The following is a 114,780-nucleotide window of genomic DNA, read 5'->3' as shown; positions in this document are numbered from 1 at the left end:
CACATGCGGGCCGACGGCGCGCCCTATGCGGACGAAGCCGCCAAGGCCCAGGAATATGCCCGCGGGCGCGAATTCACCCAGAACGAGATCGACGCGATCAACCTGGTGCCCGACCATCTGCGCGGCCTGGACCGGTTCGAGGCGCGCGCCAAGGTGGTCGAAGAAATCACCGCCGAAGGCCTGGCCGTGATGACCCGTGCGGATGATCCGCGCTTGGGATCGACCGCGCTGAAACACGATGCCGAAGGCGCCGACGCGCTGGTGCCGCTGGTCGAGAGCAAACCGATCATGCAGCCCTTCGGCGACCGCTCGAAGGTGGTGATCGAGCCGATGCTGACCGACCAGTGGTTCGTCGAAACCTCAAAGATCGTGGGCCCCGCGCTGGACGCGGTGCGCGACGGCACGGTCAAGATCATCCCGGAATCGGGCGAAAAGACCTATTACCACTGGCTCGAGAACATCGAACCCTGGTGCATCAGCCGCCAGCTGTGGTGGGGGCATCAGATTCCGGTCTGGTACGGGCTGGACCTGTCGGCCGAGGATTTCAAGGATGACGAAAACGACGGCGAGCTGGACCTGGTCGAACTGGGCCGGCTGCTGAACGAAGGCGGCATGCTGCACCGGGGCGCGGTCATGGAGTGCGCCGCCAGCTTCGAAGACGTCACCGGGAAATTCCTGGATGACAATGCCGACATTCCCAGCCCGCTCAGCCACGCCACGGTGATCGAGGTGGCCGACAAGCACGAGGCGATCCACCGGTTCGCCGAGAGCCTGGCGCAATACGCCATCGACCGCGATCCGACCAAGCTGGTTTATCCGGTCTGGCGCGATCCGGATGTGCTGGACACCTGGTTCTCGTCCGGCCTGTGGCCCATCGGCACGCTGGGCTGGCCCGAACAGACCGAGGAGTTGCAGCGCTACTTCCCCACCGATGTCCTGATCACCGGGTTCGACATCCTGTTCTTCTGGGTCGCCCGGATGATGATGATGCAGCTGGCCGTGGTGAACGAAATCCCGTTCCACACCGTCTATCTGCACCAGCTCGTCCGCGACGAGAAGGGCAAGAAGATGTCCAAGACCACCGGCAACGTCATCGACCCGCTGGAAATCGTGGACGAGTTCGGCGCAGACGCGCTGCGCTTTACCAACGCCTCGATGGCGGCCATCGGCGGCGTCCTGAAACTGTCGCGCGAGCGCATCACCGGCTATCGCAACTTTGGCACCAAGCTGTGGAACGCCGTCCGCTTTGCCGAGATGAACGAGGTCTTCTCCGACGCCGTCCCGCAACTGGACGTGGCCGACCTGCAGCCCAAGGCGGCCGTGAACCGCTGGATCATCGGCGAAACCGCCCGCGTGCGCGAAGAGGTCGACGCGGCGCTCGAGAGCTATCGCTTCAATGATGCGGCCAATGCGCTTTATGCCTTCGTCTGGGGCAAGGTCTGCGACTGGTACGTGGAACTGTCCAAACCGCTGCTGCAGGGCGACGATGCCGAGGCCCAGGCCGAGACCCGCGCCACCATGCGCTGGGTTCTGGACCAGTGCCTGATCCTGCTGCATCCGATCATGCCCTTCATCACCGAAGAGCTGTGGGGCCTGACCGGCACCCGTGCCAAGTTGCTGGTGCATGCCGACTGGCCCAGCTATGCCGCCGACGATCTGGTCGATGCCGACGCGGATCGCGAGATGAACTGGGTGATCTCGGTGATCGAGAACACCCGCTCGGCCCGCGCCCAGATGCGCGTTCCGGCGGGCCTGTACGTGCCGATGCTGGTGACCGAGATCGACGCCCACGGCCAGGCCGCCTGGGACCGGAACGAGGCGCTGATCAAGCGGCTGGCCCGGATCGACAGCCTGACCAAGGCCGACACGCTGCCCAAGGGCACGATCTCGATCGCGGCGCCCGGCGCGTCCTTTGGCCTGCCGCTGGCCGACATCATCGACATCGGCGCCGAGAAGGAACGGCTGGAAAAAGCCAAGGGCAAACTGGCCAAGGAACTGGGCGGTCTGCGCGGGCGCCTCAACAACCCCAAATTCGTGGCCTCGGCCCCGGAAGAGGTGGTGGAAGAGGCCAAGGCCAACCTGGCCGCCCGCGAAGAGGAAGAGGCCCGCATCAACGAGGCCCTGGCCCGACTGGCCGAGATCGCCTGATCCGTCAGCCCCTCGCACACGCTTGACGAAACCCCGCCGCGCACGCCCGGCGGGGTTTTTTGCACCCGACCCTGTTCACCGGGCCAAACGGTTGCTAGCAATCTCGGGACCAATCCACCGAGGCCCCCATGTCCAGACCTTTTCCGCCGATGCAGACCGTTTCAACCGGGCTGGTCGTGGCCGTTGTCGGCTTTTTCAGTTCGTTTCCGATTGTCCTGCAGGGGCTGGACGCCATGGGCGCCTCGGGGCCGCAGGCGGCATCGGGGCTGATGATGGCCGCGCTTGCCATGGGGCTGGCGGCGATCGTGCTCAGCCTGTGGTACCGCCAACCGATCAGCGTGGCCTGGTCCACGCCCGGTGCGGCGCTGCTGGCGGTTTCGGCCGCGCCGGCCGCGGGTTTCTCGGGTGCCATCGGCGCGTTCCTGTTTGCGGGTGCGCTGACCGTGCTGGCCGGAATGTGGCGCCCGCTGGGACGGTTGGCGGCGGCGATTCCCACCTCCTTGGCGCAGGCGATGCTGGGCGGAGTGCTGCTGCCGCTGTGCATCGTCCCGTTTCAGGCTGCGGTCGAGATCCCCTGGCAGGCCCTGCCGGTGATCCTGACCTGGTTCATCGCCGGACGTGTGCACAGACTTCTGGCGGTCCCCGCCGCCGTGCTGGCCGCCGCGCTGGTCGTCGTTCTGTTCTCTGACGGACCGTCTGTGCGCCCCGACCACCTGCTGGCCGCGCCGGTCTGGACCACGCCCACCTTTTCGGTGGCGTCGATGATCGGCATCGGGGTGCCGCTGTTCGTGGTCACGATGGCCACGCAGAACATTCCCGGCATCGCGGTCATGCGCAGCTTTGGCTATGCCCCGGTGGCAGGGCGGCTATTCTCGGCCGTGGGCGGGGCCAGCATCCTGTCGGCCCCCTTCGGCGCGCCGGCGACCTGCCTCGCGGCCATCACCGCCGCCATGTGCTCGAACGAGGACAGCCACCCCGACCGGGATCAGCGCTATTGGTCCGCGGTTATGGCCGGGGTTTTCTATTGCCTGTTCGGGGTATTCGCCGTGGCCATCACCGGGTTTGCCGCCCATGCCGATCCGATGCTGATGGGCACGTTGACCGGCGTGGCGCTGATCGGGGTCATGGCCAACGCCACCTTCGCCGCGCTCGAGGTTCCGGCCGAGCGCGAAGCCGCGATCCTGACCTTTGCCATCACCGCCTCGGGCATCACCGTGTTTGGCCTGGGCGCGGCGGTCTGGGGCCTGCTGGCGGGCGGCATCGCCTACGGGGTGACGACGCGCCTGCGGGGCTGAGTCCGATCTGGCCGCGGCCCGCGAGGGTTACTTGAACTCGGGCTTGCGGCCCTGCATCTGGGCCATCACCACTTCCATCTGGTCGGGTTTGCCGATCAGCTCGACCTGTTCGGCGGATTCGGCCAGCAGAACCTCGGCGCGCGACTTAGTTTCGGCCACCTCGATCAGGCGTTTCGCGGCGCGGATGGCCGAGGGGCTCTTGCCCGCAATATCCTCGGCCAGCGCGATGGCTTCGGTCAGCGGATCATCCGACAGGCTGGTGACCAACCCCCAGTCGGCGGCCTGAGCGGCACCGATGGGCCGCGCGGTATAGGTCAGCATGCGCAGCACGTCGGACCGTACCAGTTTCGGCAACAGGACCATGCCGCCCATGTCGGGGATGATGCCCCATTTCATCTCCATCACCGCCAGCTTGGCGTCGGGATGGGCGATCCGGATATCGGCGCCCAGCGCGATCTGCAGACCACCGCCATAGGCCACGCCCTGAATGGCGCAGATCACCGGCACCGGCACGCGGCGCCAGATCAGCGCCAGTTCCTGCATCTCGTTGGCGTCGTCATGGCTGCGGGTCATCAACCACTCGGTCGGGTCCTTGTGCGCCATGGCCGCAAAACTGGCCATGTCGAGCCCCGCGCAGAAGCTTTTGCCCTCGCCCGACAGCACCACGGCACGGGCGTCCGAGGCGGCGACCTCTTGCCCCGCTGCCAGGATCGCCTTGACCATCGCATCATCCAGCGCGTTCATCTTGTCGCCGCGGGTCAGGGTGACATGGGCGATGTGGTTCCTGTATTCGACTGATACGCGCGCCATCTGGGCCTCCGGGTTTGGTGTTCCGGGCAAACCATGCCCCGAAACCCGCAGCCGACGCCAGCCCGACGTGAGGGCAGATCGGTGCGGACGCCCCGGCCCCATGCAAGGCTTGCCCCGGCCATGCCCTTGGGATTATCTGCGCCCATGACCGGACCCAGATACACCCCGCTTGCCCAATCCCTGCCCGCAACCGTGCCCTTCGTCGGCCCCGAGACGCAGGAGCGCCAGCGCAGCGCCCCCTTCGTGGCCCGGCTGGGCGCGAACGAGAGCGTGTTCGGCCCCTCGCCCCGCGCGATCGAGGCGATGCGGCAGGCCGCTGACGGCATCTGGATGTATGGCGACCCAGAGAACCACGATCTGCGCCATGCGCTGGCCGATCATCACGGGATCAGCCCCGACAACATCGTGGTCGGCGAAGGCATCGACGGGCTGCTGGGCTATCTGGTGCGCCTGATGGTCGGTCCGGGCGATGCGGTCGTGACCTCGGACGGGGCCTATCCCACCTTCAACTACCACGTCGCGGGCTATGGCGGGACGATCCACAAGGTGCCTTATGCCAACGATCACGAGGACCCGGCCGCCCTGTTCGCCAAGGCAGCCGAGGTCGGCGCCAAGCTGGTCTATCTGGCCAACCCGGACAACCCGATGGGCAGTTGGCATCGCGGCACGGACATCGTCGCGGCGATGGACGCTCTGCCGGACGGCTGTCTGCTGGTTTTGGACGAGGCTTACGTGGAATGCGCGCCCGTCGGCACCGCCGCGCCGGTCGCGGCGGATGATCCGCGCGTGATCCGGATGCGCACCTTTTCCAAGGTCTACGGCATGGCCGGCGCACGGGTCGGCTATGCGATCGGAGCGCCCGGGTTGATCTCGGCCTTCAACAAGGTGCGCAACCATTTCGGCATGAACCGCATGGCGCAGGCCGGGGCGCTGGCCGCCCTGCACGATCAGGACTGGCTGACGCAGGTACAAGCACAGATCGCCTCGGCCTGCGACCGGATCGGCGCGATCGCGCGTGACAACGGGTTGGCCCCGCTGCCCTCGGCCACCAATTTCGTGGCGATCGACTGCGGGCGCGACGGAGCATTTGCCAAGGCGGTGCTGGATGCGCTGGTGGCGCAGGGGATCTTCGTGCGGATGCCATTTGCAGCCCCGCAGAACCGCTGCATCCGCGTCAGTTGCGGCACCGAAGCCGACCTGAACGCCTTTGCCGCCGCCCTGCCGCAGGCGCTGGCGGCCGCGCGCAGCGCCTAGCCCGCCAGAACCCCCGCCGCAGCCTCGAGCGCGCCGGACCCGCGTGGGATCTCCAACGCGGCCATGGCGGTTTCGATGCCGCCCAGCAGACCCATGACCATGTGCCCGTTCAGATGGCCCATGTGGCCCAGCCGGAAACATGACTCCTCGTCCGCCATGCCCAGCCCGATGCCAAGGGTCAAGCCCAGGTGCCGCTCGGTATAGCTGCGCAGGGGCGTGCCGCGACCCTCGGTCAAGCGCAGAGCGGTGACGGCATGGCTGCGATGCGTGCGATCGCCGACGTTCAGGTGCAGCGCCCCGGCCTCGGCCCACTTCTCGCAGGCGGCCCAGACGGCATGGGCCAGCTGCGCATGGCGGGCCCAGACCTGCTCAATCCCCTCGGCATGGATCAGATCAAGGGCGGCGCGCAGGCCGTACAGGTGGTGCGTCGGCGCGGTGCCGCCGAAATACTGATAGAACCAGTCGGGCTCTGATCGTGGCTGCCAGTCCCAATAGGCCGAAACCCGCGGCATCGCGGCCCGTTTGGCCTTGGCCCGGTCGTTGAAGAACACGAAGGACATGCCCGCAGGGGTCATCAGCCCCTTCTGGCAGGCGGTGACCATGACATCGACGCCCCAGTCATCCATCTCGAACCGGTCGCAGCCCAGAGAAGCGATGCAATCCGCCATCAGCAATGCCGGGTGGTTCAGATCGTCCAGCAACGCCCGCAGCGCCGGAATGTCGTTGCGGATCGAGCTGGACGTGTCCACATGCACCGCCAGAACCGCCTTGATCCGGTGGTCGGCATCAGCCCGCAGGGCCTGCGCGATCCGGTCCATATCCCACGGGTCGGAGGGGCCGAAATCGATCAACTCGACCTTGACGCCCAGACGCTCGGCCATTTCCGCCCAGCCATGGGTGAACCGCCCCGAAGCCGGAGCCAGTACGGTTTCCCCCGGCGCCAGAACGTTGGACAGCGCCGCCTCCCACGCGCCGTGGCCGTTGGCGATGTAGATCGCCACCTCGTGCCGGGTACGGGCCACGCGGCGCAGGTCGGCCGTCAGGTCGGGCATCATCTCGACCAGTTCACCGGCATAGATATTGGGCGACGGGCGGTGCATCGCCTGCAGCACCGCGTCCGGAATCACGGAAGGGCCCGGAATGGCCAGATAATTTCGCCCTTGGGCGAAGGAAATACTGTCTGTCATGTGGATCAACCTGCCTGCAATGGCGCCCACCCTAGCGCCCGGCCCGGCAAGGTCAATCCATCAGGGCGGCCGCCTCACGCGCAAGGGCTTCGATCCCCGCCCAGTCGCCCTGCGCCACCATCTGTTTCGGCGCGACCCAACTGCCGCCCGCGCAGATCACGTTGGGCAGGGACAGGTAGTCGCGGGCATTGGCGGGCGACACGCCGCCCGTCGGGCAGAAGGTGATCTGCGGCAGCGGCGCGCCGATCGCCTTGAGCGCAGGCGCCCCGCCCGAGGCTTCGGCCGGGAAGAACTTCAGCATGTCATAGCCCTGCTCGAGCAGGCGCATCGCCTCAGTCGCGGTGGCCGCGCCGGGCAGCAGCGGCAGGCCCTCGGCCTCGCAGGCGGCGATCAGGGCATCGGTGGCCCCGGGCGATACGCCGAACTGCGCGCCCGCCTCTTTTGCGGCGCGGACATCGTCGGGCGTGACCAGCGTGCCGGCCCCCACGACCCCGCCGGGCACCTGCACCATGGCGCGGATCGCGTCCAGCGCCGCGGGCGTGCGCAAGGTTACTTCGAGCGCAGGCAGGCCACCGGCCACCAGTGCCTCGGCCAGCGGGCGGGCATGGGTGGCGTCATCGACGACCAGAACCGGGACGATGGGCGCCAATGCGCAGATCTCGCGTGTGCGTTGAGTTTTTGCGGACATAGGCTCAGGCTCCGAAAATGCTGGCACCGGCATCGGCCGAGCCGACGGCGTTGCGGAACGTGGTAAACAGGTCGCGGCCGACCCCGTATTGATGCGCCGAAAGATCGGCGGTGGCGGCGGGGCGGTCCAGCACGCCGGGGGTCAGGATTTCAAGTTGACCCCGGACCGCGTCGACGCGCAGCAGGTCGCCATCGCGCAGCTTGGCGATCGGGCCGCCGTCCAGCGCCTCGGGGCAGACATGGATCGCCGCGGGCACTTTGCCCGAGGCCCCCGACATGCGGCCATCGGTCACCAACGCCACCTTCTGCCCGCGCCCCTGCAGGATCGACAGCAGCGGCGTCAGCGAGTGCAGTTCGGGCATGCCGTTGGCCTTGGGCCCCTGAAAACGGACCACGACGATGACATCGTCGGTGAACTCGCCCGCCTTGAACGCGGCCTTGACCTCGTCCTGGTCGTGGAAGACACGCACAGGGGCCTCGACCACTTGGTGTTCGGGCGCCACGGCCGAGACCTTCATTACTCCTGTACCCAGGTTGCCGCTCAGCCGCGACAGGCCTCCGGTGGGCTGGAACGGGTCACTGGCCGGGCGCAGGATCTTTTCGTTCAGGCTGTGGCCGGCGCCGTCCTCCCAGACCAGCGCGCCATCGATCAGCTTGGGCTCCTGCGTATAGTGGTGCAGCCCCTGCCCCGCCACGGTCAGCGTGTCGGGATGCAGCAGGCCTTCATCCAGCAACGTGCCGATGGTGTAGCCCAGTCCTCCCGCCGCATGGAAATGGTTCACGTCGGCCAGACCGTTGGGATAGACCCGCGCGACCAGGGGCACGACGCCCGAGATGTCCGAGAAATCCTGCCAGTCCAGCACGATGCCCCCGGCACGGGCCATGGCGATCAGGTGGATCAGCAGGTTGGTCGACCCGCCCGTGGCCATCAGCCCCACGATGCCGTTCACGAAGGCCCGTTCATCGAGGATCTGGCACACCGGCGTGTAGTTGTTGCCCAGCGCGCTGAGTGACAGGGCACGGCGGGCGCCTTCCTCGGTCAACGCATCGCGCAGCGGCGTGTTGGGGTTGACGAAGCTGGAGCCCGGCAGGTGCAGGCCCATGAACTCCATCAGCATCTGGTTGGTGTTGGCGGTGCCGTAAAAGGTGCAGGTGCCCGGCCCGTGATAGGCGGCCATCTCGGCGGCCATCAGTTCTTCGCGGGTGGCTTCGCCGGCGGCGAATTTCTGGCGCACCTTGGCCTTTTCGTCGTTGGGCAGGCCGCTGGTCATCGGGCCGGCGGGCAGGAACACCGCCGGAAGGTGGCCAAAGCTTTGCGCTGCGATCACCAGCCCCGGCACGATTTTGTCGCAGACCCCCAGGAACACCGCTGCGTCAAAGGTATTGTGGCTGAGCGCCACCGCCGCCGCCAGCGCGATCACGTCGCGCGAGAACAGCGACAGCTCCATCCCGGCCTCGCCTTGCGTGACCCCGTCGCACATGGCCGGAACCCCGCCCGCGACCTGCGCGGTGCCGCCTGCGGCACGGGCCGCGCGGCGGATCAGTTCGGGATAGCGCTCGAACGGCTGGTGTGCCGACAGCATGTCGTTATAGGCGGTGACGATGCCAAGATTGCCCACGCTGGTCGTGGCCATCGTCTGCTGATCGGCCCCCGCCCCGGCATAGGCATGGGCCTGGCCGCTGCACGACAGATGCGCGCGCGCCGGCCCTTCGGACCGGGCCTGCTCCATCCGCTGCAGATAGGTACGGCGGGGATCGGCGCTGCGCTCGATTATCCTTTGGGTGACATCGGTGATGACGTTGTGAACCATCTCAACCTCCGATCTGGCGCCAGCGGCGCCCGTCGCGATGCATCAGCATCAATGCGTCTTCCGGGCCGGAACTGCCCTGATCATAGCGCGAGGGGCGGTCGCCGCGCTCTTCCCAGCCCTTGATGATGGGATCGACCCAGGCCCAGGCGGCCTCGACCTCGTCGCCGCGCATGAACAGGGTCTGGTCGCCGCGGATCACGTCCATCACCAGCCGTTCATAGGCGTCCTGTGCACGCACATCGGCACCCAGCGCCTCGGCAAAGCTCATGTCCAGCGCCACGTCCGTCAGGCGGAAGCCGCCCGGGCCGGGATCCTTGATCGTGGTGCGCAGGGTGATGCCCTCGTCGGGCTGCAGGCGGATCACCAGAACGTTGCCGTGCAGCGGGCCGACATTGGGAAAGATCGTGTGCGGCGGGTCGCGGAAAAACACCGCGATTTCGGATTCGCGGGCGCGCAGACGCTTGCCCGTACGCAGATAGAACGGAACCCCCGACCAGCGCCAGTTGCCCACGCGCACCTTCAGCGCGATGTAGCTTTCGGTCAGGCTGTCGGGGTTGCCCACATGATCAACATAGCCGTCGCCGCCCTTGTCCGCCCGGTACTGGCCGCGGGCGATGTCGGTCGGGGCGACAGGTTCCAGTGCCTCGATCACCTTGACCTTTTCACTGCGCACCGCGTTGGGCGAAAAAGTCGAGGGCGGCTCCATCGCGGTCAGGCACAAAAGCTGCACCAGGTGGTTCTGCACCATGTCCCGCATCGCACCGGACTGGTCGTAATAGGCGCCGCGCCCTTCGACCCCGACGGTTTCGGCCACGGTGATCTGGACATGATCCACATGGGTCGCGTTCCACAGCGGTTCGAACAGCGAGTTGGCAAAGCGCAGCGCCATCAGGTTCTGCACCGTTTCCTTGCCCAGGTAATGGTCGATCCGATAGATCTGATGTTCTTCGAAACAGGCGCGCAGACCTTCGTTCAGCGCCTTGGCCGAGGCCAGATCATGGCCAAAGGGTTTCTCGACCACGATGCGGCTGTCGGGCGTGGCAAGCCCGTGATCATGCAGGCGCTGTGCGATGCCGGGAAACAGTTTCGGACCGACCGACAGATAAAAGGCGCGCACCACGTCAGCACGCAGCGATTTGGCCAGCTTGTCCCAGCCGTTTTCGCCCAGCGCATCGACCGATACGTATTCGACCCGGGCCAGAAACCGGTCCAGCACGTCCTTTTTGAACGACGGGGCGAATTCCTTCATCGACTTGCGCACCTGCGCACGGAACCCATCATCGTCCATATCCGACCGCGCGGTCCCGATGATGCGCGCATCTTCGGGCATCTGCCCCACTTCGAAGCGATGGTAAAGGCCCGGCAGGATTTTGCGCTGGGCCAGATCTCCGGTCGCGCCGAACAGGACCAGATCGAACGGATCTACTGGGATTACGCGTGAAACCATGGCTGGCTCCCTTCTTCGGACAATCCGGCGCGGTCTGCAGCCAGACATCCTGTTACCGCTAACATTCGTGGCTTGGATAGAAAGACCAAGCCCAAAAAGCAAGCCCGGATTTCGGAATCGGGCCTTTTTTCGCGGTCACCCGGGCGTCAGCCGTTGTCGCGCAGATACTCCATGATCGCCGGACGCACCGATTGTTCGCCCCGATGGCGAGCGTCGGCGATGATCTTGCGGACCTCCTGCAGGTTCGAACGCAACAGCAGGCTTTTGACCGGGCCGATCGAGGCCGGGCGCATCGACAGGGTGCGGATGCCCATCGCCGCCAGGCAGAGCGCCTCGATCGGGCGGCCGGCATCCTCGCCGCAGAAACTCAACGGCGTGTCGGAAATTCCGCACCGTTCGACGATGCGCTCGATCAGGCTGAGGAAGCTGACATTCAAGGTGTCATAGCGGCGACGCACCAGCTCGTTTTCACGGTCGGCTGCGAAGAAGAACTGCTTCAGGTCGTTGCCACCGATCGAGATGAAATCGACCTCGTCAAAAAACTTCTGCGGCGCGAAGGCCAGCGAAGGCGTTTCCAGCATCGCCCCGATTTCAAGCGTTTCGGGCAGAACATGGCCCAGACGCTTTTCGCGGTCGATGGTCTTGTTCACTTCCCACCGGGCCTCGCGGTATTCATCGGCCTGTGCCACGAATGGGAACATCACCGTCAACGGTCGCCCCTCGGCGGCGCGGATCAGCGCCTGCAACTGCATGCGCATGACCCCACGCTTGTCCAGACCCACGCGAATGGCACGCCAGCCCAGCGCCGGGTTGGGCTCGGCAACATGCTTCATGTAGGGCAGCACCTTGTCCGACCCGATATCCAGCGTTCGGAATACCACGCGCTTGCCATCGGCCGAATCCAGAACGCGTTTATACTGCGCCACCAGTTCCGACCGTTTGGGCATCTGGTTGCGGATCAGGAACTGCAATTCGGTGCGGAACAGGCCAACGCCCTCGGCTCCGGACGTCTTGAGCGACGGCAAGTCGGCCATCAGGCCAGCATTCATCACCAGATTGATCCGCTCGCCATCCTTGGTCACGGTCGGGGTTTCGCGGATCGAGGCATAGCGTTTCTGCGCCTCGGCCTGCATGGCCATCTTGTCGCGGAAGGCGCTGACGACGGTATCCTCGGGGCGCAGATGCACCACCCCTTCATCGCCATCGACCAGAATGTGGTCGCCGTTCAAAGCCTCGGTCGTGATCCGGCCCACATGCACCACCAGCGGGATGGCCAGAGCGCGGGCGACGATGGTGGCATGACTGCCGACCGAGCCTTCCTCGAGCACGACACCTTTCAGCGAACGGCCATACTCCAGCAGGTCACCCGGGCCGATATTGCGCGCCACCAGGATCGGATCGGGCGGCAGCTCTTTACCGTTCGACCCGCCCTGCCCGGTCAGGATGCGCAGCAGACGGTTGGACAAATCGTCCAGATCCGCCAGACGCTCGCGCAGATAAGGGTCGGTGACCTGGCTCATCCGGGCGCGAGCCTGCGACTGTTCCTTTTCCACCGCCGCCTCGGCGCTGAGGCCGCGGGCGATATCCTCCTCCATCCGCCGCATCCAGCCCTTGGAATTGGCGAACATACGGTAGGCTTCCAGAACCTGCAGCTGTTCAGTGTCACCGCCCCGCGAGATTTCAAGCATCTTGTCGACGCCAACGCGCAGCTCTTCGACTGCTTCGTTCAGCCGCTCCAGCTCGCGATGTGGATCGTCGGCGATCGGGTTGGTGACGACGACACGCGGCTCGTGCAGCCAAACATGCCCCTCGGCCGAGCCCTCCTGTGCCGGGCCACCGCGCAGCAAAATGGATTGCTGATGCAGTGGTGAAAGGGCGGCACCTTCGCCCACAAACGCACCCAATTCGGCCATTTCCGCAAGGACCATAGCCACGACTTCAAGCGCATAGACCTCATCCGCCGAAAACTCGCGTTGAGCGCGGGACTGGACCACAAGAACCCCAAGCTTCTGCCCCAGCCGCTGAATGGGCACGCCCAGGAACGACGAAAAACGCTCCTCGCCCGTTTCCGGCATGTACCGGAAACCTTTCTCGGAGGGCGCATCGGCGGCGTTGACGACCTTGCCGAACTTGGCCACCCGGCCAACAAGACCTTCGCCCAGACGCATCCGGGTCTGGTGAACGGCCTCGGGGGCAAGACCTTCGGTGGCACACAGCTCCAGGGTTTCGTCGTCGCGGAACAGATAGATCGAGCACACCTCGCACCGCATGCTGTCGGCGATCAGGTGGGTGATCCGGTCAAGACGCTCCTGACCGGCAGCCTCGCTTGCCATCTCCTCGCGCAGCCGCCCTAGCAGCTTGCGGGATTCTGTTTCCATTCCGTCTGCCATCGCCCGATCTACTCTGCGGTGTCAGGCGGGACCTTGGCCGAGATGCTCAGGCCGCCTTTTCCAGTTCAAAGGCATCATGCAGCGCCTGAACGGCAAGTTCCATGTATTTCCGGTCGACGAGGACGGAAATTTTGATCTCGGAGGTTGTAATGACCTTGATATTGATCCCCTCATCCGAGAGTACCTTGAACATCTTGGCCGCCACGCCCGACTGCGAACGCATGCCGATGCCCACCACAGAAACCTTGGCCACATCGGTATCGGCGACCAGCTCGGCATAGTTCAACTCGCCACGTTCCTTGACTGCCAGCAGCGCCTTTTCGGCGCGCGCCACCTGGTTGGTGGGGCAGGAAAAGGTCATGTCCGTGCGCCCCTCGTCCGAGATGTTTTGCACGATCATGTCGACATTGATCCCTTCATCGCTGAGCGCGTTGAAGATGATCGCGGCGATGCCGGGGCGGTCGGCGACCGACACGACGGTCATCTTGGCCTCGTCCCGCGAATAGGCCACACCCGAGACTACATTGGATTCCATGATTTCCTCCTCGTCGACGACCAGGGTTCCGGCCTCGTCGGACTGTTCCTCGAAGCTCGAGAGAACACGCAGTTTCACCTTGTACCGCATCGCCAGCTCGACCGAGCGGGTCTGCAGCACCTTGGCCCCCAACGAGGCCAGTTCGAGCATTTCCTCGAACGAAATCTTGTCCAGCTTGCGCGCCTTCTCGCAGATGCGCGGATCTGTGGTATAGACGCCGTCCACATCCGTGTAGATGTCGCAGCGTTCGGCGTCGAAGGCGGCGGCGAAGGCCACGGCGGTGGTGTCCGAGCCGCCCCGGCCCAGCGTGGTGATCCGCCCTTCGGAGCTGAGACCCTGAAAGCCTGCCACCACCGCGACCTTCATTCCCTCGCCGAACTTCTGGTTGATGTTGTCGGTCGGAATATCAAGGATCCGCGCCGCCGAATGGGCGCCGTCGGTCAGCAGCGGCACCTGCCAGCCCTGCCAGCTGCGGGCGGGGATCTCCATTTCCTGCAGCGTCAGCGCCATCAGACCGGCGGTGACATTCTCGCCCGAGGATACCACGGCATCATATTCGCGCGCGTCATACAGCGGCGAGATCTCGTCGACCCAGCCCACCAATTCGTTGGTCTTGCCCGACATGGCCGACACGATGACGATGACGTCATAGCCCTTGGCCACTTCGACGCCGATGCGCTTGGCCGCGCGGCGGATGCGGTCGAGGTTGGCGACGGATGTGCCGCCGAATTTCATCACGAGTACGGGCATGGGGGCAAATGTCTCCGCGCCTTGGATTTCCGGTCCCGAGCGTCTTATGCGAGGCAACACACAAGAGCAAGGGCACATAGAACGGCAGGACACTGCAGCGCAACGCTTTACAAGGACCGGCAGCAATGTCAGCGTATCGTCAAGGATTTAAACCATGAGGAATACCATGCTGCGTTTTGTTTTCGCCTGTGCTCTGATGTCCAGCCCGGCTCTGGCCCAGGTGGCTTCACTGTCCGGAACGGACGGCCAGAACGCGTTGGGAACGGTCCCCTGCGCCGCGTTGGCGGGTCAGCCATTGAAAAATTGCCCTGCCGAGTTGCGGCGCAAGGATGATGGCACTGCAACCCTGGCGGTTCAGTTGGATACTGGGGAAGTACGCCGCATCTATTTCACCGATGGAAAGCCGGATTCCAGCAGCTCGACGTCGAAGATCACTTCGGAAACGCGGGGCGAAATTCTGGTGATCTTCATCGATCCCGGTGAAGTCTACGAGATCCCCAAGGCAGCGCTGGCCGCTCAGTAAGGATGTGCCTGCCCGTCCCAGGTTTCAAAGCAGCCGGTGGAGTCCAAACTCAGCGCATCGAAACGCTCGGTCAACCCGGCAACGGCCTGTGACACGGTGATGTCGGCGGCCTGACCGCCCATGTCCGTCTGCACCCATCCCGGGTGATAAATGCCGACGGCGATGCCATCGTCCTTGATATCCACCGCCAGGTTGCGCCCAAGGTTCAGCACAGCCGCCTTGGAGGCCCGATAGATATAGCTGCCCCCGGGCGCCCGCGTGTGCGAGGCCATCTGCGACGAGATGATCGCGATCTTGCCGCGCGCCGCACGCAGATTGGGCAACAAGGACTGAATGGTCAGAAACACCCCGGTGACGTTGGCCGCAAAGGTCTGGCCCCACATCTCGGCCGGGTAGCCGTCGATTGTTTGGCCTTTGTCCAGATAGACACCTGCATTGCAGATCAACAGATCTACGGGCTGGCCATCCAACTTGCGCGCCATCTGCGCCTGTTGCGCCGGGTCGGTAACGTCCAGACGAATATCGGCGGAATCGTCCCGTGCGGTGCCGGTGACAGTATCGCCGCGGCCACGATAGCATTCAGCAAGAGCACGCCCAATGCCGCGATTGGCGCCGGTGATAACAAGATGCACGGTTCAGTTCGTCTTTCGGCTTGGAATGAACGGCAGAGGGGCCACGGGAACCCCATCTTCGATCAGGGCCTTGGCCTCTTCCGGCTTGGCCTCGCCATAGATGGCGCGCTCCGGGGCCTCGCCCAGATGTATCTTGCGGGCCTCGCGCGCAAATTCGCGGCCGACATAATCGGAATTCGCCTCGACCTTGGCGCGCAGGGCGTTGAGAACGCGCTCTATCTCGGCCTTGGTCGGTTGGTGCTGGGCTTCGGGTCGATCACTGTTCTCCGCGCGCGGCATTGCAGCAGATGAGCGCGCAGACTGGACCCGCGGCGTCATGATCGCCTTTTCGACCTGGGTGCTGCCGCAAGTCGCGCAAGAGACCATTCCAACCTTAGACAGCTTGTCGTAAGCGTCCGCAGACTGGAACCAACTGTCAAACGCGTGACCATTGCAGCATTTCAGTGAATATTGAATCATCTGTCGCCCAAAATGTCGGTGGGCCAATAGATACTGACAGACATGGCAATATCAAGTCTTTACAGAGGCGGTTCAATGAGGATTGAGCGCATTTGACCGCAACAGCCCGGAAAGCCCGCCGATCGAAACCGCTTGTGCTGCTTTTTCCGGCAGCATCCATCTACGCCGCCGTTCTGCGACTTCGGGGAACCGATCCGCCGTCTTGGTAACAAGCAACGGGTAGACATCAACGACGCATGTCACCCGCCCCATATCCCGGTGGTGTTTGTCGAAAGAGAACTGCCCGATACTGCGCGTCTCACAACGGCCTGTCACACCGGCTTCTTCCCAAGCTTCCTGCGCTGCGGTCTCAGACCCGCTAAGGCCGTCGATCATGCGGCCTTTGGGGATGATCCACCGCCCCGACCCCCGGGTCGTGATCAACAATATCTCAGGCACCCCGCGCCGAAGCCGGTAGCATAGAGCCGCAGACTGCGGCAGAACCGGAAGTGCCCCGGTTTCGGACAGAATGTCTGGTGACAGCCCTGCGCTTTTCACGCTGCCCCGCCTCTTGTTTTGTTCTTCTTGCCTGTTTTCGGCCACTTATCTTGCGGGCCGATTGGGTGCAGGATACCACATCCTGCGGTTCTGTCCAATTTTGAAACTGAGGATCAGGCCAACATGCGACGTTGCAGACGCTGCACAAGCTCGTCATGCGGAATATCGGCATCGATCGCCAGACGCCGCAGGCCGAAATGCACACGGGCAATCTGCTGATAGTACCGGGCGTAGAGGTAGTTCGCGCCACCTCCGGCCAAGGCCCCCAATACCGGAACGGTCTGTGCCGCCAGTTTCTGCCCCAAAACGACCGACAACCTCGGAGCGACGGCGGCAATGATCTTTTGCAGAGCGGGGCCCGTCACGGTCAGTCGGACTGAAAAGAACCCCATGTCTGCGCCGTCGTCATGCGCCAAGGGACCTGCCGCCGACAAAACGCGGATGCAATCGAACTGCACGTTCCTTGCCGAGGGGTCAAAACCTTCACGCGATGCGGCACCCTGTATTGAGCGCAACAACATGGCCGTGGTCGCCGGAAGCTCGATCAACGCCGTCGTCAGGCCGCCAGCCCCACCCGCGGCGCCCATCGTGGTCGATATGGCGGTGTTGACCCACGGCTTCTGGTCGGGAACCGCGCGGCGCGATCCGTCAGCGGCACGAACTGCAAGCCACAAGGCCTGCTCGGTTGCACCGGTCAGCCCATCGCGCACCGAACCGGGCAGCTGTTCCAGCAGCGACTCAGCCGATCCACCCAGACGATTGAGCAACCTGATACCGCTGCCGCCCGCGCTGCGGTAGTGGCTTGCCAGCCGGTCCAACTCAGCGTCGGGGTCGATTTCTCCGACGAGAACGACGTCATTCATTCGGTGTCCTCCTGACCCTGAAACATTGGCATTTCACAACGCCGATTCAATAGATCAGCGCGTCCAGCGGGTCACCGAACCACTCACTCCGTGCCATGCGCCGGTGGTCAAATCCAGCCCGAGAACCCGATCCGGGTTGGTTGGCGGGGGCATCTCAACACCCTCGAGCCGCGCAAACCCAAAGCGTGAATAATAGGGCGCGTCACCGACCAGCATGACCCGGTCCCACCCTTTGGCCCGCCCGGCTTCGATACCTTCGTGGATCAGAAAACCACCCAAACCTTCCCCCTGGTGGGTCGGGTGGACGGCAACGGGCCCCAGCAAAAGCGCGTCGTGTGCGCCAACATGAACCGGCCAGAATCGGATGGCCCCAGCCAAAATGCCCTGCCCGTCACGGGCAATCATCGACAGGCCCGGCACTGGCGGAACATCGTCGCGCAAGCGGTAAGACGACAGCGCCTCGCGCCCCGGCGCAAAACACAGGTCGTAGAGGGCTTCGACTTCCCACCAATCCTCCGGCTCTTCCGGCCTGATCCCGAACTGCTGCACCGCGGCCCTCTTTTCGACTCTGGCAATCGCCCTAGCACTTCGCTAGGCCTTGAGCAAACGCTTGGAGATCAGATGTTCTATCGCCCCGAAGACGGTCACGGTTTGCCGCACAACCCGTTCAACGCCATCATCACGCCGCGCCCGATCGGATGGATCTCGACCCGCAGCGCCGATGGGATCAACAATCTGGCACCCTATTCATTCTTCAACGGGGTCGCCTATACGCCGCCGCAGGTGATGTTTGCCTCCACCGGCACGAAACACGACCAGGACCGCGGAAAGGACAGCATCGCCAATATAGAGGCGACCGGCGTCTTTTGCGTCAACGTGGTGGCCCACGCCCATCGGGATGCGATGAACGCAAGCTCGGCCAGCCTTCCGAAAGAGGTGGACGAGTTCGCCCACGCCGGCCTGACACCTGTGGAATGCGAAACCATCCCATGCGCTCGCATCGAAGGCGCCCCCGCCGCGCTGGAATGCAAACTGACCCAGATCGTCACGCTGCCCGGCCAGGCCAACCGGGTGGTTTTCGGAGAAGTCGTCGGCGTGCACCTGCGCGATGACTGCCTGAAGGACGGCAAGTTCGACGTCACCACCTTTCAACCCTTGTCGCGGCTTGGGTATCGCGACTACTCGGTGGTGACGCAGTTGTTTTCCCTCAATCGTCCAGACGATTGAGCCGGGTTTGGGGGCTCTGCCCCCGCCGCGCTATGCGCGACTCCCCCGGGGTATTTTTAGGCCAGATGAAGGGCTCGCGCGGTCTTCATCTGGTTTAAAATATCCCGGAGCGCGAGGCAGAGCCTCGCATTACCTCAGTGGCCGCCCAGAATGCCGGTTCGAACGGAATAGTCGACCGCAAGGCCGTAATCCGGGTCATCGTCGCTGTCGACCATCAGGTGACCTGCTTTCTTGAGCAGCTTGTGGCAATCCCGGCTGAGATGGCGCAGCATGACGCGCTTTCCTGCCGCCTCGTATTTCGCGGCGATGTTTTCGATGGCCTGCAGGGCCGATTGGTCGACCACACGGCTGTCGGCGAAGTCCACGATCACCGTTTCCGGGTCGTTTTGGACATCGAACAGTTCGACAAACCCCTCAGACGAGCCGAAGAACAGCGGGCCCTTGATCTCGTAGACCTTGGCGCCTTTCTCGGTTTCCGAGTCGCGGGTGACCGCGTGGATGCGCTTGGCGTTGTTCCAGGCATAGGCCAGCGCCGAAACGATCACGCCGACCACGACGGCCACAGCGAGGTCTTCCATCACGGTGACGACGGTGACCAGAACGATGACGAAGGCATCCGTCAGCGGCACCTTGCGCAGGATGTTGAACGAATTCCAGGCGAACGTGCCGATCACCACCATGAACATCACGCCAACCAGCGCGGCCAGCGGAATCTGTTCGATCAGGGGTGAGCCGACAAGGATGAACACCAGCAGGAACAGCGCGGCAGCGATCCCCGCGATGCGCGTGCGGCCGCCGGACTTCACGTTGATCATCGACTGCCCGATCATCGCACAGCCGCCCATGCCGCCAAAGAACCCGGTGACGACGTTGGCGGTGCCCTGCGCGATGCATTCCTGCGACGCACCACCGCGCTTGCCTGTGATCTCGCCCACCAGGTTCAGGGTCAGCAGAGATTCGATCAGGCCGATGGCCGCCAGGATGACGGCGTAGGGCAAAATGATCTCAAACGTCTCCCAGTTCAGTGGAACCATGGGGATATGGAATTTCGGCAGTCCACCCTCGATCGAGGCCAGGTCACCGACGCGCGGGACATCCAGCCCCATGCCGATCACCAACGCGGCCACCACGACGATGCCCGCCAGCGGCGCCGGCACGATGCGCGTGATGCGCGGCATCACCCAGATCACCGCCATGGTCAGCGCGACCAGCCCCAGCATCGTATAGAGTTGCATCCCGGACAGCCATTCACCACCGCTCATGCCGTGGCCGGTGTTTTCCATGGTGCCCGGCACCTTGAACTGGCCCAGTTGCGCCAGAAAGATCACGATCGCCAGGCCGTTGACAAAGCCCAGCATCACCGGATGCGGCACCAGGCGGATGAACCGGCCCCAATGCATGGCCCCCGCGATAATCTGCAGGATGCCCATCAAAACCACTGTGGCGAACAGGTATTCGACCCCGTGCTGCGCCACCAGCGCCACCATGACGACCGCCAGCGCACCGGTTGCGCCCGAGATCATACCCGGACGACCCCCGATCAGCGCGGTGATCAGCCCCACGAGGAACGCCGCATACAGGCCTACCAGCGGGTGAACCCCGGCGACGAAAGCAAAGGCCACCGCTTCGGGCACCAAGGCCAGGGCGACGGTCAGGCCCGACAAAAGCTCGATCCGCAGGCGGGCGGGGGTCAGCTTTTCGTCCGGCATCCAGCTCAGATCGGGAATGGCGAGGCGATTGGCAAAGCTTGCCAGCAAGGCTCGGGGCATGAATTGGTCCTGTGGGTCAGAATGTTCGCGCGAAGGCGGTCGTATACCCGCCTTCGGCGCTGTCTGCTAGCCCATCGATGGCAGGCTGTCATGCAAAAACTGCAAGGCGACGCCCCTTGTGGCGCCTGTGCGGCGCAATAACACCGGCAAGCCTTGCCAAATGCCCGACAAGCCCGCAGAAATTCCCTCAGGCAGGTATCGCAGCGGAGAACGAACGTGGCCCAGACAAAAATTGCCGTCATCGGCGGATCGGGAATTTATGACATCGACGGGCTGGAAACGCCGCAATGGGTTACCGTGGAAACGCCTTGGGGCGCGCCGTCCGACCAGATCCTGACCGGGACACTGGACGGCATCGAGATGGCCTTTCTGCCCCGCCACGGGCGCGGGCATGTGCATTCGCCGACCGAGGTGCCCTATCGTGCCAATATCGACGCGCTGAAACGGCTGGGGGTGACCGATGTGATCTCGGTTTCGGCCTGCGGCTCCTTCCGCGAACACATGGCGCCGGGCGATTTCGTGGTCGTCGATCAGTTCATCGACCGCACCTTCGCCCGCGAGAAAAGCTTTTTCGGCACCGGCTGCGTCGCCCATGTCAGCGTGGCCCATCCGACCTGCCCGCGCGTGGGCGATGCCTGTGAATCCGCCGCCCGGGCGGCCGGCATCACCGTGCACCGTGGCGGCACCTATCTGGCGATGGAAGGGCCGCAATTCTCGACGCTGGCGGAATCGAAGATGTACCGCGAGCAGTGGGGCTGCGACGTGATCGGCATGACCAACATGCCCGAGGCCAAACTGGCCCGCGAGGCCGAGCTTTGCTATGCCTCGGTGGCGATGGTCACCGACTATGACAGCTGGCACCCCGATCACGGCGAAGTGGACGTGACCGCTATCATCGCGACGCTGACCGGCAACGCCGAGAAGGCGCGCGCCTTGGTCAAAGGCCTGCCCGCCATGCTGGGAGCGGACCGCGCGCCCTGCCCGCATGGCTGCGATCTTGCGCTGGACCACGCGATTTTGACGGCCCCGGAAAAGCGCGACCCGCAAGTGCTGGCCAAGCTGGATGCGGTGGCGGGCCGGGTATTGTAGGCGTCCTTGACGGCCTCGTGTTTTCTTAGGCTAGCTGCTGCGGATTTGACGGAGTTGGATGATGGATTTTGAACTTTGGCTGGCCTTTGTCGCAGCCTCGACCGCCCTTCTGCTGATCCCGGGACCGACGGTTCTGCTGGTGCTCAGCTATGCGCTGTCCAAAGGGCGCAGCGTGGCCGTGGCCTCGGCCACGGGGGTTGCGCTGGGGGACCTGATCGCTATGACCGCCTCGTTGCTGGGGCTTGGGGCGCTGGTGCTGGCGTCGGCCACGTTGTTTTCGGTGCTGAAATGGGTGGGCGCCGCCTATCTGGTCTGGCTGGGCATCAAGCTGCTGCGCAGTGCGCCGTCCGGCGGGATGCAGGCGGTGGCCACCGCGCGCGACGTTACCGCCCGCGGCGTATTCGGCCATGCGGCCGCTGTCACTGCGCTGAACCCGAAATCCATCGCCTTCTTCATCGCCTTCGTGCCGCAATTTCTGCGCCCGGCCGAGCCGCTGGGCCCGCAGTCCGCGATCCTGATTGCGACTTTCGTGGGATTGGCCGGGCTGAACGCGCTGGCCTATGCGCTGCTGGCCGACCGGCTGCGCCGCGTAATCGGCCGCCCCGGCATCATCACCGGCATGACCCGTTTCGGAGGGTTGACCCTGATCGGAATGGGCGTGGCCACGGCGGTACTGCGTCGCCCGGCCTGAAGGCAGTCAGGTCCCGGCGTTCTCAGCCATGAATGCGCGAATGAACTTGCGGATCTCGCGCGCGGCCGAGGTGTCGAGATCGCGGCACAGCGCAACGAACGCGTCGCGTTCGTCCTTGTCCAGGCGCAGAACCAGCTGGCTGTTCTTTTTGGTGGATCCCTTGAGGTCGGCCTTGGCCACGGCTGTCATCCTTATTCTGGGCCTGCATCAGCGCGTGGCACCTTGTATAGACAAAGCGCATCGCTTGTCGATACCCGCAGCCCCCCAAGGGCGGGTGGTCCGGACGCATCTGTTCCGCAGCAAATACGCGCAGGAAGGCAGCCGTGGCTTGCATGACTGGCCGTGATACGCCAAACACCGCCGTGTTTTGACGCAAGAAGGGTTGCCCCATGTCCAGAAGCAAAACGGTCAAGGATTACATTCGGACCATCGTCGATTTTCCCCACGAAGGGATCATGTTCCGCGACGTGACGACCCTATTTGCGGATCCCCGCGGGTTTCGCATGGCCATCGACCAGATGCTGCACCCCTATGCCGGCGAGCGCATCGACAAGGTCGTGGGGCTTGAGGCGCGCGGTTTCATCCTGGGCGGCGCGATCGCTCACCAGCTGAGCGTGGGCTTCGTTCCGATCCGCAAGAAGGGCAAGCTGCCGGGCACCACGATCAGCGAGGAATACAAGCTGGAATACGGCGAAGCAATCGTCGAGATCCACGATGACGCGATCCAGCCCGGCGAAAAGGTTCTGGTCGTCGATGACCTGCTGGCCACCGGCGGCACTGCCGCGGCAGGCATCAAGCTGATCGAACGTCTGGGCGGCGAGATCGTCAGCTGCGCGTTCATCATCGACCTGCCCGAGCTGGGTGGCCGCAAGGTGCTGGAGGAGATGGGCATGGACGTCCATGTCTTGTGCGAATTCGAAGGGCTGTGAACAGACAACGGTCACGATTTCGTGACTTGCCGCTGGAAACGCCGCGCGCTTAGCGCGGCGTCGTTCGTTTTCCAGTCGGTTTTTTGCCCCTGACGCCTGATCTCCTTCCGGCATGTCGCCGTATAGACCGTGATGTCGCCGATGACATCCTCAACAAGGGAAGTAGATCATGTTTCGCAAATTCGCTGTTGCCGGTGTCGCCAGTATTCTGTTTTCGACCGCTGCCATGGCCGACGGCCACGGCAAGGACATTGTGGACACCGCTGTCGGAGCCGGCAGTTTCAACACTCTGGTCGCAGCCGTGCAGGCCGCCGAGTTGGTTGACACGCTGAAGGGCGAAGGCCCATTCACCGTGTTCGCGCCTACCGATGAAGCCTTTGCCGCGTTGCCCGAAGGCACCGTGGAAACGCTGCTGAAGCCCGAGAACAAGGATCAGCTTGTGGCGATCCTCACCTATCACGTGGTTCCGGGCAAGGTGATGTCGGGTGATCTGTCCGACGACATGACCGCCGCCACCGTTCAGGGTGGAGAGATCACGATCGATCTCGACAACGGTGTCATGGTCAATGACGCAAATGTCGTTCAGGCAGATATCGAAACCAGCAATGGCGTGATCCACGTCATCGACAAGGTTATCCTGCCGGCGTCGTAAACGACGCGCAGCTGCGGCCCGGAGCGTCCGGGCCGCACTCACTCACCTGACAGGACGGCGCCCGGGTTCATGATCCCGCGCGGGTCCAAGCCAGCCTTGATGGCACGCATGGCCGACAGTTTGGCCGGATCACCATAACGTTCCAGATCACCGGTCTTCAGACGGCCCACCCCATGCTCGGCACTGACCGATCCTTCAAATTCATGCACCAGGTCATGAACCGCGCGCTTGATCTCGGCGCGTCGATCATCGAACTCACCCCGGTTGTGGCCTCTGGGCGGGAAGACGTTGTAGTGCAGGTTGCCGTCCCCCAGATGACCAAAGCAATTCACTCGGAACGGTCCGAGGGCGGCAATCGCCTCGCCGCCTTGCCGGATAAAGTCGGGGATCCGTGAAATCGGAACCGAGATATCGTGGCTGGACACCGAACCGATCAGCCGGTTCGCCTCGGGGATGCGTTCGCGCACCGACCACAGCGCGTCGCGCTGCGCGGCGCTTTGGGCGATGACGCCGTCCGACACCAGACCACGGGCTTCGGCAGCGACGAACAAGGACTCCAGCGCCGCCTCGGGCTCGTGCCCGGTCGGGAATCCCAACTCGATCAGGACTGACCATTCCGGCGGTGTGTCAAAGGGTTGAAGCACGTCCGGCAAGACCTCGGCCAGAAAATCCAGCCCCTGTCTGTGGATCAGTTCGAATGCGCTAACGGTTTCGCCCAGATTGTCCCGGGCCAGGGACAGCAAGTCGATCGCCGCTTCGGGGCTGGCCGCCTGAAAGATCGCCGTGCCCAGCCCGGCAGGGCGCGGGAAAAGTTTGAGCGAAGCGGCGGTGATGACCCCCAGCGTACCCTCGGACCCGATCAGCAGGTTGCGCAGATCATAGCCGGTGTTGTCCTTGCGCAGCCGCCCCAGCCCGTGCCAGATGTCCCCATTGGGTAAAACCGCTTCAAGCCCTAGGCACAGATCCCGGGCATTGCCATAACGCAGGACGTTGACGCCCCCTGCATTGGTAGCCAGGTTTCCCCCGATCCGGCATGACCCCTGCGCCGCCAGCGACAGCGGAAACAGCCGGTTGGCTGCCTCAGCCGCGGCCTGAATGTCGGCAAGCACCGCACCGGCCTCGGCGATCAGAATGTTTTCGGTCGGGTAGACGGCCCGGATCGCGCGCATCCGCTCAAGCGACAGGATCAGGGGCGCGGGGCCATCTGCCATGACCTGCCCGCCCACAAGACCGGTGCCGCCGCCGTATGGCACCACCGGCACGCGGACCTCGGACGCCAAACGCACCAAGGCTGCGACCTGCTCAACCGTGCGGGGCAAGGCCAGCAGACCCGCCTGCCCGGCGAAGCGGCGGCGCGGCTCTTCCACATAGCGCGGCTCGAGCGGGCGCAGAGTATCGTCACCCAAGCGGGCGTGGATGGTTTCGGCAAAGGTTTCGTCGGCAGGGTTCAAATGCATGCCCTCTGCATGCCCAAGCCTGCTGCGTACGGCAAGGCTTATTCCAATTCCATCAGGTATCGCGGCTCGAGCACCACCACTGTCGGACGGTCCGGCAGGGTCCGCAGCGATACTTCGATTTCCGAAACCCCGTCCCGGCGCACCGGGAAATCGGATCGGATATCGGCCAGGAACCGGTCCAGCGAATATCCCGAGAACCAGTGCATCGGAATGATGACCGAGCTTTTCAGCCGCTGCAGCACCGAGATCATCTCGGGCAAGGGCATGGTCGTGCCCCCGTCCACCGCCGCCATGACCACGTCCAGCCGCCCAAGGGCCGCGAACTGTTCGTCGGACGGCACATGGTGCAGATGCCCCAGATGGCCGATGCACAGGCCTTCGACCTCGAACACGAAGATCGAGTTTCCGAGCTCTTCCACTCCGCCGTAAGCGGACCGGATGTCGGTCGAGACGTTGCGCACCAGCAATTCGCCCAGATCGAGGTGGTGTTCGATGCCCTGCCCAAACTCGCCCCACCCCGGCAGCACATGCGGGATGGCCGGATCGGGATAGGCGGTCCAATGGGTGTCATGGGCGTGATTCATCGTCACGATGTCGGGGATCAGATCCGCGCCGCCGATGAAGCCGGTGAAATCAGTCACCGCATTCAACCCGCCGGGTGTTTGGATCAGAAAAGACGCATGCGCGACATAGCTGATCCGAACCGAGAATTCGGGCACCGGATCCTGCCACGCCGCCTTCTGCAGATACTGGATTCCAGGGGTGTTCTGGGCGATGGCAATGCAATGGCTCGGCCGACGCTCCTGCGCCGCCGCCGTTCCTGCCAGCAAGATCAGACCCGCCAAAATACTCCGCATGTCGAGTAGTCTAGCGCATCCGGCACCCGAGTCACGTCACGGGGCCCCGATTTCGGACACAGTCCCGCCTGTATCAACGCCAAATGAGCGGCCTAGCCCGCGTCCGTCCGCCCGCGCCGGTCCGAGCGCAGCGACGCATAGAGCACATGCGTCCGCCAACGCCCGTTGATCTGCAGATAGGATTGCGCCACGCCCTCGTATTTGAAGCCCGAGCTTTCCAATAGCCCGCGAGAGGCGGCGTTTTCCGGCAGGCAGGCGGCCTCGATCCGGCTCAGGTCCAGTCGGGTAAAGGCGTAATGCACCACGGCGCCGATGGCCTCGCGCATGTAACCCTGCCGGGCAAAGGCCTGCCCGGTCCAATAGCCCAGCGTTCCGGCCTGCGCCGGCCCCCGGCGGATGTTGTCCAGCGTAATGGCGCCCACCAGCATGTCATCCGTTCTGCGGAAGAGGAACAGCGGAACCGCCGTGCCATTGGCCACCGAGCGTTGCGCCCAGTAGACACGGTTGGTGAACGATTTGCGGGTCAGATGATCCTTGGCCCAGATCGGCTCCCACGGGGTCAGATACTCGCGCGAGGCCAGCCGCAGCGCGGCCCAGTCGTTGAAGTCGGAATGCACGGGCGGGCGCAAGCTCAACCGCTCGGTCTCGAGTTTCAGCCTGCGTCTGCCCAACAGCATCACGCCGCGCGCCTCTCCTGCAGCCTCTCCAGTGTCGGCGCACCACCCACAGGTCCGTAGAGCGCCAGTGCTGCCGGAGCCTGAACCGCCATCTTTTCGGCAAAGGCCCGGACGTCGGCGGTGCTGACCGCGTCGATCTTGGCCACGGTTTCCTCGAGCGGCGGAACACGGCCCCATATCTGCACCAGCCGGGCCAGACGTTCGGCCCGGTTCGAAGGGCTTTCCAGCCCCATCAGCATCCCGGCCTTCATCTGTACGCGGGCGCGGGCAACCTCCTCGGGGCTCATGTCCTCGGCGGCGCGCTTCATCTCGTCGATGGTGATGGTGGCCAGCTCGCCCACCTGATCGGCCGAAGTGCCGGCATAGATCGTGGTCGTTCCCGTGTCGGCATAGGCGCCGGTCTGGGCAAAGATCGTATAGCACAGCCCGCGGGTCTCACGCACTTCCTGAAACAGGCGCGAGGACATGCCGCCGCCCAGCGCGGTCGAATAGATCTGCGCGGTATAGATCTCGTTATTGCGATAGCCCGGGCTTTCCAGCGCCAGGGCAAAATGCGCCTGCTCCAGCGCCTTGTCCCGCCGCGCCTCGCCGCCGGTGAACCGCGCGGGTTCCGGTAGCAGCCCCTTGCGGGGTTGCAGATGGCCGAACATCTCTTCGGCCAGTTTCATCAACTGGTCATGATCGACCGCGCCCGCCGCCGACAGGATCATCTGATCGGGCGCATAGTGCTCGGCCACGAAGGCCGACAGGTCGTCGCGCGAAAAGGCGCTGACCCGTTCGGTCGGCCCCAGAATGGTGCGGCCCAGCGGCTGGTCGCGATAGCTCTGTTCCTGCAGCCAGTCAAAGATCACATCGTCGGGCGTGTCATGCGCCTGTCCGATTTCCTGCAGGATCACGCCGCGCTCAACCTCGATCTCGCGCGGGTCGAAGACGGGGTTCAGGACAATGTCGCCGATCACGTCCATCGCCAGCGCCACGTCATCCTTCAGCACCCGGGCGTAATAGGCCGTCACCTCGCGCGAGGTATAGGCGTTGATATAGCCGCCCACATCCTCGATCGCCTCGGCGATCTGCAGGGCCGAGCGCCGCTCGGTGCCCTTGAAGGCCATATGCTCGAGGAAATGCGCGATTCCGTTCTGTTCGATCCGCTCGTGCCGCCCGCCGGCGGTCACCCAAATGCCGATGGCGGCCGATTGCAGCCCCGGCATCTGTTCGCTGACGATCCGAAAGCCGTTTGTTAGTTGGTCCAGTCTGACAGTCACTCAGCAATGTGCCTTTTGATATGATCCTCGATGGCGCCCAGATGGTTGGCGATGCGGGTCACCCGTTCCGGACGTTCATACAGATCGGACATGCGCGAGGGAAGAGGCGGATGCACACCGCTGGCCTGCTCGACCGCGGCGGGGAATTTCGCAGGGTGCGCGGTGGCCAGCGTCACCATCGGCACATCGGCGGCGCGGGTGTCTTCGGCCACCTTGATGCCCACGGCAGTGTGCGGACAGACCAGCTCGGCGCTGTGTTCCAGCGTGGATTTGATCGTGGCGAGCGTTTCCTCTTCGGACACACGGCCCGAATCGAAGCTTTCGCGCAGGGCCTCCATCGCGCCTTGGCTGACGTGGAAGCCGCCCTGTTTCAGCTCGTCCATCAACTGCGCCACGGCCCGCCCGTCCTCGCCATAGGCATAGTACAGCGCGCGCTCAAAGTTCGAGCTGACCTGAATGTCCATCGACGGGCTGATCGAGGGGATGGTGTCGCCCTTGAAATAGCCCTGCCCCGACAGGCAGCGATGCAGGATGTCGTTCTGGTTGGTCGCCACCACCAGACGGTCGATGGGCAGACCCATCCGCTTGGCGATATAGCCGGCGAAGATGTCGCCGAAATTGCCGGTGGGCACCGTGAAGCTGACCTTGCGATGCGGCGCGCCCAGGCTGGTCGCGGCCGAGAAATAATAAACCACTTGCGCCAGCACGCGGGCAAAGTTAATCGAGTTCACCCCCGCCAGCTTGACCCCGTCGCGGAAATCGAAATCGTTGAACATGTCCTTCACGGCGGCCTGACAGTCGTCGAAATCGCCATCGACGGCCAGCGCGTGCACGTTGCTGTCGGCGGGTGTGGTCATCTGACGGCGCTGCACCTCGGAGACGCGGCCATGCGGGAACAGGATGAACACATCGACCGCGTCCAGCCCCCGGAACGCCTCGATCGCGGCCGATCCTGTGTCGCCGCTGGTGGCGCCGACGATGGTAACACGTTCGCCCCGCCTCTTCAGCGCCACCTGGAACAGCTGGCCGATAAGCTGCATGGCGAAATCCTTGAAGGCCAGCGTGGGCCCGTGGAACAGCTCCAGCAGAAAGTGGTTCTCGTTCAGCTGCTTCAAAGGCGCGCGGGCATCATGGCCGAACCCGGCATAGGCGCGGGCGATGATCTCTTTGAATTCGTCCCCGGCGAACGAGCCGCTGACATACGGCCACATGACGCGGAACGCGATCTCTTCATAGGGCAGCCCGGCAAGCGCGGCGATCTCGTCCTGACTCAGAACCGGAATCTCGGCAGGCAGGTACAGGCCGCCGTCGCGGGCCAGACCGGTCAGCATCGCCTCTTCAAAGCTCAGTTCGGGCGCCTGCCCGCGGGTCGAGATATATTTCATTGCGCGTCACTTTCTGATGGGGCGCGGCCGCGCCACAGGAAATATCCGGTCATTGCGGCCCAGACCAGCGCCAGGCCGAACCATGTCACCGCGTATTGCAGATGGTCGTTGGGAATACCCGCCGTATCCACCGGCAGCGGCGTGATGGCGGGATCGGTCTGGCTGCGGGCAACCAGTAGGATCGGTTCGGCCCCAAGTGCATCGGCCAGCGCGGGCACGTCGCGGGCAAACCAGATGTTGCCCGCCGGGTCCGGATCGGGGGTATAGCTGTCGATCTCATCCGGCCAATGCAGATTTCCGACAACCTGCATGGGGCCGATCTGGCGTTCGGCCTGCTTGGCCGTCGTGGGCACAAAGCCCCGGTCCACCAGGATCGTGCGATCATCTGTGCGGAATGGCGCGATGATCCGATAGCCCGGCCCGACCTGTTTGACCGAAACCAGTACATGGATTTCGCCGGGCAGCATCTCGCCCGATACTTCGACGGGCAGATAACGGTCAGCTTCGGGGTCGACAGCCTCGGGCAGTGGCACCGGATCGGCGGCGATCCGGGCTTCGATGTCGGCCAGAATGCCCTCTTTCCAGGCCAGACGCTGAACCTGCCAAGTGCCCAGAGACACAAGAACCGCCAGCCCGGCGAGTCCGAAAATCAGCAGAAACAGGATGCGGCGCATGTCTGGCCCTTGTTGCGTGTCATAGCGGCTCGGGGTCAAGCCGGCGTCTTGTTACGGTCTGTGCGCAAGGAAATGCAACCTTGCAATTGTACGGGGCGCAATCCCTTGCGCCCCTGATCGAGAAAAAGCCGCCCCGAGGGGCGGCTTTTGCAATTCGACAGCCTCGCGGGGCGTTACATCAGCGGTGCCTGACCCCAGATGTAGACTGCGAAGAACAGGAACAGCCAGACAACGTCGACAAAGTGCCAGTACCATGCGGCCGCCTCGAACCCGACGTGTTTCTCCGGGGTAAAGTCGCCACGAAGCGCGCGGATCAGACAGACAGTCAGGAAGATGGTGCCGATGATCACATGTGCGCCGTGGAAGCCGGTTGCCATGAAGAAGTTCGAGTAGAACTGATCGCCGCCGAACTCCCAGCCTTCGTGGGCCAGCAGTTCATAGTATTCGAAGGCCTGCAGGAAGGTGAAGGCGATACCCAGGACGATACCGATCGCGAGACCCTGAATCAGCGCCTTGCGGTCGTTGTCGTGGACCAGCGCGTGGTGCGCCCAAGTGATCGCACAGCCCGACAGCAACAGAACCAGAGTGTTGATCAGCGGCAGGTGGAACGGGTCCACCGCGTGGATGTCAGGCTGGATGTATTCGGTGCCGGCATAGTCGTACATCGGATACATGCGATGTTTGAAGAACGACCAGAACCAGGCGAAGAAGAACATCACCTCGGACATGACGAACAGGATGAACCCGTAGCGCAGCCCGATCCGGACGACCGGAGTGTGATCACCCGCGCGGCTTTCGGCCACGACCTCGGACCACCAGGCAAACATCGTGTAGAGAACTGCCACAAGACCACCCCAGAACACGAAGGAGGTCATGCCGTGCATCCACAAGACGGCTCCGAACAGCATGACGAAGCCACCGATCGCGCCGATCAGCGGCCAGATCGAAGGTGCCAGAATGTGGTAATCGTGGTTTTTTGCGTGTGCCATCAGCGTCCCTCACCTACAGGCGTTAGTTCGTGTTTGTTTCTGCCTGCGCATCCAGGGCGGCATAGCCCTCGGGCAGGTCGATTTCGTAGAATGTATACGACAGCGTGATCGTATGAACATACTGTGCTTCGGGGTCTTCCACCATTTCGGGGTCGACGAAGAAAGTTACGGGCATCTCGACCCGTTCACCGGGTTCCAGAACCTGCTCTTCAAAGCAGAAACAGGCGATCTTCTGGAAATAGCCACCGGCGGAATAGGGCGTCACGTTGTACGATGCCTGTCCCGCAACCGGCTTGTCCGTCGGGTTGTATGCTTCGTAGAAGGCCAGACCGGTCTCACCGATGCGCACCTTCATCTCGCGCTCGACGGGTTTGAACTCCCACGGCATGTCTTTGGCCTTGGACGCGTCGAAGCGAACGGTCACCACCCGGTCGAGGACATCGTCGGGCGTGGCCTCGGCAACGCCCGTGGTGCCCCCGAACCCGGTGACCCGGCAGAACCAGTCGTAGAACGGCACGGCCGCCCAGGCCAGGCTGCCCATCAGAACAACCAGCCCAACGGTTTGTGCAACGGTCTTCTGCGGTCCGCTCAAAGCCATCAGTTCTGAACCTCCTCGCTGGGCACGCCGAAATCGCTGCCCGAGACCTTTACTATGGTCAGGCCGAAAATGATCACGATGAACGCCGCCAACGTCAGCCCAACACCCAGGTTGCGGCCGAAACGACGCTGGTGCAGCTCATGGCTTTTGCGCAGGCTCATGACCAGCCTCCCAACCCGTAGGGTTTCAGCAGCGCTTCGACGAGAATCGCGCCGAAATGCAGGAACAGGTACAGCAGTGACAGCTTGAAAAAGCTGCGCTCGACCTTGAATTTGTCCGCCTCGGCATCGTCTTCGGTGCGGCGCGAGATGGCCCATGCCCCCCGCAGGAACAGAGCGTTCAACACTACGGCCACAGCCAGGTAAATTGGCCCACCGATACCCGAGAACGCCGTGCCCACGGCCAGCAGAGCCAGCAATGCGGTATAGACCAGAATATGGGTCCGCGTGGCGCGGCGTCCGTGCGTCACTGTCAGCATCGGCACGCCGGCGTCGTCATAATCCGAGCGCATGAACAGCGCCAGCGCCCAGAAATGCGGCGGTGTCCACATGAAGGTCAGGGCAAACATCAGCCACGGCTCGAGCGTCATCGAACCCGTGGCGGCAACCCAGCCGATTACCGGCGGGAAGGCGCCCGCGGCGCCACCTATCACGATGTTCTGCGGCGTCAGGCGCTTGAGCCACATCGTGTAGATCACGACATAGAAAAAGATGGTAAAGGCCAGAAACGCGCCCGCGAACCAGTTGGTCGCCAAACCCAGCATGATCACCGACAGACCCGACAGAGCCAGGCCCAGTGCCATCGCCTCGCCGGGCTCGACCTTGCCCGACGGGATCGGACGGCCCTTGGTGCGCTTCATCACCTTGTCGATATCCGCATCCCACCACATGTTCAGCGCGCCCGAGGCGCCGCCGCCGATGGCGATGAACAGGATGGCGCAGAAGCCGACGAACGGATGTACCGGCACAGGTGCGGCCAGCAGACCTACCAACGCGGTGAACACGACAAGCGACATCACCCGCGGCTTGAGCAGGGCGAAATAGTCGCCAAAGCCGGCCTCGTCCGCACGGGATTGTGCGGCAAGTGTGCTGGCATTGATGCTCGCGTCCGTCATGTCAGGTCCTTGTGGTGCGAAAGCTGCGCGAAGCCCGCGCAGCCTGTCCTTGGTTTCGATCGGGCCTCAGGCCCCGGGATCGTCAGTTCGAGGCGATCTGGAACGACGCCGGCTGGCCGGCATATTCGTCCAACGCGCCCTGCAGCCACTCCTGGTAGGCTTCTTCGCTGACAACTTTGACGGTGATCGGCATGTAGGCGTGGTCCTTGCCGCACAGCTCGGAGCACTGGCCGAAGTAGATGCCTTCCTTGTCGGCCTGGAACCACAGCTCGGCCAGACGGCCCGGAACGCCGTCCTGTTTGACGCCAAACGCGGGGATCGTCCACGAGTGGATCACGTCGGCCGCCGTGACCTGCATCACGACCACCTTGTTGACGGGCACCACGACGGCGGTGTCGGTGGCCAGCAGCCACTCATCCTCGCTGTAGCCGGCGTCGGCCAGCTTGGCGCGCATCGCATCGTCGAGAACGAACGGGGTCACATCCGCATCGGCGGGGCGTGCGCCTTCGTCCAGGGTTGCCGGGTGACCCAGCAGGTAGCTGTCGAACGCAAAGTCGTGATCAACATATTCATAGGTCCAGTACCACTGGTTGCCGATCACCTTGATGACGACATCACCCTCGGGGATTTCCTGCTGCTTGAACAGCACCGGCAGCGAGAACGCACCGATGAAGACCAGGATCAGGATCGGGCCGATGGTCCAGGCGATTTCGACCGGAGTGTAGTGCGAGAACCGCGCCGGGGTCGGGTTTACACGCTGGTTGTAGCGCACGATGCAGTATACCAGCAGGCCTGCGACCAGCAGACAGATCGCGGTGATGATAACCAGAATCATACCGTCAAGGCGGTGAATCCCTTCGGCCAGGCTGGTGGCCGCCGGCTGGAAGCCTATGCCGCCGTCGACCGGCTTGCCGATGATCTCAAGATCCTGAGCCATGGCGGGAAGGCTGGAGAGGGCTGCGAACACCCCCGAAAGCATCAAAGCATTCTTCATTTTCTGTCCTGATCGTTTGATCTTTGCGTCTCTGGCGAACAGGTGTGAATCGGTCACACCTCTCCCGTTGTCTTTGGCCGCGTTAAAAACCATATTCCGGGAGGTAGATAAAGCAAAATGCTTGCGTCAAACAGACGCTATTTTTGATCTGGATCAAACGCGAAAGGCCGCAACCCATGACTCAAGCCCCGTTTCGCCCGTTCGAGACCGCATTGCCGCATGACGAGGCACTGGCCGTACTGCGCTCGGCCACCGCCGGGGCCGAAGACGGCGAGCTGTTTGTAGAGCGTCGGAAATCCGAAACACTTGCCTTTGACGATGGGCGCCTGCGCACCGCATCCTACGATGCGTCCGAGGGATTCGGGCTGCGTGCAGTGCAGGGTGATGTGGCCGGTTATGCCCACTCGACCGATGTATCAATGCCCTCGCTGAAACGTGCTGCGGAAACCGCCCGGCTGGCGGTTGGTGACGGTGGAGGCACTTTGGCCGACGCGCCAAGGCGCACAAACAAGCAGCTTTATACGGATGCGGACCCGATCGAATCCGCCAGCTTCCCGGTCAAGGTCGAGACTCTGCGCGAAATCGACGGATTTGCGCGCGATCTGGACCCCAGGGTGGTTCAAGTCAGCGCCGTGATCGCCGCGTCCGTGCAAGAGGTCGAGATCCTCCGCCCCGATGGCACCATGGTACGCGACGTTCGTCCGATGACCCGCCTGAACGTGTCGGTCATCGTCGAACAGAACGGCCGGCGCGAAAGCGGATCGGCCGGAGGTGGTGGCCGCGTTGGTCTGGACGGCCTGATTGACCCGTCCGATTGGCAGGACAAGGTCCGAGAGGCGCTGCGCATTGCTTTGGTCAACCTTGACGCCGTTGCCGCTCCGGCCGGCGTGATGGAAGTCGCATTGGGCCCCGGCTGGCCCGGCATCCTGCTGCACGAGGCCATCGGGCATGGGTTGGAAGGAGACTTTAACCGCAAGGGGAGTTCGGCCTTTGCCGGGCTGATGGGGCAGCGGATCGCCTCCAAGGGCGTGACCGTGGTGGATGACGGGACGATCCCGGATCGTCGCGGATCGATCACCGTGGATGACGAGGGGACACCGAGCTCGCGCACCGTGCTGATCGAAGACGGCATCCTGACTGGCTACATGCAGGACCGGCAGAATGCGCGCCTGATGGGCGTGTCCCCCACCGGCAACGGGCGCCGGCAAAGCTATGCGCACAAACCGATGCCACGCATGACCAACACGATCATGCTGGGCGGCGATGCCAACCCGGCGGATCTGGTGGCCGAGATCAAGGACGGCATCTGGGCCGTGGGTTTCGGCGGCGGCCAGGTCGACATCACCAACGGCAAATTCGTGTTCAGCTGTACCGAGGCCTACCGGGTCGTGAACGGCAAAATCGGCGCGCCGGTCAAGGGCGCAACGCTGATCGGCGACGGTCCTTCAGCGTTGAAACGTATCCGGGGTCTGGGCAACGACATGGCCCTGGATCCCGGCATGGGAACCTGCGGCAAGGACGGTCAGTGGGTGCCCGTGGGTGTGGGTCAACCCACAGTGCTGATGGAGGGGCTGACGGTCGGAGGATCGGCCGCCTGATGCGAATCGTGTGCTTGCGGCCGGCACCATGGTTAATCCGTGCTGCCGGCCACAAAAGGAATGAACCGTAGCGCATCGAAAACGAAAGCCTGAGAAAAGTTATTACTTTCAAAGATTTGCGCGCCTATTCCGCGAAACCCACACTGGAACACGCTAAAATTTTCTGCGATTCACAAGCTGTTAACCCGTCACGCCGTAAACCAGTTCTGCAATCAGGCGGAGCGACGGATGACCGAAGAGCAGCTTTCTTCCAATCACCCCCCACTCCCACCCACCACGGAAGAGGACCGGTTTTCCTGGCTTCGCCTGTTGCGCTCGCGCAAGGTTGGCCCGGCAACGTTCCGGCGCCTGATGCACGAACATGGCTCGGCGCAGAATGCGCTGGCCGCGTTGCCGGAATTGGCACGCGCTGCCGGAATTGAAGGGTATGAAATATGCCCGCCCGGCGTCATCGAGGCGGAACTCAAGGCCGCAAAAGCCGCCAAAGCGCGGCTTTTGTGCCTTGGGGCCGCCGACTATCCTATGGCACTGACCGATCTGAACGATGCCCCTCCTCTGCTTTGGGCAATAGGCGACGTTTCGGTGCTTCAGCGCCCGATGATCTCGCTTGTCGGCGCCCGCAACTGTTCGTCCTTGGGAACCAGGATGGCGCGGGCTCTGGCAGGGGGTCTGGGTGAGAGTGGCTATGTAGTCGTCTCCGGCCTGGCCCGCGGTGTCGACACCGCCGCGCATCTGGCCACGCTGCAAACGGGAACCGTTGCAGTCATGGCCGGTGGCGTCGACATCATCTATCCGGCGGAAAACAAGGAACTGGCGCGCGACATCGCGACCAGAGGGCTGCGCATCTCCGAACAACCAATGGGCGTGACCCCGCAGGCCCGCCACTTTCCTCGCCGCAACCGGATCATATCAGGGCTGTCTCAGGCCGTCGTCGTCGTCGAGGCTGCCGCCAAGTCCGGCAGCCTCATCACGGCGCGCGACGCACTGGACCAGGGACGCGAGGTTCTTGCCGTGCCCGGCCATCCGTTCGACGCCCGCGCCGCCGGCTGTAATCTTCTGATCCGCGAAGGCGCCACACTTGTGCGCTGCGTGCAGGATGTAATCGACGCCCTGCCCCCGCAGCCGCGCAGAGCGCCCGAACCTGTCCCCGACACGGCGCCCGTCGCGCAGACAATCACTCCTCCCGAGGCGCTCCACGCCCGAATCCTGGAACGGTTGGGGCCTTCGCCTTTGGCCGAGGACCAGTTAATCCGGGATGTCGATGCGCCCGCCAGCGTGATCGGCCCCGCTTTGACCGATCTGGAGCTGGATGGTTTGATCCGTCGCCAACCGGGCGGGTTGCTGAGCCTCGCCGTCTAATCTGCCGAGGTGGTTCCAACCCGGGCCGCTGGTCTCAATTAGGCCGGATTTCGGGCCTTTCAGACTGTGCATTGACAAATCCATCTTGCCCTACACATTTTGCACGGCCATAGAAGGCGCCCAATCCGTCGAGCGAGGTTTTTAACTAAATGCCTGTAGTTGTTGTAGAATCCCCGGCCAAAGCAAAAACAATCAATAAATACCTTGGCCCCGACTACACGGTCCTGGCCTCTTACGGACATGTTCGCGACCTTCCTCCGAAGGATGGATCGGTGGATCCCGACCACGAGTTTTCGATGACTTGGGAGGTCGGCACGGACAGCCGCAAACACGTCAAGGCCATCGCCGACGCGCTCAAGGACGACAACGCGCTGATCCTGGCAACCGACCCCGACCGCGAGGGCGAGGCGATCAGTTGGCACCTGCAGGAGGCGCTGACCAAACGCCGCTCGATCAAGAAGGATACGGCCGTCAGCCGCGTGACGTTCAACGCCATCACCAAGGATGCGGTGACCAAGGCCATGCAGAACCCGCGCGAGGTGGACATGCCGCTGGTCGAGGCGTATCTGGCCCGGCGCGCATTGGATTACCTGGTCGGCTTCAACCTGTCGCCGGTTCTGTGGCGCAAGCTGCCCGGCGCGAAATCGGCCGGACGCGTGCAATCGGTCTGCCTGCGCCTGATCGTCGAGCGCGAGATGGAGATCGAGGCCTTCAAGCCCGTGGAATACTGGTCGGTCAAGGCGCTGTTCGAAACGCCGCGCGGCCAGACCTATGAAGCGCGGCTGGTCACGCTGGCCGGCAAGAAGCTGGACAAGCATGACATCGCCAACGCCACCCAGGCCGAACTGGCGGTGCAGGCCATCACCAGCCGCGCACTGAGCGTGACCTCGGTCGAAGCGAAGCCAGCCGCGCGCAATCCCAGCGCCCCGTTCATGACCTCGACCCTGCAGCAGGAAGCCAGCCGCAAATTCGGCATGGGCGCCCGCCACGCGATGCAGGTGGCGCAGCGTTTGTATGAGGCCGGGCACATAACATACATGCGAACCGACGGCATCGACATGGCGCCCGAGGCCGTCGCCGCCACGCGGGACGCGATCAAGGACCGGTTCGGTACCGAATACGTGCCGGACAGCCCGCGCATGTACAAGAACAAGGCCAAGAATGCGCAGGAAGCGCACGAATGCATCCGGCCCACGGACATGACCAAGGATGCGGCCGCCCTGAAACTGTCGGATGACGATCAGCGCAAGCTGTACGATCTGATCTGGAAACGTACGATCGCCTGCCAGATGGCCGCTGCGCGGCTGGAACGCACGACCGTCGAAATCGGCAGCGATGACGGTCAGGTGGGGCTGCGCGCCACCGGTCAGGTCGTGCTGTTCGACGGATTCATGCGCGTCTACGAAGAAGGCCGCGACGATGTCGAGGACGAAGATGACAAGCGCCTGCCCCAGATCATGCAGGGTGATCCGGCGCGCTTTGCCAAGACCACGCTGAAGGATCAGTTTGACAAGGCCACCGCCGACGGCGCGGACAAGAAGGCCATCCTGTCGGAAAACCAGGCGGTTCTGGCGCTGCAACACCACACCCAGCCGCCGCCGCGCTATACCGAGGCGACCCTGGTCAAACGGATGGAGGAGTTGGGCATCGGGCGACCCTCGACCTATGCCTCGATCGTCACCACGATTCAGGACCGCGGTTACGTCCGCAAGGACAAGAACCGCCTGATCCCCGAGGAAAAGGGCCGGATCGTCACGATCTTCTTGCTGAATTTCTTCCGCCAGTATGTGGGATACGAATTCACTGCCAACCTCGAAGAGCAGCTGGACGAGGTGAGCGCCGGCGCCCGCGACTACAAGGACCTGCTTTCCAAGTTCTGGCGCGATTTCTCGGCCGCGATCGCCGAGACGTCAGAGCTGCGGATTTCGGAAGTGCTCGACAAACTGGACGAGGCACTGGCCCCGCAGTTGTACCCCCTGCGCGAGGATGGCTCGGATCCGCGCATCTGCCCCAAATGCGGGGTCGGACGGCTGCACCTGAAAACCTCGCGGACCGGCGGATTCGTGGGCTGCGGGAACTATCCCGAATGCACCTATACCCGCCCCATCGCCGGTGAAGGCGCCGAGGGCGAGGAACGCATGCTGGGCATGGATGGCGAGGATGAGATCTGGCTGAAATCCGGACGCTTCGGCCCCTATGTCCAGCGCGGCGAAGCCACGCCCGAGAACAAGAAACCGCCGCGCGCCTCTTTGCCCAAGGGTTGGAGCAAGGATGACATGGACCTTGAGAAGGCGCTGACCCTTCTGAGTCTGCCGCGCGAGATTGGCGAACACCCCGAGGGCGGTATGATCAGCGCCAATTTCGGGCGCTTCGGTCCCTATATCATGCATCAGCTGCCGGATGAGGCAAAGCCGGTCTATGCCAACCTCAAGGATCCCAACGACGTGTTCGAGATCGGCATGAACCGCGCCGTCGAACTGTTGGCGGAAAAACGCGCCAATCCCGGGCGGCGCGGACGGGCTGCGGCCAAACCGCTGAAGGAACTGGGCGAGCATCCCGACGGCGGCGCGATCCAGGTTCTGGACGGGCGCTATGGGCCTTATGTGAAGTGGGAAAAGATCAACGCGACCCTGCCCAAGGACATCAAGCCCGAGGACGTGACGCCCGAAATGGCGGTGGAACTTGTCAATGAGAAGGCGGCCAAGAAAGGCACCCGCAAAAAGGCCGCGCCTAAGAAGAAGAGTAAATAGAGGACGGAGGGGTGAAAAGTGAGCAAAAACGAAATCATCCTGAGAAATGAACTTTGCTCAACACTATTGAGGTTGAATTATAACGTTTTCATTCCTGTTTTTGATGAAGGCGTGGATTTGATCGCCTATCGGGAAATCGATGGCGATCTGAGGGTTGTACAACAGAAATCTCGCTGGACCATCGACAAACGATACATTGGTCGAAACATTTGGATGGCATTCCCTAGTGACGGCTTTTGGTATCTCGTGCCGCACGATGAAATGCTGGGGTGGAACGAAACACGCCAGTTTCAATTGACTGATAGCTGGGTAAGAAAGGGGATCTATCACAGGCCCTCGCTGTCCGTGGCCTTGCGCGAGAAGCTCGGGCCATATCGGCTGGAGAATCCGAGCTCATCTCCCACGGCACCTAGGTAGAAATACCACCCGCCCGCAGGTTTCATTGACTTCCCAATGACGTGGCGGCACAACCTGCCCATCACCATGTCATTGGGGGAGTTTTCCATGAAGAAAGTCTATGCCAATGCCACCGAGGCCCTTGATGGGATACTTCGGGATGGCATGCTGATCGCGGCCGGCGGGTTCGGCCTGTGCGGCATTCCCGAATTGCTGCTGCAGGCGATCAAGGAGTCGGGCGTAAAGGATCTGACCTTTGCCTCGAACAACGCAGGCGTCGACGATTTCGGCATCGGCATCCTGCTGCAGACGCGGCAGGTCAAGAAGATGATCAGCTCGTATGTTGGCGAGAACGCCGAGTTCATGCGCCAGTACCTGTCGGGCGAGCTTGAGCTGGAATTCACCCCGCAAGGCACCCTGGCCGAGCGCATGCGCGCCGGTGGCGCGGGCATCCCGGGCTTCTACACCAAGACCGGCGTCGGCACCGTGATCGGCGAGGGCAAGGAGCACAAGGAATTCAACGGCGAGACCTACATCCTCGAGGAAGGGATCTTTGCCGATCTGGCCATCGTCAAGGCATGGAAGGCCGACGACACCGGCAACCTGGTGTTCCGCAAGACCGCCCGCAACTTCAACGTGCCGGCGGCGACCTGCGGCAAGATCTGCGTGGCCGAGGTCGAAGAGATCGTGCCGCGCGGTTCGCTGGACCCGGATTGCATCCACCTGCCCGGCATCTATGTGCACCGGGTCATTCAAGGTCAGCACGAAAAGCGCATCGAACAGCGCACCACCCGCAAGAAGGAGGAAGCGTAATGCCCTGGGACCGCAATCAGATGGCCGCGCGTGCCGCCGAGGAACTGGAAGACGGCATGTATGTGAACCTCGGCATCGGGATTCCGACGCTGGTGGCGAACTATGTGGGCGACAAGGACATCACTCTGCAATCGGAAAATGGCATGCTGGGTATGGGCCCCTTCCCCTATGAGGGCGAAGAGGACCCCGACCTGATCAACGCCGGCAAGCAGACCATCACCGAACTGCCCCGCACCGCCTATTTCGACAGCGCCACGTCCTTTGCCATGATCCGCGGCGGCAAGATTGCGGCGGCGATTTTGGGCGCGATGGAGGTCGACGAGAAAGGCGATCTGGCCAACTGGATGATTCCGGGCAAGCTGGTCAAGGGCATGGGCGGCGCCATGGACCTGGTGGCCGGGGTCGGACGGGTCATCGTGGTGATGGACCACACCAACAAGCACGGCGACAGCAAGGTGCTGAAGGAATGCACCCTGCCGCTGACCGGCAAGGGCGTGGTTGACCGCATCATCACCAACCTGGGCGTGCTGGACGTGGTCGAAGGCGGCCTGAAGATCGTCGAACTGGCCGATGGCGTCAGCGAAGAAGAGATGCGCGCGGCGACCGAGGCGACCATCGTCAGCTGATTTCTGAGCAAACAGAGAAACCGAAAGGCCCGCCAATCGGCGGGCCTTTTTCAATTCATGGACTGAAAGACGCACCCGTCGGAAATCAGCATCGGAGGAGTGGCACACAACGCTCGGGCCACCTGGAAGGCGGCTAGAACTTTGGGGACATAGTCGCGCGTTTCAGCATAAGGCGGGACGCCATTGTGCTTTCGCACCGCGCCTTCACCGGCGTTGTATCCCGCCAGGACGAGAATCGGGTCGTCGTTGAACTCACCCATCAGCCAATCGAGGTACTTCACGCCGCCGGCGATATTCTGTTCCGGCAACATGCTGTCGGTCACGCCGAACCGCTTGGCTGTGGCAGGCATCAGTTGCATCAAACCCTGTGCTCCGGCGGAGCTGACGGCAGTGGGGCGACCGCCTGATTCAACGGACATGACCGCAAGGACCAGCGCTGGCGACACTTTTGTTCCTACGGTCGTACGGAGAATATCGACCCCGCGCTGCTCGACGATCTTCTGAAGGTTCTGCAGCCGCGGAGATGAAATCTGGGTCGCCGCCAAAGCCTGCAGGGCTTCGTCAAGGCGGCCGGGGCCGGCTCGGGTCATATCCGGCGATACCTTTTCCCAGAACGCCTTGTACGCGCCCTCAGGGGTCTTTTTCTTCATTATGTCCGGAAAGGCCGCCGGAGGGACTTTGGTCCGGGCTATGATATCGGGCACGACCAAATCGGGGCCCGTGCTGGGCGCTGAAGGTGCTGATGCGTGTTCTTGCGGACTGATCTGAACCGTCACTCGCGGGCGTTCCCCCGCTTTGGGAGCCTTGATCCGTTTGTAAACGCCGCGTGGCTCGATATCCGCAGCAGGTGCCGGAGCCGCCACGGCAACCAGCAACGCCAAAACGCCGGCGCATGTCAGTGCGTCCCGGAAAATCATTTCTGCCTGCCTCATCTGTTCTTTTGAGTTGATTTGATACGCGAATCTTCCCGCAAGGCCAGAAAAACAAAGCGAATTGGGGCGGTTTTGCCTCATTTGGCGCAATTTTGCACCGCCGAAACAGCACAGCGGGTTGGTGTGGGAAATTTTTTATTATTTATTTCAATAGATTACCAGATTAGTGACCAAAAAGTTAAGCCTGAGGCAAAAAATTCGTTGTTTGGCCCAATTCCTGCCACGCACGAGGGGCAAACATAGTGCCATACCGAGACGGTCATGAGCCGACTGAGAGATGACGCTCTGAAAGACCCCGAGGTTTTATTGACTTTTTGATCCTTTAGGAGGGACGTAACATGATCAAGTTCATCAAGAACTTCCGCAAAGACGAAGACGGCGCCGTAACTGTTGACTGGGTCGTTCTGACCGCAGCCGTTGTTGGCCTGGCAGCCGTTGCTTACCAGCAGATCGAAGGCGGCGCGACCGGCCTGGCAACCGACGTTTCCAGCGCCCTGACCAGCGCAACGATCAGCACCGGTTCGAACTCGGCAGCTGGTGGTATCACCACCGCCGGCAGCAACTAAGCTGACTTCATCCCAATCGGGATACAAGGCCGCGCCTGAGGGCGCGGCCTTTTCCTTTGAAGCAAGACAGACGCTGCGCATCGGATTTCGGGCGCCGGGCCAAGCATGGCCCACGTTTGGCCTAAATTCCGCCACGGCGACGCGTTTAAGTCTTTGATAATTAGTTTTTAGGTGCCCGCGAGAATTCTGGTCGCCATCAGAAACCGGAACTGGGCGGAATCACTCTGTCAGGAGGGACGCGAAATGATCAAGTTCATCAGGAACTTCAAAAAAGATGATAGCGGTGCGATCACCGTCGACTGGGTGGTACTGACCGCAGCCGTCACCGGCCTGGCAGCGATTGCCTACGCTTTGATCCAAGGCGGGACCGAGGGCTTGGCCGACGATGTTGAGGCGGCCCTTTCCGACTCGGCGATCAGCATCAGCACCGGCGACAGCAACACGGCCGTTGGCGGGATCATCACCGGTGGATCGAACGGATCCGGCGGCAACTGATTTTCGGGAACTTGGCCAACCGGCCACATGACAACCGCGCCAGCCGGGCGCGGTTGTTCGCGTTTGCCCCCTGCCTTCTCCGCACCGCACAACCCATGCTGGGATACAGCAGACGCCACGTCACGAGATGCTCGTTCGCAACGTTCTGTGCCAATAAAACAACGAAAAATATCCATTTGTCCCACATTTCGACACAATTCCGATTTAGGAAATATGCTGTTTCAATGTCCTGCCCGGACCGATACAGGTCCGGCCAGAGCAATAAAGAGGTATACGCATGCGAGCTGTATTTGGTCTTGTCCTGATCGTCGGGGTCGCCTTGGCTGGCGGTGCGGTCTATATGGCCCGCAACTATATTGCCGAGTATCAGAACGCCCTGGCGCGTGAACGGCAGATGGCCGAAGAGGCCCTTGCCAACGCCAAGGTCGACGTCGTTCCGACCGTCGGCGTGATCGTCTCTGAGCGTCCTCTGAAATACGGTGAGCGTTTGACCCAGGAAGATGTGCGCGTCGTGGAATGGCCTGAGAATGCTGTTCCGGAGGGGTCGTTCACCGATATGACGGCCCTGTTCCCGGAAACCGGCAACAATGAACGCTTTGTTCTGCGCACCATGGAAAAGGACGAGGCCATCATGGAGGTCAAGATCACCCGTCCGGGTGAGCTGGCCGGCCTGACCTCGCGCCTCGAAAAAGGTATGCGCGCGTTCGCCATCAGTGTTGATGTTGCCTCGGGCGTTTCGGGCTTTCTTCGCCCCGGCGACGTTGTTGATGTGTACTGGACCGGATCGCTGCGCAGCGCGGTCGAAGGGGCAAACGGGGAAATCACCCGCTTGATCCAGACCAATATCGAGTTGATCGCCGTCGATCAGACGGCGGGATCGGATGTCACCGGCACAACCATTGCCCGGACCGTCACCGTCGCCGCCACCCCGGAACAGATCGCGGCCCTGGCGCAGGCGCAAAACACCGGACGCCTGTCTCTGGCGTTGGTCGGGGTTCAGGATGAAACCGTCGCAAGTGCGATCGAGGTTGACCAACGCAAACTGTTGGGAATCGAAGAAGCGGCCCCCGCGCCGAAGAAAGAGGCCGAGAAGGTCTGCACCATCCGGACTCGCCGCGGCGACCAGATCGTCGAGACCCCGATCCCCTGCACAAACTGACGCCCATTCAGAGCGTTACCATGCCCGAGCCGCGCATGATGCGCGGCTCGTTTCGTTTGGGTTGTTGCGCATTGTCCACATAAGGAAAATTCCAGAAACCCTTGATTATTGCAATAAATCCGGAATTCGCGCAGAGTTCATCACCATAGGGCATAAGACCCAAAAAAATAGAGTGGTGATCGGAGAGGCAGGTCACATGACAATACGTTCCTTGATTGGTTCGACCCTTTTGGGGTTGGCCCTAGTTCTGAGCCCGGTCGGCGATTCCGCCTGGGCCCAAAATCTTCGCGTGGTGAAAAAGGGCACGGCGGAAACGCTGGATGTGCCCATGAACCGCGCCATCGTGGTTGAAAGCGAACAGCCGTTTGCGGAGCTCAGCATCGCGAATGCAGGCATTGCGGACATCTCGTCGCTTTCGGACCGCACAATCTACGTCTTGGGCAAAGCGCCAGGCATGACGACGCTGACACTATTTGACGGCGCCGGAAACCTGATCACGAACGTCCGCGTTCGCGTTGCGCCCGATGTGACCGAATTCAAAGAGCGCCTGCGCCAGATTCTGCCAAATGAGCGAATCGAAGTGCGGACCGCCAATGACGGCATCGTTCTCTCGGGCACGGTCTCCAGCGCAGCTAAACTGGCACGTGCTCTGGAACTGGCCGAGCGCTATGCGCCCGAGCGTGTGTCGAACCTGATGAATGTCGGCGGCGTACAGCAGGTCATGTTGAAAGTCCGCTTTGCCGAGATGAACCGGTCGGTCGCCAAGAACCTGTCCGCCTCGCTTGGTTTTTCCGGCGGTGACGCGACCGGTGGTATCAACACGCTGAACAACCAGTTGTCCCTGAGCAACGCGTTGGCCAACAACATCCCGGCGGTTCAGTCGAACACTGGCGCGATTCTGTTCGGCTTTGGCGCAGGCTCCACCCAGGTCCGGCTGCTGCTGGAAGCGCTGGAAGCCAAGGGCCTGGCCCGTAGCCTGGCCGAGCCCAACTTGTCGGCACTGTCCGGGCAGGAGGCAACCTTCCTCGCCGGTGGTGAAGTGCCGATTCCGGTTCCTCAGGATGACGGTGTGGTTGCCATTGAATACAAGGCTTTCGGTGTCGAAATCGACTTCGTTCCGCGCGTCGTCGACGGTGACCTGATTAACCTTGAGATGGCGGCGGCGGTGTCCAGTATCGACACCAGCTCGAACTTCACCATCAACGGTGACACGGTCCCCAGCTTCATCACGCGCCAGACCAGCACAACGGTCGAACTGCGAGATGGTGAGAGCTTTGCGATCGCCGGCCTGATTCAGGACGACTTTACCGACCTGAGCAACCAAATCCCGTGGTTGGGTGACGTACCTGTTCTGGGTGCATTGTTCCGCAGCGCGGAGTACCAGCGCGAGCAGAGCGAACTGGTGATCATTATCACCGCGCATCTGGTTTCCCCGACCCGTGGCGAAGCCCTGGCGCTGCCGACCGACCGCGTGAAGCCGCCCAGCGAATTCGACCTGTTCATGAACGGCAGAACTGCCCGGACGGAACGGGTTGGCAATGGAGCCGCATCGGAAGTCGCCAAGCAGGACTTTGGCAACTCCTACGGCTACGTCCTGGATTGATAGGGAGGACAGACCAATGCAGAAGTGGATCATCACACTGGGTCTTACAGTCGCTGTCGCCAGCTGTACCCGTGAGGCCGGCTATGAAGTGGACCAGGGCGCATTCGGCAACGCAACGCTGAACAACATCCAGGTCATGAACGGCGAGTTGACCTATGGCCAGATCCTGGCGCAGCGATTCGCTGCCGAGGTTCCGACCCAGATCAACTTTGCGTTCGACAGTGCGCAGCTGGATTCGGCAGCACGCCAGATTCTGCTGTATCAGGCGAACTGGATCAAACAGTTCCCCGAAGCACGTTTCCGCGTGTACGGCCACACCGACGCCGTCGGATCCCAATCCTACAACAACAGTCTGGGTCTGCGCCGCGCGCAAGCGGTCGTCAACTTCTTCGCGCAACAGGGTATTTCCCGCTCGCGTCTGGAAGCCGTTGTTTCGTATGGCAAAACGCAGCCACTGGTGGCCACGCCCAATCGGGATCGCCGCAACCGCCGCACCGTTACCGAGGTGTCGGGTCTGGTCGATCGCCATCCCAACATCCTGGATGGCAAGTATGCTGACTTCGTTTATCGCGAGTACATCGAAAGCGCGACATTCAAGAGCCAGCTGCGCCGCGAAACGGCCATCGGCGACACCAGCGAACAATAATCAGAAATTGGGCGGCATCGTCGCCCAATTCCCTACAATTGGTTTTTTTGCGCCCAATTCTTGCCCCACTTCCACGCAACATTGTGAACAATTGGGTGACCTGCGGCCAGAATTGACCGCTTAGGGCGACAGCAAGCTGAAACACGGACTGGTATTGTATCGACGTTTGCTGCGCTCTCACGACGAGGATTGTGTTAATGACGAGCGCAACGCCGCAAAATGACGACACCGGCATTCTGGCCTGTACCATCAGCCGAGATGTCCAGAACTTCGACCTGTTGATCGAGGACATGGAAGCCGCTTTGGGCGAGCGCTGGGGTGACCTTGGCTTTGCCGAAGCCCTTGCCTTTTTCAGCCAGCCCGAAGCCGAGTCGCTTCAATTCGTGGCCCTCGCGATCGACGGTGAGGACGAGGACAATCTGACCTTGATGGGTGAGATCATCACCCAAGCCAAGGAAAAGAAGATTAAAGTTGTCCTGATTGCCGAGGACGTGACCCCCGCCGCGCTTCATCAGTTGTTGCGCAAGGGTGCCGATGAATTCGTCCCCTACCCTCTTCCCGAGAACGAACTGCAGGAAGCGATCGACCGCATGAATGCGCCCGAACCTGTCGTGACTCCGCAACAGGTTTCCGTCCCGCTGGCCTCAGGAGCTTCGAAAGAAGGCGCTTTGTTTGTTGTTCAGGGCTTGGCCGGCGGCGTCGGTGCAACGACTCTGGCCGTGAACCTGGCCTGGGAATTGGCAACCGTATCGCAAAAGGATGCACCCAAGGTCTGCCTGATCGACCTGGATCTGCAATACGGAACCATCTCGACCTATCTGGACCTGCCCCGCCGTGAAACCGTGTTCGAAATGCTGTCGGACACCGTGGCCATGGATGACGAAGTGTTTGGGCAGGCTCTGCAGACATTCGACGAGAAGCTGGATGTCCTGACGGCCCCGACCGACATGGTGCCTCTGGATATTCTCACGCACGAAGACATCCAGCGGGTGATCGACATGGCCCGCAAGCACTACGACTATGTCGTGGTCGACATGCCGAAGACGCTGGTGCACTGGTCCGAGACCGTTTTGCAGGCCGCGCATGTCTATTTTGCTCTGATCGAACTGGATATGCGGTCCGCTCAGAACGCGTTGCGTCTGAAACGTGCCCTTCAAGCCGAGGAATTGCCGTTCAACAAGCTTCGCTTTGCTTTGAACCGCGCACCCAAGTTCACGGACCTGAGCGGCAAAAGCCGCGTCAAGCGCATGGGTGAAAGCCTGGGAATCTCAATCGACCTGCAACTGCCGGATGGCGGCAAGCCGGTCATGCAAAGCGGCGACCATGGTCTGCCTTTGGCCAGCTCGGCCGGCAAGAATCCTCTTCGCCGCGAAATCGCAAAGCTGGCTCAATCCTTGCACAGCCTCGGCAGCAACAGCGCCGAAGCGGCATAACGAAGGCTATTAGGGGGAGAAACCGCCGTGTTCTCACGTTACAAAAAACCATCAGGTGCGCAGCCGGTTGCGACCCCTGCGCAAGCCCCCAAGGCCGCCGAAGCCCCGGCTGCTCCGGCAGCTGCCCCCTCGCCGTCCACCGCGATTGCCCGCAAACCGGTGGCCAAAACCGCCGCGGAAGCCAAGGGCAACGACCGCGAACGCAAGCGCAAGGAACGGCTGAGTGAAATCAAGATCGAGCTGCATCGGGAACTTCTGGAAAACCTGAACCTGGCGGCTCTGGAAAACGCAGCCGAAGCCGAACTGCGCACCGAAATCAGCGCGATCGCGAGCGAGGTTCTGGAAGCCAAGAACATCGTTCTCAATCGCGAAGACCGGACCCAGTTGAACAAGGAATTGTACGACGAAGTTACCGGTCTGGGTCCGCTCGAAACACTGCTTCAAGACGACTCTGTCAGCGATATTCTGGTCAACGGCCCGCATCAGATCTTTGTTGAACGCTTCGGCAAGCTCGAACTGAGCGACGTATCGTTCAAAGACGAAAAGCACCTGATGCGGATCATCGACAAGATCGTGTCCGCCGTTGGTCGCCGGGTCGATGAATCCAACCCCTATGTTGACGCCCGTCTGCGCGACGGGTCTCGTTTCAACGCCATGGTTCCACCGATCGCGGTGGACGGGTCCCTGGTTTCCATCCGGAAATTCAAGAAAGACAAGCTTGGCATCGACGATCTGGTCAATTTCGGCGCGTTTACCGAAGAAATGGCCGCGTATCTTCAGGCCGCCGTCTCCACTCGTCTGAACATCATCGTGTCTGGTGGTACGGGTTCGGGTAAGACGACCACGCTCAACGCGCTGTCCAGCTTCATCGATGACGCAGAACGCATTCTGACCATCGAGGATACGGCGGAACTGCAGCTGCAGCAGACCCATGTGGGCCGGATGGAAAGCCGCCCGCCCAACGTAGAAGGCAAAGGCGAGGTCAGCCCGCGCGACTGTCTGAAAAATGCTCTGCGGATGCGCCCTGACCGCATCATCGTGGGCGAAACGCGCGGCGCTGAGGTGATCGACATGCTGCAGGCCATGAACACTGGCCATGACGGCTCGATGACCACGATCCACGCCAACTCGGCCCGTGACGGTATCTCGCGACTTGAAAACATGATCGCGATGGCCGGGATCGAAATGCCGATCAAGGCCGTACGCAGCCAGATCGCAAGCGCTGTGAACCTGATCGTCCAGGCCAGCCGTCTGCAGGATGGTTCGCGCCGCATGACCTCGATCACCGAGATCACCGGGATGGAAGGTGACGTAATCTCGATGCAGGAAATCTTTAAATTCCAACGAGTTGGCCTGACGCCCGACAATAAGATCATTGGTCATTTCACGGCCACCGGCGTTCGCAGCCACTATTCCGAACGGTTCCGTCTGTGGGGGTATGACCTGCCCGCATCGATCTACGAACCGACGACAATGTAGGAGATCAGGGCATGCAACTGCCAACCGAGGCGCTCATCTATGTCGCGATCTTCGTCGGGGTTCTGGCGCTGGTCGAAGGTATCTATCTGGTGGCTTTCGGCAAATCCATCAGCCTGAACAGCCGCGTCAATCGCCGTCTGGACATGATCGACAAAGGCGTCGGGCGCGAACAGGTTCTGGAGCAGCTGCGCAAGGAAATGCAGCAGCACATGAAGTCGCAGAGCATTCCGCTCTACTCGCTGTTGGCCGACAAGGCCCAGAAGGCGGCGATTGCCTTCAGCCCGCGGCAACTGGTCATGATCATGGCACTGGTGTCCGTGGTCGCGTTCATGGGCCTGAGCATCGGCACCAGAACCGACACAATCCTGCGGGCAGCTCTGTCGATCGCAATCGGTATCGGCGCTGTCTATGCCTGGGTCAATCACAAGGCCAAGAAGCGCATGGGCATGCTTGAAGAGCAGTTGCCCGATGCCGTGGAACTGATGGTGCGCTCACTTCGGGTCGGCAACCCGTTCGTTTCGACGATCCAGATCGTCGCGAACGAGGTGCAGGATCCGCTTGCGACCGAATTTGGCGTGATTGCCGACGAATGCGCCTATGGCCGTGACGTGGGCGAGGCGTTGAAGGACATGGCCGAACGTCTGGACATGCAGGATTTGCGCTTTCTCGCGGTCGCCGTTGGCATCCAGCAGCAGTCGGGCGGCAACCTAGCCGAGATCCTTGACGGGCTTGCCAAGGTGATCCGTGCACGGTTCCGTCTGTTCCGCAGGGTCAAGGCGATCACGGCCGAGGCGCAGTGGTCGGGCAAGTTCCTGTCGGGGTTCCCACTGTTTTGCTTGGTTTTCATTCTGGTCAAGGACCCCGGGTATTATGACTCGGTTCTGGACCACAAATGGTTCATTCCCGCCTGTTTTGTCGTGGGGATCATGCTGACGCTGAACCTGATCGTCATGCGCATTCTCACCAACATCAAGGTCTGAGGGCACGACCATGGAATTTCTGACCCAAATCAACGACATGCTGACGGATCAATTGGGCGAGTTCGGCCCGCTGATCGTCGTCGGCGTGCTGGGATTGTTCATGGTCCTGGTGACCATTCCGATCCTTTTGAACCAGCCGGAAGATCCCTTGAAAAAGCTGCAGCGTGCAAACGCTGCGCCTAAAAAGGAAAAGCGCGGCAAGAAGGATCAGTTGCGCAACTCGGGCCGGAACGAACAGCTTGAAAAGTTCGCGACCTTCCTTGAGCCGAAAGATGAAGAAGAATACTCGGCCATGGAGCTCAAGCTGCGCCAGGCCGGTTACCGCTCGAAAGACTCCGTTCGGTTCTTCCACTTTGCGCAATTTGCGTTGGGGATCACCGGGATCGTTTTGGGTGTTCTCCTGGTGACCGTGTTTTCAAACGGGCAGGAATTCACCGGTCAGCAAATGATGATCCGCGTTCTGGTGCCGGGTGCCATCGGATACTACATTCCAAAATACTGGATCACGCGCCGGATCGAAGAGCGCAAAGAGAACATTATCGCGGGCTTTCCCGACACGCTTGACCTGATGCTGGTCTGCGTGGAAGCCGGTCAGTCTCTGGACCAGGCGATCGTGCGTGTGGCCGGCGAGATGAAGGCCTCCTACCCCGATATTGCGCAGGAATTCGAGATCGTGGCCTATGAGATGAAGGCCGGCAAAGAGAAAGATCAGGTTCTTCGCGATTTCGGGACGCGTTGCGGTGTCCAAGATGTGAGCTCTTTCGTGACGGTGATGATTCAATCGGCCACATTCGGTACGTCGATTGCCGACGCCCTGCGGGTTTATGCCGGCGAGATGCGCGACAAACGCGTCATGCGCGCCGAAGAAGCCGCGAACAAGTTGCCAACGAAAATGACCCTTGCCACAATGATGCTGACGGTGCCGCCGCTGCTGATCATTCTGGTCGGTCCCTCGGCAAAAGGCATCATGGAGTTCGGTAACAGAGGCCAATAAGCCCATGCCCTCATGCAACCGGTGCGCCCGCTTCGGGCTCCACCGCCTGATGATAGCCACCGCGGTTCTTGCCGTGGTGGCTTCGTGTACGGACCCAAGTCTTTCGAACGGGCCTTTCGCCCCCGGCGTCGACCCCAAAGGTGGGCCGATTGACGAAATTGCTGTCGGGAACCGATTGATGGCAGCCGGAGAATACGAACTGGCCATGGAATCGTTCACCCGCGCGGCCCTGACGGAAGGGATGACCCCGGAAATCCTGACCTCGATCGGAACCGCCAATCTCGGCCTCAGGCGGCTGGGACAAGCCGAACCCCTCTTGCGACAAGCGGTCGAGGAAGACCCGGATTGGTCGGTTGCGTGGAACAATCTCGGCGTTCTGCTGATGGAAAAAGGTGAGTATGCCGAGGCCGCGCAGGTCTTCCAAAGGGCCTATGCGCTGGACAATGGCGAAAGTGACGCAATCCGTGACAATCTTCGCTTAGCGCTCGCAAAAATGGAAAATCCTGTTAATAATACACCACAAGAACAAGAATATACGCTGGAGCAGCAAGGGAACGGAGCTTTCCTGCTGCGGAAGAACCAGTAACAGAGGCAAGAGCAGTAAGGGACGCAAAAATGCGCCAACAATTCCTGATTCCGACAGTCGTCGTGTGCGGGCTGATCCTGTCTGCATGCGCAAAAGAAACCGAAGAAGAAAAAGTCGAACGCACGTTCCAGGAAGTGAACGTCATCGATGAGACGAACCTCAACGACGTGATGCTCAATGCGGCTGACCCGAATGAGGCAGTGACCTATTTCCGTGGAGCAGCCGGCAAGAATCCAGATCGGATCGATTTGCAGCGCGGCCTTGCCATTTCGCTGACCCGCGCCAAGCGCAGCACCGAAGCATCGGCCGCCTGGAAGCGCGTGACCGCGATGTCCGGTGCAACGAACGCGGATCGCGTCGATTATGCGGACTCGTTGGTCCGCAGTGGTGATTGGAAGGCGGCAAAGGCAGCGCTGGACCAGATCCCCCCGACCTACGAGACGTTCAAACGCTATCGGCTTGAAGCCTTGGTGGCAGACGCCAGCAAGGATTGGAAGCGTGCGGACCAGTTCTATGAAACCGCAATCGGGCTGACCACACGGCCGGCCGGCGTGATGAACAACTGGGGGTATTCCAAGTTGACCCGCGGCCAATATTCCGAGGCCGAGCGCCTGTTCACCGAGGCCATCAGACAAGACAGTTCATTGTTCACGGCGAAGAACAACCTGGTACTTGCCCGCTCGGCGCAGGGGAATTACTCCATGCCGGTGATCCCGATGTCCCAGACCGAACGCGCGGAACTCTTGAACACGATGGGCATCTCGGCCGTGAAGCGCGGTGACATCAACACTGCCAAGAACCTGTTCCGGGAAGCCATCGCCACCCATCCGCAGCATTTCGACGAAGCGGTTCGGTCGCTCCGCGCGCTCGAGGAAGCATAAAGCATGGAAATTCCTGCAGTGGCAGCCCAGTGGTTTCTACCATTTGTGCTGCCCATCTGTTTCTATGTCGCGTTCACCGACATGCGGGAAATGAAGATCAAGAACCATGCGGTCACAGCTTTGGCCTTGGTTTTTGTGGTGGTCGGGCTGATTGTGCTGCCACCTTGGTCCGGCGATTGGGTTGGGGCCAGCATCGGGCCTTTGCAGTTTTCTCTGCCGGTCTATGCTTGGCAGCTGTTCCATCTGGTGGTCGTGCTTTTTTTTGGCATTCTTCTCAATGCCGCAGGCGCCATGGGTGCGGGCGACGCCAAGTTCTGCGCGGCTGCGGCTCCGTTCGTATGGGTTGGTGATTTCTTGCTGGTGATGGTGATTCTGATGGTCACGACGCTGGCCGCGTTTGCCACCCATCGGCTGGCCAAATACTCCCGCCTGCGCCAGATCGCCCCGAACTGGGAAAGCTGGGATCAGGGCAAGAAATTCCCCATGGGGCTGGCCTTGGGTGCGAGTCTTGGCATCTATTTGATTTTGGGCGCAATTAACGGCTCGTAAACCATCATGTCTGCGCCTTGCCCGCGCCTTGGTCCTGCCACAAAGCTGCGCCAGATTTTCCGCAAGTGGTCCCTTTCGGGACACAAGGATTGACAACTGGATAGACGAGCCGCGCTCATGAACATGCAGACCTCATCCGTTATGGCTCCTCCTGCCCCGAAGGGTCTGGGGGAAATGCAGCTTCCGCTTGTTATGATGCGGGACATCCTTCTGAAGACCGTTTTCCGCAAGAATGTGGACACGGTGAGCGAGATCGCCGCCTCGATCTGTCTGCCGAGTTCGGTGACGCAGGAATTGGTCGACATCGCCCGCGAACAGAAGCTGCTTGAGGCGACTGGGACATTGAACGCCAACAGCGGCAACGAAATGGGCTATCAACTGACCGACGCCGGCAAGGCACGGGCGTTGGACGCGCTGAGCCAATCCGAATACTTTGGCGCCATGCCCGTTCCGCTGGAGGTCTACCGCGAGCAGGTCAAACGACAGTCGATCCGGAACATCCAAGTCACGCGCGATCAGCTGACCGGCGCCATGGGGCACCTTGTCCTGCCGGACAGCCTGCTTGACCACCTGGGCCCTGCGGTCAGCGCCGGTCGCTCGATCCTGATGTACGGCCCGCCGGGTAACGGTAAGTCTTCGATTTCAAACGGAATTCGGGATGCGTTGGGTGACAACGTCTTTGTTCCGTATGCCATCGAATATGCCGGTCAGGTGATTACCGTGTACGACCCGATCGTGCACACAGCGATCGAGCAAGAGGCTGACGACCCGAACAGCCTGCGCCGCCGCAAGCGGTTCGACACGCGGTACGTCCAGTGTGAACGCCCCACGGTGGTCACGGGTGGTGAACTGTCGCTGAGCATGCTGGACCTGGTCTACAACCCCACGGCGCGCACCTATCAGGCGCCGCTGCAGCTGAAATCGACCGGCGGCATCTTCATCGTGGACGACCTTGGCCGCCAGGCCGAGCCGCCGCAGGCCCTGATCAACCGGTGGATTGTTCCGCTGGAAGAGGGCAAGGACATTCTGGGCCTTCAGTCGGGTGAAAAGTTCGAAGTTCCCTTCGACACGCTGGTCATCTTCTCGACTAACTTCCACCCGAACGAGATCTTCGACCAGGCCGCGCTTCGCCGGATCTTCTTCAAGATCAAGATCGACGGCCCGAACCAGGAAAACTTCCTGAAGATCTTCGCCATGGTGGCCCGCAAGCGCGGCATTCCGTTGGACGAGGCCGCACTGGTACATCTGTTGAAGGTCAAATACCCGACCATCAACAATGTCTATGCGAACTATCAGCCGATCTTCCTGATCGATCAGATGATCTCGATCTGCGAATTCGAGGGCATCCCCTATCAAATGAGCCCGGAATTGATCGACCGCGCCTGGGCGAACATGTTCGTCAAGGACGAGGAAATCGTTAAGTAAGACGGGCCCAAACCGCATTCCGCTTTGTCACCGGGCGGGCTAGTCTGCGCATATGACGCAGATTCCCGCCCGGATTGACACCTGGTTTACCGCCAGAGGTTGGTCCATCCACCCGCATCAACAGGCCATGATCGACCGGGCGCGGGCCCCGGCGACGCTGTTGATCGCGCCCACGGGCGGCGGCAAGACGATGGCCGGGTTCCTGCCCTCGCTGATCGAACTGGCCGAGGGGCGGCACGCGGGGCTGCACACGATCTATGTCTCGCCGCTCAAAGCGCTGGCCGCCGACATCAAGCGCAACCTGCGCGGCCCGGCCGACGAGATGGGCTTGCCGATCCGGATCGAGGATCGCACCGGCGACACCACCCCCACACAGAAGAAACGCCAGCGCGTGGACCCGCCGCATATCCTGCTGACGACTCCGGAAAGCCTGGCGCTGCTGACGTCCTACGAAGATGCACCACGCATGTTTCACGGCGTCCAACGCGTGATCGTGGACGAGATACACGCGCTAGCCGAAAGCAAGCGGGGCGACCAGTTGATGCTGGCCCTTGCGCGCCTGCAGACCCTGTGCCCCGATCTGCGGCGCGTGGGCCTGTCGGCGACGGTCGAGGACCCGGACGCAATCGCGCGCTTTCTGGCCCGCCACCCCGACCCTTGCGACATCGTTCTGGCCGACCCCGGCCCCGACCCCGATATCGCCATGCTGCAAACGGCCGAAATGCCGCCCTGGGCCGGGGGCGGCGCGGCCTATGCCATTCCGGCGGTGCTGGAGCAGGTCCGGCGGCACAAAACGACGCTGATTTTCCACAACACCCGCGCTCAGGCCGAGATCTTCTTTCACAACCTGTGGCTGGCCAATGACGAAGGCCTGCCCATCGGCATCCACCATGGCAGCCTCGACCGGCAACAGCGCGAACGGGTCGAAGCGGCAATGGTCCGTGGCGACCTGCGCGCTATCGTCTGCACCGGCAGCCTTGATCTGGGAATCGATTGGGGCGACGTGGACCTTGTGATCCAGATCGGCGCCCCCAAAAACGTCAAGCGCCTGGTCCAGCGGATCGGGCGGGCCAACCACCGCTACAACGCGCCGTCCAAGGCCCTGCTGGTGCCTGCCAACAGGTTCGAGGTGGTCGAATGCGTCGCCGCGCTGGAGGCCGCGCGCGCGCACGATCTGGACGGCGAGCCGCGCGGCCCCGGCCCGCGTGACGTTTTGTGCCAACACATCCTGATCGCGGCCTGCGCCGGACCGTTCGATGCCGATGCGCTTTATGCCGAGGTCACCTCGGCCGGTCCCTATGCCGATCTGTCCCGCGCGGCCTTCGATGCCTGTCTGGAGTTCTGCGCAACTGGTGGCTATGCGCTGCGGGCCTATGACCGCTGGCAGCGCCTGCAACAGCGCCCCGACGGGTTGTGGCAGCTGCGTGACCCGCGCGCGGCGCAACGCATCCGCATGAACCTGGGCACGATCCAGGACAGCGACACCCTGAAAGTCAGGCTGAAACGCAACCGGGGCGGCAAACCCCTGGGCGAGGTCGAAGAGGCCTTTGCCGCATCGCTGACCCCCGGCGACACCTTCCTGATCGGCGGTCAGATCGTGCGCTATGAAGGGCTGCGCGAAACGGTTGTCGAGGTCACGCGCCGTGCGGACAAAAAGCCCAAGATCGCCACCTTCTCGGGCACCAAGTTCGCCACTTCGACCCAGCTGAGCGACCGCATCCTGCGGATGTTCGCACAGCCCGGCTGGCCGCAACTGCCCGAACATACGGGTGAATGGCTGGAACTGCAGCGCCGGATGTCGCGGCTGCCCGGGCGTGACCGGCTGTTGATCGAGAGCTTTCCCAATGACGGCCGCGAAAACCTGTGCGTCTACGGCTTTGCCGGACGCAACGCACAACAGACGCTGGGTCTGCTGCTGACCAAACGGATGGAGGAAACCGGGCTGGCCCCGCTGGGCTTTGTCGCGACCGACTATGCCACGCTGATCTGGGGACTGGACGCGGTCACCGATCCCAGCCCCCTGTTCCAGATCGAGGCCTTGCGCGACGGGTTGGACAACTGGCTGGCGGGCAACGCGGTGATGAAACGGACCTTCCGCGCTTCGGCCACCATCGCCGGGCTGATCGAGCGCAACACAGGTGGCCAACGCAAAAGCGGGCGGCAGGCGACCTTTTCGTCGGACATCCTGTACGACACGCTGCAGAAATACGACCCCGACCACCTGCTGATGCAGATCACCCGCGAAGAAGCCATGCGCGGGCTGGTCGATTTCGGACGGATCGAGGCCATGATCGCGCGCATCGGCGACCGGATCGACCTGATCCGGCTGGACCGGGTGTCACCACTGGCGGCGCCCTTGCTGCTCGAGGTGGGAAAGGTTCCGGTCAAGGGCGCGGCCGAAGAGCGGCTGCTGGCCGAAGAAAGCGCCCGTTTGTTGCGCGAGGCCGGCCTGGAACCCGCCTGAAGAAACGACTTGCAAATCACGCCCTGACAGGCAAAGAACGGACCATGAACAGCCTTGAATTTTCGTTTGCGGGTGCCCGGCTGCACGCCATGGGATCGGGCGCACTTTGGTGGCCGGCGCACGATCTTCTGTGTGTTTCGGACCTGCACTTGGGCAAGTCATCTCGGATCGTTCGGCGGGGCGGACCGGCCCTTCCCCCTTATGACAACCGAGAGACACTGTCCCGGCTGGCCGCCGATCTGGACACGACCGGCGCCAAGACGGTGGTATGCTTGGGGGACAGTTTCGATGATCTCGAAGCCTCGGAAACGCTGAGCGATGCAGATCGGCTCGAGATTTCTGCGCTGCAGGCCGGGCGGCTGTGGATCTGGATAGAGGGCAACCATGATCCGGGTCCCGTCGCGCTGAGCGGCACCCATCTGGCCGAGTGGAGCCAAGACGTGCTGGTCTTCCGCCATATAGCGGAACCCGACGCGCAAGGCGAAGTTTCAGGGCATTTTCACCCCAAGGTCCGGCTCAATGCGCCGGGCCGCATGATCTCGCGCCCGGCATTTTTGCTTGACCGGTGTCGGGTGATCATGCCGGCTTATGGGACATATACTGGAGGGCTGCGCAGCTCGGATACCGCGTTGTCTCAGTTGATGCAGCCGGACGCCCGTGCCATTCTGACGGGCCCGCAGCCACAGCTGACGGTGATGCCGCGTTAGCCGACAGCTGGTTCAGATCACACCGTCTTCTTCGAGTTTGGGTTTGTATTTGCGGCTGACGGGAACCAGATCATCGTTCCGAAGGCGCAGGTAGGTTTTGCCGTTGTTTTTCTGGATTTCCAGAATGGCCGCGTCCGTAACCCAATGGGATCTGTGGGTACAATGGCCCGAAATTGGCTCCATCTCAGCAATCGCATCAGTAAAGCGCGACCGGATCGTATAGGTTCCGCTGGTGGTCACCACATCAACGTAGTGATCCCGGACCGCTAGCCGCAGGATATCACCACGGAACCCATCCGGTAGGCGGCTCACCAAACGGGGTTGGGTTGCTTCGATGACCTCGTCATTTTCAGGCGGGGCTTCGCCTTTGCTGACCAGAACCAGACCTGTGCTAAACAGCGCACCGTAGGTGCCAACCGCCAGCAAACCGGGGGCATCGTGGCCGCTGGCAGCGCACAGGATCCACGTCAGGATCCACAACGCAGGCGTGAACAATACAAGGATCACCAAGGCAAACGCCACGTCTCGGACCGTCAGTCCGACATGGTCCAGACGATCCTTCACCAACTGCCGAGACCCCCACGTTGCCACAACCGCCAGAATCATCACTCCTGCCCAGAACGCCAGACGTACGGAGAAGGGTAGATCCATTTCTCGGAACGGTGGAAAAGTATAGGCGAGCAACGGGACGAACAGAATACCGGCGACCACCCTCTGAGGCGTGCATTCTGCAATGAATGGGCTCAGTTTTGACAACATATCAAAATCAATGAGCAGCCTTTCGGGACCCAGCCCTTGTCCCTCAGACGCCCACTTATTCACTTCGTAACCGGCTGGAAACTCAAGCTTATCACGAAATGTCAGACAATCAAACACGTTTGCGGCGTGCTAGTGGGGGTCGTTTCATCCCCACGTTGGCCCCGGGGCGGACGCTCCGCCCCAGGGCCGCCAGTGGTCAGGCCGTCAGGCCTTCGGGCTCGGGCAGGCCGTTCGACCGGCAACAGGCCGTCAGAGTGTTGGCCAACAGGCAGGCGATGGTCATCGGGCCAACACCACCGGGAACCGGTGTAATAGCGCCTGCGCGCTCGGCCGCGCTTGCATAGTCCACGTCGCCGACCAGCTTGGTTTTTCCATCACGCTCGATCCGGTTGATGCCAACGTCGATGACGGAGGCACCCTCCTTGATCCAGTCGCCAGGTACCATCTCGGGGCGGCCCACCGCGGCCACGACGATATCGGCGCGACGGACGACATCGGGCAAGTCTTTGGTACGGCTGTGCGCGATGGTCACGGTGCAGCTGTCGCCCAGCAGCAATTGCGCCATCGGCTTGCCCACGATGTTCGACCGGCCGATTACCACCGCATCCATCCCGGACAACGATCCATGATGATCGCGCAGCATCATCAGGCAGCCCAACGGCGTGCAGGGGACCATGGATTTCTGACCGGTGCCCAACAGACCAACGTTCGAGATGTGGAACCCGTCGACATCCTTGGCCGGGTCGATCGAGTTGATCACCAGGTCCTCATTCAGATGTTTGGGCAGCGGAAGCTGGACCAGAATGCCATGCACCGCGGGGTCGTTGTTCAGCTTCTCGATCAAGGCCAGCAGATCTGCCTCGGACGTGTCGGCATCCAGCTTGTGCTCGTATGAGTTCATGCCCACTTCGACAGTCATCTTGCCCTTGGAGCGGACATAGACCTGGCTGGCCGGATCTTCGCCGACCAGGACCACTGCCAGACCGGGGGTGATTCCGTTTTCTTCCTTGAGTTTTGCAACCTGATCGGCGACTTGCGCGCGGACCTTGGCCGCAAAGGCCTTGCCGTCGATGACTTGAGCTACCATCCTTTGATCCCTTCTTTCAAAAAGCGGATCGGGCGCGAAGGGCGCCCGGTCATTCAGTCAGGGCCGAGCACGTTCTCCTCGCGCGCAATCGACCAATCAATCAAGATGCGCCAAAGCCTTTCGGCCAGATCGGGGTCCATGCCCACCTCAACCGAGTTTGAACGCACCTTTTGCACCACATCCTCGACACGCTCGGGAATTCGGGCCGGCAGGCCCTCGCCCGGTTTCAATTCGGACGCGCGATCGATGTAGGTTGCGCGCGTCGCCAACAGTTCGATCAGTTGGCGGTCCAGCTTGTCGATCTGAACCCGCAATTCCTGCATGGAATGACAGTCCTGCGGCAGTGTCAGAGTGGGCATCGCAATCTCCTCATGGCCCGGGGATTCCCCGGACCACGAGATGTCTTATTCAGCGGCTTAGAACAAGCCCTCGATCTGCCCTTCGTCGTTGAGGCGGATTGTCTCAGCCGCCGGTTTGCGGGGCAGACCGGGCATGGTCATGATCTCGCCGCAGACCACCACGATAAAGCCGGCACCCGCTGACAGGCGCACCTCGCGCACCGGAACCGAATGGCCGGTAGGCGCGCCGCGCAGCGACGGATCGGTCGAGAAGGAATACTGGGTCTTAGCCATGCAGACCGGCAGGTTGCCGTATCCGGCGGCTTCCCATTCCTTCAGCTGGTTGCGGATCTTGGCATCGGCCAACACCTCGTCAGCGCGATAGATGCGCTTGGCGATGGTCTCGATCTTCTCGAACAGGGACATTTCGTCAGGGTAGATCGGCGCAAAATTCGCGGTACCGGCATCAGCCAGTTCAACGACTTTTTTTGCCAGGTCTGCAGATCCTTCCGAGCCCAGTTCCCAATGCCGCGACAACACCGCCTCAACCCCATGCTCGGCGCAATAGTCCTTGACCGCCTGAACCTCGGCATCGGTATCGGTGACGAAGTGGTTGATCGCGACGACGACCGGCACGCCGAACGATTTCACGTTTTCGATGTGGCGGCCCAGGTTGGCACAGCCCGACTTTACCGCGTCGACGTTTTCCGCGCCCAGATCGGCCTTGGCCACGCCGCCATTCATCTTCATCGCGCGAACCGTTGCAACCAGCACCACGGCCGACGGCGCAATGCCTGCCTTGCGGCATTTGATGTTCATGAACTTCTCGGCGCCAAGATCGGCCCCAAAACCGGCCTCGGTCACGACATAGTCGGCCACCTTCAGAGCGGTCTTGGTCGCAATGACCGAGTTGCAGCCATGCGCGATGTTGGCAAACGGGCCGCCATGCACGAAGGCCGGGTTGTTTTCCAGCGTCTGCACCAGGTTGGGCTGCATCGCGTCTTTCAGAAGAACGGTCATCGCACCTTCGGCTTTGATGTCGCGGCAGTAAACCGGGGTCTTGTCGCGGCGGTAGGCAACGATGATGTCACCCAGACGCTTTTCCAGATCCTTCAGGTCGTTGGCCAGGCACAGGATCGCCATGACCTCGGACGCAACGGTGATGTCGAAACCTGCTTCACGCGGGAAACCGTTCGACACGCCCCCCAAAGAGGCCGTGATCTGGCGCAGGGCGCGGTCGTTCATGTCGACGACCCGGCGCCAAACGACGCGGCGGGTATCGATTTCCAGTTCGTTGCCCCAATAGATATGGTTGTCGATCATCGCCGACAGCAGCGAGTGGGCCGAGGTGATGGCGTGGAAGTCACCGGTGAAGTGCAGGTTCATCTCTTCCATCGGAACGACCTGCGCGTAGCCGCCGCCCGCGGCACCACCCTTCATGCCGAAGTTCGGACCAAGCGAGGCCTCGCGGATACAGATCATCGCATTCTTGCCGATCCGGTTCAGGCCATCACCCAAACCGACGGTTGTGGTGGTCTTGCCCTCGCCCGCAGGCGTCGGGTTGATTGCAGTCACAAGGATCAGCTTGCCATCTTCGCGACCCTGGACCGAGTTGATGAAATTCTGGCTTACCTTGGCCTTGTCATGGCCATAGGGCAGCAGGTCGTCGCTCGAGATGCCGATTTTTGCACCAATCTCCTGGATTGGCTTCTTGTTCGCCTCGCGAGCGATTTCAATGTCGGATTTGTAGCTCATTGGGCAAGATCCCTGATTGAATTCCGTGCAAAACCGACGCCGCGCGTCGGTGCTGTCAAATCCATACCGTTGTGTACGGTTTGAATGGATGTGGATTCCGACATTTTCAGGCCGCGAAACGGCGTAGGCCTTGTTCGGACGTATCTAATCGGAAACCACCGTCTGTTTTGGATCCCATGCGCGCTGATCGGGGACGTAAAGGGTCAGACTGTCTCCGAGCCTCAGAAGTCCCAGCCGTTCGACCCAAGCGGTCACCCCGCGCCGGCCCTGTGCGGCCGGTTTGAACCGGGCGCCGTGCCCCGGTGACTCTGCTTCGATTTCCCGTCCGGGCAGGACACAAGGGCGGTTCTCCATATCGACCGTCAGGGTCAATCCCGTATCCGCCTGCAGCCGTGACGAGGGCGGAACATGCGTGAAATCCGGAATGCCCTCGACAACGATACTTGCACCCAAAAGGGCCGGATCCAGCCGGTCCACGCCAATGTCAGAAGCAATGGCCGCCATTTCCTCGGCAGCCAGGATCGTCAACTGTCGCACGTTACGGATTTCGGTGCCTTCCGGGTACAGGTTCTTGACCCGCACGCAGGATGGTCGATTGAGCCCTTCATGACGCGCGCCAATGTCGCCCGAGAACCCAAGGTCGAGCTGCGGCACCGGCTGAGCCCGCAGGGATTGCCCGGCGGGAACGTGGCCCAACCAGACGACCCGGGCCTTGAATTCGGTTTCACGCAGGACAGGCATGCCATTTCCTTTCGACAGCGGATCAAAGTTCGCTGCAGCCTAACGCTCGCTGCCCTGATGGAAAGGCCGAAAAGAAAAGACCCGGCTCTGGGGCCGGGTCTGTTGTATCATGCCGAAGGTTCAGGCTCCATCCCGCCCTCGGGCGGGGTCTTCTTGACCTTGGTCTTGGGAATCGCCGTCACGCTCGCGGCATTGCCGTGATCGGACTTGTCGCTTTCGTCGTCACTCTCATTCGGCGGTTCGCCATTCATGACGCGCTTGATTTCGTCACCCGTCAGAGTTTCGTATTCAAGCAGACCCTGAGCCAGACGCTCCCATTCTTCCTTATGTTCGGTCAGGATCTGATGGGCGCGGTCATATCCCTGCTGGATCAGCCGTTTGACCTCTTCCTCGATCAGTTCCTTGGTATGGGCCGAAACCGAGAACCCGGCCGTGTTGCCCTGATAGCCCTCATGCGCCTCGGCATAGTCGATGTTGCCGACCTTGTCGGACATGCCCCAACGCATCACCATGGCCCGCGCCAATTGGCTGGCCTGCATGATGTCGCCGGCCGGGCCGTTCGAGACGTGGTCTTCACCGTATTTGATGACCTCGGCCGCCTTGCCCGCCATGGTCATGGCCAGCTTCTGCTCACATTCGTCCCTGTGATAGTTCAGCTGGTCCATTTCAGGCAGGCTTACCACCATGCCCAGCGCGCCGCCGCGCGGGATGATCGTGGCCTTGTAGACCGGATCGCACAACGGCAGGGTCATGCCGACCACGGCATGGCCGGCCTCGTGATAGGCGGTCTTTTCCTTCTGGTCCTGGGTCAGCACCATCGAGCGGCGCTCGGCCCCCATCATCACCTTGTCCTTGGCGTTCTCGAAGTCTTCCATGGTGACAAAGCGCCGACCGACACGTGCGGCCATCAGCGCGGCTTCGTTCACAAGGTTGGCAAGGTCAGCCCCCGAGAAGCCGGGTGTGCCGCGCGCGATGATGCGCAGATCGACATCCGGACCCAAAGGCGTCTTGCGGGCGTGAACGCCAAGAATCTTTTCGCGACCTTTGATGTCCGGGTTGCCGACGGTCACCTGACGGTCAAAGCGGCCCGGGCGCAGCAGCGCCGGGTCGAGCACGTCCTTGCGGTTGGTTGCAGCCAGGATGATGACGCCCTCGTTTGCCTCGAACCCGTCCATCTCGACCAGAAGCTGGTTCAAGGTCTGTTCGCGTTCGTCGTTGCCCCCGCCATATCCGGCACCACGATGGCGGCCCACGGCGTCGATCTCGTCGATGAAGACGATGCAGGGCGCGTTCTTCTTGGCCTGTTCGAACATGTCGCGCACGCGGGACGCACCCACACCGACGAACATTTCCACGAAGTCCGAACCCGAGATGGTGAAGAACGGCACGCCGGCCTCACCCGCAATCGCGCGGGCCAGCAGCGTCTTACCAGTACCCGGAGGGCCAACCAGCAGCGCACCTTTCGGGATCTTGCCGCCAAGGCGCGAGAATTTCTGCGGGTTGCGCAGGAATTCGACGATCTCTTCCAGCTCTTCCTTGGCCTCGTCGATGCCCGCCACGTCGTCAAAGGTGACGCGGCCGTGCTTTTCGGTCAGCATCTTGGCCTTGGACTTGCCAAAGCCCATGGCACCGCCTTTGCCACCGCCCTGCATCCGGTTCATGAAATAGACCCAGACACCGATCAACAGCAGGAACGGCAGCAGCGTGATCAGGAAAGACTGGAAACCCGATTGCTGTTGCTTTTCCGCCCGCACGGGGATGTCTTTCTCGATCAGCAGCTTGGTGACTTCGGCATCACCGGGCTTGATCGTGACGAAATTCCCGCCGGAACTGGTTGTGTAACGGATCTGCTCACCATCCAGCGTCACGCCTTTTACGTCGCCTGCTTCAACGGCGCTTACGAAATCCGAATAGGTTTTTTCATTGCTCTGGAGGGTTCCTCCCGGTCCGCTGAACAGATTGAACAGTGCAAGGATCAACAGGAAGAGAACGACCCAGAAGGCTATATTGCGAGCGTTGCCCAAGAAAATTCTCCCAAAAGACATCGGCAGATGAGGCGCTGCCAGGTTGCCTCTTAAAATAGAGATGATTGAAGCAGGTTCAATGCGATAAAAAAGAAGCCGAAAACTCGGGGAATTTCGGGTTCATTTCAAACGACCATCCGTTCAAAAAACCGGCAAATGGCGCGGACACGATTTGGTCGCCCAGCCAAACGGCGGGCGTGGCCATCAGCACCATGCGCGGCACCCCTGTCGCGCGCCAGTCGGGTACTTGTGGCAACCCGGTCTCGCCAAGCGCACGGATCTGTGCTCCGGGCGTGTCCGGCCCTGTCGCGATCCAACGCCCATCCCAGAGTTCGGCCGGTCGGGCCACGCATGCCGAAACGGCGGTCAGCTCTCTGCAAAACCACGAACTATTCCCGTCCGTCAGGATTTGACAACCGCTCAGCGTCGACGAACGTCCCGCAATAACGGCCTGTACGACCTGCTCGACTTTGCTTTGCCGCGGCGGGTACCCCGGACCCGTGATCCGCTGGAGGATCCCGACAACAAGCCGGCGCTGTATTTCTTCAGGCAGCGCGCCAAAACCGGCGCGATCCACACGCACCGCACAGGTTTTCTCTTTCGCAACACGGCGGGCGGATTCCTGCGCAAAATGCTCAAGCGCCCGGTTCGCACGCCCGAGGTTCGCGGCAACGCGGGACAAACTTTCAGCCGTGATCCCCAAGCCGGACAGATGGCCCAACGCCTCGCGGGCCTTGATCCGGTCAAAGCGCAAGTCCTGATTCGAAGGGTCTTCGATCCATCGCACCCCCTCAGCCTGTAGGTAGTCCCGCAAGGCGGTGCGCATTTCGCCCAGCAAAGGTCGCCAAAGCGTGACACCCTCCAGTTCGCGCGCGAAAGACATGGCCGACAATCCGCGCACGCCAGCGGCGCGCCCGAGACGCATCAACACGGTTTCCGCCTGATCATCTGCGGTATGGCCCAGAACGACCGCAGGAATGTCCTGCGACACCGCCCAGTCCCGCAGCAGGCCGTAGCGCGCCTGCCGTGCCTGATCCTGCAGGTTTCCCGACCGGTCCCATCCCGTCCATTTCAGAGTGACATGGGACACGCCCAAATGTGCGCATGTCTCGGAAACACTGGCGGCCTCGGCGGCCGCATCCGGCCTCAGGCCGTGGTCGACAGTGGCCGCAAACAGCCGAACATCTTCATCCCGGGCGATCCGGACCAAAAGATGCAGCAATGCAAGCGAGTCGCTTCCACCGGACACGGCCACGCCCAGTCGCGACGGAAGCGTTTCGGGCAACAGTGCCCTGACGCGCTTCGGAAGGGTGTCGGCTGGTGAGCTCAAGAACAGCTCAGCGACGCCATTTCCTCGGTTGCCGTGGCCACAAAGGCGGACGACGGGAACCGGACGCCGACTTCTCCAAGCGTGATACAAGCCTGGTCAACCTGGCCCAACCGGCCCAATGCTGCCCCAAGTTCGTACAACGCCTCGGGGGCCACCGGCCCTTCGGAATCGCCAGTAAAGCTGGCAAGGAAAGCCCGGGCCGCTTCGCGGGTATCACCCAGCCCTTCCAGGGCCTGCCCTCGCCTCAGGTTGGCTTCGGGGGCCAGCGGGCTGCCGGGATACGCGCTGTCAAATTGCGCAAAAAGATCGGCCGCCGTCTGGAAATCTCCGTCCGCAAGGGCTTGCGTCGCGGCATCAAAATCGGCTTGTTCACCTACGGCTAGTTCGACCTGGTCGCCGTCGGCGGCCTCGCCGGGCGTCGTCACCGGAGTTGTGATGGCCGCTGTGTCGCTATCTCCACCCAATGTCGGTGTGTCTTCGCCGGTGAACTCGCAACCGGGTTCCAGTTCGCAGAGACGGAATTCCAGATCTCCGATCCGGTTGGTTCCGTCCGTCACGACATTCTGAACACGCTGATTCAGCTGCTCGGTCTGCCGGGTCAGCCTCTGCAACTCGGCCTCGATGGCGTCAACGCGTTCCAGAATCGAACTGCCGGACAGGTTCGGCGCGGGCGAGCCTGTCGTGGAAAACTCGCGCTTGAGCCGTTGGATTTCGACATGCAGCACCGTCAGTTCCTGGCGAATATCGGCCAGAGTCTGCTGATCCTGCGCTTGCGCGCCGCTGGCAAGGGTCAAAGCCGCCGCCAGAACCAATCCCGCAATTCTCATCCTGTTACCCCGTTGTGGAACCGGTCAGCACGGTGACCGCGCGGCGGTTCTTGGAATAGCATTCCTCGGTGCTACAGATTTCGATCGGGCGCTCCTTGCCATAGCTGATCGTCTGCAGACGGTTTCCGGCCACACCGCGGGAAATCAGGTATTCCCGCGCGGCATTTGCCCTGCGGGCGCCCAGCGCAAGGTTGTATTCCCGCGTGCCCTGTTCATCCGCGTGACCTTCGATCGTGGCGACGTAGTCGGTATTGGCCAACAGCCACTGGGCCTGCCCCTGAAGGATCGTCTGCGCCTCGGGCGAGAGCGTGGACTGATCCACGGCAAACAGGACCCGGTCACCGATCGCCTGCTGGAAATAGGCGGGCGAACGTGGGTCGCTGGGAGAACCCGGGACGATTGCGCCGTTGCCGCCGGCACCACCGCCCAAAGCCGAGGGATCGTTGTTGGTACATGCGGCCACCAGCGCCAGCGCGCCCAGAGCCGCAAACTTGCTCAATACGTTCATTTCTGTTGCCTCTTGTCCCGTTTGTTTATTGACGTCTGTCTATCACAGCCAGCCTGCCTTGTGAACTTCGGCGCGACCGGCGGTCTCTTAATTCAACAGTGGCCCCCAGGACGGGTCACTGCCACCGTCCGGGGTGCGTACGGGGCGCAGGTTTCGGCCCGAAATGTCGACCGAGTACAGGGTCGAACGCCCGCTGGCGCCCTGGGTTTCCCGCGCAAACATTATGACCCGGCCATTGGGCGACCATGTGGGCCCCTCGTCCAGGAACGAGGCGGTCAACAGCCGCTCCTCGCTACCGTCCAGTCGCATCACGCCGATATGGAACCGGCCCTTGTTCTGCTTGGTAAAGGCCACCAGATCTCCGCGTGGTGACCAGACGGGCGTCCCATAGCGCCCTTGGCCAAAGCTGATGCGGGTTGCCTCACCGCCATTTGCCGGCATGATATACAACTGAGGGCTGCCTGACCGGTCGCTCTCGAAGACGATCCGCGATCCGTCAGGCGAATAGCTGGGCGCGGTTTCAATTGCGGGCGTATTGGTCAGGCGCACGCTTTGCCCGGATGCCAGATCCATTTTCCACAGATCCGTATTGCCGCCCTGCGTCAGCGAGTAGACGATCGAGCGGCCATCAGGCGAAAAGCGCGGCGAGAAACTCATCGTACCTTCCTGAGTCTGCAATTCCTGCCGCTTGACCCGGCCAACATCCAGAACGTAAATCCGTGGCCGGCCGCTTTCATAGCTGGTGTAGAGCAGCCGATCGCCCGTTGGCGAAAAGCGCGGGGCCAGAACGATCGCGGCACTGTCGGTCAGGTACTGAACATTCGCCCCGTCATAGTCCATGATGGCCAGCCGCTTGCGGCGCTGATCCTTTGGGCCGGTTTCCGAGACAAAAGCCACGCGGCTGTCGAAATAGCCTCCCTCACCGGTAATGCGGCTGTAGACCTGATCAGCCACCTTGTGCGCCATTCGGCGCCAGCCCTCGGTTGTACCAGCAAATTGCAGGCCGTTGCCCAATTCCTGACCCGAGAATACATCCCAGACCCGGAACCGGACGGACAGGGTATTGCCCGAGACATTCACCGCGCCGGTGACCAGCGCATCGGCATTGATCGCCTTCCAATCCGCAAATTGGACCGGCGCTTCGAAACTGCTGACACGGCTGATGAATGCATCCGGCGAAATCTCACGGAACAGGCCGGTTCCGGTCAGGTCCTCGGCGATGACGCGGCTGATGTCAGCCGCAAACTGGCTGGCCGCCGGACTGTCCGGTACAAAGCTGGGCACCGCAAATGGCAAAGGTTCGATAATGCCTTCATCCAATTCCAGCCGAAGTGGGCCGGTTTGCGCAGACACGGGGGCCGACAGAAGGGTCAGGCCAACGAAGAGGCTGGTCAGAAGTTTCATCATTTGATCCGCATCCTCTCGGGATTGAAGGTGATCTCAATATCCTTCCAATGCTCGTATTTGTCAGCAGGAAGGTCATATCCTTTTGCTCCACAGCGCAAAATCGCACGCCGGGCGGCCTCGTATGCCTGTTTTGCGGCCCCGTCCGAGCCACCGGAGCTGTCCAGAAGCTGCAGGCTGCCGGGAACGATCGAGCCGTCGCGGTTCAGCGAGAAACCGACCACCACAACGGTCTTGAGCGCATCGGTCGACAACGAGCCCACGTTCCAGCACCGCGAAACAGCCAGACGCATCGCATCCTTTTCACCGCCGGTGAGAGGCGGACCGGACGGCTCGGACGCCCCGCCCAAGGCCTCGGCCAGCGCGTCATTGATCGCGGCCTCGTCGGGTTCCGCAGCCTGTTCGACAGGCTCGGCGGTCGCGGTCTGTTCGGTTTCCGCGGGCTTGGGCCGATTGGGCCGAACCCGGGGACGCGGCGAGCTTTGTGGCGACAGGTCCTTGGCCTCTTCCGCCTCGGTCACGATCTGGTCCGTGGCTTCCTCGGGCGCGGTCTGGTCTTGCTGCTCCTGCTGGATCTCAGCCCCTTCATCCAGCGAAACCGCCGGTGTTTCGATATCGTCCGGCTTTGCATCCAGTGGCGGCGGAGCGATGGGTTCGGGGGCCACCTTGTCCGCCGGGCGGGGCTGGGACTCGGGCAGCGCCGGCAAAACCGCAACCTCGGGTTCCGGTTCATCCAGTACCGGAGGCTGCTCGATCACGTCGGGTTCGGGTGGAGTCACAACTGCCTCGGGTTGCGGCTCGGGCTCCGGTTCAGGTGGCGTGACCGGCTCGGGGCGCGGCTGTTCTTCGGCAGACGGCCCCGGCACTTCGGGTGCCGGAGGTTGCACGATCGGGTCTTCCAGTGCGTTTGGGGGCGTCGGAACTTCGGGCGCATCGCTTTGCGCCGTCAGGGCAGCGAATTGCTCAGCCGAAACCACCGACACCTCCTGCACTGCAAAAGGCAGCGGCTCGGATCGGAACGTGCCGCCGAACAGGGCCCATCCGATCAATGTCACATGGGCAATCGCCGAAATCTTGGTGCCGGTATCCACCGCGCAGCCTCACTCTCCGCCCGCGTCCAGCGCCGGCCCGCCAGTATCGGTGACAAGGCCCACATTCGAAAACCCGCCGGCATTCAACGCACCCATGACCTGCATGACCTGCGCATAAGGAATGGCGCCATCGGCCCGCAGGTAGACGCGGTCGCTGCTGCGCTCGGCAGCAATGGCGCGCAGCTTACCGATCAACTCGTCGCGGGACACCTCGGTGGTCTGTATCTGAACCCGCCCGTCGGCTGTCAGCGTGACGGTCAACGGTTCCTCGTTGTCGCCGGGCAGAGCGCTGGCGGCGGTTTTGGGTAGATCAACCTCGACCCCCACGGTCATCAGCGGAGCCGCGACCATGAAGATGATCAGCAGCACCAGCATCACGTCGACAAAGGGTGTGACGTTGATTTCACCCATCGGCTGCGCACGCCCGCGCCGCCGTCCTCGGCGTCGTCCGTTGCCGCCAGACGATTGCTGGATCGCCGCACCCATGTCAGCTGTCCAACTGGCGGGACAGAATGGTTGCGAATTCGTCGGCAAAAGCCTCGTACCCGCCAACGATGCGATCGCTGTCCGCGCTAAGTTTGTTGTAGAAGATTACGGCCGGAATTGCGGCCAGCAGGCCAAGACCGGTCGCCAGCAAAGCTTCGGCGATTCCCGGCGCCACGACGGCCAGGTTTGTGTTCTGCTGTTCGGCGATTTCGATGAAGGCGTTCATGATGCCCCAAACCGTACCGAACAGGCCGATGAACGGCGCAGTCGAACCCACGGTCGCAAGGATCGAAAGCCCCTTTTGCAAGCCTTCGGCCTCTTTTGCGATGGCCACATCCATCGAACGATCGATCCGGGCCTGCGCGCCAGCTATGAGTCCACCGTCGGCGCGGTGCGAGCGGCGCCACTCGATCATGCCGGCCGCGAAGATCTTTTCGGAACTTCCATCCGGCTGCGTTCCGATCTGTTCAAACAGCTCGTCCAGCGGGTTGCCCGACCAGAACGCCTCGTCGAACACCTGCGCTTCGCGTCGCGCGCTGCGATAGGTGATGAGCTTTTGAATGATGATCGACCATGACCAGAAGGATGCGACCACAAGGATCAGCATCACCACTTTCACGATGAATGTCGCACGGGCGAACAGCCCCCACATGGAGAAATCGATCTCCTGCGCCAGCGCCAGCGTTTCAGCTTCCATGAACCTGCTCTTTGTTTTGCCTGACAGCCGTTGATTGGCCTTGTTTTGCCAAACGCTAGCGTAGTTAGGGGCAAATTGCCAACAGAACCACAGGGGCTGAGCAAATTGTTACAGCAATGCGCGAATCTCTGCCGGGAGCCGGATCGGCCGGCCATCCTGATTGACGCAAACGGCCGTCACGGTCGCGCGGAAGACTTCGGTCTCGCCGCGCCGGATGAGTTGAGCCATGGTCAGTCGCACGCCGGAAATCGCGACGACCTCGGTTTCGACCAGCAACTCGTCGTCGAACCGCGCAGACGCCAGATAGTCGGCCTCGACCCTCCGCACGACCCAGATGATACCAGCCTCGCGCATTGCGTTCTGGTCATTGCCCAGGTTGCGCACCCAATCCGACCGGGCGCGCTCGATATAGCGCAGATAGTTGGCGTGATAGACCACGCCCCCCATGTCGGTGTCCTCGTAGTAGACGCGGACGGGAAAGACATGCTTCATTGCGTCGGCTCCATGCGTGCGAACAGCCGCAGCGCATGGGACGGGTCCCGCGCCACCGCCGGCAAAACCGGATCATAGGCTGCACGGATCAGCGCGGCAATGTCGGGCCGCAGGATCGTCGTGTCTCCCGCCACGGCCAGGGGCGAGCGCTCTCGGAAGGCTGTATCCGACCACAAAAGAATGGTCTGAACGACCTGCGACAACGCCAGCGTTTCGGCCGAAACTTTCGACAGTTCACTGTCCATCCTCACAAAGACAAACGCAGCACGGATCGCGCCGTCCGGATCGAACCTGAAGGCTCGATACTGGTTGGCTCCGCCAGCATCGAGCCGCTCGACCAGTGGCGCGAGGTCCGGGATCAGCCGGTCAAGGTCAGGCACCTCAAGCAGCTCGGCCCAATCGCGAAAAAAGAACACCATGCAGTTGGCGCCCAACTCGGGGTCCGTCTCGGCCATCTTGTGGCCGGCCAGTGCAACCACCGCCTCGAACGCGCCTTTGACCGTTGCTAGCGTCTTGTCTTCCACTCCAAATACGATCGGCACGATGGGCCGTCCCCAACGCGCAAACAGGAACGCACCATCGGATCGGGTAAACAGCGCCTGGATCTCTTCGGGGGTCACGCCCTGCCCTTCGTCTTTGGAAAATTCTCTCGCCCCAGCCTTAAAGTCTGAGGTCGGCGGCTTCAACCAAACAGGTCGCTCTGTCCCTTGGGCGCAGGCATGCCGAGATGCGTCCAGGCCTTCTGCGCCAGCATCCGGCCGCGCGGCGTGCGTTGGATCAGGCCTTGTTGCAGCAGATAGGGCTCGATCACTTCCTCCAGCGAGTCGCGGCTTTCGGACAGGGCGGCCGACAGGGTCTCGATCCCCACCGGACCTCCGCCATAATTCTCGGCGATCAGTTTCAGATAGCGGCGGTCGGCCCCGTCCAGACCCAGATTGTCAACGCCCAACCGTGTCAGCGCGCCATCGGCCAGCTCGCGCGTGATGCGACCGTCGCCCTCGACGATGGCGAAATCCACGACCCGCCGCAGCAGCCGCCCGGCGATACGGGGGGTGCCCCGCGACCGGCGCGCGATCTCGCGCGCCCCGTCGTCATCGGCCGGCGCGCCCAGCTTGCGGGCGTTGCGGGTGACGATCTCGTGCAATTCTTCCACGGTGTAGAATTGCAGCCGGGTGGGAATGCCGAACCGGTCGCGCAGCGGCGTGGTCAGCAGGCCCATCCGCGTGGTCGCCCCGACCAGGGTAAAGGGCTGCAGCTCGATCCGCACGGTGCGGGCCGCGGGCCCCTCGCCGATCACCAGATCCAGCTCGAAATCCTCCATCGCCGGATACAGCACCTCTTCGACTGCCGGATTCAGGCGGTGAATCTCGTCGATGAACAGCACGTCGCGCTCTTCAAGGTTGGTCAGGATCGCCGCGAGATCCCCGGCCTTGGCCAGAACCGGCCCCGAGGTCATGCGGAAGTTCACCCCAAGCTCGCGCGCCATGATCTGCGCCAGCGTCGTCTTGCCCAAGCCCGGAGGGCCGTGGAACAGCGTGTGGTCCATCGCCTCGTTCCGCTGGCGGGCCGACTGGATGAAGATGCGCAGATTGGCCCGCGCCTCGGCCTGGCCGATGAAGTCGTCCAGCCCCTGCGGGCGCAAGGCACGGTCGTTGTCCTCGGGCAGAGGCTGCGGGCGCAGGGTCGGGTCGGCATCAACCATTCATTCAGCCTTTCGGAGCCAGCAGTTTCAACGCCGCGCGGATCAATTCGGCCTCGCCGGCATCGGGCAGGTTGGCGGCGGCCTCGGCCACGGCCGATGCGGCCTCGGACGGGCCATAGCCCAGGTTCGACAGCGCCGACAAAGCACCCGCCGACGCCGCACCCGCACCGGGTTTCGAGGCCCGCACCCGGACCGGCGCTGGGTCTGCGGGTTCAACCACCTCGGCCACGGGGCCGTCCATCGCCTCGGTCACCGTGCCGCCCATCGCCATGACGCCGGGCGCCTTGTCTTTCAGGTCCAGCACGATGCGCTGCGCGGTCTTGGGCCCGACGCCCTTGGCCGCCTTTACCGCGCCCCAATCGCCCAGCGCGATGGCCCGGCTGACCCCGTCCGGCCCCAGCGCGCCCAGAATGGCCAGAGACACCTTGGCCCCCACCCCTTGAACCGAGCAGAGCAGCCGATGCCACTCTTTCTCGACCAAAGACAGAAAGCCATAAAGCTGCATCAGGTCCTCGCGCACCACCAGATCGGTGTACAGCGAGACCGCCTCGCCCACCCCAGGCAGGGCCGCCATGGTGCGGTCCGAGCAATAGACGATGTAGCCGACCCCGCGCACGTCGATCAGAAGGTGATCCGCCGCGCGGTAGTCGATGCGTCCGGTCAGTTTGCCGATCATGTGGCCACCTGCTTGATGCGCGCCTGCGGTGTCGCACCGTAGAACGCATGACAGATCGCGATCGCCAGCGCATCCGCGGCGTCGGCCCCCTTGGGCTGGCATCCCGGCAGTTGAAGTTTGACCATGTGCAGAATCTGTTCCTTCTCGGCGTGCCCCACGCCCACCACGGTTTTCTTGACCCGGTTGGGCGCGTATTCGCCCACCGGCAACCCAGCCTGCGCCAAGGTCAGCAACGCCACTCCGCGCGCCTGACCCAGCTTCAGCGTCCCGGCGCCGTCCTTGTTGACGAAGGTCTGTTCGATGGCTGCTTGGTCGGGCTGATGTTCGGCGATCACCTCGACGATCTGGTTGTGCAGCGACAAAAGCCGCTCGCCCAGATCATCCCCGTCGGATTTGCACAGGCCGTTGGCAACATGGCTCAGTCGGCTGCCATGTGATTCGATGACGCCCCATCCCAGGGTGCGCAGCCCCGGATCAATGCCCAGAATTCGCATGTTGTGCCTCGGCCTGCTCGGGTTTTCATTGTCTTTTCTCTCGATTAGCACGAAGCGTGAACATTTTCCAATAAAATTGATCCGACGCCCAAATGCGACACGCCTGTCCCGTCCGCGACAGTTCGGACGCATTGCGACCCCAAAAAGTCTGAAACCGACACATTCCCAAAGCAGTTTTCACCAATAATTTAAGGGACTTTCATCATTTTCGAAGCATTGCAAAAACTGCATAGGACACATGCAGTTTCAGCACTTGCAAGGTCAATCCGACATCACTAACTGGCCCGAGAATTCGACATTCAAACGTCAACACTGAACAGAAGGAAGCAGGATATGGCTGCAATTGACACAACCCGCGCCTCGATTGGCTCGTTTGGCCTTGTCGGCCGTATCGGCGCCTTTCTGGCATCCGTCGTGAACGCCGTTGTCGCCTGGAACGACGCACGCGTGACGCGCAACGCATTGAACGGTCTGAGCAACCGTGAACTGGAAGATATCGGCCTGTGCCGCGGTGACATCGACGAAGTCGCTGCGGGCCGCCGCCGTCTGTACTGAAACCACCCACTCTCGCCCCTATCCTCCCTCGGGGCAGCACAGAAACACCGCGGACCGAAAGGTACGCGGTGTTTTTGTCTTTTGAAGGCTCTTTAGGAGAGAGAGTTCAGTAGAGAATCTTGTTCAGCTGTGTCGAAAGGGCCTGCGACAATGGATCGATCTGCATGATCCACGCGCCCGCCTGTTCAACCGATGTCCCTTCGTTCAGGGCATCCACCCGATATTGGTATCCGGTCGGACCGAGATTGGACAGCAGGAACGCTTTGAAAGCAAAAAATCCGCACAGGCACAGCAACAGAACCTTGGCCGGAACCGCCGAGCGTACCCGCTGGGGTTTCATGACGACCAGACCATCTTTGCGCATGGTCGCGCGATAGCCACGGCTCATCTTGTTGTGTTTCTTTGTCAGCCGATGAACGCGCTGATCGAATTCAAGTTGTTTTCCTGTCATGGCAGCCTCCAAAAACCGCCCCCCAAATTCATTGGATGACGGTAGAAAGAGAATGCGTCAAAACCGTGGCAAAAATCCACAAAACTCCTGCAAATGGTCTAATTTGCGCCCTGTTTGGTTAAGACTAGCGTCGTCCATTCACCAATCATTGACCGATCCATCGTATTGAACCCGTTTCGTGAATAAACTGATTCCACTTCGTCGGCCTGCTCGTTGAGGATTCCCGACAGGATCGCATGTCCGCCTCCGCGCAGATTCTGCGCGATTTCCGGGGCAAGGGCCACCAACGGTCCCTTCAGAATGTTGGCGAAAATCAGATCGTAAGGCGCCGCCGCCTGGAGGTCAGGATGGTCAAATCCGGCAGCCTCGACACAACGGACGGCCCCGGCCATGCCGTTGGCCTTCAGGTTGGCCTCGGCTACGTCGACGGCGACCTGATCAATGTCGCTGGCCAGAATGTCACCGTCCCAGACCCGCGCCGCCGCCATCGCCAAAACCGCCGTACCGCAGCCGATATCGGCGACCTTGCTGGCCTCGAACCCAGTCTCAATCAGCTTGTCCAGCGCCCGCAGACACCCCAGCGTCGTTCCGTGGTGCCCAGTGCCAAAGGCCATCGCCGCCTCGATCAGCAGCGGAATACGCCCCTCGGGCAGCTTGTCGGCGTCGTGGCTGCCATAGACGAAAAACCGCCCGGCCTCGACCGGAGCCAGCTCGCGCCGGACATGGGCAACCCAATCGGTTTCCGGCAACTCCGACACCACGAAGGGCTTGGCCTCGAAGGCCGCCGCCAGCAGGGCCAGGGCGGCCTCGTCGGGGCTTTCGGTGAAATAGCCGCCGACCTCCCACAGGCCCGAGCCGTCCTCGACCTCGAAGACACCCACGCCGGTGGGTTCGGGCTCCAGACGCTCCATCGCTTCGCCCAGGCTGTCGGCCGCGGCTTTGCCTTTCAGGGTGGTCAGGGCGGTGAATGTGGGCATGGGAACCTCCTGCAGAAACCGCCTTTGCGCCTAGGGCCGTCAGCCGCCGAGGTCAAGCGTCGCGCGTGTCATTCGGCCGGTGCGGGCGCGTATTTCGAAAAGATGGTCTCGTTCCCCGGTTCGGGGTGGCGCGGGATCAGAAGCGACAGCGCCAGAGAGATCAGCGCCATACCCGCCGCCAGGCCGAACACCGTCCCCGGCGACACGACCCACAGCAGCCCCAGAAGCGCCGGCAGAAACACTGCCGCGATGTGGTTGATGGTAAAGGCCACTGCCGCGGTGGGGGCAATATCGGCCGGATCGGCGATTTTCTGGAAATAGGTCTTGAGCGCCAGAGCCAGCGCGAACAGCACGTGGTCGATGACGTAGAGAATGGCCGCCAGCAGCACGCCCCAGCCAAACCAGTAGATGCCGCCATACGCCGCAAATACGATGGCAAGGCCCAGATACTCGAAGATCAGAGTACGCCGCTCGCCAAACACCGCGACGGCCTTGCCCAGCAAAGGGGCGGCGGCCATGTTGATTATCAGGTTGATGAGGTACAGGCTGGTCAAGTGATGCACTTCGAAGCCGAAGCGCTCGACCATCATGAACCCGGCGAACACGACAAAGATCTGCCGCCGCGCGCCCGCCATGAACTGCAGCGCGTAATACAGCCAGTAGCGGCGGCGCAGCACGATCTTCTTGGTCTGCGGTGTCGGCGCATCGAATTGCGGATAGGCGATCAGGCAGAACAGTGCGAGTACCGCGGTCAGCCCACCAGCCGCCATGAAGACCGTGTTGTAGGACAGATCGAACCGATCCCACGTCAGCACGATCAGCCCATAGACTACCAGCGTCGAGGCCGACCCCATCGCCACCAGCCAGCCCAGCACCTGCGGGGCGCGGTCCTTGGGCAGCCATTGCAGCTGAAGCGACTGATTCACCGTTTCGTAATAATGAAACCCGATCGAGCTGAACAGGGTCACGAACAGCAGCCCGCCGAGGCTGGGAAACCAGGCCGTCACCGCCGTGGCGACGCCCAGCAGCATCAGCGAAATCATGGCCAGCACCTGCTCGCGCACGAAAATTATCACCGCGATCACGCCCACGGCCAGAAAGCCCGGGATTTCTCGCACCGTGTGTAGCAGGCCGATGTCTGCCCCGTCGAAATCCGCGACTTCGATCACGAAGTTGTTCAGCAGTGCGCTCCATGCGTTGAAGGCGATCGGCATGGTCAGCGCCATCACGAACAGCAACGTGACGGGGCGGCGCCAGAACGGCAGGCTCTGGGCCTGGGACAGGGGCATCGGTTTCAGCATGAGAGTTCTCTACGCCCAATCCGCCCGGCTGGCGAGAGGAAATCCCCCGTGCACATGGGGTCTGCGCTGATGCAGAGTCAGTAGAAGCTCTGCGGGTCGATATCGACGGTCAGGCGGATGTCGCCCTTCAGGCGCAGAGGTGCGATCCAGCGGGCGATGGCGTCCTGGATCGGTGCCCCCTTGGGCGCCTTGACCAGCAGCCTTACCCGGTGCCGCCCGCGGATACGGGCAATCGGTGCCGGGGCAGGCCCAAAGACCTGTGCCCCGATCTGCCGCAGCGGCGCGTCATTGCGCGCCAATACGTTGCCGATGTCAAAGACGGGCCCGACCTCGGGGCCGGACAACACGATCCCCGCCATCCGGCCGTAAGGCGGCACCCCGGCCGCTTGCCGCCCGGCGGCCTCGGCCCGCCAGAACCCTTCCTCGTCCCCAGACAGGATCGCGCGGATCACCGGGTGTTCGGGCTGAAAGGTCTGCAGCAGCGCCGTCCCCGGCTTGTCGGCCCGCCCGGCCCGGCCCGCCACCTGCCGCATCAGCTGAAAGGTCCGCTCGGCCGCGCGCAGATCGGACCCGTGCAGGCCCAGATCCGAGTCGATCACCCCGACCAGCGTCAGGTTCGGGAAATTGTGCCCCTTGGCCACCAGCTGCGTGCCGATGACGATATCTGCGTCGCCCTCGGCGATCTCTTCGATCTTGGCCTTCAGCGCCCGGGCCGAGCCGAACAGGTCGGAACTGAGCATGGCGATACGGGCGTCGGGAAAGGTCGCCTCGGCCTCTTCGGCCAGACGTTCAATGCCGGGACCGACCGGGGCCAGCTTGCCCTCGACCCCGCAGGCGGGGCAGGCCTCGGGCATGGGCTTGGTCTCGCCGCACTGGTGGCACATCAAGCGCTTGAGGAACCGGTGCTCGACCATGCGCGCATCGCAGTGGTCGCAGGCGATCTGTTCGCCGCAGGCCCGGCACAGCGTCACCGGCGCATATCCCCGGCGGTTGATGAACAGCAGCGACTGTTCGCCCTTCTCGATGCGCGCCTGCACCGCCTGGCGCAGGCTGGGGGAAATCCAGGTTCCCGGCTGCATCTTCTCGGCGCGCATGTCGATGGTCTTCATGTCTGGCAGCACCGCCGCCCCATAGCGCGAGGTCAGGTCCAGCCGGTCGTACTTGCCGGCCTCGGCATTGGCCCAGCTTTCCAGCGAGGGCGTGGCACTGGCCAAGATCACCCGCGACCCGCAGATCGCCGCCCGCAGCACCGCCATGTCGCGCGCATTGTAATGCACGCCGTCTTCCTGCTTGTACGAGGTGTCGTGTTCCTCATCCACCACGATCAGGCCCAGATCGCGGAACGGTAGGAACAGCGCCGACCGCGCGCCCACCACCATCTGTGCATCGCCCTGCCCGACCATGCGCCAGACCCGGCGGCGTTCAGTCATCGTGGCACCGGAATGCCACTCGGCCGGGCGCGCGCCGAACCGCTCCTCGACCCGTGTCAGAAACTCGGCGGTCAGGGCAATCTCGGGCAGCAGCACCAGCGCCTGCCGGCCCATGCGCAGTGCTTCGGCCACCGCTTCAAGGTAAACCTCGGTCTTGCCCGACCCGGTCACGCCCTTCAGCAGCGTGGTGCCGTAGGTTCCGCTGCGCAGTGCGGCCCGCAGCGTGTCTGCGGCAGCGGTCTGGTCTGGGGTCAGCGCCTTGCCCGGCCGGTCCGGATCCAGCGTCGGATAAGGTAGGTCGCGCGGGCTGTCTTCCTCGCGCACGGCGCCCTGCTTGACCAACCCTTTGACGACCGATGAGGTGACCCCAGCCATCTCGGCCAGTTCCTTCAGGGTGAAGGCCAGCCCGCCATAGTCACGCAGCACCTCCAGCACCCGGGCCCGGGCATCGGTCATGCGGTCGGGCGTGCCGCTGCCCAGCCGATAGATCTTGCGCATCGACAGCGGGTCGCCCAGCCCGGGCGCGCGGGTGGCCAGCCGCAGCATCGCCGGCATCGGCGTCAGCGTGTAGTCGGCCGCGCGCTGCAGGAACAGGCGCATCTCTTCGCGCATGGGCGCCACGTCCAGTACCCGGATGACCGAGCGGATCTTGCTGCGGTCGAAATCACCGCGCCCCGCACCCCAAACCACGCCCAGAACCTTGCGCGGGCCCAGCGGCACCTCGACGAAGGCCCCCAGGAAACACCCCCCCTCGGGCGCCTTGTAATCCAACGTCCGGTCCAGTGGCTGGGTCGTCAGAACCGCCACCAGCTCACCTTGGTCGAAATGCACCGGGTCGCTCAATGCGCGCCTTTCTTCAGCAGGGGTTTCAGCACGGGTCTCTTTGAGGTAAAGGCATCCGCGAGCAAGGCCAACCCATCAAAGGACTGCCCCGATGAAATTCTTCGTAGACACAGCCGAAATCGACGCCATCGCCGAGTTGAACGACCTGGGCATGGTGGACGGTGTCACCACCAACCCCTCGCTGATCCTGAAATCGGGTCGCGACATTCTGGAGGTGACCAAGGAAATCTGCGACCTAGTCGATGGCCCGGTGTCCGCCGAAGTCGTCGCCACCGAAGCCGAGGACATGATCGCCGAAGGCCGCAAGCTGGCGCAGGTCGCACCGAACATCGCCGTCAAGGTGCCGCTGACCTGGGCCGGCCTGAAAACCTGCAAGACGCTCAGCGACGAAGGCCAGATGGTCAACGTCACCCTGTGCTTCTCGGTCAATCAGGCGCTTCTGGCGGCCAAGGCAGGCGCGACCTTCATCTCACCCTTCATCGGGCGTCTGGACGACATCAACCTCGACGGCATGGACCTGATCGCCGACATCCGCCAGGTCTATGACAATTACGGGTTCGAAACCGAGATCCTCGCTGCCTCGATCCGCAGCGTGAACCATGTGGCCGACAGCGCCCGCATTGGCGCCGACGTGATCACCGCCCCGCCTGCCGTGATCAAGAAGCTGGCTGATCACCCGCTGACCGACAAGGGGCTCGAGGCCTTCCTGTCAGATTGGGCCAAGACCGGTCAGAAGATTCTGTGATCCATTGATCCCAAGTACAACCGCGCGGCCCCGACTAGGGCCGCGCCTGGCCCAACTGCAGGGGGCTTGATCTTTGATCAAATGCCTGCAGGCGGGAGCCACGCCCTCACACACGGCGCCTAATCCACCTAAGCGTGCATTTTTCCCAAGGCATTTCCGGGCACCCGTGCTATAACGCCCCCAACAAAAAAAGACCGGACAGGATATGAGCAGCAATCCCAAACTCGAGGACAACCTCCGCGCCGCGATTCTGGCCGAGCCGGACGCCGTGCTGGACGACAAGGATCTGATGCAGGCGCTGGTCGCCGCGAACGAACGCGCCCGCGGAGACAACATCATCGACCTGCGCGGCATCGCCATGCAACGGCTCGAGGCGCGGCTGGACCGGCTGGAGGACACTCACCGCTCGGTCATCGCAGCTGCCTACGAGAACCTCGCCGGAACCAACCAGGTTCACCGCGCCATCCTGCGCCTTCTTGAGCCGACGGAATTCGAGGATTTCCTGCGCGTGCTGGGTACGGAAGTTGCCGAAATCCTCCGCGTCGACCGCATCACGCTGGTCCTGGAAACAACGATGGTCCAGCAGGACCCAAGCATCGACCGGCTGGACGGTGTTCTGGCCGTGGCGGAACCGGGTTTCGTGCATTCCTACATGGAAAACGCACCGAACCACCCCGCGCGCGAGGTTGTCCTGCGCGAAATTCGCCAGCCCAACCGCAGAGTGCACGGGGATCAGCTGGACCAACTGCAATCTGAGGCGTGTATGCAGCTGGATCTCGGCAAAGGGCGTCTGCCGGGCATGATTGTCATGGGGGCGCGCGACCCAAGGCACTTCTCGCCTCAATTGGGCACTGATCTGCTGGCCTTTTTTGCAGGCGTATTCGAACGGTCGATGCGCCACTGGCTGTCGTGAGCCTGATCTCTCCAGCCTGCCGCGATGCGTTGCAGTTGTGGCTGGAGGGGTTGACCGCTTTGGCGGGCCGTTCGGAAAACACCATCAATGCCTATCGCGGGGATGTCTCGGATTTCCTGTCTTTCATGACTTTGCATCACAGCGAACGGCAGGGGCTGGCGGCGCTCGAGCGCATCACCGTTTCGGACATGCGGGCTTGGATGGCACAGCAACGCGAATCCGGCGTCGGCGCGCGGTCATTGGCGCGAAAATTGTCCGCCGTCAAAAGCTTCTATCGCTGGCTGGCCGAACGCGAGGGATTCGAGCCCACCGCCGTCCTGTCCACCCGCGCCCCGAAATACACCAAGAAACTGCCGCGCCCTCTGGCCGAAGACGCCGCCCGCGCCATGATCGAGACGGTCGAGCTGCAGTCCGGGTCAGATTGGGTTGCCGCCCGCGACGTTGCCGTCGTGACCCTGCTGTATGGCTGCGGCCTTCGCATTTCCGAAGCCCTGTCCCTGACCGGCGCGGATGCCCCCCTGCCCAACACGCTGAGAATTGTCGGCAAGGGTGACAAGGAAAGGATTGTTCCGGTCATCCCCGCCGCGCGCCAAGCGGTCGACCGATACCTTGAGTTGTGCCCACATCCCCATAGCCCGACCGCCCCATTGTTCCGCGGCGTACGAGGCAAAGCCCTGAGTCCGCGGGCAATTCAGGGCGTCATGGCCAAAGCGCGCATGCAGCTGGGTCTTCCGGCAACGGCCACTCCACACGCGATGCGGCACAGCTTTGCCACCCATCTTCTGTCGGCCGGCGGAGACCTCCGGGCCATTCAGGAACTGCTGGGTCACGCGTCCCTTTCGACCACCCAGGCCTATACAGCGGTCGACACCGCGCGCCTCATGGAGGTGTACAACCGCGCGCACCCCAAAGCCTGAGACGCGGCGGAATTGCAGCAACCAAATTTCGGTGCTGATACCGCTGGCTTTTTGCTTTGCATCTCGGGCGCGCATCGTACATGACACGGGTCATGACACTCAGATTCAAAGCCTTAGCCGTTCACCTGTTTACCGCGACCGGAGCCGTATTTGCGATGCTGGCCATGCTGGCCGCGGTCGAGGAAAAGTGGAGCCTGATGTTTCTGTGGCTGGTCGTTTCGTTCATCGTCGACGGAATCGACGGCCCCTTGGCGCGGCACTATCACGTCAAAAAGAACGCGCCCGAGTTCGACGGTGTCCTGCTGGACCTGATCATCGACTATCTGACCTACGTCTTCATTCCGGCCTACGCGCTGTTCAAATCCGGCTTGATGGACGGCTGGACCGGTTGGTTCGCGATCATCGTCATCACCTTCGCCAGCGCGATGTATTTTGCCGACACGCGTATGAAAACAAAGGACAATTCCTTTTCCGGTTTTCCCGGTTGCTGGAACATGGTCGTGGTGGTGATCTTTGCGCTAAAGCCCGACTTCTGGTTCAGCCTCGTCCTTGTGGCGCTGCTGGCCGTCGCAATGTTTCTGCCCCTGAAATTCATTCACCCCGTGCGCACGGAACGCTGGCGCAACCTGTCCCTGCCCATGGCCTTCGCATGGACATTTTTCGCCGGATGGGCCGCTTGGGTGGATTTTCACCCGCAAAGCTGGGCGCATTGGGGTCTGGTGGTGACCAGCCTGTACCTGGTCTCGGCAGGGATCGCCCAGCAAATCATGCCGCCGAGCCGCGACTGAGACGCGGCCCCAACGGGCGAAAATCACAGGTCAGAGAATTTCCCGGATCTCGAACTCGGTGCCATTGTGGGTGAAGACGTCCCCCTTGCGCATTCCGGCCATGGCCAGATAGATCGGGCTTTGGGTTGAAATCCCCATATATGTTTCGCCGTCCACGTCGAACTTGGTGGTCGACACGCAGACGACGAAATGCCGATCCCCCAGCCAGACTACGGCGCCCGGCTGCACGGTATCCGTCAGGCTGAAATCGGTGTTTTCGATCACGTCAATCTTGGCATGGTGCGCATGCACCGGCCCGTCAAACGCAGCGGCCAGATCTGCGCTTTCGCGCGATGCCGCGATATCATCCTTGTCGTGGCCTTCCCGGTCATCCAATTTGGACTCTTTCTGAAAGGCATCGTGGTGCGCCTGCGCCGTCGCCAACTCCTGTGCCTCCAACGCCATCAATTGGTCAATGATGGCCTTCTTCCGGGCGGCGGGGTCAATTTTCGCAGTCATGAATTGCAGTCCTTCGGGTTCGAAAACTGTCTCAGGTTGGGACGCTTTGCAAAAGATTGCAACCGGATTCCGGTGGTCAGATCAGCAGACTGGCAGCGCCCTCGTGACGCAACAGGGCAACCTTGCCCTCAACCCCGCCCTGCCCCGAGAACCCGCCAAGCCCGCTTGCCGCCAGAACGCGGTGACATGGAATGATCACCGGGATCGGGTTGGCACCACAGGCCTGCCCGACAGCTTGCGCCGGACACCCAAGATCCTGCCCGATATCACCGTAGGTCCGTGTGTCACCGAAAGGAATCGCGGACATCAAGTCGCAGACCTGATTCTGGAACTCGGACCCAACGACACGCAGCGGCAAGTCGAACTTTTGCAACCGGCCCTCGGCATAGGCCCTGATTTGTAACCCCGCTTCGATCAGCAGCGGGGTCTTCTCACCCGCTGTGTGACCGTCCCACACCAGACTGGTGATGGCACCGTCCTCTTCTTCTATCCCAAGGCATCCGAACTGGGTTTCCACTGCAATCATCGGCATGGGCGCAGAGTTTCAGATCAGCGGGTGCACGGCAAGCCGCAAGAAAAACCCCCGCGCGATGGTGGGGGTTTCAGAGATCATTTTCAGCTCAGCGCCGTATCGCATCGGCCGCAGACGCCGGGGTGGGCGTGACGTCCCACATCCGGCAGGATCTTCCAGCAGCGCTGGCATTTGGCCCCTTCGGCCTTTTCGAACACGACGCCGACGCCCTCGATCTCGGGCAGGCGGAACGCCTCGGCCGGGGCTGGGTCGGCGGTGACGGTCAGGCCCGAAGTGATGCAAAGGTCATCCACGTCGAAGGTCGCCAGCAGGTCGCGGGTTTCGGCATCCTCGACATGCACGACCGGCGCGGCTTCGAGGCTGGAGCCGATAACCTTGTCGCGGCGCTGCACTTCCAGCGCGGCTGTCACCGCACGGCGCACACGGCGGATCTTGGCCATGTTTTCTTCGAGAGCGGGATCGCGCCAATCGGCAGGCGTGTCGGGGAAGTCGACCAGATGCACCGAGCTGTCCTCGCCCGGGAACCGCTCGAGCCAGACCTCTTCCATCGTAAAGACCAGAACCGGCGCCAGCCAGGTGGTCAGACGGTGGAACAGGATATCCAGCACCGTGCGCGCGGCCCGGCGGCGCGGGGTGTCGCCATCGCAATACAGCGCATCCTTGCGCACGTCGAAATAGAAGGCCGACAGGTCGACGGTGGCAAAGTTGAACACCGCGCTGAACACGCCCTGGAAGTCGAACGCAGCATAGCCCTTGCGGACCTGCTCGTCCAACTCGGCCAGGCGGCAGAGCACCCAGCGTTCCAGACGAGGCATCTCGGCCGGGTCGATCCGGTCGGCCTCGGTGAAGTCGGCCAGCGAACCCAGCATGAAGCGCATCGTGTTGCGCAGCCGGCGATAGCTGTCGGCGACCCCTTTCAGGATTTCCGGCCCGATCCGCTGGTCGGCGGTATAGTCGGTCTGGGCCACCCACAGGCGCAGGATGTCGGCACCGTATTGCTTGACGACCTCTTCCGGCACGATGGTATTGCCGAGCGATTTGGACATCTTGTTGCCCTTCTCGTCCAGCGTGAACCCGTGCGTGACCACGTTGCGATACGGCGCGCGACCGATCGTGCCACAGGCCTGCAGCATCGAGGAATGGAACCATCCGCGGTGCTGGTCGGTGCCCTCCATGTAGACATCGGCAATGCCGTCGTCGGTGCCATCTTCACGGTCGCGCAGAACGAACGCATGGGTCGAGCCCGAGTCGAACCACACGTCCAGTACGTCGAACACCTGGTCATAATCGTCGGGGTTCACGATGCCATCCAGCACCTGCTGTTTGAAGCCGTCGGTGTACCAGACATCGGCGCCGTATTCTTCGAACGCGGCCTTGATGCGGGTGTTCACGTCCGGGTTGCGCAGCAGATAGTCCTGGTCGGTGGGCAGAGCGCCCTTCTTGGTGAAGCACGTGAGTGGCACACCCCAGGCACGCTGGCGCGACAGAACCCAGTCGGGGCGCGCCTCGATCATCGAATACAGGCGGTTGCGGCCCGAGGGCGGCGTCCATTTCACCAACTCGTCGATCGAGCGCAGGGCGCGTTCGCGGATAGTGCCGCCCATTTCGTCCATGCCATCGTCCAGCTTGCGGTCGACGGACACGAACCATTGCGGTGTGTTACGATAGATGATCGGCGCCTTGGACCGCCACGAATGCGGATAGCTGTGCTTGATCTTGCCACGCGCCAGCAGCCCGCCGACCTCGGCCAGCTTGTCGATCACAGCCTTGTTCGCATCGCCCTCGCCGCCCTTGCGCGACAGGATGTACTTGCCGCCGAAGAACGGCATGTCAGCGCGGAAGCTACCGTCGTCCATCACGTTGTAGGTGATGACTTGTTCTAGCATGCCCAGATCCCGGAACAGCTCGAATTCCTCCATCCCGTGCGAGGGCGCGCAATGGACGAAGCCGGTGCCTTCGGTATCGGTCACGAAATCGGCCGCGCGGAAATCGCGGATGTCATCCCATTCACCGTTGGACCCTTCGGCCCCTGCCAGCGGGTGCTGCAGCTGGATCTTGGCCAGATCGTCCTGCGTGACGTCGCACAGGCGGCGGTACATGGTGTCGTCCAGCCGCGCGCGGGCGAACACGTCGGCGGCCAGGTTATCGGCCAGCAGATAACGGTCACCGATCCGGGCCCAGCATTCCTCGGGGCGGCCGGTCACTTCGTACAGCCCGTACGAAATGTCCTTGCCATAGACCACGGCCTTGTTCGACGGCATGGTCCAGGGCGTCGTGGTCCAGATCACCACATAGGCGTTGTCCAGCGTGGTGTCACCAGTGTTCACCACCTTGAACTTCACCCAAATGGTAAAGCTTTCCTTGTCGTGATACTCGACCTCGGCCTCGGCCAGGGCGGTCTTCTCGATCGGCGACCACATCACCGGTTTCGAGCCCTGATACAGCGTGCCGTTCATCAGGAACTTCATGAACTCGTCCGCGATCACCGCCTCGGCGTGATAGTCCATGGTGACGTACGGATCGGCCCAGTTGCCGGTGATGCCCAGACGCTTGAACTCCTCGCGCTGGATGTCGATCCAGCCTTCAGCGAACTTGCGGCACTCCTGGCGGAAGTCAATGACCGGAACCTCGTCCTTGTTCTTGCCCTTCTTGCGGTACTGTTCCTCGATCTTCCATTCGATCGGCAGGCCGTGACAGTCCCAGCCGGGCACATAGCGCGCGTCAAAGCCCATCATCTGGTGGCTGCGCACGATCATGTCCTTGATCGTCTTGTTCAGCGCGTGGCCGATATGCAGATGCCCGTTGGCATAGGGCGGGCCGTCATGCAGCGTGAAGGGCTTGCGACCCTGTTTGTCGCGCAGGCGGTCATAGACGCCGATCTTTTCCCAGCGGTCCAGCCATGCGGGCTCGCGCTTGGGCAGGCCGGCGCGCATGGGGAATTCGGTTCGGGGCAGGTTCAGCGTGTCTTTGTAGTCGGGTGTCTGGGTCGTGTCGGCGCACATGGAGAGGCGTCCCTTGGATGATCTTGGCGTGTTTGGATCGAAGCGGTCGGTGCGATGAACTCAAGCACCTTTGCCCGGCGTCTCGGAAACTCAGAGCGCCGGGGAAATAATTCGAATGATAATGGCCAGAACGTCTTGCATGGCCGGGCTTATAGGCCGGTTGCGCCTATTGGTCCAGAGCTTCCGGCCCCTGCGGCGAATGGCGCAGCTTGGCCCAGCGGTTCAGCCAGGCCAGACCCGCCAGCGCCAGCCCCAAGGCCAGCAACGAAAACACCCGGATCAGACCGCCCAGCCCCGAGATGTCGATCAGGAACACCTTGGCCACCGCCAGCCCGATCACCGCCAGCCCGGCCTTGCGCATCAGGTCCGACCGACGCGCCAACGACTGATAGAACAGCGCCGCGCCGATCACCAGCAGGGCGAGCGTGTAAGTGTATAGCTCGGGCTGGGATACACCGTTGCCTTCAAACATCCCTGCCGCGCCCTGCCAGAAATGCCGGATGGTCAGGCCCAGCCACAAGGCGCCCAGCGCAATGGACACCCCCTGACAGGCCAGCCGCAACTGCGCCGGCATCGCGGGGGTCCGCCACGCGGACAGGCCGATGACAAGAGCCGGCAGCAGATAGGCAATGGCAAGCGTGTTAACCACCGGAGGCCCCAGAACAGGATCTGCCCCAAACCGCAAAACAGGGTTGGCCACTGTCGCAGCCAGCGCCAGCCACAACAGGCCATGCGCGGCAAAGAACACGCCCAGTGCGACCCGAACCCAGTTCAGTCGCCCGCCCAGCGCAAACCGCTGCACCTGCGCAAAGGCCAGCAGCAGCCAAATGGCCGACAGCAGGCCCAGCCCCCAATGGCTGTCGTCGGCACCGCCCTCGCCCAGCCCTTCCAGCCAGCGCAACAGCAGCAGAGACACCAGAACGCCGCCCGTCGCCCACGCTGCACTGTCTAGCATGACATTGGCGACTGGGCGGTCCAGCGGGCGCAGCATCCACCATGCGGCAAGATAGCCTGCAACCGCAGCCCCATAGACCAGCGCCATTTCCGGAACCGGCGCGTGCAGCGCCCAGTCCAGACCCGGGTTAAGGATCAGCCGGAACGTGACGGTGACGACTCCGGCCCAGATGAACCAGCTCATCGGCGGCAGGTTGAACCGCCGGTCCAGCGCCGCCGCCGCGATGATCGTGACCACGAAAGCGATGGTCAGCGCCGCCGAGCTGAGCACGATCACGCAGGCGAAGGTCAGGCAGGACAAGGCCGACAGCGTGGCCAAAGCCGGACGCATCCGTGCCTCGCCATCCACGCGGGCAAAGCGCTCGGCCAGTAACACCATCAGCGCCGCAAGCGCGACCGCATGCAGGGCCCAGGGGTAAGCGCCGATCACGCTGGCCGGACGCCAGCCAAGCTCAAGCGCGATGGCCAGCGCCGGGGCGTACAGCGCGGCGGCACCGGCCCAGACCAACGGGTACCGCCCGCCCAGAAACGACCGCCATGCCGCCAGAAGCGATACCACCGCGCCCAGCGCAACCAGCAAGGTCACAGCCAACGGGAAAGCCGCCTCGGGCGTTTCGGAATAGGTCTGCCAGAAGCCACGCGCCACCGCGCCGCCATCAAACCCGTGCGTGAACACGAAACCACCCAGCCCAAGGGCAGGCAGCGCGGTCATGTCCTGCAGGGCCGGCGCGTCCTTTGCCCAGATCAGCAGGGCGAAAGTCAGCCCCGCCAGCAGGATCACAGCCAGCCAGAACTCACCGCTCGTATCCGCCCATTGCAGTGCCAGAATGGCCGAGCTTGCCATCACCGCCCCGAAGGCCAGGCGCGTCGGAAATTCGGGCCACGGACCGCTGGATTTTCTGACAAGGAGTTCGCTGAACATCGCCCCGTCGTGATCGGGCCAGATCCGGCGCACGGGAATGGCAATGGCGATCACGGCAACGGCGGCCACGTAGACGAGGAAAGCCGGTTCCGCGATCGGCGAACCCGTCACCAGCAAAAGGCCCGCTAAATAGGCGCCCACCAGCGCCAGCACCGACACCCAAGCCCAGCGCCGCACCGTGTCGATCCCAAGCCCCAGCCCGGTGATCACGAAGAAATATCCGTACAGCCAGGACGGGTCAGCCGAGTCGCCACCCACGACGAAAGGTGCGGCAAAGGCTCCGATCAACCCGATCGCCGCCAGCAGCGGGCCGTGGAACCAGCCCAGAACCAGCCCGACAAGAGCGATGGCGATCATGCCCGCCAAGGCCGCCTCGGGGCCGATCAGGTCATAGAGCTGACGCGCCGCCAGCACACCGCCGAACAGCGTGACCAGCCCCGCGCCGGAGAACACCGAAGGCAGGTAGGCAGTCGCCGACGACTCGTCATCGCCGTATAGGCGCCGCACGACTTCACCCGCTACGATCAGCAGTGCGCCGAAACCCAGGGCAGCCAGCACGCGCGCGGTGGGCGGCAGCAACCCGTTCTCGACCCCGTATTGCACCAGGAAAATCCCCGCCAGCGCCAGCGATAGGGCGGATACGGCATAGAACCAATTTTCGCGCAGCCACGCGCTCAGATCGTCGAACCGCTCGGCGCGGAACACCACTGCGGCCGGAGGCGATGCACTCTCAGTAACAGTTGCCGATTCTTCAGGGTCAGGCTGTTGGTCCGGCGTCGGTGGGCTTTCCTGTTTCGGCGGGCCCCAAGGGGCCGGTCGCGGTTCAGGCGTCGACACCTCTGCTGGAGCGGACTGCGTCTGTGGTAGCCGCTCCGCGTCCGGTTGCGGCCCGGCACCCAACCGACTCTCCAACTGCTCGACCCGCCTCCGCAGACGGGCATGGCCGACCAGCAAGACGACAATAGATACCGGCATCGCCAAAACGACCAGGCCAACAAGAACAAGCAGAGATTCCAAACCGCACCTCCGGGCAAATCTGCATTACAGGCTATCCTGTGCAGGTGCGGTAAGACAGTCTGGAAATCCCGAATGGTTTCAGCCTGTTGCGATCTGATGCCAGTGATCTAGGGATGGAACAGAGACCCGACGAGATAGGCAATTGCCGCCGCCGCTCCACCAATCGCCAGCGTCTCAAGCCCCGAGCGCCACCAGGGCGCCAGCGACCACCGGCTTTTCATCGCGCCGATGGCAAAGAACACGCCCAGCGTCATCAGGACCGAGGCTGGAAACGCGCCCTCAACCCCCAACAGGAACGGCACGAGCGGAACCATGCCGGCTACGACAAAGGCCGAGAACGTGGCCGCAGCGGCCTTGAGCGGATGCGGATCGACGCTGCCCAGCCCGTATTCGCCCTCGATCATCAGGTTGATCCAGGTGTCACGATCGGCGGTGATCACATCGGTTGCCTGTTCCAGCACCCGGCCCGACAGGCCTTTGCGGGACAGGATCTCCAGCACCTCGCCGCGCTCGCCGTCGGGGTAGAGGCGGATGTGGCGCTCTTCAATGGCGCGGATCCGTCGGATATTGTCCAGCTCGGCCTTGGTCCCCGAGTAGTTGCCCGCCGCCATCGAGAATCCGTCGGCCAGTACGTTGGCCAGGCCCAAGGCCACGATGACGAAGGGCGACAACCCGGCCCCGGCCACGCCCGCCACGATGGCCAGCGTGGTCACCGATCCGTCGATCCCGCCATAGACCACGTCGCGCAGGACCCCGCGCCCGGGCGGGGCGTCGATCCGGTCTGCGATTTCCTGTTGGCTGTGGCCGTGATCCGCCATGGCTGGTCTCCCTTCCGGAAGATTGTGCCATGCGCAGCGGCCCGTTGGCTTTGCGGCAGATCAACCCTTGGAAAACAGCCCGCTCAGCGCGCGCGAGACCATGCCGCGGGTCGACGGCCTGTGCCGGTCCGAGAAGGGCAGCGGACGGCAGACCTCCATCGCGGCCACGCCGACACGGGCGCTGAGGGCGCCGTTGACCAGCCCTTCGCCAAAGCGGCGCGACAGCTTGCTGAGGACCGACCCGCCCAGAACCGGTTCGAGCAAGTCGTCGCCCACGGCCACCGCACCGGTGGCCACCAGGTGAACGAACACCGCGCGGGTCAACCGCCAGCCCCCCAGAAACCCGGCCCGCCCGCCATAGATTTCGGCAATCCGGCGGATCATTCTCAACGAGGCCAGCAGCGCCGTCGCCACATCGGCCAACGCCAGCGGCACCAGCGCCGTCACCGTCGCGACCTGGCGCGCGGCGGCCTCGACCTCGCGGCTGGCGGCGGCATCCAGCGGGGCCAGCAATTCGTCCTCGACCAGCCCAAGCAGGCCCGAGGCGTCGAACTGTTCCTCGATCCGTTCGGCCAGGCGGTCGCGGCCCCAGCGCGTATCCTCGCGCCCGCGATAAAACGCGATCAGGCGCTGGGTCACGGCCCGGGCCTGCGCCAGATCGGCATCGGCCAGCGCGGCATCGGCGGCACGGCGCATCCCGTCCACCCGCGACAGCCGGCCCAGCGCGGCCAGTTCGCGCAGCGCGATCAGCAGGGCCACCAGCACCAGCGCGCAGATCAGGCCGGTCACGATCCAGCCCAGCACCGGAACGCTGGCGATCAGCGAGGTGGCGAAATTCCATGCGGCGACAGAGACCGCCGCCCCCACGATCGCAAGCGCCAGACCCCAGAACCAGCGGCCCAGAACCGACGGCTTGCGCGCGGCCAGGCGGGCCGCGGCCTGCATCGCCTGCCCCTGGGGCGGCGCGATATCCGGTACCGGCGCGGCCTTCGCCACGTCGGCGGCAGGGGCATCCTCGTCAAGCTCGATCAGAACCGGACCCTTGGCCATGCGTCACTCCTTTTTCCGCCAGACGAACCGAATGTCCGGCAGCTGTTCATCATTGTCGGCGCCTTCGCTGCGGGCCACTTCTATAAAGCCGTGCCGTTCGTAGAACCGGCACGCGCCCGTGTTGGCCTGAAACGCATACAGCGCCAGTTCTCGGCGACCTGCCTTGGCGCTGTCCAGCAGTTCTGTGCCGATCCCCTGATTCCGCGCAGGGGGACTCAGGTACAGGCAATGAACCTCGGTTCCGTCCATGGCCAAAAAGCCTGCGACCTTGCCGCCCTGTTCGGCAACCGTGACCCATCCTTTGTCGATCATCTGCCCACAAAAAGCGATGGCTTCAGCCCCCGAATGCAGCTCGGGCATCCAGTCGTTTTCGCGTGCAAAGCCGTGCAGGATCTCTCCGACCGCCCCAGCGTCGAGGCTGCGCGCGGGCCTGAGGGTGACGGTCACAGCCGGTCTCCGATCAGAAACTGCGCGGCGCGGTCCAGCCGGATATGCGGCGGGCCGTCACCGGGGCGCAGCGAAAGATGCGCCGGGGCAAAGGTCATGAACCCGTACTCCTCGCCCAGCCAGGTGTCGGCCCCCTTACGCGCAGGATTAAGCAGATGGGCGGGGTCTTCGGGCAGCTCTCCGGGGTAGAAGGCCGCCTGTTTTCCATTCTCCAAACTACCGCGCACGCAGGGCAGTTCGACGCCGTTGTGATTGCGGATCTCTTCGGTCGTCACGCGCAGCGCGGCGATGGACATGGCGGCGGTTTCGGCCCCGGCGAACCTGGCGCGGTCGCGCGCCTCGCGGGTCAGGGCCTCCATGATCGCGGTCAGGCGCGGGTGCTGCAGGTGGTGCAGGTGATCGGCCTTGGTGGCCGCGAACAGGATGCGTTCGACCCGCTTGCCCAGCAACATCTGGCTGAGCCACGCATTGCGGCCGGGCCGGAAGGCCGACAGGATGTCGCCCATGGCGCGGCGCATGTCCTCGACCGCCTGCGGACCCTTGTGAATCGCGCCCAGCGCGTCTACCAGCACCACCTGCCGGTCGATCCGGGCGAAATGATCCCGGAAAAAGGGCTTCACCACCTGCGATTTGTAGGCCTCGAACCGGCGCTCCATCTCGCGGTGCAGGCTGCGGCGGCGCGCGGCGCTCTCGACCGGCAACGGCGCAAAGGTCAGCACCGGCGACCCGGCCAGATCGCCCGGCAGCAGGAACCGGCCCGGCGTGCAGTCATAAAACCCCGCATCCCGCGCGGCAGTCAGATAGTCGGCAAAGCCCCGCGACAGGGCCTGCGCGGTGGGTTCATCATGGGGGTCGGCCGGATCAACGGATTTGACCTGGGTCAGGAAATCGGCGGCTGCCGGACGCTGCGCGATCCGCTCCAACGTTTCGCGCGACCAGTCGTCATAGGTTTTTTCGAGCAGTGCCAGATCCAGCAGCCATTCGCCGGGATAGTCGACGATGTCCAGATGCACGGTGCGTGGCCCCTGCAGGCCGGCCAGCAGCCCGGCAGGGCGGACCTTGAACGACAGGCGCAGCTCGGACACGGCGCGGGTGCTGTCGGGCCAATGGGGCTGAGGCCCGGTCAGTGCCGACAGGTGCGATTCATAATCGAACCGGGGCACTGTGTCGTCGGGCTGCGGCTGCAGGTAGGCGGCGTTGATGCGCCCCTCCTGTTGGGCGACCAGGCCGGGCATCCTCCCCCGGTCCAGCAGGTTGGCCACCAGCGACGTGATGAACACCGTCTTGCCCGACCGCGCAAGACCGGTGACGCCCAGCCGCACGACCGGTTCGAAAAACGTCTCGGACACGCGGTCGCCGACGGATTCGACGCCGCGCACAAGACTGTCTGCCAGTGATGAGATGACCAAACCGCCGCCCCGCATTTCTTGTTTGTCCCAAGATAGGTAGCCGCTGCCCCGGTTGCCAGCGCTTTTGCCGCCTGCCCTTGCCCGGGCGCCTCCGGCAGGGTACCAGCAGCCCATGCCCAGATACGCGTTGAAAGTCGAATACCAAGGTGAGCCGTTTGCCGGATGGCAGCGGCAGAAGGATCTGCCCTCGGTCCAGGGCGCCATCGAGGCGGCGTTGTCGAAACTACAGCCCGGGTCACACACGATCGCGGCCGCCGGGCGCACGGATGCGGGCGTTCACGCGCTGGGGCAAGTGGCCCATTGCGACCTTGAAAAAGACTGGGACCCGTTCCGCCTGTCCGAGGCGCTGAACTATCACCTCAAGCCGTTGCCGGTGGCGATTCTCAAGGCCGCGCGGGTGGCGGATGACTGGCATGCGCGGTTCTCGGCCATCGAGCGGCAATACCTGTTTCGCATCCTGATCCGCCGTGCGCCCGCGACCCATGACAAGGGCCAGGTCTGGCAGATCGGGCATCCGCTGGATGTCGCCGCGATGCAGGAAGGGGCCGACATGCTGATCGGGCGGCACGATTTCACCACCTTCCGGTCTTCGATCTGCCAGGCGGCCAGCCCGGTCAAGACGTTGGACGAGCTGCGCGTCGAACAGGTTCAGGGCTTTTCCGGCCCCGAGGTGCATTTCCACGTCCGCGCCCGGTCCTTCCTGCACAACCAGGTCCGCAGTTTCGTCGGCACGCTGGAACGGGTCGGCGCGGGCGCTTGGACACCGCAGGACGTGCGCGATGCGCTCGAGGCCGCCGACCGCGCGGCCTGCGGGCCGGTCTGCCCGCCGCAAGGATTGTACCTGGCGCGGGTGGGCTACCCCGATCCTGTTTTCGACTGACGTCAGAGCGCGCGCAGCAGCAATCCACCGGCGATCACCGCGATCAGCAGCCCGGCCACCAGTTCGATCGTGGGCGCCAGCACGGCCGCGAACCGCGTAGCCGAGGCCGAGGCCAAGAGCCCTCCCCGCAACCCGAACGACGTCCAGCCAACCAGGGTGGTGACGGTCGCGGTGCCCAGCGCCATGGCAAAGGCCCCGGCGATACCGACCATCGCGATGCCCATCTGCCAGGTCAGGATCAGCACGAACAAAGCTCCGGTACACGGTCGCGCGGCGATGCCGGCGATCAGGATCAGCGCCTCGCGCAGGCTGCCGACCTGGGCCACCTCTTCGGCGGTGGGGCCATGACGATGCCCGCAATCGGAACAAGCCTCACTGTCGTGATAGTGATGATGCCCGTGATCATGATGATGGTGATGGTCATGCGGGGCACTGTCCGAACGACCGCGCCGGGCGAAACTGCGCAGCGATCGCAGAACCAGCCACAGCCCGATGGCCGCGATCGCACCATAGCTGACCGGGGCCATGATCTGCTCGGTGGTGCCGACCAAGCTTTCCCGCGACATCTGGAACACCAGAACGCCTGCATACACCAGAACGATCGCCGTCACGGCCTGCCCCAGCGAGGACAGTACGCTGATCGCCGACAGGCGCAGAAAGGCGACATTGCGGCCCAGCCCATACCCTCCGATCAGCACCTTGCCATGGCCCGGCCCCACCGCATGGAAGAACCCATAGGCAAAACAGACGGCCAGCAGCGTGGCCACGGCCTCGGGCTGTTCGGCCCGCGCGGCCCGAAGGGCTCGGGCGATCTGGTTCTGAAATTCCCGCTGCTCGCCCGCGGCCCAGGACGCGAGGCTGTCAAAGCCTCCGCTGCCCCAGAACCACAGCAGCAGCGCTATTGCCAGGCCGACCGGCAGGATCAGGTAGCGGGACATGAAACGCGGATCTCGGTGGCAAAGCGTTCACCGACCAGGGGGATGTCGTTCTCCTCGAGGTCATAGTCGGCGTCCAGGGTCAGCAGAAAGGCCTGCATCTGGGCCAGTTCGCCGTCGATATCCGGCTCGAACCTGTCGATCCGGCAGGATTCAGGCCCGGAAACGGTGACCGGGCGCGTCACCTCGTAGGCGGTATAGAATGTCTCGTCATAGGGTTTGGCAGACAGGCTTTGGGCGGGCAAAGGGTCGCCCTCGACCTTGCGCAGATGGGTTGTCACGATACGACCATCCTCGGTCGTGGCGCGCGGTTCCAGCGGACCGGACAAGGCAACCGGTTGATCGGCGGCCAGGATGACCAGATCGCCATTGTATCCTTCGACCCACTGCGCGTCGAAACCGGCGAGGCGCTGCTCTTCGGCTTCGGACAGCACGCCGTCGCCGTCCTGATCCAATCTCATGTCTTCAAGCACTAGCAGCGAGTAGAACTCGTCATAGGCCCAGGTGACGCGGACATGGGTCAGGTTGCCCGACTCGTCCACTATGAACTCCAGCCCGGTGTCGATGAAGACATGCGGGTGCGCCACCGCGGTAAACGGCAGGCAACAGGCGAACAAGGTGGGTATCCAGCGCATGAACGCGAAGATAGGGTGCCCAACCGGCGCTGGCAACGCGGTTCGGTGGTAAGCACCGATTTTGCCGCTCATTTCGGCGGAAACAGGACCAGAGTCTGCAGCGCCGTGCCGATCGGGCCTTGAGTATCGTACAGAACCGACTGCGACATCCCGATGCCGCTGGGCTGCCAGTGCGACACGGAGTCCGAGGCGAGCCAGTCGGACATCGGCTCGCGGTGGACCTGCACCGTCAGGTCGGTGTTCATGAACCCCATTTCAAAGGTCGGCGCATTCCACGAAATTCCGTTGCCGCAATCGGCCAGCGGGCACAGCGACTGGATCGGCGAGGGGGTTTCACCCTCGAGCAGAGGCGGGGTGCGCATCCAGATGGTTTTCGGCCCCGCCCCTTGGTTGCCGCCTTTGGGATAGGCCACCTCGGAATGATGGGCAAAGCCGGGCAGGTCATGCCGCATTTCGCCGATGGGAAACGGGCCGTCTTCGATCTGCGACAGGTCGGGGCCCTGGATCGCCACATTGGGCACCAGCCCCAGATCCCGGCGCGCCAGATGCATCGTGGTGGCGGTCGCGCACAGCGTGTCGTCCAGATCATGCACGGTGACGCGCGTGGTGGCCAGCGTCTTGGTGTGGCGCACGGTCTCGGCGGCCACGCGAAGACCGGACAGAGGCAGCGGGCGCAGCAGATCGACGGTCAGGCGGGTCAGCATCTTGTCGGGGCCGACCTCGATCTCGGCCGCGCGCACGATCAGGCCCGCAACCGGGCCGGCATGACAGTGGTCAGCCGACCACGGCCCGCGCGCCGGGTCATTTCCGACAAAGGCCCCGTCGGGCGCGACCCGGAAATAAGCGGTCTTACCCACCACTGGCTGCATCGCCGCGTCCTGCATGTCAGATCTTTTCCTGGGTATGCTTTTTCAGTTCGGCCCGCGCAACCTGACGGCGATGCACCGCATCCGGGCCATCGGCCAGCCGCAGCGTGCGCACATGCGTCCAGGCGGTGGCCAGCGGCGTATCCTGGCTGACGCCCTGCCCGCCGAACATCTGCACCGCCTCGTCGATTACCTTCAGCGCAACGCGCGGTGCCACGACCTTGATCTGGCTGATCCACGGGGCCGCCGCGCGCGCATCGCCCTGATCCATGTACCACGCGGCCTTCAGACACAGCAGGCGGGCCATCTCGATCTCCATCCGGCACTCGGCGATGATGTCGAAATTGGCACCCAGTTGCGCCAGCTTCTTGCCGAAGGCTTCGCGCTGCAGGGCGCGTTTGCACATCTGCTCCAGCGCCATCTCGGCCTGGCCGATCGCGCGCATGCAGTGATGGATACGACCGGGCCCGAGGCGCCCCTGCGCGATTTCGAACCCGCGGCCCTCGCCCAGCAGGATGTTCTCGGCCGGCACCCGGACATCGGTAAACCGAATATGCATGTGCCCGTGCGGCGCGTCGTCATGGCCGTACACTTCCATCGGGCGCAGGATCTCGATCCCCGGCGTGTCGGCGGGCACCGCGATCATCGACTGGCGCTTGTGCTTGGGCAGGTCGTCGCCGCCGGTCTTGACCATCACGATGTAGACCTTGCAGCGCGGATCGCCCGCGCCGGACGACCACCATTTCTCGCCATTCAGAACATAGTCATCCCCGTCCCGCACGCAGGACATCGAGATATTCGTGGCATCCGACGAGGCCACATCCGGCTCGGTCATCAGATAGGCCGAGCGGATCTCGCCCTCGAGCAGCGGCTTGAGCCATTGTTCCTTCATCGTCTCGGTGCCGTAGCGCTCGAACACCTCCATGTTGCCGGTGTCGGGGGCGGAACAGTTGAACACCTCGGCGCCCAGCGGGGTCTTGCCCATCTCTTCGGCGAAATAGGCGTATTCGACTGTAGTCAAGCCAAAGCCCTTGTCGCTGTCGGTCAGCCAGAAGTTCCACAGACCTGCCGCCTTGGCCTTGGCCTTCAACCCTTCCAGGATCTCGGCCTGGCGTTCGGTGTACTGCCAGCGGTCGCCCTTGTTGATCTCGGCCTGGTATTCCTCTTCCAGGGGCATGATTTCGTTGCGGATCATGTCGCGGACCCGCTCCAGCAGCGCCCGGTTCTCCTCGCGCAAGACGAATGACATGTTCATGAAGAATCCTCCGTAGATCCCGGAACCGGGCTTTACCTTTGCGCCGAGGATGGCTTAGCTGCGGCAACTGTGTCCAGCCGCGTGACGGCACGTCACTTGCAATCAATTTGAAACGGAAGAGGGGCGCAGATGGCGTTGCTGATCGATACCAGGCTGTCCGACTGGATGAGCGATGCCGAGATTGCCGAAGAAGTACGGCGATATGCACCAACGGCCGATGTGCGCACGCCAAGCACCATTGGTGACCCGGCCGAGGTCACCATGGTGGCGGTTGTCGGCCTGCGGGACGATCACGCGAGCCGCCTGCCCAATCTGCAGCTGGTGCAAAAGCTGGGCGCCGGGGTCGAGACAATCGTGTCGAACCCCGCCCTGCCCGCGCATGTCCGCGTGGCCCGCCTGAAACCGGACGCCCCGGCGCAAGGCATCGCAGAGTGGTTTCTGGCCTATATCCTGTACGCTCACCGGAACATGGGCTTTCACGCGGACGCTCAGCGGCGGGCCGAGTGGCGGCCGAAAGCGCCGGTGCTGACATCTGACACCGTAGTCGGAGTTCTGGGGCTGGGCCATATCGGCAGCCGTACCGCCCGCATGCTGCGCGATGTCGGGTTTCAGGTCATCGGCTGGAGCCGGTCGCCCAAGCAAATCGAAGATGTGACCTGTCTGCACGGGCAGGATGCTTTGCCGGGAATGCTGCGCGGTTGCGACCATGTCTGCGCGATTCTGCCCTCGACCCTCGAAACCATCGGCTTGTTTGACGCAGAAATGCTCGGCGCGATGAAGGACGGCAGCCAGTTGTTGAATGCGGGACGTGGCGACCTGATCGACGAGGAAGCCTTGATCGAGGCACTTGACCGGGGTCGTCCGGGGCACGCGGTTCTCGATGTGACCGCACAAGAACCGTTGCCCAAAGACAGCCCCTTATGGCGGCACCCGGCGGTCACGATCACACCGCATGTGTCGGGATGGCATCTGGGTGATGCGTTGGCGGATGTCGCCCAGAACTTTCTGCGGCTGAGCGCAGGTCAGCCCCTGCTGCACGAGGTTGATCGCAGCCGCGGTTACTGATCCGCGATTACGGCGTCAGAATCCAATTGCCGCTGGCATCCTTGCACTGACGGGTGCGGATTTCCGGGTTGGGCGCCGCCCCGGACGGCTGCACAAAGTGCTGGAAGTGAACGCAGTTATCCTTCACGTCCCGTATCCTGACCGTGCCTTTGGTGCCCGTTTTCTCGTTGACCCAGTTGCGCTCCTGCCCGACGCTTGGGGTCCCGCCTGCCAGCATCGAAGACGTCGTCGCGTCCAGAACCTGATAGTCTTCCGGGCTCAGCCCCATTTCGGCGATGATCCGGGACAGAGGCTTGGCATCGACCGCCCCCACGACACCCGACAAAAACAGCGCAAACAGGGCAGCAGGCAACCGGACAGTCATGCGAAACTCGCTTTCGTGAAAATTGATCTGCACCAAGAATATACATCCGAGCAATCAGGGCCAAGCCCCAGCGGCCGGACCTTCAAATAATGCCGAACAAACCTATCGGACTGCCGGCGCTATCGGCCCGCCGCTGATGCGACCATAGTAACCGGAAACCAAGCTTGAGGCACAGGAATGGCTCATCAAAACTACTACGCGCCCACCGGCGGGCTTCCGGACCAGACTCAGCTCCTGACCGACCGCGCCATGTTCACTGACGCCTATGCCGTCATCCCGAAAGGCACGATGCGCGACATCGTGACCAGCTTTCTGCCGTTTTGGGAACAGACCCGACTGTGGGTCCTTTCGCGCCCCCTCAGTGGGTTTGCCGAGACGTTTTCGCAATACATCATGGAGGTTCAGCCGGGCGGCGGCAGCGACACGCCCGAGACGGACCCGAAGGCTCAAGGCGTGGTCTTCGTCGTCGAAGGGTCGGTTACCCTGACCCTTGCGGGGCAGGTCCACGAGCTGGTCACAGGGGGCTATGCCTACATTCCGCCCGGGTCCGATTGGACCTTGCACAACCGCTCTGACGCCGTGGCCCGGTTCCATTGGGTACGCAAGGCCTATGAGGCCGTACCCGGATTGCCGGCCCCCGATCCGATCATCACCAACGAACGCGACGTCGCCCCAACCCCAATGCCCGGCACCGAAGGTCGGTGGGCCACCACGCGCTTCGCGGATCCAAGTGATCTGCGCCATGACATGCATGTGAACATTGTCACGTTTGAACCAGGCGGGGTCATCCCCTTTGCCGAAACGCATGTCATGGAGCACGGGCTTTATGTGCTTGAGGGCAAGGCCGTCTATCGACTGAACCAGGATTGGGTCGAGGTCGAGGCCGGTGACTACATGTGGTTGCGCGCGTTCTGTCCTCAAGCCTGCTACGCGGGCGGGCCGGGGCGATTCCGGTATCTGCTCTACAAGGACGTCAATCGGCACATGCCGTTGAAACTGTCCACACGATGACCAGCAAAAGGTTCTGAAAACGGGCTTTTGCGTCGGCAGGGGTTCACAGGGACGGCGGAATTTGCTGAAATCAGAGGTGATTTCGTTTTGTTCATTCGTGGAGATTGGTCGATGAAACTGCGCGCCCCTCTGACGGCACTGGCCATGATCGGCTTCATGGTCGCCGTCGACACCGCCCCGGTCGTGGCGAAGGAAGCGACCAAAACCGTATCCGTCATGAGCCGCACATGGGCTGTGACGCAGGTTGCGGATGCCCCTGTCGTGTATCGTGCGACCCGCGACAACAACAACCTCAACCCGTTCGGCCCGCCGCCGCGCCTGCGCACGGTTCAGGCCATTGCGGCCATCCAGCAGGCAACCGGGTGCAAGGTGATCCGGTCAAGCATGTACCAGAATATTTCGGGCCAGTTCTTCTCGCAGGTCAGCTGCGGATAGCGGCGACGCCATACGGGCATTGAGGTCGGTCAAACGGCCTGCCATAGCTTGCGCATGAAACTCGCAATCAACGGATTCGGCCGCATCGGCCGCACGATCCTGCGGCAGGTCATGGCCCTGCCAGCGGGTTCGGATGTTCAAGTGGTGCTGATCAACGACATCGCACCGCTTGAGACCTGTGCCTATCTGTTCAAGTACGACAGCACGTTCGGCCCCTATGCCGGTTCGGTCGAAACCAGCGCCGGGGCCTTGCAGGTAGATGGACAATCGATTCCACTGAGCCACAGCGACGACCTTGCCGATGTCGATCTGTCCGGCGTGGACGTGATGCTGGATTGCACGGGTATCGCGCGCAGTTCGGATGTCGCAATCCGGGGCCTGCAGGCAGGGGCTGGCAAGGTGCTGATTTCCGGCCCGTCCCCGGCCGCCGAAACAACGATCGTTCTGGGTGCCAACGAAGACATGCTGGGCAGTGCCCGGATTGTGTCGAACGCGTCCTGCACCACCAACGCGCTGGCGCCGCTGGCCAAGGTGATCGACGAGATCGGAGGCATCGCCTCAGCGCACATGACCACGATTCACTGCTACACAAACAGCCAGCCGATGGTGGACGCCCCGCGCGGCGACCTGGCGCGGTCGCGGGCCGGGGCCTTGTCGATGGTACCCACAACGTCAAGCGCGACCCATCTGATCGACGAGGTTCTGCCCCATCTGGCCGGACGTATTTCCGGTGCGGCGGTGCGGGTGCCCACTGCCAGCGTCTCGGCCATCGATCTGGTCGTGACCCTGCAAAATGGAATGGATCCGGAGCTGTTCTCTGCCGAATTGCGCCGCGCCGTCGAGGCATCAAAGGTGCTCGGCTGGATCGACTTGCCGCTGGTCTCGTCCGATCTGCGTACGCGACCGGAATCGCTGGTGATTGCCGGACCGGAAACACGAGTCGTCGGGCAAAATCAGGTCCGGGTTTTCGGATGGTATGACAATGAGTGGGGTTTTTCGGCCCGTATGCTCGATGTCGCCGGTATGATGGCTCAGACGGAATAGCCCGCAGCGCGCTTGGCGCTGCAGGGCTGAGTTACAGGTTTCAGTCGTGCGGCAAACTGCCAGCGCCGTGACCGGCCATTCCGCCCGAGACCTCTTCGGTCGACTCCTCGGCCAGTTCATGCGGCAGAATGAGGTTCAGCACGATGGCGATCAGCGCCGCAGGCAGCAGTCCGCTTGTCATCAGGATGCGGATTGTGTCCGGCAAGTGCTGAACCGCGCCGGGCTCCAGCTGCAAGCCGAGCCCGATCGACAGCGAGATTGCGAAGATCACCATGTTGCGGCGGTTCCAGTCCACGTCGGACAACATCGAAATGCCGGCAGCCACCACCATGCCGAACATGACGATCACACCGCCCCCCAGAACTTCGATCGGAACAGTGCGTATGATGGCGCCGACCTTGGGAACAAGTCCGCACAGGATCAGGAACAGCGCACCAATCGTGACGACATGGCGGCTCATGACTCCGGTCATCGCGATCAGGCCGACATTCTGACTGAACGAGGTATTCGGCAAACCGCCAAACATACCGGCGACGGCCGTGCCAACACCATCTGCGTAGGTCGCTCCCGCGATCTCTTTGTCCGTGGCCTCGCGACCCGCGCCGCCTTTGGTAATGCCCGAAACGTCACCGACGGTTTCGACCGCTGACACGAAAGCCATGAGGCAGAACCCGATCACCGCCGCCAGCGAGAATTCGAACCCATATTTGAAGGGCACCGGCAGCGCGAAACCAGCGGCCCGCGACCAGCTTGTTCCAATGGCTTCGAACGTCACCATTCCGACCATCAGGGCGTAGACATAGCCGACGGCCAATCCGACCAGAACCGCAGACACCGACAGCATTCCGCGGGCAAAGAACTTGAGGCCCAGCGTGACGATCACGACGACCAGTGCCGCAGACCAGTTGAGCAGCGATCCGTATTCCGGCGTACCGATCGCAGGGACACCACCCGCCGCATATTGGATGCCGACCTTGACAAGTGCCAATCCGATCATCGTCACAACAAGGCCCGTGACCAATGGCGGCAGAGCGAAGCGGATCTTGCCAATGAACATCCCAAGGCAGGCGTGAAAGATGCCGCCGATCAGAACGCCTCCGAACAGCGCGGCAAGGGCCTCGACGCCCTTGCCAGCCACCAATGGGATCATGATGGGCAGGAACGCAAAGCTTGTTCCCTGAACGATGGGCAATGCCGCACCAACCGGGCCCAGCGTGATGGTCTGCAACAAGGTCGCCAGCCCTGCAAACAGCATCGACATCTGGATCAGATACAGCAGCTCGGGAAAATCGGGCGAGTTCGACCCGAAGCCAAACCCGGCCGCACCGGCCACGATGATGGCGGGCGTCACGTTTGACACAAACATTGCCAAAACGTGCTGAATCCCGAGTGGTATCGCCTTGTGCAGCGCGGGCGTGTAATTCGGATCCCGAAGCTGATCGGGTGTTCCTATCGAAGTTTCGGCCATGATCTCAACTGTCTCCCTGTTTCTCATGGGGGTCTTGCCGCTTCTCCGGCGGCTTCAAAATCGGCTTAGCGTTCAACCACCTCGTAAGGGGTGTCGAACCAGTGCTCCTCGAGGTTTGCGCCTGAACCGATACGGTCGACTACCGCGAAAAGGCCGGGCGCGTGCAGCGGCGTCAACACGCCGTGCCATGTGCCGCGATGATAATTCACTCCCTGCCCTGGCTGCGTCACGAAGGCCAGCGGCTGGCCCGGAACGCCGCCCTCATCCGGCGCGACGATCACCAGGAACGGCTGGTTGGTCATGGGAATGAAGGCCTGGCTGCCCTGAGGGTGACGTTCGACCATGTCCAGTTGATAGGGCAATGCCCGCGGATTGGCATCGAACAGGCTGATCCCTGAACGACCGTCAGCAAAATCCAGAACCGCACGGTCATGGTATCGCCCGCACTGACCCTGGTTGATGATCTTGTCCGGTGCGCCCGAAACCTCAAGCACGTCGCCGAACGGCGCAAAGGATTGGGCCGTCAGCGGCGCGATAGGAATGATCCGCGTCATGAGGGCAGCACGTCGCGCAGCCGGAACTCGGCGATGCGCTCGACCTGACAGCAGGCTTCGGCGAGCTCGGTCTCGCGGTCATTCTCGATGCGCCGCTGGAACGCATGCAGGATCGAGGCCTTGTCGTGGTCGCGCACCGCGATGATGAAGGGAAAGCCGAATTTTTCGGTGTAGCGCGTGTTCAGATTGGTAAAGGCGTCACGCTCGGCGTCGGTCAGGGCGTCCAACCCGGCCGAGGCCTGCTCGGACGTGCTTTCGGCCGTCAGGCGTTTGGCCTGCGCCAGCTTGCCCGCCAGATCCGGATGCGCGGTCAGAACGCCGAGGCGTTCCTCGGACGAGGCCGAACGGAACACCCGCGCCAGCGCGTTGTGCAGCCCGCCCGCCGTATCGTGAGCGGGGCCCGATTCCAGCGCCCAGGCGCGCTCGGCGATCCAGGGTGAATGTTCGAAGATGCCGCCATAGGCCGCCACGAAGGCGTCGCGGTCCATCTGCGAGGGGCGTGGGCGATCCTGCGGCGGATGATGCGCCGCCCAATGTTCGGCAATCTGCAACCGGGTCGCGAACCATACATCGGAGAAGCCGCGCGCATAGTCCAGAAACCGCTTCAGCGCCATCACCCGGCCCGGCCGGCCGATCAGGCGGCAATGCAGACCGATCGACAACATCTTGGGCGCGCCCGCCTGCCCCTCGGCATAGAGCGCATCGAAGCTGTCGCGGAGATACGCAAAGAACTGGTCGCCCGAGTTGAACCCCTGCGGCGTGGCAAATCGCATGTCGTTGCAGTCCAACGTATAGGGCACGATCAGCTGGTCGCGCCCACCGGTATGCATCCAATAAGGCAGATCGTCGGCGTAGGTGTCGGCCACATAGGCAAACCCGCCTTCCTCGGCCACCAGCCGCACGGTGTTGTCCGAGCACCGCCCCGTGTACCAGCCGCGCGGACGGTCTCCGACCACCTCAGTGTGCAGGCGGATCGCCTCGGCGATCTGGGCGCGCTCTTCGTCTTCGGGCATATCCTTGTGTTCGATCCATTTCAGCCCGTGGCTGGCGATCTCCCACCCGGCGGATTTCATCGCCGCCACCTGATCAGGCGAGCGCGCCAGCGCGGTGGCCACGCCATAGACGGTCACCGGCAGGTCGGCCATCAGGCGATGCAGCCGCCAGAACCCGGCGCGGGCGCCGTATTCATATATGGATTCCATGTTCCAATGACGCTGGCCGGGCCAAGGCGCGGCACCCACGATTTCGGACAGAAATGCCTCGGACGCAGCGTCGCCATGCAATACGCAGTTTTCGCCGCCCTCTTCATAGTTCAGCACGATCTGCACTGCCAGCTTGGCTCCGCCCGGCCACTGGGCATCTGGCGGGTTGGCTCCGTATCCAATCATGTCGCGGGGGTATCGGGGGGGCTGCATTCTGCTTTCCGTCTTCAATTTCAAGCTTCCATTCGGTTTATCCCATAAAACCGTGATGGATTATCAAATCAATCCGAACGCTGTTTCCGGTTGTTTCGGCGTTCCCTGCGCCATGGCCTTTGCCGCAAGGTGGGCAATGCAAACCGGATTGCTCAAAATGGCATCCGAAGACGAAACGTGCAGACAACAGCAGGAGCAACTCGTGGCAGGCTATCTGACGACCCATGTTCTGGACACGGCGCGGGGATGTCCGGCCGAGGGGCTGAAAATCGCGTTGTACCGCGTGTCCGGCAATTCGCACCGGAAACTGGTTGAGATGGAAACCAATGCGGACGGGCGCACCGACAGTCCGATCCTGCCGGAAAAGACTTTCAAGACCGGTATCTACGAGTTGATCTTCTTTGCGGGGGACTACTTGCGGGCCTCCGGGCAAGCCGTTGAAGACCCTCTTTTCCTTGATCAAATACCGATCCGGTTCGGCATGTCCGACCCCGAGGCGCATTACCATGTGCCGCTATTGCTGTCGCCATTCGGGTATTCGACCTACCGGGGCAGCTGACCCCTCAGACCTGCGACGTCCGCACCACGTCGCCGATCCGCGAGATCATGAAATCCATGAACAGGCGCGCCTTGGGGTCCTGATGACGCCGATGCGTGTAGAGACACGCCATCTGGACCGAAACCGGTGGCGTGTCGACGGCAACAGGCACCAAACGCCCGGCCTTGAGATGCTCGGCCACTTCAAAAACGGGTTTCATCGCGATCCCCTGCCCAGCCAGCGCCCAATCCGTCAGAACATCGCCGTCGTCGCACTCGAACCGTCCGGACACCGCAAACCGTTTTGGTCCTTCGGCTGTCTGCAGTAGCCATTGGAACTCGGTCGCCCCAGGGAATCGCAGGTTCAGGCATTCGTGCCGGTCCGAGATCAGCTCCGCCCCGGTCCGGGGCATGCCTCGACGCGCGACATAGTCTGGCGCAGCACACAAGACACGCTGGCAATCCGCGATTTTGCGGATCCGCAAAGTGCTGTCTTCGGGTTGACCGATGAAGAACGCCAGATCCAGCCCTTCGGTCGTGAGATCAACAGACCTGTCCGTCAGACGCAGCCGCACGTCAATCTCGGGGTAGTCGGCAAGAAATTCAGGCACTTGAGGCGCCAACAGCCGTCGCCCGACCCCCAGTGGAGCCGCTACGAAAAGCGATCCCCGGGGCGCTTCGGTCAGGTGCACGACCTGCGCTTCGGCCTCGTTCACGGCATCCAGAACCGCAACTGCACCGGGGTAGAACGCCCGGCCCTGCTCGGTCGGGCTGAGGTTTCGGGTCGTACGCTGGAACAATCGCACACCCAAATGATCTTCGAGCTGGGAAATCCGCGCCGAAGTCACCGCTGGCGAGATTCGCAGATCGCGCCCGGCCGCGGACATGCTGCCAAGATCATAGACCCGGACAAAGGTACGGATATTGTCGAGATAGGACATCTTTTCGTTTTTTTTGATACAGTTTGACAATATACGGGAATACCGAAGAAAATCCCGTTTGCCTAGTGTGTCGGCAAGCAATCGGAGAGCTTTGCATGTATGAATTCGCCGTGTTCTGGGACTGGATGGCATTTGCGGTGCGGTGGCTGCATGTCATCACGGCAATCGCCTGGATCGGATCGTCATTCTATTTCATCGCGCTGGACCTCGGCCTGAACCGCGACATCCCCGGCCCTGCGGATGGCGAGGAATGGCAGGTGCATGGCGGCGGCTTCTATCACATCCAGAAATACCTTGTGGCACCCGAGCGGATGCCCGACCACCTGACCTGGTTCAAATGGGAAAGCTATGCAACCTGGCTCAGCGGCGCGGCCCTGCTGATGATCGTTTACTGGGTGGGCGGCGAGCTGTATCTGATCGACGCACAGAAGGCCGATCTGGCGCTGTGGCAGGGCATCCTGATCTCGGCGGCGTCGCTGACCGTGGGCTGGCTGATCTATGATTTCCTGTGCAAATCGGGTCTGGGCGAGCGCCCGACCCTGCTGATGCTGCTGCTGTTCGTTCTGCTGGTGGCGATGGGCTGGGGATACAACCAGATCTTCACCGGCCGCGCGATGATGCTGCATCTGGGCGCGTTCACCGCCACGATCATGACGGCCAATGTGTTTTTCATCATCATGCCCAACCAACGGATCGTTGTGGACGACCTGAAAAACGGCCGCACCCCGGACCCGAAATACGGCAAGATCGCCAAGCTGCGCTCGACCCACAACAACTATCTGACTTTGCCGGTGGTCTTCCTGATGCTGTCGAACCACTATCCCTTGGCTTTTGCGACCGAATACAACTGGATCATCGCGGCGCTGGTCTTCCTGATGGGTGTCACCATCCGGCACTACTTCAATACCCGCCACGCCCGGGCCGGCAACCCGACCTGGACCTGGCTTGTGACGGCCCTGCTGTTCATCGCCATCATGTGGCTGTCCACTGCGCCGATGTACAAACCGCTGGAAGAGGCCGAGGCGCAGCCTCTGACCCAGTTCGAGGAGCGCTTTGTGCAGGCCAGCGGCTTTGAAGAAGCCCATGACGTCGTGCTGGGGCGCTGTTCAATGTGCCACGCGCGCGAGCCCGTCTGGGACGGAATCCTCTGGGCCCCCAAGGGTGTTCTTCTGGAAACCGAAGGTGACATCGCCCGCAATGCCGAGCAAATCTATCTGCAGGCTGGCGTCAGCCACGCGATGCCGCCGGCCAACGTCACCTATATGGAACCCGAAGACCGCGAGGCCATTATCCGCTGGTTCCGAAACGCGGGCCTGTAGCGGCAGCTTTTCCACAACTTCACATGGGAACTGGGAAATCCGCGTTTATTTCTTTGCCTGAGCGGTTTGAGATGGTCTAACTATTCTCCAAGGGATCGTGACGCCGCGACAAGCGGCGCAAATTAATGCGGCCCGGGACAGGTGGAGCCATTTGATGCAGGCGAGCAGGCGTAGGGGCGGTCTGAAGAACTGGTGCGCGGGTGTGTTTTTTGCCCTCGCCCCGACCTGTGCGATGGCACTGGAAACATCGCTTGCAGCGCCAGGTTTGTCGGACGACCTGAAAAAGCAGATTGAGGAAACGTCCTCGGTCATGACTGCCGACAACCGGGGTCTGGACACGCCGCTTGAAGTTCTGTCCGCCGCATTGTCGGATTACCGAACGATCGTGCAAATCCTCTATGATGCCGGATATTTCGGCCCGTCGGTCAGCATCAAGCTGGACGGGAAAGAAGCGGCAGATCTCAGCTCGCTGAGCGTTCCTGCGCAGATCAATCGGGCAACGATCACCATTCGCCCCGGCAAAGCGTACAATTTCGGAACCGCAGTCGTTCAGCCTTTGGCCCCCGATACCGAATTGCCCGAAGAGTTTGCCCCCGGCAAGCTGGCCACGACCGGCGCCATTCAACAGGCGACTTCGGACGGGATTCAGGCCTGGAAGGACGCGGGCCACGCCAAAGCGAAACTGCGCGATCAACAGATCATCGCCCGGCACGCACAGGCCCAGCTGGACGCCCGGATCGACCTGGATCAGGGGCCGCGGCTGAAGTTCGGCAAGATGTATATCGAAGGCGGCACCGATGTCCGCCACAGTTCGATCGAGAAAATCGCCGGTTTCCCGTCGGGCGAGGTCTACTCGCCCGAAAAGCTGCAAAAGGTCGGCACACGGCTGCGGCGGACCGGTACGTTCAGCACCGTCTCGATCCAGGAACGGGACACGCCGAACCCGGACGGCACGCTGGATTTCGACGCCACTTTCGAGGACTTGCCCAAACGCCGCCTGACGTTCGGGGTCGAACTGGCCTCGCGCGATGGTCTCGACCTGACCGCCACCTGGACCCACCGCAACGTGTTCCGGCGCGCCCAGCGGCTGCGCTTTGAGGCCGCCATCCGAAATATCGGCGGGTCAGAGGATATCGACGGGCGGTTGGGTCTGCGTCTGGATCAGCCCGACCGACTGGGCCCGGACGACAATACCTTCTGGAGCGCGCTGCTCGAGCGCCGAAACACCGACAACTACAGCGTGTCGGTTGCCTCGCTGACCTATGGTGCGCGGCGGACGTTCTCGGACGAGTTGTATGCCGAGGCGGCTGTGGGCTTCTCCATCTCGAACGCTGACGACGCCTATGGTGACGGCCGCAAGTTCCGATATTTCATCATTCCGTTCCGGTCCGAGTGGGACAAACGCGACAGCAAGGTCAGCGCCACCCGCGGGTATTACCTGGACAGCCAATTCATGCCCTTTGTCGGCATCTCGGGCACGGATACCGGGCTGCGCCTGTTTTTCGACGGTCGCGCCTATACCAGCCTGGGGACTGGCGGTCGGATCGTGCTGGCCGGGCGGGTGCAACTTGGATCGATTCTCGGACCCCCGGCGGATGGTGTCACACCGGATTTCCTGTTCTTCTCCGGCGGCGCGGGCACCGTTCGCGGTCAGCCCTATGAAAGCCTTGGTGTCCCTGTCGGCACGGGCATTGCCGGCGGCAAGTCCTTTCTTGGCCTGTCGGGCGAGGTGCGCGGCAAGGTCACTGAAAAGCTGTCTCTTGTTGGGTTTTACGACTACGGTATCGTGGACACGTCCTCGTTCATCGGCAGTGGCGCCGAGTACCACGCGGGCGCGGGCCTTGGCGTTCGGTACGATCTGGGCGGCTTCGGCCCGCTGAGGCTGGACCTGGCGGTGCCTGTGCAAGGTGACACGGGCAACGGGCTGCAGTTCTATATCGGGATCGGGCAAGCATTTTGAGGCGTTACCTTTCATATCCTCTGGCAGTCGGGGCAACCGCCTTTGCCCTTTCGGGTCCCGTGGCCGCGCAAGAGGAAGAGAGCGGCGGTCTGCTGACCGATTTCCTGCAGAACACGTTATCCGGGGACAACCGCAATATCCGGGTCATCGGGCTGGAGGGCGCGCTGAGCTCTCGCGCACGCATCCAGGAGATCACGGTGGCCGACGACGAAGGTGTCTGGCTGACCATCAAGAATGCCGAACTGGATTGGAACCGGCTGGCGCTGATCCGCGGCCGGTTTTCCGTGAACGCCCTGACCGCCGAAGAAATCGACATCGCACGCGCACCCGGCAAGACCACCACGGACGAACCGGCCGCCACCGCCGAGACCAAACCCTTTCAACTGCCCGAACTGCCCGTGGCGATCGAGATCGGTGAACTGCGCGTCGACGAATTGTCTTTGGGCGAACCGCTGATCGGCGTTGCGGCAGACCTTTCGGTGGACGGAAACTTGAATCTGGCCGATGGCGCGCTGGACACCAAGCTGGACATCAATCGGTTGGACCGGGCCGGCGATCAGATAAATCTTGTGGCCGGTTTCCAGAACGAAAGCCGGCAAATCGACCTGGACCTGACCATCTCCGAGGCGTCAGGTGGGCTGATTTCGACCGCATTGAATATTCCGGACAGCCCACCCATCGGCCTGACGGCCAAAGGGTCCGGTCCGATCACCGATTTCACGGCGGATATCGGGCTGAGCAGTGACAATGTCGACCGTGTCTCGGGCCAGGTGCGCCTGCGCGGGATCGAGAAGACCGAAGGGGCGGCAGACGAAGGCATTGCCTTTACCGCCGACCTGGGCGGCGACCTGACCCCATTTCTGGCCGCCAACATGGATACCTTCTTCGGTACGAATACACGCCTGTATGTCGATGGCCGTACCGGAGCCGAAGGTGCGCTGGAGATTACCGAGGCGGACATCACGTCCGAAGCTTTGAAACTGGAAGCGCAGCTCAGCCTTGGAACAGGCGGAGCGCTGCAACTGGCAGCCGTCCAGGCACGGATCTCGCCACCGGCCGGGGACGACGTGGTCCTGCCATTCGGTGGAGGAGACACATCCGTCAAGGCCGCACAGCTCTCTGCCCTGTTCGACCACGAAAACGGCAATCATTGGGACCTGAGCCTGACGACCGAGAATGTTGTCACACCCCAAGTCCAGATTGCGCACACGCGGTTGACCGCACAGGGCACCCTGACTCAGATCGGCGGTCTGGACCTGACAGGAGACCTTCAAGCCTCTCTGGATGGTTTGGACTTGGCTGACCCTGCCCTGAACACAGCGGTGGGCGATCGCATTACCCTGGATGGCCAGTTCGAATACGGACGGGACAAATCGCTCCGACTCTCGGGTTTCGAACTTGGGGGAACCGACTATTCGGCGACCGCCGATGCGGTCGTCAGCGGGCTTGAAAGCGGTCTGAAGATTGACGGATCGGCAACAGTGCAGGCGTCCGATCTGTCTCGTTTCTCTGAGGTCGCCAAATTGGATCTGGGCGGCCGGGCATCGGTCCGGGTCGAGGGGGCGGGCTCGCCGTTGGAGGGCAGTTTTGACGGCAAGCTGGCCGTTTTCGGACAAAACCTGTCCACTGGTCGAGACGATATCGACCCCATCATCGCGGGCGAGACGGACATCACGCTGGACGCCAAGCGGGATGCAAACGGCATCCTGATCCGCGCTTTCACCATCGACGGCGAAACGCTGAACGCACAGGCGGATGGCGCGGTCACCACTCCGAACGGCAATCTGACCATCGACGGCCAGGCCCGGGTGAATGCCTCGGACCTCTCTGTATTCTCCGGCCTCGCCAAGCGCGACCTTGCGGGGGCCGTTCAGGCCCAGGTGGATGGCAAAGGCACCGTGCAGACCCTTGAGTTTGATGGCACTGCGCAGGTGACGACTACAGACCTGCAAACCGGGCTGGATCAGGTGGATCCGCTTGTGACCGGCCGCGTTGTCCTGAACTTCGACGGGGCCCGCACCGGTGACCGGATCGAAATCCGCAAGGCGACCGTTGACGCAGCCACGCTGAGTGCCCAAGTCGCGGCAACCATCGACGATCCGACCGGAAACCTGGCCTTTGACGGTCAGGCGCAGGTCAATGCCCCCGACCTGTCCGTCTTTTCCGGACTGGCAGGCCGTACGTTGGCGGGCGCGGTCACGGCGGATGTGACCGGTCGAGGGGCCCGTGGCAGCAAAGTCTTCGACGTGCAGGGCAAAATCAATGCAGAGGACATCTTGACCGGAATCGATGCCGTGGATGCGCTGATCCCCGGACAGACGACGCTGACAGTCGACGCATCGAACGGCGACGAAGGGTTGAACATCCGCAACTTCCGGCTTGCAGGGACCGCCTTGTCCGCCAACGCATCCGGCATCTTGAGCCGCGAAAGCGGCGGGCTGAGCTTCTCCGCCGCGTTGGACGACCTCGCCCGGGTTTCACAGAACCTGACAGGACCGCTGAAGGTGAACGGGAATGTGGCCCCCACATCCAGCGGGGTCGAGGGCACGGTCAGAGTGACCGGCCCGGAGACGTCCTACGCCAATCTGGTAGGCAGCGTGAATACGGATGGCTCGGCCGACCTGGACTTTGACGCCAAGTTCGATCGGGTCGAACGTTTTGCGCCCGAATTTCCGGGCAGCTTGACGGCGAAAGGCAATGCAACGCGCCAGAACGGCGTGTGGACCATTGATGCCAATGCCGCCGGACCGGCCGAGATCAGCAGTGCCGTCAAAGGAACCTACGACGAAGCCTCGGGCAATGCCGACATTTCCGCACAGGGCGGCGTCAATCTGGGCATTGCAAACATCTTCATCACGCCCAACAAGATCGACGGATCGGCCCGGTTCGACCTGGCGTTGAAGGGCAAGCCGGCGCTGGATTCGCTGAGTGGTCAGATCACCACCTCAGGGACGTCGATGGCGATCCCCAGCGTTGGGCAGACCATCACCGATATCGGCGGAACTGTAGACCTTGCCAACAGCCGCGCAACGATTTCGATGCGCGGCGGCATGCGCGCCGGAGGCGGATTTACGGTCAGTGGCCCGGTCGACCTTACACCGCCGTTCAACGCGCAGATCACAACTGCAATCAACAATCTCGTCCTGACCGACAATCTTTTGTACGAGACCACGTTGAACGGCCAGATCGCTATGACGGGCGCTTTGGCGGGGAACAGTTCGCTGGCCGGGCAGATCACATTTGGCGAGACCAATATCAACCTGGCCGCGGCATCTGGCGCGGTGGGGGCCGCGCCGATCCCCAAGATCGAACACGTGAACGAAAGCAATGCCAGCTACGTCACTCGGGAACGGGCGCAGCTGGTAGAAAAAGAGAAAACGTCACAATCGGACTCTCGCATCTCTCTCGACATCAGCTTGTTGGCCCCCAAGGCGGTTTTCGTACGGGGCCGCGGTGTGAATGCTGAATTGGGCGGTGCGATCTTCATCAAGGGCACCACCAAATCCGTCATCCCATCGGGCCAGATCGAACTGATCCGCGGTAATCTGGACATCCTTGGCCGGAGGCTGGCGCTGACCAAAGGCGTGGTCAGCCTGCAGGGTGACCTGACGCCGTATATCGAGTTCGAATCCTCGGCCAGCACTTCGGATGGAACTGCAACGTTGGAAATCGCGGGCCCTCTGGATTCTCCGACAGTCGATGTGTTCTCGGACCCCGAACGCCCCGCCGAAGAGGCGCTGGCCATGCTGCTGTTCGGCAACCGCTTTTCCGAACTGTCCCCGTTTGTCATCGCCCAGATGGCCGCGTCGCTGGCCCAACTGAGCGGTGCCGGTGGCGATGCCACCAAGGGCGTTCGGGACGCCACGGGCGTAGATACCGTCGACGTCGGCGCGACCGAGGGCGGCGGCGGGCGTCTGGGCGCCGGCGCTTATCTGAGCGACAACCTGTACACCGATTTCACCGTGAACACCGAAGGCGACACC

The 114,780-nt window shown here is 62.6% G+C and carries 109 protein-coding genes (2 of these 109 only partly in view); 44 read left to right on the top strand and 65 right to left on the bottom strand.

The features are described 5' to 3' along the window. Positions 1–2,148 carry the 3' portion of a valine--tRNA ligase gene (locus ACR0NB_RS01070; protein WP_480774724.1) on the top strand. It extends 1,014 nt beyond the left edge of the window, so only the last 2,148 of its 3,162 coding nucleotides appear in the window; the start codon falls outside the window, past its left edge; its stop codon occupies positions 2,146–2,148. Between the two features lie 128 nt (positions 2,149–2,276). After that, positions 2,277–3,443: a benzoate/H(+) symporter BenE family transporter gene (locus tag ACR0NB_RS01065; protein ID WP_254435538.1), complete on the top strand. Its 1,167-nt coding sequence runs from the start codon at positions 2,277–2,279 to the stop codon at positions 3,441–3,443. A gap of 27 nt (positions 3,444–3,470) precedes the next feature. Here the strand turns inward: ACR0NB_RS01065 and ACR0NB_RS01060 are convergent, their stop codons facing one another. Then, entirely contained in the window at positions 3,471–4,253 is a 783-nt protein-coding gene (locus ACR0NB_RS01060; protein ID WP_170358246.1) for a crotonase/enoyl-CoA hydratase family protein, read from the bottom strand. 144 nt (positions 4,254–4,397) lie between these two features. Here ACR0NB_RS01060 and ACR0NB_RS01055 point away from each other — a divergent pair, with 144 nt between their 5' ends. Next, on the top strand, positions 4,398–5,507 hold the full coding sequence (locus ACR0NB_RS01055) for a pyridoxal phosphate-dependent aminotransferase (protein WP_170358244.1): 1,110 nt from the start codon (positions 4,398–4,400) through the stop codon (positions 5,505–5,507). On the opposite strand, the gene ACR0NB_RS01050 is transcribed toward ACR0NB_RS01055, so the two are convergent. The 6 genes from ACR0NB_RS01050 to ACR0NB_RS01025 form a co-directional block, all read right to left on the bottom strand. Continuing rightward, positions 5,504–6,694: a pyridoxal-phosphate-dependent aminotransferase family protein gene (locus ACR0NB_RS01050; protein ID WP_170358242.1), complete on the bottom strand. Its 1,191-nt coding sequence runs from the start codon at positions 6,692–6,694 to the stop codon at positions 5,504–5,506. The two genes, ACR0NB_RS01055 and ACR0NB_RS01050, sit on opposite strands and share 4 nt — an antisense overlap. Positions 6,695–6,746: 52 nt before the next feature. After that, complete coding sequence (gene eda / locus ACR0NB_RS01045; protein ID WP_480774723.1) at positions 6,747–7,382, bottom strand: bifunctional 4-hydroxy-2-oxoglutarate aldolase/2-dehydro-3-deoxy-phosphogluconate aldolase; 636 nt, start codon at positions 7,380–7,382, stop codon at positions 6,747–6,749. A 4-nt stretch (positions 7,383–7,386) separates the two neighbouring features. Beyond that, positions 7,387–9,192, bottom strand: a complete 1,806-nt coding sequence (gene edd / locus ACR0NB_RS01040) for a phosphogluconate dehydratase (RefSeq protein WP_480774722.1) — start codon at positions 9,190–9,192, stop codon at positions 7,387–7,389. A 1-nt stretch (position 9,193) separates the two neighbouring features. Next, positions 9,194–10,639 carry a glucose-6-phosphate dehydrogenase gene (gene zwf, locus ACR0NB_RS01035; protein WP_170337556.1) on the bottom strand — a complete coding sequence of 482 codons (1,446 nt, stop codon included), beginning with the start codon at positions 10,637–10,639 and terminating at the stop codon, positions 9,194–9,196. Between the two features lie 146 nt (positions 10,640–10,785). Beyond that, positions 10,786–13,029: a phosphoenolpyruvate--protein phosphotransferase gene (gene ptsP / locus ACR0NB_RS01030; protein WP_170337555.1), complete on the bottom strand. Its 2,244-nt coding sequence runs from the start codon at positions 13,027–13,029 to the stop codon at positions 10,786–10,788. A gap of 46 nt (positions 13,030–13,075) precedes the next feature. Further along, a complete protein-coding gene (locus ACR0NB_RS01025; protein WP_480774721.1) occupies positions 13,076–14,314 on the bottom strand; it encodes an aspartate kinase in 1,239 nt (412 codons plus the stop codon). A gap of 166 nt (positions 14,315–14,480) precedes the next feature. Between ACR0NB_RS01025 and ACR0NB_RS01020 the strand changes: the two genes are divergently transcribed. Beyond that, positions 14,481–14,837, top strand: coding sequence for a hypothetical protein (locus ACR0NB_RS01020; protein ID WP_170337960.1), 357 nt, complete (start codon positions 14,481–14,483; stop codon positions 14,835–14,837). On the opposite strand, the gene ACR0NB_RS01015 is transcribed toward ACR0NB_RS01020, so the two are convergent. The 5 genes from ACR0NB_RS01015 to ACR0NB_RS00995 all read right to left on the bottom strand — a co-directional run bounded on the left by ACR0NB_RS01015 (position 14,831) and on the right by ACR0NB_RS00995 (position 17,877). Continuing rightward, the gene (locus ACR0NB_RS01015; RefSeq protein ID WP_170337552.1) at positions 14,831–15,469 is read right to left on the bottom strand and encodes an SDR family oxidoreductase; all 639 of its coding nucleotides are present in this window, start codon (positions 15,467–15,469) and stop codon (positions 14,831–14,833) included. The genes ACR0NB_RS01020 and ACR0NB_RS01015 overlap by 7 nt on opposite strands. 3 nt (positions 15,470–15,472) lie before the next feature. Next, complete coding sequence (locus ACR0NB_RS01010) at positions 15,473–15,928, bottom strand: DUF1178 family protein (RefSeq protein ID WP_480728717.1); 456 nt, start codon at positions 15,926–15,928, stop codon at positions 15,473–15,475. Positions 15,929–16,000: 72 nt separating this feature from the next. Next, positions 16,001–16,465 carry an NUDIX hydrolase gene (locus ACR0NB_RS01005; RefSeq protein WP_480774720.1) on the bottom strand — a complete coding sequence of 155 codons (465 nt, stop codon included), beginning with the start codon at positions 16,463–16,465 and terminating at the stop codon, positions 16,001–16,003. 113 nt (positions 16,466–16,578) lie between these two features. After that, entirely contained in the window at positions 16,579–17,328 is a 750-nt protein-coding gene (locus tag ACR0NB_RS01000) for an EcsC family protein (protein ID WP_170337952.1), read from the bottom strand. Positions 17,329–17,382: 54 nt separating this feature from the next. Then, positions 17,383–17,877: a GNAT family N-acetyltransferase gene (locus tag ACR0NB_RS00995; protein ID WP_170390634.1), complete on the bottom strand. Its 495-nt coding sequence runs from the start codon at positions 17,875–17,877 to the stop codon at positions 17,383–17,385. Positions 17,878–17,949: 72 nt separating this feature from the next. On the opposite strand from ACR0NB_RS00995, the gene ACR0NB_RS00990 reads away from it, so the two are divergent. After that, positions 17,950–18,555 carry a flavin reductase family protein gene (locus tag ACR0NB_RS00990; RefSeq protein WP_480774719.1) on the top strand — a complete coding sequence of 202 codons (606 nt, stop codon included), beginning with the start codon at positions 17,950–17,952 and terminating at the stop codon, positions 18,553–18,555. A gap of 134 nt (positions 18,556–18,689) precedes the next feature. On the opposite strand, the gene ACR0NB_RS00985 is transcribed toward ACR0NB_RS00990, so the two are convergent. Further along, positions 18,690–20,324, bottom strand: coding sequence for a SulP family inorganic anion transporter (locus tag ACR0NB_RS00985; protein ID WP_170438224.1), 1,635 nt, complete (start codon positions 20,322–20,324; stop codon positions 18,690–18,692). 216 nt (positions 20,325–20,540) lie between these two features. Here ACR0NB_RS00985 and ACR0NB_RS00980 point away from each other — a divergent pair, with 216 nt between their 5' ends. Both ACR0NB_RS00980 and ACR0NB_RS00975 read left to right on the top strand, forming a co-directional pair. Continuing rightward, positions 20,541–21,413, top strand: coding sequence for an S-methyl-5'-thioadenosine phosphorylase (locus tag ACR0NB_RS00980; RefSeq protein ID WP_170366647.1), 873 nt, complete (start codon positions 20,541–20,543; stop codon positions 21,411–21,413). A gap of 61 nt (positions 21,414–21,474) precedes the next feature. After that, positions 21,475–22,104 (top strand): LysE family translocator, encoded by a 630-nt coding sequence (locus ACR0NB_RS00975; protein WP_480633433.1) that lies wholly within the window; start codon positions 21,475–21,477, stop codon positions 22,102–22,104. Between the two features lie 6 nt (positions 22,105–22,110). Here the strand turns inward: ACR0NB_RS00975 and ACR0NB_RS00970 are convergent, their stop codons facing one another. Continuing rightward, complete coding sequence (locus tag ACR0NB_RS00970; RefSeq protein ID WP_170337544.1) at positions 22,111–22,293, bottom strand: hypothetical protein; 183 nt, start codon at positions 22,291–22,293, stop codon at positions 22,111–22,113. A gap of 200 nt (positions 22,294–22,493) precedes the next feature. On the opposite strand from ACR0NB_RS00970, the gene ACR0NB_RS00965 reads away from it, so the two are divergent. After that, positions 22,494–23,033 (top strand): adenine phosphoribosyltransferase, encoded by a 540-nt coding sequence (locus tag ACR0NB_RS00965; protein WP_170337941.1) that lies wholly within the window; start codon positions 22,494–22,496, stop codon positions 23,031–23,033. A 169-nt stretch (positions 23,034–23,202) separates the two neighbouring features. Then, positions 23,203–23,685, top strand: a complete 483-nt coding sequence (locus tag ACR0NB_RS00960; RefSeq protein WP_170337939.1) for a fasciclin domain-containing protein — start codon at positions 23,203–23,205, stop codon at positions 23,683–23,685. 38 nt (positions 23,686–23,723) lie between these two features. Here ACR0NB_RS00960 and ACR0NB_RS00955 read toward each other — a convergent pair whose 3' ends face one another. The 11 genes from ACR0NB_RS00955 to coxB all read right to left on the bottom strand — a co-directional run bounded on the left by ACR0NB_RS00955 (position 23,724) and on the right by coxB (position 33,692). Further along, complete coding sequence (locus tag ACR0NB_RS00955; RefSeq protein WP_480774718.1) at positions 23,724–25,142, bottom strand: FAD-binding oxidoreductase; 1,419 nt, start codon at positions 25,140–25,142, stop codon at positions 23,724–23,726. Between the two features lie 38 nt (positions 25,143–25,180). Then, positions 25,181–25,999 carry an MBL fold metallo-hydrolase gene (locus ACR0NB_RS00950; protein WP_480774717.1) on the bottom strand — a complete coding sequence of 273 codons (819 nt, stop codon included), beginning with the start codon at positions 25,997–25,999 and terminating at the stop codon, positions 25,181–25,183. 92 nt (positions 26,000–26,091) lie between these two features. Further along, complete coding sequence (locus ACR0NB_RS00945) at positions 26,092–26,676, bottom strand: GNAT family N-acetyltransferase (RefSeq protein WP_093962743.1); 585 nt, start codon at positions 26,674–26,676, stop codon at positions 26,092–26,094. Continuing rightward, positions 26,676–27,938 carry a M16 family metallopeptidase gene (locus tag ACR0NB_RS00940; RefSeq protein ID WP_480774716.1) on the bottom strand — a complete coding sequence of 421 codons (1,263 nt, stop codon included), beginning with the start codon at positions 27,936–27,938 and terminating at the stop codon, positions 26,676–26,678. Before ACR0NB_RS00940 ends, ACR0NB_RS00945 begins: the two co-directional genes overlap by 1 nt. Further along, positions 27,935–29,323, bottom strand: a complete 1,389-nt coding sequence (gene thrC, locus ACR0NB_RS00935; protein WP_480774715.1) for a threonine synthase — start codon at positions 29,321–29,323, stop codon at positions 27,935–27,937. The genes ACR0NB_RS00940 and thrC overlap by 4 nt, the downstream gene beginning before the upstream one ends. Then, the gene (locus ACR0NB_RS00930) at positions 29,320–29,997 is read right to left on the bottom strand and encodes an SURF1 family protein (RefSeq protein WP_170592221.1); all 678 of its coding nucleotides are present in this window, start codon (positions 29,995–29,997) and stop codon (positions 29,320–29,322) included. Before ACR0NB_RS00930 ends, thrC begins: the two co-directional genes overlap by 4 nt. 173 nt (positions 29,998–30,170) lie before the next feature. Continuing rightward, on the bottom strand, positions 30,171–30,986 hold the full coding sequence (locus tag ACR0NB_RS00925; protein WP_093962747.1) for a cytochrome c oxidase subunit 3: 816 nt from the start codon (positions 30,984–30,986) through the stop codon (positions 30,171–30,173). Between the two features lie 22 nt (positions 30,987–31,008). Beyond that, positions 31,009–31,584, bottom strand: coding sequence for a cytochrome c oxidase assembly protein (locus ACR0NB_RS00920; protein ID WP_480774714.1), 576 nt, complete (start codon positions 31,582–31,584; stop codon positions 31,009–31,011). After that, positions 31,584–31,745, bottom strand: a complete 162-nt coding sequence (locus ACR0NB_RS00915; protein WP_170337538.1) for a hypothetical protein — start codon at positions 31,743–31,745, stop codon at positions 31,584–31,586. The genes ACR0NB_RS00920 and ACR0NB_RS00915 overlap by 1 nt, the downstream gene beginning before the upstream one ends. Continuing rightward, complete coding sequence (gene cyoE, locus ACR0NB_RS00910; RefSeq protein WP_480774713.1) at positions 31,742–32,698, bottom strand: heme o synthase; 957 nt, start codon at positions 32,696–32,698, stop codon at positions 31,742–31,744. Before cyoE ends, ACR0NB_RS00915 begins: the two co-directional genes overlap by 4 nt. Positions 32,699–32,780: 82 nt before the next feature. Further along, complete coding sequence (gene coxB / locus ACR0NB_RS00905; protein WP_480774712.1) at positions 32,781–33,692, bottom strand: cytochrome c oxidase subunit II; 912 nt, start codon at positions 33,690–33,692, stop codon at positions 32,781–32,783. Positions 33,693–33,868: 176 nt separating this feature from the next. On the opposite strand from coxB, the gene tldD reads away from it, so the two are divergent. The 6 genes from tldD (at position 33,869) to ACR0NB_RS00875 (ending at position 41,234) form a co-directional block, all read left to right on the top strand. Further along, positions 33,869–35,290, top strand: a complete 1,422-nt coding sequence (gene tldD / locus ACR0NB_RS00900) for a metalloprotease TldD (RefSeq protein WP_170358198.1) — start codon at positions 33,869–33,871, stop codon at positions 35,288–35,290. A gap of 228 nt (positions 35,291–35,518) precedes the next feature. Next, complete coding sequence (gene dprA, locus ACR0NB_RS00895) at positions 35,519–36,649, top strand: DNA-processing protein DprA (protein WP_480774711.1); 1,131 nt, start codon at positions 35,519–35,521, stop codon at positions 36,647–36,649. Between the two features lie 149 nt (positions 36,650–36,798). After that, a complete protein-coding gene (topA, locus tag ACR0NB_RS00890) occupies positions 36,799–39,399 on the top strand; it encodes a type I DNA topoisomerase (protein ID WP_480774710.1) in 2,601 nt (866 codons plus the stop codon). Positions 39,400–39,417: 18 nt separating this feature from the next. Continuing rightward, entirely contained in the window at positions 39,418–39,816 is a 399-nt protein-coding gene (locus ACR0NB_RS00885) for a hypothetical protein (protein ID WP_480774709.1), read from the top strand. Positions 39,817–39,903: 87 nt separating this feature from the next. Beyond that, complete coding sequence (locus ACR0NB_RS00880) at positions 39,904–40,608, top strand: CoA transferase subunit A (protein WP_480774708.1); 705 nt, start codon at positions 39,904–39,906, stop codon at positions 40,606–40,608. Continuing rightward, on the top strand, positions 40,608–41,234 hold the full coding sequence (locus ACR0NB_RS00875; RefSeq protein ID WP_170337532.1) for a CoA transferase subunit B: 627 nt from the start codon (positions 40,608–40,610) through the stop codon (positions 41,232–41,234). The genes ACR0NB_RS00880 and ACR0NB_RS00875 overlap by 1 nt, the downstream gene beginning before the upstream one ends. Positions 41,235–41,284: 50 nt before the next feature. On the opposite strand, the gene ACR0NB_RS00870 is transcribed toward ACR0NB_RS00875, so the two are convergent. Next, complete coding sequence (locus ACR0NB_RS00870) at positions 41,285–42,166, bottom strand: lytic transglycosylase domain-containing protein (protein WP_254430689.1); 882 nt, start codon at positions 42,164–42,166, stop codon at positions 41,285–41,287. 338 nt (positions 42,167–42,504) lie between these two features. Here ACR0NB_RS00870 and ACR0NB_RS00865 point away from each other — a divergent pair, with 338 nt between their 5' ends. The 15 genes from ACR0NB_RS00865 to pdeM all read left to right on the top strand — a co-directional run bounded on the left by ACR0NB_RS00865 (position 42,505) and on the right by pdeM (position 58,133). Beyond that, positions 42,505–42,732, top strand: a complete 228-nt coding sequence (locus tag ACR0NB_RS00865) for a Flp family type IVb pilin (protein ID WP_093962753.1) — start codon at positions 42,505–42,507, stop codon at positions 42,730–42,732. A 243-nt stretch (positions 42,733–42,975) separates the two neighbouring features. After that, positions 42,976–43,227 carry a hypothetical protein gene (locus tag ACR0NB_RS00860; protein ID WP_170337531.1) on the top strand — a complete coding sequence of 84 codons (252 nt, stop codon included), beginning with the start codon at positions 42,976–42,978 and terminating at the stop codon, positions 43,225–43,227. Between the two features lie 277 nt (positions 43,228–43,504). Next, a complete protein-coding gene (gene cpaB / locus ACR0NB_RS00855) occupies positions 43,505–44,386 on the top strand; it encodes a Flp pilus assembly protein CpaB (RefSeq protein WP_093962755.1) in 882 nt (293 codons plus the stop codon). A gap of 196 nt (positions 44,387–44,582) precedes the next feature. Then, a complete protein-coding gene (locus tag ACR0NB_RS00850) occupies positions 44,583–45,989 on the top strand; it encodes a type II and III secretion system protein family protein (protein ID WP_093963039.1) in 1,407 nt (468 codons plus the stop codon). 16 nt (positions 45,990–46,005) lie between these two features. After that, complete coding sequence (locus ACR0NB_RS00845) at positions 46,006–46,635, top strand: OmpA family protein (RefSeq protein WP_093962756.1); 630 nt, start codon at positions 46,006–46,008, stop codon at positions 46,633–46,635. A 197-nt stretch (positions 46,636–46,832) separates the two neighbouring features. After that, a complete protein-coding gene (locus ACR0NB_RS00840; protein ID WP_093962757.1) occupies positions 46,833–48,068 on the top strand; it encodes a CpaE/TadZ family protein in 1,236 nt (411 codons plus the stop codon). Between the two features lie 27 nt (positions 48,069–48,095). Further along, positions 48,096–49,547, top strand: a complete 1,452-nt coding sequence (locus ACR0NB_RS00835) for a TadA family conjugal transfer-associated ATPase (protein WP_170390647.1) — start codon at positions 48,096–48,098, stop codon at positions 49,545–49,547. Between the two features lie 11 nt (positions 49,548–49,558). Beyond that, positions 49,559–50,527 carry a type II secretion system F family protein gene (locus ACR0NB_RS00830; RefSeq protein WP_093962759.1) on the top strand — a complete coding sequence of 323 codons (969 nt, stop codon included), beginning with the start codon at positions 49,559–49,561 and terminating at the stop codon, positions 50,525–50,527. Positions 50,528–50,537: 10 nt separating this feature from the next. Continuing rightward, a complete protein-coding gene (locus ACR0NB_RS00825; protein ID WP_093962760.1) occupies positions 50,538–51,521 on the top strand; it encodes a type II secretion system F family protein in 984 nt (327 codons plus the stop codon). A gap of 4 nt (positions 51,522–51,525) precedes the next feature. After that, entirely contained in the window at positions 51,526–52,107 is a 582-nt protein-coding gene (locus tag ACR0NB_RS00820) for a tetratricopeptide repeat protein (protein ID WP_170370881.1), read from the top strand. Positions 52,108–52,136: 29 nt separating this feature from the next. Then, a complete protein-coding gene (locus tag ACR0NB_RS00815; protein WP_170358176.1) occupies positions 52,137–52,988 on the top strand; it encodes a tetratricopeptide repeat protein in 852 nt (283 codons plus the stop codon). Positions 52,989–52,991: 3 nt separating this feature from the next. After that, positions 52,992–53,537, top strand: coding sequence for a prepilin peptidase (locus ACR0NB_RS00810; RefSeq protein ID WP_480774707.1), 546 nt, complete (start codon positions 52,992–52,994; stop codon positions 53,535–53,537). 117 nt (positions 53,538–53,654) lie between these two features. Beyond that, complete coding sequence (locus tag ACR0NB_RS00805) at positions 53,655–54,962, top strand: P-loop NTPase family protein (protein WP_093962764.1); 1,308 nt, start codon at positions 53,655–53,657, stop codon at positions 54,960–54,962. Positions 54,963–55,014: 52 nt separating this feature from the next. Continuing rightward, positions 55,015–57,426: a ligase-associated DNA damage response DEXH box helicase gene (locus ACR0NB_RS00800; protein WP_480774706.1), complete on the top strand. Its 2,412-nt coding sequence runs from the start codon at positions 55,015–55,017 to the stop codon at positions 57,424–57,426. A 44-nt stretch (positions 57,427–57,470) separates the two neighbouring features. Next, complete coding sequence (pdeM, locus tag ACR0NB_RS00795; protein ID WP_170358170.1) at positions 57,471–58,133, top strand: ligase-associated DNA damage response endonuclease PdeM; 663 nt, start codon at positions 57,471–57,473, stop codon at positions 58,131–58,133. A 12-nt stretch (positions 58,134–58,145) separates the two neighbouring features. Here pdeM and ACR0NB_RS00790 read toward each other — a convergent pair whose 3' ends face one another. The 18 genes from ACR0NB_RS00790 to ruvC form a co-directional block, all read right to left on the bottom strand. Beyond that, the gene (locus tag ACR0NB_RS00790) at positions 58,146–58,739 is read right to left on the bottom strand and encodes a LytTR family DNA-binding domain-containing protein (RefSeq protein ID WP_480774705.1); all 594 of its coding nucleotides are present in this window, start codon (positions 58,737–58,739) and stop codon (positions 58,146–58,148) included. Positions 58,740–59,088: 349 nt separating this feature from the next. Next, positions 59,089–59,979: a bifunctional methylenetetrahydrofolate dehydrogenase/methenyltetrahydrofolate cyclohydrolase FolD gene (gene folD / locus ACR0NB_RS00785; RefSeq protein WP_480753781.1), complete on the bottom strand. Its 891-nt coding sequence runs from the start codon at positions 59,977–59,979 to the stop codon at positions 59,089–59,091. A 53-nt stretch (positions 59,980–60,032) separates the two neighbouring features. Next, the gene (locus tag ACR0NB_RS00780; protein ID WP_170435317.1) at positions 60,033–60,338 is read right to left on the bottom strand and encodes a chorismate mutase; all 306 of its coding nucleotides are present in this window, start codon (positions 60,336–60,338) and stop codon (positions 60,033–60,035) included. Between the two features lie 57 nt (positions 60,339–60,395). Continuing rightward, a complete protein-coding gene (locus ACR0NB_RS00775; RefSeq protein WP_480774704.1) occupies positions 60,396–62,072 on the bottom strand; it encodes a formate--tetrahydrofolate ligase in 1,677 nt (558 codons plus the stop codon). A 144-nt stretch (positions 62,073–62,216) separates the two neighbouring features. Next, entirely contained in the window at positions 62,217–62,813 is a 597-nt protein-coding gene (locus ACR0NB_RS00770) for an MOSC domain-containing protein (protein WP_480774703.1), read from the bottom strand. 107 nt (positions 62,814–62,920) lie between these two features. Further along, positions 62,921–64,837, bottom strand: a complete 1,917-nt coding sequence (gene ftsH / locus ACR0NB_RS00765) for an ATP-dependent zinc metalloprotease FtsH (RefSeq protein WP_093962771.1) — start codon at positions 64,835–64,837, stop codon at positions 62,921–62,923. A 76-nt stretch (positions 64,838–64,913) separates the two neighbouring features. Beyond that, positions 64,914–66,167, bottom strand: coding sequence for a tRNA lysidine(34) synthetase TilS (gene tilS, locus ACR0NB_RS00760; protein ID WP_480774702.1), 1,254 nt, complete (start codon positions 66,165–66,167; stop codon positions 64,914–64,916). Next, positions 66,164–66,994 carry a tol-pal system protein YbgF gene (ybgF, locus tag ACR0NB_RS00755; protein ID WP_480774701.1) on the bottom strand — a complete coding sequence of 277 codons (831 nt, stop codon included), beginning with the start codon at positions 66,992–66,994 and terminating at the stop codon, positions 66,164–66,166. Before ybgF ends, tilS begins: the two co-directional genes overlap by 4 nt. Positions 66,995–66,998: 4 nt before the next feature. Next, a complete protein-coding gene (pal, locus tag ACR0NB_RS00750) occupies positions 66,999–67,502 on the bottom strand; it encodes a peptidoglycan-associated lipoprotein Pal (protein WP_093962774.1) in 504 nt (167 codons plus the stop codon). A gap of 87 nt (positions 67,503–67,589) precedes the next feature. Further along, positions 67,590–68,909 carry a Tol-Pal system beta propeller repeat protein TolB gene (gene tolB, locus ACR0NB_RS00745; protein ID WP_093962775.1) on the bottom strand — a complete coding sequence of 440 codons (1,320 nt, stop codon included), beginning with the start codon at positions 68,907–68,909 and terminating at the stop codon, positions 67,590–67,592. Then, a complete protein-coding gene (locus tag ACR0NB_RS00740; protein WP_480774700.1) occupies positions 68,906–69,997 on the bottom strand; it encodes an energy transducer TonB in 1,092 nt (363 codons plus the stop codon). Before ACR0NB_RS00740 ends, tolB begins: the two co-directional genes overlap by 4 nt. Before the next feature lie 9 nt (positions 69,998–70,006). Continuing rightward, positions 70,007–70,483, bottom strand: coding sequence for a protein TolR (gene tolR / locus ACR0NB_RS00735; protein ID WP_170362911.1), 477 nt, complete (start codon positions 70,481–70,483; stop codon positions 70,007–70,009). A gap of 1 nt (position 70,484) precedes the next feature. Then, positions 70,485–71,180, bottom strand: a complete 696-nt coding sequence (gene tolQ, locus ACR0NB_RS00730) for a protein TolQ (RefSeq protein ID WP_093962778.1) — start codon at positions 71,178–71,180, stop codon at positions 70,485–70,487. 108 nt (positions 71,181–71,288) lie between these two features. Continuing rightward, positions 71,289–71,672 (bottom strand): tol-pal system-associated acyl-CoA thioesterase, encoded by a 384-nt coding sequence (ybgC, locus tag ACR0NB_RS00725; protein WP_093962779.1) that lies wholly within the window; start codon positions 71,670–71,672, stop codon positions 71,289–71,291. Beyond that, on the bottom strand, positions 71,669–72,292 hold the full coding sequence (locus tag ACR0NB_RS00720) for a hypothetical protein (RefSeq protein ID WP_170368835.1): 624 nt from the start codon (positions 72,290–72,292) through the stop codon (positions 71,669–71,671). The genes ybgC and ACR0NB_RS00720 overlap by 4 nt, the downstream gene beginning before the upstream one ends. Positions 72,293–72,354: 62 nt before the next feature. Continuing rightward, a complete protein-coding gene (gene ruvB, locus ACR0NB_RS00715; protein WP_480774699.1) occupies positions 72,355–73,374 on the bottom strand; it encodes a Holliday junction branch migration DNA helicase RuvB in 1,020 nt (339 codons plus the stop codon). A 4-nt stretch (positions 73,375–73,378) separates the two neighbouring features. Beyond that, entirely contained in the window at positions 73,379–74,050 is a 672-nt protein-coding gene (ruvA, locus tag ACR0NB_RS00710; protein WP_170358156.1) for a Holliday junction branch migration protein RuvA, read from the bottom strand. Beyond that, entirely contained in the window at positions 74,047–74,544 is a 498-nt protein-coding gene (ruvC, locus tag ACR0NB_RS00705; protein WP_149775764.1) for a crossover junction endodeoxyribonuclease RuvC, read from the bottom strand. Before ruvC ends, ruvA begins: the two co-directional genes overlap by 4 nt. Before the next feature lie 333 nt (positions 74,545–74,877). Here ruvC and ACR0NB_RS00700 point away from each other — a divergent pair, with 333 nt between their 5' ends. Next, positions 74,878–75,099: a DUF1127 domain-containing protein gene (locus ACR0NB_RS00700; RefSeq protein WP_093962786.1), complete on the top strand. Its 222-nt coding sequence runs from the start codon at positions 74,878–74,880 to the stop codon at positions 75,097–75,099. Positions 75,100–75,205: 106 nt separating this feature from the next. Here ACR0NB_RS00700 and ACR0NB_RS00695 read toward each other — a convergent pair whose 3' ends face one another. From ACR0NB_RS00695 to ACR0NB_RS00680, 4 genes are all read right to left on the bottom strand, one after another. Next, complete coding sequence (locus tag ACR0NB_RS00695; protein WP_093962787.1) at positions 75,206–75,550, bottom strand: hypothetical protein; 345 nt, start codon at positions 75,548–75,550, stop codon at positions 75,206–75,208. Between the two features lie 98 nt (positions 75,551–75,648). Continuing rightward, the gene (locus ACR0NB_RS00690; RefSeq protein ID WP_480774698.1) at positions 75,649–76,527 is read right to left on the bottom strand and encodes a 50S ribosomal protein L11 methyltransferase; all 879 of its coding nucleotides are present in this window, start codon (positions 76,525–76,527) and stop codon (positions 75,649–75,651) included. 68 nt (positions 76,528–76,595) lie between these two features. Further along, positions 76,596–77,828 carry an MFS transporter gene (locus tag ACR0NB_RS00685; protein ID WP_480774697.1) on the bottom strand — a complete coding sequence of 411 codons (1,233 nt, stop codon included), beginning with the start codon at positions 77,826–77,828 and terminating at the stop codon, positions 76,596–76,598. Between the two features lie 77 nt (positions 77,829–77,905). After that, on the bottom strand, positions 77,906–80,101 hold the full coding sequence (locus tag ACR0NB_RS00680; protein ID WP_480774696.1) for a primosomal protein N': 2,196 nt from the start codon (positions 80,099–80,101) through the stop codon (positions 77,906–77,908). A 91-nt stretch (positions 80,102–80,192) separates the two neighbouring features. On the opposite strand from ACR0NB_RS00680, the gene fsa reads away from it, so the two are divergent. The 4 genes from fsa to ACR0NB_RS00660 all read left to right on the top strand — a co-directional run bounded on the left by fsa (position 80,193) and on the right by ACR0NB_RS00660 (position 83,464). Beyond that, positions 80,193–80,846 (top strand): fructose-6-phosphate aldolase, encoded by a 654-nt coding sequence (gene fsa / locus ACR0NB_RS00675; protein WP_480774695.1) that lies wholly within the window; start codon positions 80,193–80,195, stop codon positions 80,844–80,846. 205 nt (positions 80,847–81,051) lie between these two features. Continuing rightward, positions 81,052–81,759 carry a DUF484 family protein gene (locus tag ACR0NB_RS00670; RefSeq protein ID WP_260063407.1) on the top strand — a complete coding sequence of 236 codons (708 nt, stop codon included), beginning with the start codon at positions 81,052–81,054 and terminating at the stop codon, positions 81,757–81,759. Next, positions 81,756–82,676: a tyrosine recombinase XerC gene (locus ACR0NB_RS00665; protein ID WP_480774694.1), complete on the top strand. Its 921-nt coding sequence runs from the start codon at positions 81,756–81,758 to the stop codon at positions 82,674–82,676. Before ACR0NB_RS00670 ends, ACR0NB_RS00665 begins: the two co-directional genes overlap by 4 nt. A gap of 92 nt (positions 82,677–82,768) precedes the next feature. Then, positions 82,769–83,464, top strand: coding sequence for a CDP-alcohol phosphatidyltransferase family protein (locus ACR0NB_RS00660; protein WP_093962794.1), 696 nt, complete (start codon positions 82,769–82,771; stop codon positions 83,462–83,464). A gap of 30 nt (positions 83,465–83,494) precedes the next feature. On the opposite strand, the gene ACR0NB_RS00655 is transcribed toward ACR0NB_RS00660, so the two are convergent. From ACR0NB_RS00655 to ACR0NB_RS00620, 8 genes are all read right to left on the bottom strand, one after another. Beyond that, positions 83,495–83,962: a hypothetical protein gene (locus ACR0NB_RS00655; RefSeq protein ID WP_093962795.1), complete on the bottom strand. Its 468-nt coding sequence runs from the start codon at positions 83,960–83,962 to the stop codon at positions 83,495–83,497. Between the two features lie 76 nt (positions 83,963–84,038). After that, a complete protein-coding gene (locus ACR0NB_RS00650; protein WP_480774693.1) occupies positions 84,039–84,494 on the bottom strand; it encodes a methylated-DNA--[protein]-cysteine S-methyltransferase in 456 nt (151 codons plus the stop codon). Positions 84,495–84,577: 83 nt separating this feature from the next. Further along, the gene (ileS, locus tag ACR0NB_RS00645) at positions 84,578–87,496 is read right to left on the bottom strand and encodes an isoleucine--tRNA ligase (RefSeq protein WP_480774692.1); all 2,919 of its coding nucleotides are present in this window, start codon (positions 87,494–87,496) and stop codon (positions 84,578–84,580) included. A 166-nt stretch (positions 87,497–87,662) separates the two neighbouring features. After that, positions 87,663–90,077, bottom strand: a complete 2,415-nt coding sequence (locus ACR0NB_RS00640; protein ID WP_480774691.1) for a DUF2339 domain-containing protein — start codon at positions 90,075–90,077, stop codon at positions 87,663–87,665. A 419-nt stretch (positions 90,078–90,496) separates the two neighbouring features. Continuing rightward, positions 90,497–91,207 carry a VIT1/CCC1 transporter family protein gene (locus ACR0NB_RS00635; RefSeq protein WP_480774690.1) on the bottom strand — a complete coding sequence of 237 codons (711 nt, stop codon included), beginning with the start codon at positions 91,205–91,207 and terminating at the stop codon, positions 90,497–90,499. A 60-nt stretch (positions 91,208–91,267) separates the two neighbouring features. Further along, on the bottom strand, positions 91,268–92,257 hold the full coding sequence (locus ACR0NB_RS00630) for a YcjF family protein (protein WP_480774689.1): 990 nt from the start codon (positions 92,255–92,257) through the stop codon (positions 91,268–91,270). A gap of 3 nt (positions 92,258–92,260) precedes the next feature. Continuing rightward, positions 92,261–92,704 carry an N-acetyltransferase family protein gene (locus ACR0NB_RS00625; RefSeq protein ID WP_480774688.1) on the bottom strand — a complete coding sequence of 148 codons (444 nt, stop codon included), beginning with the start codon at positions 92,702–92,704 and terminating at the stop codon, positions 92,261–92,263. Beyond that, positions 92,701–94,113, bottom strand: a complete 1,413-nt coding sequence (locus ACR0NB_RS00620; RefSeq protein ID WP_170401667.1) for a YcjX family GTP-binding protein — start codon at positions 94,111–94,113, stop codon at positions 92,701–92,703. The genes ACR0NB_RS00625 and ACR0NB_RS00620 overlap by 4 nt, the downstream gene beginning before the upstream one ends. Before the next feature lie 112 nt (positions 94,114–94,225). Here ACR0NB_RS00620 and truA point away from each other — a divergent pair, with 112 nt between their 5' ends. Then, positions 94,226–94,993, top strand: coding sequence for a tRNA pseudouridine(38-40) synthase TruA (gene truA / locus ACR0NB_RS00615; protein ID WP_480774687.1), 768 nt, complete (start codon positions 94,226–94,228; stop codon positions 94,991–94,993). A gap of 2 nt (positions 94,994–94,995) precedes the next feature. Here truA and ACR0NB_RS00610 read toward each other — a convergent pair whose 3' ends face one another. From ACR0NB_RS00610 to ACR0NB_RS00595, 4 genes are all read right to left on the bottom strand, one after another. Further along, positions 94,996–95,931 carry a nickel/cobalt transporter gene (locus ACR0NB_RS00610; protein WP_480774686.1) on the bottom strand — a complete coding sequence of 312 codons (936 nt, stop codon included), beginning with the start codon at positions 95,929–95,931 and terminating at the stop codon, positions 94,996–94,998. Continuing rightward, positions 95,916–96,563 carry a DUF1007 family protein gene (locus tag ACR0NB_RS00605; RefSeq protein WP_170337495.1) on the bottom strand — a complete coding sequence of 216 codons (648 nt, stop codon included), beginning with the start codon at positions 96,561–96,563 and terminating at the stop codon, positions 95,916–95,918. Before ACR0NB_RS00605 ends, ACR0NB_RS00610 begins: the two co-directional genes overlap by 16 nt. A 68-nt stretch (positions 96,564–96,631) precedes the next feature. Then, on the bottom strand, positions 96,632–97,447 hold the full coding sequence (locus tag ACR0NB_RS00600; RefSeq protein WP_480774685.1) for a thioesterase family protein: 816 nt from the start codon (positions 97,445–97,447) through the stop codon (positions 96,632–96,634). Between the two features lies 1 nt (position 97,448). After that, entirely contained in the window at positions 97,449–98,684 is a 1,236-nt protein-coding gene (locus ACR0NB_RS00595; RefSeq protein WP_480774684.1) for an acyl-CoA dehydrogenase family protein, read from the bottom strand. 129 nt (positions 98,685–98,813) lie between these two features. On the opposite strand from ACR0NB_RS00595, the gene ACR0NB_RS00590 reads away from it, so the two are divergent. Continuing rightward, positions 98,814–99,749, top strand: coding sequence for a 2-hydroxyacid dehydrogenase (locus tag ACR0NB_RS00590; RefSeq protein ID WP_480774683.1), 936 nt, complete (start codon positions 98,814–98,816; stop codon positions 99,747–99,749). 7 nt (positions 99,750–99,756) lie between these two features. Here the strand turns inward: ACR0NB_RS00590 and ACR0NB_RS00585 are convergent, their stop codons facing one another. Further along, a complete protein-coding gene (locus ACR0NB_RS00585; protein ID WP_480774682.1) occupies positions 99,757–100,146 on the bottom strand; it encodes a hypothetical protein in 390 nt (129 codons plus the stop codon). A 144-nt stretch (positions 100,147–100,290) separates the two neighbouring features. Between ACR0NB_RS00585 and ACR0NB_RS00580 the strand changes: the two genes are divergently transcribed. From ACR0NB_RS00580 to ACR0NB_RS00570, 3 genes are all read left to right on the top strand, one after another. After that, entirely contained in the window at positions 100,291–101,124 is an 834-nt protein-coding gene (locus ACR0NB_RS00580; protein ID WP_480774681.1) for a bifunctional allantoicase/(S)-ureidoglycine aminohydrolase, read from the top strand. A 111-nt stretch (positions 101,125–101,235) separates the two neighbouring features. Further along, the gene (locus ACR0NB_RS00575) at positions 101,236–101,559 is read left to right on the top strand and encodes a hypothetical protein (RefSeq protein ID WP_244952372.1); all 324 of its coding nucleotides are present in this window, start codon (positions 101,236–101,238) and stop codon (positions 101,557–101,559) included. 54 nt (positions 101,560–101,613) lie between these two features. Then, positions 101,614–102,603, top strand: coding sequence for a type I glyceraldehyde-3-phosphate dehydrogenase (locus ACR0NB_RS00570; protein WP_480774680.1), 990 nt, complete (start codon positions 101,614–101,616; stop codon positions 102,601–102,603). 40 nt (positions 102,604–102,643) lie between these two features. On the opposite strand, the gene ACR0NB_RS00565 is transcribed toward ACR0NB_RS00570, so the two are convergent. From ACR0NB_RS00565 to puuE, 3 genes are all read right to left on the bottom strand, one after another. After that, positions 102,644–104,071, bottom strand: a complete 1,428-nt coding sequence (locus ACR0NB_RS00565) for a uracil-xanthine permease family protein (RefSeq protein ID WP_480774679.1) — start codon at positions 104,069–104,071, stop codon at positions 102,644–102,646. Between the two features lie 65 nt (positions 104,072–104,136). Beyond that, entirely contained in the window at positions 104,137–104,625 is a 489-nt protein-coding gene (locus ACR0NB_RS00560; RefSeq protein WP_480774678.1) for an ureidoglycolate lyase, read from the bottom strand. Then, positions 104,622–106,040, bottom strand: a complete 1,419-nt coding sequence (gene puuE / locus ACR0NB_RS00555) for an allantoinase PuuE (RefSeq protein ID WP_480774677.1) — start codon at positions 106,038–106,040, stop codon at positions 104,622–104,624. The genes ACR0NB_RS00560 and puuE overlap by 4 nt, the downstream gene beginning before the upstream one ends. Before the next feature lie 202 nt (positions 106,041–106,242). Here puuE and uraH point away from each other — a divergent pair, with 202 nt between their 5' ends. Next, positions 106,243–106,599, top strand: coding sequence for a hydroxyisourate hydrolase (gene uraH, locus ACR0NB_RS00550; protein ID WP_093963044.1), 357 nt, complete (start codon positions 106,243–106,245; stop codon positions 106,597–106,599). Between the two features lie 4 nt (positions 106,600–106,603). Here the strand turns inward: uraH and ACR0NB_RS00545 are convergent, their stop codons facing one another. Beyond that, positions 106,604–107,518: a LysR family transcriptional regulator gene (locus ACR0NB_RS00545; protein ID WP_170337484.1), complete on the bottom strand. Its 915-nt coding sequence runs from the start codon at positions 107,516–107,518 to the stop codon at positions 106,604–106,606. Between the two features lie 95 nt (positions 107,519–107,613). Between ACR0NB_RS00545 and ACR0NB_RS00540 the strand changes: the two genes are divergently transcribed. The 3 genes from ACR0NB_RS00540 to ACR0NB_RS00530 form a co-directional block, all read left to right on the top strand. Further along, on the top strand, positions 107,614–108,837 hold the full coding sequence (locus ACR0NB_RS00540; RefSeq protein ID WP_170366689.1) for a urate hydroxylase PuuD: 1,224 nt from the start codon (positions 107,614–107,616) through the stop codon (positions 108,835–108,837). A 232-nt stretch (positions 108,838–109,069) separates the two neighbouring features. Further along, positions 109,070–110,797: an autotransporter assembly complex protein TamA gene (locus ACR0NB_RS00535; protein ID WP_480774676.1), complete on the top strand. Its 1,728-nt coding sequence runs from the start codon at positions 109,070–109,072 to the stop codon at positions 110,795–110,797. Next, positions 110,794–114,780, top strand: partial view of a translocation/assembly module TamB domain-containing protein gene (locus ACR0NB_RS00530; RefSeq protein WP_480774675.1) — the 5' portion only. The gene runs 105 nt beyond the window's last position; only the first 3,987 of its 4,092 coding nucleotides appear in the window; its start codon is at positions 110,794–110,796; the stop codon falls past the right edge of the window. Before ACR0NB_RS00535 ends, ACR0NB_RS00530 begins: the two co-directional genes overlap by 4 nt.

This window comes from Ruegeria sp. CG3 (assembly GCF_056537205.1).
This window is presented reverse-complemented; position numbering and strand designations above follow the sequence as displayed.

Excerpts from the sequence above, each read along its gene's own strand:
- ACR0NB_RS01065 (WP_254435538.1), top strand. The coding sequence starts at position 2,277 with ATGTCCAGACCTTTTCCGCCGATGCAGACCGTTTCAACCGGGCTGGTC.
- ACR0NB_RS01060 (WP_170358246.1), bottom strand. The coding sequence starts at position 4,253 with ATGGCGCGCGTATCAGTCGAATACAGGAACCACATCGCCCATGTCACC.
- ACR0NB_RS01055 (WP_170358244.1), top strand. The coding sequence starts at position 4,398 with ATGACCGGACCCAGATACACCCCGCTTGCCCAATCCCTGCCCGCAACC.
- ACR0NB_RS01050 (WP_170358242.1), bottom strand. The coding sequence starts at position 6,694 with ATGACAGACAGTATTTCCTTCGCCCAAGGGCGAAATTATCTGGCCATT.
- eda (WP_480774723.1), bottom strand. The coding sequence starts at position 7,382 with ATGTCCGCAAAAACTCAACGCACACGCGAGATCTGCGCATTGGCGCCC.
- edd (WP_480774722.1), bottom strand. The coding sequence starts at position 9,192 with ATGGTTCACAACGTCATCACCGATGTCACCCAAAGGATAATCGAGCGC.
- zwf (WP_170337556.1), bottom strand. The coding sequence starts at position 10,639 with ATGGTTTCACGCGTAATCCCAGTAGATCCGTTCGATCTGGTCCTGTTC.
- ptsP (WP_170337555.1), bottom strand. The coding sequence starts at position 13,029 with ATGGCAGACGGAATGGAAACAGAATCCCGCAAGCTGCTAGGGCGGCTG.
- ACR0NB_RS01025 (WP_480774721.1), bottom strand. The coding sequence starts at position 14,314 with ATGCCCGTACTCGTGATGAAATTCGGCGGCACATCCGTCGCCAACCTC.
- ACR0NB_RS01020 (WP_170337960.1), top strand. The coding sequence starts at position 14,481 with ATGCTGCGTTTTGTTTTCGCCTGTGCTCTGATGTCCAGCCCGGCTCTG.
- ACR0NB_RS01010 (WP_480728717.1), bottom strand. The coding sequence starts at position 15,928 with ATGATTCAATATTCACTGAAATGCTGCAATGGTCACGCGTTTGACAGT.
- ACR0NB_RS01000 (WP_170337952.1), bottom strand. The coding sequence starts at position 17,328 with ATGAATGACGTCGTTCTCGTCGGAGAAATCGACCCCGACGCTGAGTTG.
- ACR0NB_RS00990 (WP_480774719.1), top strand. The coding sequence starts at position 17,950 with ATGTTCTATCGCCCCGAAGACGGTCACGGTTTGCCGCACAACCCGTTC.
- ACR0NB_RS00985 (WP_170438224.1), bottom strand. The coding sequence starts at position 20,324 with ATGCCCCGAGCCTTGCTGGCAAGCTTTGCCAATCGCCTCGCCATTCCC.
- ACR0NB_RS00975 (WP_480633433.1), top strand. The coding sequence starts at position 21,475 with ATGGATTTTGAACTTTGGCTGGCCTTTGTCGCAGCCTCGACCGCCCTT.
- ACR0NB_RS00970 (WP_170337544.1), bottom strand. The coding sequence starts at position 22,293 with ATGACAGCCGTGGCCAAGGCCGACCTCAAGGGATCCACCAAAAAGAAC.
- ACR0NB_RS00965 (WP_170337941.1), top strand. The coding sequence starts at position 22,494 with ATGTCCAGAAGCAAAACGGTCAAGGATTACATTCGGACCATCGTCGAT.
- ACR0NB_RS00960 (WP_170337939.1), top strand. The coding sequence starts at position 23,203 with ATGTTTCGCAAATTCGCTGTTGCCGGTGTCGCCAGTATTCTGTTTTCG.
- ACR0NB_RS00955 (WP_480774718.1), bottom strand. The coding sequence starts at position 25,142 with ATGCATTTGAACCCTGCCGACGAAACCTTTGCCGAAACCATCCACGCC.
- ACR0NB_RS00950 (WP_480774717.1), bottom strand. The coding sequence starts at position 25,999 with ATGCGGAGTATTTTGGCGGGTCTGATCTTGCTGGCAGGAACGGCGGCG.
- ACR0NB_RS00945 (WP_093962743.1), bottom strand. The coding sequence starts at position 26,676 with ATGCTGTTGGGCAGACGCAGGCTGAAACTCGAGACCGAGCGGTTGAGC.
- thrC (WP_480774715.1), bottom strand. The coding sequence starts at position 29,323 with ATGAAATATATCTCGACCCGCGGGCAGGCGCCCGAACTGAGCTTTGAA.
- ACR0NB_RS00930 (WP_170592221.1), bottom strand. The coding sequence starts at position 29,997 with ATGCGCCGCATCCTGTTTCTGCTGATTTTCGGACTCGCCGGGCTGGCG.
- ACR0NB_RS00925 (WP_093962747.1), bottom strand. The coding sequence starts at position 30,986 with ATGGCACACGCAAAAAACCACGATTACCACATTCTGGCACCTTCGATC.
- ACR0NB_RS00920 (WP_480774714.1), bottom strand. The coding sequence starts at position 31,584 with ATGGCTTTGAGCGGACCGCAGAAGACCGTTGCACAAACCGTTGGGCTG.
- ACR0NB_RS00915 (WP_170337538.1), bottom strand. The coding sequence starts at position 31,745 with ATGAGCCTGCGCAAAAGCCATGAGCTGCACCAGCGTCGTTTCGGCCGC.
- cyoE (WP_480774713.1), bottom strand. The coding sequence starts at position 32,698 with ATGACGGACGCGAGCATCAATGCCAGCACACTTGCCGCACAATCCCGT.
- coxB (WP_480774712.1), bottom strand. The coding sequence starts at position 33,692 with ATGAAGAATGCTTTGATGCTTTCGGGGGTGTTCGCAGCCCTCTCCAGC.
- tldD (WP_170358198.1), top strand. The coding sequence starts at position 33,869 with ATGACTCAAGCCCCGTTTCGCCCGTTCGAGACCGCATTGCCGCATGAC.
- dprA (WP_480774711.1), top strand. The coding sequence starts at position 35,519 with ATGACCGAAGAGCAGCTTTCTTCCAATCACCCCCCACTCCCACCCACC.
- topA (WP_480774710.1), top strand. The coding sequence starts at position 36,799 with ATGCCTGTAGTTGTTGTAGAATCCCCGGCCAAAGCAAAAACAATCAAT.
- ACR0NB_RS00880 (WP_480774708.1), top strand. The coding sequence starts at position 39,904 with ATGAAGAAAGTCTATGCCAATGCCACCGAGGCCCTTGATGGGATACTT.
- ACR0NB_RS00875 (WP_170337532.1), top strand. The coding sequence starts at position 40,608 with ATGCCCTGGGACCGCAATCAGATGGCCGCGCGTGCCGCCGAGGAACTG.
- ACR0NB_RS00870 (WP_254430689.1), bottom strand. The coding sequence starts at position 42,166 with ATGAGGCAGGCAGAAATGATTTTCCGGGACGCACTGACATGCGCCGGC.
- ACR0NB_RS00865 (WP_093962753.1), top strand. The coding sequence starts at position 42,505 with ATGATCAAGTTCATCAAGAACTTCCGCAAAGACGAAGACGGCGCCGTA.
- ACR0NB_RS00860 (WP_170337531.1), top strand. The coding sequence starts at position 42,976 with ATGATCAAGTTCATCAGGAACTTCAAAAAAGATGATAGCGGTGCGATC.
- cpaB (WP_093962755.1), top strand. The coding sequence starts at position 43,505 with ATGCGAGCTGTATTTGGTCTTGTCCTGATCGTCGGGGTCGCCTTGGCT.
- ACR0NB_RS00850 (WP_093963039.1), top strand. The coding sequence starts at position 44,583 with ATGACAATACGTTCCTTGATTGGTTCGACCCTTTTGGGGTTGGCCCTA.
- ACR0NB_RS00845 (WP_093962756.1), top strand. The coding sequence starts at position 46,006 with ATGCAGAAGTGGATCATCACACTGGGTCTTACAGTCGCTGTCGCCAGC.
- ACR0NB_RS00840 (WP_093962757.1), top strand. The coding sequence starts at position 46,833 with ATGACGAGCGCAACGCCGCAAAATGACGACACCGGCATTCTGGCCTGT.
- ACR0NB_RS00830 (WP_093962759.1), top strand. The coding sequence starts at position 49,559 with ATGCAACTGCCAACCGAGGCGCTCATCTATGTCGCGATCTTCGTCGGG.
- ACR0NB_RS00825 (WP_093962760.1), top strand. The coding sequence starts at position 50,538 with ATGGAATTTCTGACCCAAATCAACGACATGCTGACGGATCAATTGGGC.
- ACR0NB_RS00820 (WP_170370881.1), top strand. The coding sequence starts at position 51,526 with ATGCCCTCATGCAACCGGTGCGCCCGCTTCGGGCTCCACCGCCTGATG.
- ACR0NB_RS00815 (WP_170358176.1), top strand. The coding sequence starts at position 52,137 with ATGCGCCAACAATTCCTGATTCCGACAGTCGTCGTGTGCGGGCTGATC.
- ACR0NB_RS00810 (WP_480774707.1), top strand. The coding sequence starts at position 52,992 with ATGGAAATTCCTGCAGTGGCAGCCCAGTGGTTTCTACCATTTGTGCTG.
- ACR0NB_RS00805 (WP_093962764.1), top strand. The coding sequence starts at position 53,655 with ATGAACATGCAGACCTCATCCGTTATGGCTCCTCCTGCCCCGAAGGGT.
- ACR0NB_RS00800 (WP_480774706.1), top strand. The coding sequence starts at position 55,015 with ATGACGCAGATTCCCGCCCGGATTGACACCTGGTTTACCGCCAGAGGT.
- pdeM (WP_170358170.1), top strand. The coding sequence starts at position 57,471 with ATGAACAGCCTTGAATTTTCGTTTGCGGGTGCCCGGCTGCACGCCATG.
- ACR0NB_RS00790 (WP_480774705.1), bottom strand. The coding sequence starts at position 58,739 with ATGATTCTGGCGGTTGTGGCAACGTGGGGGTCTCGGCAGTTGGTGAAG.
- folD (WP_480753781.1), bottom strand. The coding sequence starts at position 59,979 with ATGGTAGCTCAAGTCATCGACGGCAAGGCCTTTGCGGCCAAGGTCCGC.
- ACR0NB_RS00780 (WP_170435317.1), bottom strand. The coding sequence starts at position 60,338 with ATGCCCACTCTGACACTGCCGCAGGACTGTCATTCCATGCAGGAATTG.
- ACR0NB_RS00775 (WP_480774704.1), bottom strand. The coding sequence starts at position 62,072 with ATGAGCTACAAATCCGACATTGAAATCGCTCGCGAGGCGAACAAGAAG.
- ACR0NB_RS00770 (WP_480774703.1), bottom strand. The coding sequence starts at position 62,813 with ATGCCTGTCCTGCGTGAAACCGAATTCAAGGCCCGGGTCGTCTGGTTG.
- ybgF (WP_480774701.1), bottom strand. The coding sequence starts at position 66,994 with ATGAGAATTGCGGGATTGGTTCTGGCGGCGGCTTTGACCCTTGCCAGC.
- pal (WP_093962774.1), bottom strand. The coding sequence starts at position 67,502 with ATGAACGTATTGAGCAAGTTTGCGGCTCTGGGCGCGCTGGCGCTGGTG.
- tolB (WP_093962775.1), bottom strand. The coding sequence starts at position 68,909 with ATGATGAAACTTCTGACCAGCCTCTTCGTTGGCCTGACCCTTCTGTCG.
- tolR (WP_170362911.1), bottom strand. The coding sequence starts at position 70,483 with ATGGGTGCGGCGATCCAGCAATCGTCTGGCGGCAACGGACGACGCCGA.
- tolQ (WP_093962778.1), bottom strand. The coding sequence starts at position 71,180 with ATGGAAGCTGAAACGCTGGCGCTGGCGCAGGAGATCGATTTCTCCATG.
- ybgC (WP_093962779.1), bottom strand. The coding sequence starts at position 71,672 with ATGAAGCATGTCTTTCCCGTCCGCGTCTACTACGAGGACACCGACATG.
- ruvB (WP_480774699.1), bottom strand. The coding sequence starts at position 73,374 with ATGGTTGATGCCGACCCGACCCTGCGCCCGCAGCCTCTGCCCGAGGAC.
- ruvA (WP_170358156.1), bottom strand. The coding sequence starts at position 74,050 with ATGATCGGCAAACTGACCGGACGCATCGACTACCGCGCGGCGGATCAC.
- ruvC (WP_149775764.1), bottom strand. The coding sequence starts at position 74,544 with ATGCGAATTCTGGGCATTGATCCGGGGCTGCGCACCCTGGGATGGGGC.
- ACR0NB_RS00700 (WP_093962786.1), top strand. The coding sequence starts at position 74,878 with ATGGCTGCAATTGACACAACCCGCGCCTCGATTGGCTCGTTTGGCCTT.
- ACR0NB_RS00695 (WP_093962787.1), bottom strand. The coding sequence starts at position 75,550 with ATGACAGGAAAACAACTTGAATTCGATCAGCGCGTTCATCGGCTGACA.
- ACR0NB_RS00690 (WP_480774698.1), bottom strand. The coding sequence starts at position 76,527 with ATGCCCACATTCACCGCCCTGACCACCCTGAAAGGCAAAGCCGCGGCC.
- ACR0NB_RS00685 (WP_480774697.1), bottom strand. The coding sequence starts at position 77,828 with ATGCTGAAACCGATGCCCCTGTCCCAGGCCCAGAGCCTGCCGTTCTGG.
- fsa (WP_480774695.1), top strand. The coding sequence starts at position 80,193 with ATGAAATTCTTCGTAGACACAGCCGAAATCGACGCCATCGCCGAGTTG.
- ACR0NB_RS00670 (WP_260063407.1), top strand. The coding sequence starts at position 81,052 with ATGAGCAGCAATCCCAAACTCGAGGACAACCTCCGCGCCGCGATTCTG.
- ACR0NB_RS00660 (WP_093962794.1), top strand. The coding sequence starts at position 82,769 with ATGACACTCAGATTCAAAGCCTTAGCCGTTCACCTGTTTACCGCGACC.
- ACR0NB_RS00655 (WP_093962795.1), bottom strand. The coding sequence starts at position 83,962 with ATGACTGCGAAAATTGACCCCGCCGCCCGGAAGAAGGCCATCATTGAC.
- ACR0NB_RS00650 (WP_480774693.1), bottom strand. The coding sequence starts at position 84,494 with ATGCCGATGATTGCAGTGGAAACCCAGTTCGGATGCCTTGGGATAGAA.
- ileS (WP_480774692.1), bottom strand. The coding sequence starts at position 87,496 with ATGTGCGCCGACACGACCCAGACACCCGACTACAAAGACACGCTGAAC.
- ACR0NB_RS00635 (WP_480774690.1), bottom strand. The coding sequence starts at position 91,207 with ATGGCGGATCACGGCCACAGCCAACAGGAAATCGCAGACCGGATCGAC.
- ACR0NB_RS00630 (WP_480774689.1), bottom strand. The coding sequence starts at position 92,257 with ATGGCCAAGGGTCCGGTTCTGATCGAGCTTGACGAGGATGCCCCTGCC.
- truA (WP_480774687.1), top strand. The coding sequence starts at position 94,226 with ATGCCCAGATACGCGTTGAAAGTCGAATACCAAGGTGAGCCGTTTGCC.
- ACR0NB_RS00610 (WP_480774686.1), bottom strand. The coding sequence starts at position 95,931 with ATGTCCCGCTACCTGATCCTGCCGGTCGGCCTGGCAATAGCGCTGCTG.
- ACR0NB_RS00605 (WP_170337495.1), bottom strand. The coding sequence starts at position 96,563 with ATGCGCTGGATACCCACCTTGTTCGCCTGTTGCCTGCCGTTTACCGCG.
- ACR0NB_RS00600 (WP_480774685.1), bottom strand. The coding sequence starts at position 97,447 with ATGCAGGACGCGGCGATGCAGCCAGTGGTGGGTAAGACCGCTTATTTC.
- ACR0NB_RS00595 (WP_480774684.1), bottom strand. The coding sequence starts at position 98,684 with ATGAACATGTCATTCGTCTTGCGCGAGGAGAACCGGGCGCTGCTGGAG.
- ACR0NB_RS00590 (WP_480774683.1), top strand. The coding sequence starts at position 98,814 with ATGGCGTTGCTGATCGATACCAGGCTGTCCGACTGGATGAGCGATGCC.
- ACR0NB_RS00580 (WP_480774681.1), top strand. The coding sequence starts at position 100,291 with ATGGCTCATCAAAACTACTACGCGCCCACCGGCGGGCTTCCGGACCAG.
- ACR0NB_RS00575 (WP_244952372.1), top strand. The coding sequence starts at position 101,236 with ATGAAACTGCGCGCCCCTCTGACGGCACTGGCCATGATCGGCTTCATG.
- ACR0NB_RS00570 (WP_480774680.1), top strand. The coding sequence starts at position 101,614 with ATGAAACTCGCAATCAACGGATTCGGCCGCATCGGCCGCACGATCCTG.
- ACR0NB_RS00565 (WP_480774679.1), bottom strand. The coding sequence starts at position 104,071 with ATGGCCGAAACTTCGATAGGAACACCCGATCAGCTTCGGGATCCGAAT.
- ACR0NB_RS00560 (WP_480774678.1), bottom strand. The coding sequence starts at position 104,625 with ATGACGCGGATCATTCCTATCGCGCCGCTGACGGCCCAATCCTTTGCG.
- puuE (WP_480774677.1), bottom strand. The coding sequence starts at position 106,040 with ATGCAGCCCCCCCGATACCCCCGCGACATGATTGGATACGGAGCCAAC.
- ACR0NB_RS00545 (WP_170337484.1), bottom strand. The coding sequence starts at position 107,518 with ATGTCCTATCTCGACAATATCCGTACCTTTGTCCGGGTCTATGATCTT.
- ACR0NB_RS00540 (WP_170366689.1), top strand. The coding sequence starts at position 107,614 with ATGTATGAATTCGCCGTGTTCTGGGACTGGATGGCATTTGCGGTGCGG.
- ACR0NB_RS00535 (WP_480774676.1), top strand. The coding sequence starts at position 109,070 with ATGGCACTGGAAACATCGCTTGCAGCGCCAGGTTTGTCGGACGACCTG.